This is a genomic window from Brevibacterium sp. CCUG 69071, assembly GCF_021023135.1.
In the GTDB taxonomy this organism is placed as follows: domain Bacteria; phylum Actinomycetota; class Actinomycetes; order Actinomycetales; family Brevibacteriaceae; genus Brevibacterium.
In genome coordinates, this window is sequence record NZ_PGFV01000008.1 from 1 (window position 1) to 114,756 (window position 114,756).

98 protein-coding genes, 1 rRNA gene and 2 pseudogenes (1 of these 101 only partly in view) are annotated in these 114,756 nt (G+C 65.4%); 52 read left to right on the forward strand and 49 right to left on the reverse strand.

Annotation, left to right across the window (positions count from 1 at the left end; genetic code table 11):
• Both CV023_RS16915 and CV023_RS16920 read right to left on the reverse strand, forming a co-directional pair.
• Positions 1–60: ribosomal RNA gene (locus CV023_RS16915) — 16S ribosomal RNA — on the reverse strand; the annotation flags it as partial.
• Between the two features lie 43 nt (positions 61–103).
• Positions 104–361 (reverse strand): hypothetical protein, encoded by a 258-nt coding sequence (locus tag CV023_RS16920; RefSeq protein WP_230748061.1) that lies wholly within the window; start codon positions 359–361, stop codon positions 104–106.
• A gap of 208 nt (positions 362–569) precedes the next feature.
• Between CV023_RS16920 and CV023_RS16925 the strand changes: the two genes are divergently transcribed.
• The gene (locus CV023_RS16925) at positions 570–1,595 is read left to right on the forward strand and encodes an epimerase (protein WP_230748067.1); all 1,026 of its coding nucleotides are present in this window, start codon (positions 570–572) and stop codon (positions 1,593–1,595) included.
• A 43-nt stretch (positions 1,596–1,638) separates the two neighbouring features.
• Here CV023_RS16925 and trhO read toward each other — a convergent pair whose 3' ends face one another.
• On the reverse strand, positions 1,639–2,550 hold the full coding sequence (gene trhO, locus CV023_RS16930) for an oxygen-dependent tRNA uridine(34) hydroxylase TrhO (RefSeq protein WP_230748068.1): 912 nt from the start codon (positions 2,548–2,550) through the stop codon (positions 1,639–1,641).
• A 192-nt stretch (positions 2,551–2,742) separates the two neighbouring features.
• On the opposite strand from trhO, the gene purL reads away from it, so the two are divergent.
• Entirely contained in the window at positions 2,743–5,127 is a 2,385-nt protein-coding gene (purL, locus tag CV023_RS16935; protein ID WP_230748070.1) for a phosphoribosylformylglycinamidine synthase subunit PurL, read from the forward strand.
• Between the two features lie 103 nt (positions 5,128–5,230).
• On the opposite strand, the gene CV023_RS16940 is transcribed toward purL, so the two are convergent.
• Positions 5,231–6,127 (reverse strand): hypothetical protein, encoded by an 897-nt coding sequence (locus CV023_RS16940; protein WP_230748072.1) that lies wholly within the window; start codon positions 6,125–6,127, stop codon positions 5,231–5,233.
• Between the two features lie 341 nt (positions 6,128–6,468).
• Here CV023_RS16940 and CV023_RS16945 point away from each other — a divergent pair, with 341 nt between their 5' ends.
• Positions 6,469–7,698 (forward strand): cobalamin-independent methionine synthase II family protein, encoded by a 1,230-nt coding sequence (locus CV023_RS16945; RefSeq protein ID WP_230748074.1) that lies wholly within the window; start codon positions 6,469–6,471, stop codon positions 7,696–7,698.
• A gap of 37 nt (positions 7,699–7,735) precedes the next feature.
• Here the strand turns inward: CV023_RS16945 and CV023_RS16950 are convergent, their stop codons facing one another.
• Positions 7,736–9,136 carry a TIGR01777 family oxidoreductase gene (locus CV023_RS16950; RefSeq protein WP_230748076.1) on the reverse strand — a complete coding sequence of 467 codons (1,401 nt, stop codon included), beginning with the start codon at positions 9,134–9,136 and terminating at the stop codon, positions 7,736–7,738.
• A gap of 228 nt (positions 9,137–9,364) precedes the next feature.
• Here CV023_RS16950 and CV023_RS16955 point away from each other — a divergent pair, with 228 nt between their 5' ends.
• Complete coding sequence (locus CV023_RS16955) at positions 9,365–9,766, forward strand: hypothetical protein (protein ID WP_230748078.1); 402 nt, start codon at positions 9,365–9,367, stop codon at positions 9,764–9,766.
• Positions 9,763–10,224 carry a MarR family winged helix-turn-helix transcriptional regulator gene (locus tag CV023_RS16960; RefSeq protein WP_230748080.1) on the forward strand — a complete coding sequence of 154 codons (462 nt, stop codon included), beginning with the start codon at positions 9,763–9,765 and terminating at the stop codon, positions 10,222–10,224. Before CV023_RS16955 ends, CV023_RS16960 begins: the two co-directional genes overlap by 4 nt.
• A gap of 108 nt (positions 10,225–10,332) precedes the next feature.
• Here the strand turns inward: CV023_RS16960 and betC are convergent, their stop codons facing one another.
• The gene (betC, locus tag CV023_RS16965; RefSeq protein ID WP_230748082.1) at positions 10,333–11,901 is read right to left on the reverse strand and encodes a choline-sulfatase; all 1,569 of its coding nucleotides are present in this window, start codon (positions 11,899–11,901) and stop codon (positions 10,333–10,335) included.
• Between the two features lie 75 nt (positions 11,902–11,976).
• On the opposite strand from betC, the gene CV023_RS16970 reads away from it, so the two are divergent.
• A complete protein-coding gene (locus CV023_RS16970; protein WP_230748084.1) occupies positions 11,977–12,966 on the forward strand; it encodes a formylglycine-generating enzyme family protein in 990 nt (329 codons plus the stop codon).
• Here the strand turns inward: CV023_RS16970 and CV023_RS16975 are convergent.
• The 9 genes from CV023_RS16975 to CV023_RS17015 form a co-directional block, all read right to left on the reverse strand.
• Positions 12,925–15,078: a BCCT family transporter gene (locus CV023_RS16975; RefSeq protein ID WP_230748086.1), complete on the reverse strand. Its 2,154-nt coding sequence runs from the start codon at positions 15,076–15,078 to the stop codon at positions 12,925–12,927. The two genes, CV023_RS16970 and CV023_RS16975, sit on opposite strands and share 42 nt — an antisense overlap.
• Positions 15,079–15,138: 60 nt before the next feature.
• Positions 15,139–15,372 carry a hypothetical protein gene (locus tag CV023_RS16980; RefSeq protein WP_230748088.1) on the reverse strand — a complete coding sequence of 78 codons (234 nt, stop codon included), beginning with the start codon at positions 15,370–15,372 and terminating at the stop codon, positions 15,139–15,141.
• Positions 15,373–15,440: 68 nt separating this feature from the next.
• On the reverse strand, positions 15,441–15,755 hold the full coding sequence (locus CV023_RS16985) for a DMT family transporter (RefSeq protein ID WP_230748090.1): 315 nt from the start codon (positions 15,753–15,755) through the stop codon (positions 15,441–15,443).
• Positions 15,752–16,114 (reverse strand): DMT family transporter, encoded by a 363-nt coding sequence (locus tag CV023_RS16990; protein WP_230748091.1) that lies wholly within the window; start codon positions 16,112–16,114, stop codon positions 15,752–15,754. The genes CV023_RS16985 and CV023_RS16990 overlap by 4 nt, the downstream gene beginning before the upstream one ends.
• 35 nt (positions 16,115–16,149) lie before the next feature.
• Positions 16,150–16,725, reverse strand: a complete 576-nt coding sequence (locus tag CV023_RS16995; protein WP_230748093.1) for a TetR/AcrR family transcriptional regulator — start codon at positions 16,723–16,725, stop codon at positions 16,150–16,152.
• 46 nt (positions 16,726–16,771) lie between these two features.
• The gene (locus tag CV023_RS17000) at positions 16,772–17,563 is read right to left on the reverse strand and encodes an ABC transporter ATP-binding protein (RefSeq protein ID WP_230748095.1); all 792 of its coding nucleotides are present in this window, start codon (positions 17,561–17,563) and stop codon (positions 16,772–16,774) included.
• Between the two features lie 5 nt (positions 17,564–17,568).
• Positions 17,569–18,543 carry an ABC transporter permease gene (locus CV023_RS17005; RefSeq protein WP_230748097.1) on the reverse strand — a complete coding sequence of 325 codons (975 nt, stop codon included), beginning with the start codon at positions 18,541–18,543 and terminating at the stop codon, positions 17,569–17,571.
• Positions 18,544–18,588: 45 nt separating this feature from the next.
• Positions 18,589–19,572: an ABC transporter substrate-binding protein gene (locus CV023_RS17010; RefSeq protein ID WP_230748099.1), complete on the reverse strand. Its 984-nt coding sequence runs from the start codon at positions 19,570–19,572 to the stop codon at positions 18,589–18,591.
• Positions 19,573–19,818: 246 nt separating this feature from the next.
• Complete coding sequence (locus tag CV023_RS17015; protein WP_230748101.1) at positions 19,819–22,143, reverse strand: S9 family peptidase; 2,325 nt, start codon at positions 22,141–22,143, stop codon at positions 19,819–19,821.
• Positions 22,144–22,533: 390 nt separating this feature from the next.
• Here CV023_RS17015 and CV023_RS17020 point away from each other — a divergent pair, with 390 nt between their 5' ends.
• The 3 genes from CV023_RS17020 to CV023_RS17030 are packed head-to-tail and all read left to right on the forward strand — an operon-like array spanning position 22,534 to position 25,791.
• Positions 22,534–23,577 (forward strand): Bug family tripartite tricarboxylate transporter substrate binding protein, encoded by a 1,044-nt coding sequence (locus CV023_RS17020; protein WP_230748103.1) that lies wholly within the window; start codon positions 22,534–22,536, stop codon positions 23,575–23,577.
• Positions 23,574–24,251 (forward strand): tripartite tricarboxylate transporter TctB family protein, encoded by a 678-nt coding sequence (locus CV023_RS17025; RefSeq protein ID WP_230748105.1) that lies wholly within the window; start codon positions 23,574–23,576, stop codon positions 24,249–24,251. The genes CV023_RS17020 and CV023_RS17025 overlap by 4 nt, the downstream gene beginning before the upstream one ends.
• A gap of 1 nt (position 24,252) precedes the next feature.
• Complete coding sequence (locus CV023_RS17030) at positions 24,253–25,791, forward strand: tripartite tricarboxylate transporter permease (RefSeq protein WP_230748107.1); 1,539 nt, start codon at positions 24,253–24,255, stop codon at positions 25,789–25,791.
• Positions 25,792–25,888: 97 nt separating this feature from the next.
• Here CV023_RS17030 and CV023_RS17035 read toward each other — a convergent pair whose 3' ends face one another.
• The gene (locus tag CV023_RS17035; protein ID WP_230748109.1) at positions 25,889–27,472 is read right to left on the reverse strand and encodes an MFS transporter; all 1,584 of its coding nucleotides are present in this window, start codon (positions 27,470–27,472) and stop codon (positions 25,889–25,891) included.
• A 68-nt stretch (positions 27,473–27,540) separates the two neighbouring features.
• Between CV023_RS17035 and CV023_RS17040 the strand changes: the two genes are divergently transcribed.
• Positions 27,541–28,062 (forward strand): TetR/AcrR family transcriptional regulator, encoded by a 522-nt coding sequence (locus tag CV023_RS17040; protein WP_230748111.1) that lies wholly within the window; start codon positions 27,541–27,543, stop codon positions 28,060–28,062.
• Positions 28,063–28,695: 633 nt separating this feature from the next.
• Positions 28,696–29,259 carry an endonuclease domain-containing protein gene (locus CV023_RS17045; RefSeq protein ID WP_230748112.1) on the forward strand — a complete coding sequence of 188 codons (564 nt, stop codon included), beginning with the start codon at positions 28,696–28,698 and terminating at the stop codon, positions 29,257–29,259.
• A 186-nt stretch (positions 29,260–29,445) separates the two neighbouring features.
• On the opposite strand, the gene CV023_RS17050 is transcribed toward CV023_RS17045, so the two are convergent.
• Complete coding sequence (locus CV023_RS17050) at positions 29,446–31,266, reverse strand: flavin-containing monooxygenase (RefSeq protein ID WP_230748113.1); 1,821 nt, start codon at positions 31,264–31,266, stop codon at positions 29,446–29,448.
• A gap of 113 nt (positions 31,267–31,379) precedes the next feature.
• Between CV023_RS17050 and CV023_RS17055 the strand changes: the two genes are divergently transcribed.
• The gene (locus tag CV023_RS17055) at positions 31,380–32,549 is read left to right on the forward strand and encodes a GAF domain-containing protein (RefSeq protein WP_230748115.1); all 1,170 of its coding nucleotides are present in this window, start codon (positions 31,380–31,382) and stop codon (positions 32,547–32,549) included.
• On the opposite strand, the gene CV023_RS17060 is transcribed toward CV023_RS17055, so the two are convergent.
• The 3 genes from CV023_RS17060 to CV023_RS17070 all read right to left on the reverse strand — a co-directional run bounded on the left by CV023_RS17060 (position 32,550) and on the right by CV023_RS17070 (position 35,087).
• Positions 32,550–33,596: an NAD(P)-dependent alcohol dehydrogenase gene (locus CV023_RS17060; RefSeq protein WP_230748124.1), complete on the reverse strand. Its 1,047-nt coding sequence runs from the start codon at positions 33,594–33,596 to the stop codon at positions 32,550–32,552.
• A gap of 91 nt (positions 33,597–33,687) precedes the next feature.
• Positions 33,688–34,116, reverse strand: coding sequence for a VOC family protein (locus CV023_RS17065; RefSeq protein ID WP_230748126.1), 429 nt, complete (start codon positions 34,114–34,116; stop codon positions 33,688–33,690).
• 86 nt (positions 34,117–34,202) lie between these two features.
• Positions 34,203–35,087 (reverse strand): helix-turn-helix domain-containing protein, encoded by an 885-nt coding sequence (locus CV023_RS17070; RefSeq protein ID WP_230748128.1) that lies wholly within the window; start codon positions 35,085–35,087, stop codon positions 34,203–34,205.
• A gap of 67 nt (positions 35,088–35,154) precedes the next feature.
• Here CV023_RS17070 and CV023_RS17075 point away from each other — a divergent pair.
• Together CV023_RS17075 and CV023_RS17080 are read left to right on the forward strand one after the other, a co-directional pair.
• Positions 35,155–35,376, forward strand: a pseudogene (locus tag CV023_RS17075) (ArsR/SmtB family transcription factor); the annotation flags it as partial.
• A 242-nt stretch (positions 35,377–35,618) separates the two neighbouring features.
• Entirely contained in the window at positions 35,619–35,987 is a 369-nt protein-coding gene (locus CV023_RS17080) for an SRPBCC domain-containing protein (protein WP_230748277.1), read from the forward strand.
• A gap of 7 nt (positions 35,988–35,994) precedes the next feature.
• On the opposite strand, the gene CV023_RS17085 is transcribed toward CV023_RS17080, so the two are convergent.
• Positions 35,995–36,306 (reverse strand): ArsR/SmtB family transcription factor, encoded by a 312-nt coding sequence (locus CV023_RS17085; RefSeq protein ID WP_230748130.1) that lies wholly within the window; start codon positions 36,304–36,306, stop codon positions 35,995–35,997.
• A 48-nt stretch (positions 36,307–36,354) separates the two neighbouring features.
• Between CV023_RS17085 and CV023_RS17090 the strand changes: the two genes are divergently transcribed.
• Positions 36,355–37,605, forward strand: coding sequence for an MFS transporter (locus tag CV023_RS17090; RefSeq protein ID WP_230748132.1), 1,251 nt, complete (start codon positions 36,355–36,357; stop codon positions 37,603–37,605).
• A 70-nt stretch (positions 37,606–37,675) separates the two neighbouring features.
• Here the strand turns inward: CV023_RS17090 and CV023_RS17095 are convergent, their stop codons facing one another.
• From CV023_RS17095 to CV023_RS17115, 5 genes are all read right to left on the reverse strand, one after another.
• The gene (locus tag CV023_RS17095; protein WP_230748134.1) at positions 37,676–38,962 is read right to left on the reverse strand and encodes an adenylosuccinate synthase; all 1,287 of its coding nucleotides are present in this window, start codon (positions 38,960–38,962) and stop codon (positions 37,676–37,678) included.
• 165 nt (positions 38,963–39,127) lie between these two features.
• Positions 39,128–41,692, reverse strand: a complete 2,565-nt coding sequence (locus CV023_RS17100; RefSeq protein WP_230748136.1) for an ABC transporter permease — start codon at positions 41,690–41,692, stop codon at positions 39,128–39,130.
• Positions 41,689–42,504 carry an ABC transporter ATP-binding protein gene (locus tag CV023_RS17105; protein ID WP_230748138.1) on the reverse strand — a complete coding sequence of 272 codons (816 nt, stop codon included), beginning with the start codon at positions 42,502–42,504 and terminating at the stop codon, positions 41,689–41,691. Before CV023_RS17105 ends, CV023_RS17100 begins: the two co-directional genes overlap by 4 nt.
• A gap of 129 nt (positions 42,505–42,633) precedes the next feature.
• On the reverse strand, positions 42,634–43,419 hold the full coding sequence (locus CV023_RS17110) for a response regulator transcription factor (RefSeq protein WP_230748139.1): 786 nt from the start codon (positions 43,417–43,419) through the stop codon (positions 42,634–42,636).
• Positions 43,416–45,020, reverse strand: a complete 1,605-nt coding sequence (locus CV023_RS17115) for a sensor histidine kinase (protein WP_230748141.1) — start codon at positions 45,018–45,020, stop codon at positions 43,416–43,418. Before CV023_RS17115 ends, CV023_RS17110 begins: the two co-directional genes overlap by 4 nt.
• A gap of 216 nt (positions 45,021–45,236) precedes the next feature.
• Here CV023_RS17115 and CV023_RS17120 point away from each other — a divergent pair, with 216 nt between their 5' ends.
• On the forward strand, positions 45,237–45,716 hold the full coding sequence (locus CV023_RS17120) for a fluoride efflux transporter FluC (RefSeq protein ID WP_230748144.1): 480 nt from the start codon (positions 45,237–45,239) through the stop codon (positions 45,714–45,716).
• Complete coding sequence (gene crcB / locus CV023_RS17125) at positions 45,713–46,090, forward strand: fluoride efflux transporter CrcB (RefSeq protein WP_230748146.1); 378 nt, start codon at positions 45,713–45,715, stop codon at positions 46,088–46,090. Before CV023_RS17120 ends, crcB begins: the two co-directional genes overlap by 4 nt.
• Before the next feature lie 75 nt (positions 46,091–46,165).
• On the opposite strand, the gene CV023_RS17130 is transcribed toward crcB, so the two are convergent.
• Both CV023_RS17130 and CV023_RS17135 read right to left on the reverse strand, forming a co-directional pair.
• Positions 46,166–47,689 carry an SDR family oxidoreductase gene (locus CV023_RS17130; protein WP_230748148.1) on the reverse strand — a complete coding sequence of 508 codons (1,524 nt, stop codon included), beginning with the start codon at positions 47,687–47,689 and terminating at the stop codon, positions 46,166–46,168.
• Positions 47,686–49,224: an alpha,alpha-trehalose-phosphate synthase (UDP-forming) gene (locus CV023_RS17135; protein ID WP_230748150.1), complete on the reverse strand. Its 1,539-nt coding sequence runs from the start codon at positions 49,222–49,224 to the stop codon at positions 47,686–47,688. Before CV023_RS17135 ends, CV023_RS17130 begins: the two co-directional genes overlap by 4 nt.
• A gap of 159 nt (positions 49,225–49,383) precedes the next feature.
• Here CV023_RS17135 and CV023_RS18900 point away from each other — a divergent pair, with 159 nt between their 5' ends.
• The 5 genes from CV023_RS18900 (at position 49,384) to CV023_RS17155 (ending at position 53,607) form a co-directional block, all read left to right on the forward strand.
• Positions 49,384–49,518, forward strand: a complete 135-nt coding sequence (locus tag CV023_RS18900) for a hypothetical protein (protein WP_269067505.1) — start codon at positions 49,384–49,386, stop codon at positions 49,516–49,518.
• A gap of 128 nt (positions 49,519–49,646) precedes the next feature.
• Positions 49,647–50,318: a TetR/AcrR family transcriptional regulator gene (locus CV023_RS17140; RefSeq protein WP_230748151.1), complete on the forward strand. Its 672-nt coding sequence runs from the start codon at positions 49,647–49,649 to the stop codon at positions 50,316–50,318.
• 78 nt (positions 50,319–50,396) lie between these two features.
• Positions 50,397–51,449: an acyl-CoA dehydrogenase family protein gene (locus CV023_RS17145; RefSeq protein ID WP_230748153.1), complete on the forward strand. Its 1,053-nt coding sequence runs from the start codon at positions 50,397–50,399 to the stop codon at positions 51,447–51,449.
• On the forward strand, positions 51,446–52,861 hold the full coding sequence (locus CV023_RS17150; RefSeq protein WP_230748155.1) for a PIG-L family deacetylase: 1,416 nt from the start codon (positions 51,446–51,448) through the stop codon (positions 52,859–52,861). Before CV023_RS17145 ends, CV023_RS17150 begins: the two co-directional genes overlap by 4 nt.
• A complete protein-coding gene (locus CV023_RS17155) occupies positions 52,858–53,607 on the forward strand; it encodes a glycosyltransferase (protein WP_230748156.1) in 750 nt (249 codons plus the stop codon). The genes CV023_RS17150 and CV023_RS17155 overlap by 4 nt, the downstream gene beginning before the upstream one ends.
• A 60-nt stretch (positions 53,608–53,667) precedes the next feature.
• On the opposite strand, the gene CV023_RS17160 is transcribed toward CV023_RS17155, so the two are convergent.
• The gene (locus CV023_RS17160) at positions 53,668–54,744 is read right to left on the reverse strand and encodes an NADH:flavin oxidoreductase/NADH oxidase (protein ID WP_230748157.1); all 1,077 of its coding nucleotides are present in this window, start codon (positions 54,742–54,744) and stop codon (positions 53,668–53,670) included.
• Positions 54,745–54,893: 149 nt separating this feature from the next.
• Between CV023_RS17160 and CV023_RS17165 the strand changes: the two genes are divergently transcribed.
• Entirely contained in the window at positions 54,894–55,238 is a 345-nt protein-coding gene (locus CV023_RS17165; RefSeq protein WP_230748158.1) for an ArsR/SmtB family transcription factor, read from the forward strand.
• Positions 55,239–55,325: 87 nt separating this feature from the next.
• On the opposite strand, the gene CV023_RS17170 is transcribed toward CV023_RS17165, so the two are convergent.
• The 3 genes from CV023_RS17170 to CV023_RS17180 are packed head-to-tail and all read right to left on the reverse strand — an operon-like array spanning position 55,326 to position 57,854.
• Entirely contained in the window at positions 55,326–55,787 is a 462-nt protein-coding gene (locus CV023_RS17170) for a DUF3151 domain-containing protein (RefSeq protein WP_230748163.1), read from the reverse strand.
• A gap of 43 nt (positions 55,788–55,830) precedes the next feature.
• Positions 55,831–56,778 carry a hypothetical protein gene (locus CV023_RS17175; RefSeq protein ID WP_230748165.1) on the reverse strand — a complete coding sequence of 316 codons (948 nt, stop codon included), beginning with the start codon at positions 56,776–56,778 and terminating at the stop codon, positions 55,831–55,833.
• Positions 56,775–57,854 carry a glycosyltransferase family 2 protein gene (locus tag CV023_RS17180; RefSeq protein WP_230748167.1) on the reverse strand — a complete coding sequence of 360 codons (1,080 nt, stop codon included), beginning with the start codon at positions 57,852–57,854 and terminating at the stop codon, positions 56,775–56,777. Before CV023_RS17180 ends, CV023_RS17175 begins: the two co-directional genes overlap by 4 nt.
• Positions 57,855–58,033: 179 nt before the next feature.
• Here CV023_RS17180 and CV023_RS17185 point away from each other — a divergent pair, with 179 nt between their 5' ends.
• The 4 genes from CV023_RS17185 (at position 58,034) to CV023_RS17200 (ending at position 61,793) form a co-directional block, all read left to right on the forward strand.
• Entirely contained in the window at positions 58,034–59,224 is a 1,191-nt protein-coding gene (locus CV023_RS17185; RefSeq protein ID WP_230748169.1) for an ATP-binding protein, read from the forward strand.
• Between the two features lie 220 nt (positions 59,225–59,444).
• On the forward strand, positions 59,445–59,915 hold the full coding sequence (locus CV023_RS17190) for a MarR family winged helix-turn-helix transcriptional regulator (protein WP_284934808.1): 471 nt from the start codon (positions 59,445–59,447) through the stop codon (positions 59,913–59,915).
• Between the two features lie 81 nt (positions 59,916–59,996).
• Positions 59,997–60,419 carry an organic hydroperoxide resistance protein gene (locus CV023_RS17195; RefSeq protein WP_230748173.1) on the forward strand — a complete coding sequence of 141 codons (423 nt, stop codon included), beginning with the start codon at positions 59,997–59,999 and terminating at the stop codon, positions 60,417–60,419.
• 267 nt (positions 60,420–60,686) lie between these two features.
• Complete coding sequence (locus CV023_RS17200) at positions 60,687–61,793, forward strand: SPFH domain-containing protein (protein WP_230748175.1); 1,107 nt, start codon at positions 60,687–60,689, stop codon at positions 61,791–61,793.
• Positions 61,794–61,960: 167 nt separating this feature from the next.
• Here CV023_RS17200 and CV023_RS17205 read toward each other — a convergent pair whose 3' ends face one another.
• Together CV023_RS17205 and CV023_RS17210 are read right to left on the reverse strand one after the other, a co-directional pair.
• Positions 61,961–63,166: an NAD(P)-dependent malic enzyme gene (locus tag CV023_RS17205; RefSeq protein ID WP_230748177.1), complete on the reverse strand. Its 1,206-nt coding sequence runs from the start codon at positions 63,164–63,166 to the stop codon at positions 61,961–61,963.
• A 384-nt stretch (positions 63,167–63,550) separates the two neighbouring features.
• A complete protein-coding gene (locus CV023_RS17210) occupies positions 63,551–64,141 on the reverse strand; it encodes a TetR/AcrR family transcriptional regulator (RefSeq protein ID WP_230748179.1) in 591 nt (196 codons plus the stop codon).
• An 88-nt stretch (positions 64,142–64,229) separates the two neighbouring features.
• On the opposite strand from CV023_RS17210, the gene CV023_RS17215 reads away from it, so the two are divergent.
• From CV023_RS17215 to CV023_RS17225, 3 genes are all read left to right on the forward strand, one after another.
• The gene (locus tag CV023_RS17215) at positions 64,230–64,967 is read left to right on the forward strand and encodes an SDR family oxidoreductase (protein WP_230748180.1); all 738 of its coding nucleotides are present in this window, start codon (positions 64,230–64,232) and stop codon (positions 64,965–64,967) included.
• A gap of 68 nt (positions 64,968–65,035) precedes the next feature.
• On the forward strand, positions 65,036–65,557 hold the full coding sequence (locus CV023_RS17220; protein ID WP_230748182.1) for a TetR/AcrR family transcriptional regulator: 522 nt from the start codon (positions 65,036–65,038) through the stop codon (positions 65,555–65,557).
• Between the two features lie 84 nt (positions 65,558–65,641).
• Positions 65,642–66,313 carry an NAD(P)H-dependent oxidoreductase gene (locus tag CV023_RS17225; RefSeq protein WP_230748183.1) on the forward strand — a complete coding sequence of 224 codons (672 nt, stop codon included), beginning with the start codon at positions 65,642–65,644 and terminating at the stop codon, positions 66,311–66,313.
• Between the two features lie 86 nt (positions 66,314–66,399).
• Here the strand turns inward: CV023_RS17225 and CV023_RS17230 are convergent, their stop codons facing one another.
• A complete protein-coding gene (locus CV023_RS17230) occupies positions 66,400–69,543 on the reverse strand; it encodes a SpaA isopeptide-forming pilin-related protein (protein ID WP_230748185.1) in 3,144 nt (1,047 codons plus the stop codon).
• A gap of 446 nt (positions 69,544–69,989) precedes the next feature.
• On the opposite strand from CV023_RS17230, the pseudogene CV023_RS19200 reads away from it, so the two are divergent.
• Positions 69,990–70,724 (forward strand): annotated as a pseudogene (locus CV023_RS19200) (RNA polymerase sigma factor); the annotation flags it as partial.
• Between the two features lie 243 nt (positions 70,725–70,967).
• A complete protein-coding gene (locus CV023_RS17235) occupies positions 70,968–71,810 on the forward strand; it encodes a hypothetical protein (protein WP_230748188.1) in 843 nt (280 codons plus the stop codon).
• Positions 71,811–71,832: 22 nt separating this feature from the next.
• On the opposite strand, the gene CV023_RS17240 is transcribed toward CV023_RS17235, so the two are convergent.
• Positions 71,833–72,987, reverse strand: coding sequence for an acyl-CoA dehydrogenase family protein (locus CV023_RS17240; RefSeq protein WP_230748190.1), 1,155 nt, complete (start codon positions 72,985–72,987; stop codon positions 71,833–71,835).
• Positions 72,984–73,856, reverse strand: a complete 873-nt coding sequence (locus CV023_RS17245) for a CoA transferase (RefSeq protein ID WP_230748191.1) — start codon at positions 73,854–73,856, stop codon at positions 72,984–72,986. The genes CV023_RS17240 and CV023_RS17245 overlap by 4 nt, the downstream gene beginning before the upstream one ends.
• Before the next feature lie 120 nt (positions 73,857–73,976).
• Between CV023_RS17245 and CV023_RS17250 the strand changes: the two genes are divergently transcribed.
• The 3 genes from CV023_RS17250 (at position 73,977) to CV023_RS17260 (ending at position 76,285) form a co-directional block, all read left to right on the forward strand.
• Positions 73,977–74,621: a TetR/AcrR family transcriptional regulator gene (locus CV023_RS17250; RefSeq protein ID WP_230748193.1), complete on the forward strand. Its 645-nt coding sequence runs from the start codon at positions 73,977–73,979 to the stop codon at positions 74,619–74,621.
• The gene (locus tag CV023_RS17255) at positions 74,618–75,271 is read left to right on the forward strand and encodes a histidine phosphatase family protein (protein WP_230748195.1); all 654 of its coding nucleotides are present in this window, start codon (positions 74,618–74,620) and stop codon (positions 75,269–75,271) included. The genes CV023_RS17250 and CV023_RS17255 overlap by 4 nt, the downstream gene beginning before the upstream one ends.
• Positions 75,272–75,391: 120 nt before the next feature.
• Positions 75,392–76,285, forward strand: coding sequence for an oxidoreductase (locus tag CV023_RS17260; protein ID WP_230748197.1), 894 nt, complete (start codon positions 75,392–75,394; stop codon positions 76,283–76,285).
• An 88-nt stretch (positions 76,286–76,373) separates the two neighbouring features.
• Here the strand turns inward: CV023_RS17260 and CV023_RS17265 are convergent, their stop codons facing one another.
• Positions 76,374–76,835 carry a DUF2000 domain-containing protein gene (locus CV023_RS17265; protein ID WP_230748200.1) on the reverse strand — a complete coding sequence of 154 codons (462 nt, stop codon included), beginning with the start codon at positions 76,833–76,835 and terminating at the stop codon, positions 76,374–76,376.
• 48 nt (positions 76,836–76,883) lie between these two features.
• On the opposite strand from CV023_RS17265, the gene CV023_RS17270 reads away from it, so the two are divergent.
• Positions 76,884–77,660 (forward strand): helix-turn-helix transcriptional regulator, encoded by a 777-nt coding sequence (locus tag CV023_RS17270; RefSeq protein WP_230748201.1) that lies wholly within the window; start codon positions 76,884–76,886, stop codon positions 77,658–77,660.
• A gap of 24 nt (positions 77,661–77,684) precedes the next feature.
• On the opposite strand, the gene CV023_RS17275 is transcribed toward CV023_RS17270, so the two are convergent.
• From CV023_RS17275 to CV023_RS17290, 4 genes are all read right to left on the reverse strand, one after another.
• The gene (locus CV023_RS17275; protein WP_230748203.1) at positions 77,685–77,990 is read right to left on the reverse strand and encodes a helix-turn-helix domain-containing protein; all 306 of its coding nucleotides are present in this window, start codon (positions 77,988–77,990) and stop codon (positions 77,685–77,687) included.
• Between the two features lie 5 nt (positions 77,991–77,995).
• The gene (locus CV023_RS17280; RefSeq protein WP_230748205.1) at positions 77,996–78,343 is read right to left on the reverse strand and encodes a type II toxin-antitoxin system RelE/ParE family toxin; all 348 of its coding nucleotides are present in this window, start codon (positions 78,341–78,343) and stop codon (positions 77,996–77,998) included.
• A gap of 141 nt (positions 78,344–78,484) precedes the next feature.
• The gene (locus tag CV023_RS17285) at positions 78,485–80,776 is read right to left on the reverse strand and encodes a hypothetical protein (RefSeq protein ID WP_230748207.1); all 2,292 of its coding nucleotides are present in this window, start codon (positions 80,774–80,776) and stop codon (positions 78,485–78,487) included.
• A gap of 133 nt (positions 80,777–80,909) precedes the next feature.
• On the reverse strand, positions 80,910–81,611 hold the full coding sequence (locus CV023_RS17290) for a class I SAM-dependent methyltransferase (protein ID WP_230748209.1): 702 nt from the start codon (positions 81,609–81,611) through the stop codon (positions 80,910–80,912).
• Between the two features lie 93 nt (positions 81,612–81,704).
• Here CV023_RS17290 and CV023_RS17295 point away from each other — a divergent pair, with 93 nt between their 5' ends.
• Positions 81,705–82,334: a helix-turn-helix domain-containing protein gene (locus CV023_RS17295; RefSeq protein WP_230748210.1), complete on the forward strand. Its 630-nt coding sequence runs from the start codon at positions 81,705–81,707 to the stop codon at positions 82,332–82,334.
• Positions 82,335–82,341: 7 nt separating this feature from the next.
• Here the strand turns inward: CV023_RS17295 and CV023_RS17300 are convergent, their stop codons facing one another.
• The 3 genes from CV023_RS17300 to CV023_RS17310 form a co-directional block, all read right to left on the reverse strand.
• A complete protein-coding gene (locus CV023_RS17300) occupies positions 82,342–83,043 on the reverse strand; it encodes a response regulator (protein WP_230748212.1) in 702 nt (233 codons plus the stop codon).
• A complete protein-coding gene (locus CV023_RS17305; RefSeq protein ID WP_230748215.1) occupies positions 83,033–84,685 on the reverse strand; it encodes an ATP-binding protein in 1,653 nt (550 codons plus the stop codon). The genes CV023_RS17300 and CV023_RS17305 overlap by 11 nt, the downstream gene beginning before the upstream one ends.
• Before the next feature lie 111 nt (positions 84,686–84,796).
• Positions 84,797–85,201 (reverse strand): DoxX family membrane protein, encoded by a 405-nt coding sequence (locus CV023_RS17310; protein ID WP_230748217.1) that lies wholly within the window; start codon positions 85,199–85,201, stop codon positions 84,797–84,799.
• A gap of 145 nt (positions 85,202–85,346) precedes the next feature.
• Between CV023_RS17310 and CV023_RS17315 the strand changes: the two genes are divergently transcribed.
• The 7 genes from CV023_RS17315 to CV023_RS17345 all read left to right on the forward strand — a co-directional run bounded on the left by CV023_RS17315 (position 85,347) and on the right by CV023_RS17345 (position 100,580).
• Positions 85,347–86,690 carry a cation:dicarboxylate symporter family transporter gene (locus tag CV023_RS17315; RefSeq protein ID WP_230748219.1) on the forward strand — a complete coding sequence of 448 codons (1,344 nt, stop codon included), beginning with the start codon at positions 85,347–85,349 and terminating at the stop codon, positions 86,688–86,690.
• A 212-nt stretch (positions 86,691–86,902) separates the two neighbouring features.
• A complete protein-coding gene (locus tag CV023_RS17320) occupies positions 86,903–87,118 on the forward strand; it encodes a hypothetical protein (RefSeq protein ID WP_230748221.1) in 216 nt (71 codons plus the stop codon).
• A 105-nt stretch (positions 87,119–87,223) separates the two neighbouring features.
• Complete coding sequence (locus CV023_RS17325) at positions 87,224–97,843, forward strand: non-ribosomal peptide synthetase (RefSeq protein WP_230748223.1); 10,620 nt, start codon at positions 87,224–87,226, stop codon at positions 97,841–97,843.
• A 13-nt stretch (positions 97,844–97,856) separates the two neighbouring features.
• Entirely contained in the window at positions 97,857–98,063 is a 207-nt protein-coding gene (locus CV023_RS17330) for an MbtH family protein (protein ID WP_230748225.1), read from the forward strand.
• Positions 98,063–99,046, forward strand: a complete 984-nt coding sequence (locus CV023_RS17335) for an ATP-binding cassette domain-containing protein (RefSeq protein WP_230748226.1) — start codon at positions 98,063–98,065, stop codon at positions 99,044–99,046. Before CV023_RS17330 ends, CV023_RS17335 begins: the two co-directional genes overlap by 1 nt.
• A gap of 50 nt (positions 99,047–99,096) precedes the next feature.
• Positions 99,097–99,843 carry an ABC transporter permease gene (locus tag CV023_RS17340; RefSeq protein ID WP_230748279.1) on the forward strand — a complete coding sequence of 249 codons (747 nt, stop codon included), beginning with the start codon at positions 99,097–99,099 and terminating at the stop codon, positions 99,841–99,843.
• Complete coding sequence (locus CV023_RS17345) at positions 99,840–100,580, forward strand: 4'-phosphopantetheinyl transferase family protein (protein ID WP_230748228.1); 741 nt, start codon at positions 99,840–99,842, stop codon at positions 100,578–100,580. Before CV023_RS17340 ends, CV023_RS17345 begins: the two co-directional genes overlap by 4 nt.
• Here CV023_RS17345 and CV023_RS17350 read toward each other — a convergent pair.
• From CV023_RS17350 to CV023_RS17360, 3 genes are all read right to left on the reverse strand, one after another.
• Positions 100,529–102,262 carry an FAD-binding oxidoreductase gene (locus tag CV023_RS17350; RefSeq protein WP_442859952.1) on the reverse strand — a complete coding sequence of 578 codons (1,734 nt, stop codon included), beginning with the start codon at positions 102,260–102,262 and terminating at the stop codon, positions 100,529–100,531. The genes CV023_RS17345 and CV023_RS17350 overlap by 52 nt on opposite strands.
• Before the next feature lie 14 nt (positions 102,263–102,276).
• A complete protein-coding gene (locus tag CV023_RS17355) occupies positions 102,277–103,011 on the reverse strand; it encodes a lysophospholipid acyltransferase family protein (protein WP_230748232.1) in 735 nt (244 codons plus the stop codon).
• Positions 103,012–103,156: 145 nt separating this feature from the next.
• Complete coding sequence (locus CV023_RS17360; RefSeq protein ID WP_230748234.1) at positions 103,157–103,939, reverse strand: SDR family NAD(P)-dependent oxidoreductase; 783 nt, start codon at positions 103,937–103,939, stop codon at positions 103,157–103,159.
• 104 nt (positions 103,940–104,043) lie between these two features.
• On the opposite strand from CV023_RS17360, the gene CV023_RS17365 reads away from it, so the two are divergent.
• The 7 genes from CV023_RS17365 (at position 104,044) to CV023_RS17395 (ending at position 112,997) form a co-directional block, all read left to right on the forward strand.
• Positions 104,044–106,296 (forward strand): HAD-IB family hydrolase, encoded by a 2,253-nt coding sequence (locus CV023_RS17365; protein ID WP_230748236.1) that lies wholly within the window; start codon positions 104,044–104,046, stop codon positions 106,294–106,296.
• Complete coding sequence (locus CV023_RS17370) at positions 106,290–107,234, forward strand: hypothetical protein (protein ID WP_230748238.1); 945 nt, start codon at positions 106,290–106,292, stop codon at positions 107,232–107,234. Before CV023_RS17365 ends, CV023_RS17370 begins: the two co-directional genes overlap by 7 nt.
• Positions 107,224–108,009: a ferritin-like domain-containing protein gene (locus CV023_RS17375; RefSeq protein ID WP_230748241.1), complete on the forward strand. Its 786-nt coding sequence runs from the start codon at positions 107,224–107,226 to the stop codon at positions 108,007–108,009. The genes CV023_RS17370 and CV023_RS17375 overlap by 11 nt, the downstream gene beginning before the upstream one ends.
• A gap of 198 nt (positions 108,010–108,207) precedes the next feature.
• On the forward strand, positions 108,208–108,888 hold the full coding sequence (locus tag CV023_RS17380) for a fasciclin domain-containing protein (RefSeq protein WP_230748242.1): 681 nt from the start codon (positions 108,208–108,210) through the stop codon (positions 108,886–108,888).
• Positions 108,889–109,042: 154 nt separating this feature from the next.
• Entirely contained in the window at positions 109,043–109,714 is a 672-nt protein-coding gene (locus tag CV023_RS17385) for a sigma-70 family RNA polymerase sigma factor (protein ID WP_230748245.1), read from the forward strand.
• Positions 109,711–110,658 carry an anti-sigma factor gene (locus CV023_RS17390; RefSeq protein WP_230748246.1) on the forward strand — a complete coding sequence of 316 codons (948 nt, stop codon included), beginning with the start codon at positions 109,711–109,713 and terminating at the stop codon, positions 110,656–110,658. Before CV023_RS17385 ends, CV023_RS17390 begins: the two co-directional genes overlap by 4 nt.
• Before the next feature lie 182 nt (positions 110,659–110,840).
• Positions 110,841–112,997 (forward strand): MMPL family transporter, encoded by a 2,157-nt coding sequence (locus CV023_RS17395; protein ID WP_230748248.1) that lies wholly within the window; start codon positions 110,841–110,843, stop codon positions 112,995–112,997.
• 57 nt (positions 112,998–113,054) lie between these two features.
• Here CV023_RS17395 and CV023_RS17400 read toward each other — a convergent pair whose 3' ends face one another.
• Positions 113,055–113,630: a MarR family winged helix-turn-helix transcriptional regulator gene (locus CV023_RS17400; protein ID WP_230748250.1), complete on the reverse strand. Its 576-nt coding sequence runs from the start codon at positions 113,628–113,630 to the stop codon at positions 113,055–113,057.
• Between the two features lie 1,120 nt (positions 113,631–114,750).
• On the opposite strand from CV023_RS17400, the gene CV023_RS19205 reads away from it, so the two are divergent.
• On the forward strand, positions 114,751–114,756 hold the 5' portion of the coding sequence (locus CV023_RS19205) for a DUF2505 domain-containing protein (protein WP_442859953.1). 375 nt of this gene lie beyond the right edge of the window; only the first 6 of its 381 coding nucleotides appear in the window; it begins with the start codon at positions 114,751–114,753; its stop codon lies beyond the right edge, outside the window.

Here is a 114,756-nt window from a genome sequence, read left to right on the forward strand (position 1 = left end):
TTGCATGTGTTAAGCACGCAGCCAGCGTTCGTCCTGAGCCAGGATCAAACTCTCCATAAAAAACTTTATGTTGCGTAAGAATCCCAGCAAGACAGCCAACCCCTCACGGGGTGAGAAGGTTGACCCAAAAAAAACACAACCAAACACCACAACGGCACCCACCCGGCGAAGGGTCGGCACCAAATGTTTGATCATGTGGTTGTCTTACCAGAAAATAATTATCTGGCATCACTAATTGTTCAAACAAACACGCTATTGGATTCTCAAACCACAAACACACACCCATCACCGAACCAGACAAAAGAGCGGCACGTTCACTGGGGGTATCAGCTTCTTGTTGCCCTGCTGGAAGACCTGCCAAACATCTGAGTGTTTGTCCTGGTCACACCCTGTGGAGAACGTTTCGTTTCGATCCGTTATCGCCGGGGCAACGAGATATAACTCTAGACCAGTTCGGGATGTGCGTGCAACTCGAAACCGGAGTCTTGCTTGTGACAACGGTCACCAGCAAACTCGAGCGGCTGATTTCTCCCGCGGCTTGGCCCTGCACCCGGTGCTACGGTCGTGCCATGAGCGATGACTCCATCAGTTCTTCCGGTCAGTCCGCCCGTCCTCGTGCCGTCATCGCGGGAGCTTCCGGCTTCATCGGCGGTTCTCTCGTCACTCCCCTGCGCGTGTGGGGCTATGAGGTGCGCACCATCGGACGCCCCGCCTCGGGCAGCGATGCCACTTGGGACTCACCGAACGAGATCGCCGACCTAATCGACGGCGCCGATCTCCTCATCAACTTCGCCGGGCGCAGCGTCGGATGTCGCTATCGCGATCGCAACCGGCAGGAGATCTGGGACTCCCGGATGCTGACCACCCGAGCGCTCAACGATGCTGTCGCGGCCGCCTCGGCGCCTCCACGCCTGTGGATCAACTCGAGCACGGCGACGATCTACCGCCATGCGACGGACCGTCCGCAGACCGAGGCCGACGGCGACGTCGGGGAGGGCTTCTCCGTCGATGTGGCCAAAGGGTGGGAGAAGGAGCTCTTCGCCGGAGAGCTGCCTGAGACCCGGCGAGTGGCGCTGCGCATGGCCATCGTGCTCGGCGACGGTGCCGCCCTGAACATGCTGGCAACTGCCGCACGCTTCGGCGTCGGCGGCCCTCAGCTCGAGGGCCGATGGTTGCCGCATACCCGGTACCGCGGGATCGGTCCTGACGCCTCGGGGCCGAGAGTCTGGCGACAGCACCCGCCGACGCATGGCCACCAGCGCTTCAGCTGGGTGCACATCGAGGACGTCATCCGCGCGATCCGGTTCATCGACACCCACGACGAGCTCACCGGCCCGATCAACGTCTCCACCCCCGGGGCCTCCGACAACTCGGCCCTCATGTCCGCACTGCGCTCGGCCGTGCGGATGCCGATCGGCATTCCCGCTCCGAGGTGGCTGCTCGAGATCGGGATGATCGTCCTGCAGCAGGAATCCGAGCTCGTACTCAAGAGCCGCTGGGCCGTGCCCGAAAAGCTCGAGCGGGCCGGCTTCGACTTCCGCTGGACGGATATCCGGGCCGCGACCAAGTCTCTGCTGCGCCACCCCGGTAGGTGACGGCTGCGCTCTGCCGCGCCAGCCGCGTAGGTGACGGCTGCGCTCAGCCGGCGGCCGCCTCGGCGGGGATCCCTGCCTCCACGCACTCGGCACAGTAGGGCTGGAGACCCTTCTCCGTGCACTCGGCGCAGCGCAGATACTGCCGGCGGCATTCGAGGTTGGCACAGTTGACGAACTCCGGGGTGTTCTTCCCGCAGCACACGCATTGGCCGATCGATTCGCCGTCCTCCCCGAACTCCACGTGCATGCGCTTGTCGAAGACGTAGAGGGAGCCGTCCCAGTAGCCGGAGTTGCCGAAGGTCTCGCCGTAGCGGACGATCCCGCCGTCGAGTTGGTAGACCTCCGAGAAGCCGCGGTTCTTCATCAGCACGGACAGGACCTCGCAGCGGATTCCGCCGGTGCAGTAGGTGACGACCGGCTTGTCCTTGAGTTCGTCGTATTTGCCGGATTCGATCTCCGCGATGAAGTCGCGGGTCGTGTCGGTCTCGGGCACGATGGCGTCGCGGAACTTCCCGATCTGGGCCTCCATGGCGTTGCGGCCGTCGAAGAAGACGACGTCATCGCCGCGTTCGTCGAGGAGTTTGTGCAGGGCTCCGGGCTTGAGATGTCGGCCGCCGCCTTCGACGCCGTTCTCGGTCACGGTGATCTCGTCGTCGGTGCCGAAGGTGACGAGCTCGGGGCGGACCTTGACGCTCAGGCGCGGGAAGTCGTCGCCCTCGCCGTTGGACCATTTGATGTCGGCCTTCTTGAATGGGGCGTAGGACTTCGTGGCCCGCACGTACTGCTTGACGTCGAAGATGTCCCCGCCGATGGTAGCGTTGATGCCGTCCTTCGACACGATCACTCGCCCCTTGAGCCCGAGGCTCTCGGCCAGGGTGTGCTGCCAGAGCTTGACCGCCTCGGGGTCGGCCAAGGGGGTGAAGACGTAGAACAGGACGATCTTGGGAGTTGCCATGGCCACCATTCTAAATGCGCGCCGAGGCGCTCGATCCTCATCCGGACCGTGGCGCTCACCGCATGTCCGCCCGACATCCGCCCGACATCCGGCCCGCGATGGTCAAGGCGCGGACCGCTTCGCTCCCCCGCCGTGACCCCGGCTAAGATTGGCGCTGAGTGCCGCGTCGTATGAAAGGGCCCCGAAGAGGACATGTCGTCACACCTCAGTTCTGCCGATTCCGCGCAGGTCGATCCCCCGCAGGAGAATTCGAAGAAGGTCAAGGAGACGGTCGAGTTCGCCGCCGCGAATCCGGAGGTCGAACAGCCCTATGCGGATCTCGGTCTCAAGGCCGACGAATATGACAGGATCCGGGAGATCCTGGGACGTCGCCCCACCTCGGCGGAGTTGGCGATGTATTCGGTCATGTGGTCCGAACACTGCTCCTACAAGTCCTCGAAGGTCCACCTGTCGAAGTTCGGTGACAAGGTCACCGAAGACATGAAGAAGCACCTGCTCGTGGGCATCGGCGAGAACGCCGGCGTCGTCGACATCGGCGACGGTTGGGCCGTGACCTTCAAGGTCGAGTCCCACAACCACCCCAGCTATGTCGAACCGCACCAGGGTGCGGCCACCGGCGTGGGCGGAATCGTCCGCGACATCATCTCGATGGGCGCCCGCCCGGTCGCCGTGATGGATCAGCTGCGCTTCGGTGCGATCGACCATCCCGACACCTCCCGCGTCGTCCACGGCGTCGTCTCGGGCATCAGCAACTACGGCAATTCCCTGGGCCTGCCCAACATCGGCGGCGAAACCGTCTTCGACTCCGTCTACCAGGGAAACCCCCTGGTCAACGCCTTGGCTGTCGGCGTCCTCCGCCACGAGGACATTCGCCTGGCGAATGCCTCGGGCAAGGGCAACAAGGTCGTGCTCTTCGGTGCCCGGACCGGCGGCGACGGCATCGGCGGGGCTTCGATCCTCGCCTCGGAGTCCTTCGACGATACGAAGCCCTCGAAGCGTCCGGCCGTGCAGGTCGGCGACCCCTTCGCGGAGAAGGTGCTCATCGAATGCTGCCTCGAACTCTTCCACGCCGGAGTCGTCGAGGGCATCCAGGACCTCGGAGCCGCCGGCATCAGCTGCGCGACCTCGGAGCTGGCGTCGAACGGCGACGGCGGCATGCACATCGCCCTCGACGATGTGCTGCTGCGCGATGAGACCCTGACTCCCGAGGAGATCCTCATGTCGGAGTCGCAGGAGCGCATGATGGCCGTGGTCCGCCCCGACCGCCTCGAGGATTTCCTCGCAATCGTCGGCAAGTGGGATGTCGAGACCTCCGTGCTCGGCGAGGTCACCGACACCGGCCGCCTCATCATCGAATGGCACGGCGATGTCATCGTCGACGTGCCCCCGCGTTCGGTCGCCCACGACGGACCCGTCTATGAGCGTCCGATGCGTGAGCCCTCATGGACCGCCGAGGTGGCTGCGAACACCGTCGAAGCCGCCGGATTGGCGCGTCCGTCCACCGATGAGGAACTGCGTCGGACCGTCCTCCAGCTGGCCGGATCGCCCAACCTCGCCTCGGCGGATTGGATCACCGGGCAGTACGACAAGTACGTCCAGGGCAATACCGCCCAGGCCTTCCCCGATGATGCCGGAGTCGTCCGCGTCGACGAGGAATCCGGGCTCGGCGTGGCCATCGCCACCGATGCCAACGGCCGCTACGGCTACCTCGATCCTGCTCGCGGCGCCCAGCTGGCACTGGCCGAGGCCTACCGGAATGTCACCACCGCCGGGGCCATCCCCCGGGCCGTGACTGACTGCCTCAACTTCGGCTCCCCCGAGGATCCGGAGATCATGTGGCAGTTCGCCGCCGCCGTCGAAGGCCTCGCCGAGGCGTGCCAGGATCTCGGCATTCCCGTCACCGGCGGCAACGTCTCCCTCTACAACCAGACCGGCGGAGTGGCCATCCACCCGACCCCGGTCGTCGGTGTCCTCGGTGTCTTCGACGACGTCACCCGCGCCACCCCGAGCGGGTGGAAGGAGCCCGGCCAGACGATCTACCTGCTCGGCACGACCGCGGCGGAGCTCGACGGATCGGCATGGGCCGATGTCACTGCCGGCCACCTCGGCGGGGTTCCCCCGCAGTACAAGCCGGCCGCGGAGCGGGAGCTCGGCGAGATCCTCGTCAACGCCTCGCGCGACGGCATGATCGATGCCGCCCACGATCTGTCCGAGGGCGGCCTGTCCCAGGCGCTCGTCGAATCGTCCCTGCGGTTCGGCACCGGGGCCAGGGTCTGGCTCGATGAGGTGTGCGAACGCGATGGCATCGACGTCTTCACCGCTCTTTTCTCCGAGTCGACGGCCCGGGCGATCGTGGCCGTGCCGCGGTCGGAGGAGGTCCGGTTCAAGGACATGTGCACCGCTCGGCACTTCCCGTTCATCCGCATCGGCATGACCGACACCGGTGACGAGGCACCCGCCCTCGAGGTCGTCGATCACTTCTCCATCGGCTTGGACGAACTGCGCGAGACGCACGAGGCGACGTTGCCGAAGCACTTCGGCGGCGCAGCCGCTGCGGCGACCGAAGCCGCTCTGTAAGTCGAATCCGGCAGAGCTCAGGCCCGGACCACCCCCGCAAAGGGGCTTGGTCCGGGCCTTTTCTCGTCGTCCGGCGGGGTGGGTCAGTGCCTGGCGGGACGGGTCAGCCTTCGCTCGGCACCGATCCTCCGTTCATACGTCCGCAGGCGTGGAGCAGGATGAGGGAGCCGTACATGAGCACGAGCGCGAGCAGCTGCGTCGATACGGTCGCGAGGACCGGCGGAACCCCTGAGATGTTGAAGAGCAGCTGCACCGTCGTCGAGAACGTGCCGAAGAGGATGGCAAGACCTGCCGCCATGAGATGCACCCACCAGCGACGGTTGCGGGCGATGTTCCAGGCGATGAGCATTGCCGCCGTGATGCCCATGGAGAAGACGATGAAGATGAGGCTGTGGATCCACATTCCGGGACCGAAGTCATACATCATCATGAGCATGAGCCTGTTCAGAGCTGGCGGGACAACGAGCGCGAGGACTCCGGCGACCGCGTAGATCCCTCCACCGATCAGTCTCTTGGCCCAGGTCGTGTTCCGCGCGAGGAGGAAGGCGCCGCCGACAACGAGGAGACTGAGCACCCCAGCCATGACGCTGATGAGCGGATATGCCGAGAGAATCACCAGCCGCTCCCCGGTGATGACGAGCGGCAGCAGAACGATGCCGGGCAGGTGGGCGACGAGGATTCCCGACCACAGCAGGATCCGAGCAGGCCAGCCCGGGGTGGAGGAACCCGGGGTGGAGGAGCCGGAAACGACCGCGGACGGCGGGGTCGGCATCGCGTTCCAGCCTCCGATTGGGGCCTGAACCGCAGGATTCCCAGGGGACGGCACCTGTGCGTCCTGGGACGCGGTCACTCCTCGCAAGTGCGCCGGGATGCCGGAGTTGCGGACTCGTTCCTGCTGGCCGGGGAGGATCCCCAGCCCGAAGTGCGCCTCGGCATTGTCTCCCGGGCCCCAGTCCGAGTCGCCCCCGGGACCGCTCCGCTCCGACCGCTGGTCGCTCATTCCGCAACTATAGTCCTGCGCCGGGGCCTCCTACCCGCAACGCCGTGTTCAGCCGAACGACGATGTTCAAACCGGCGCCGACGGATCCACTCGACCCGATCGTCGTTTGGACCAGCGCCGTGACTCCGTCGCAGACACCGGCCCACATCACGGCGACGACCAGGACCCACCAGCGACGATTGCGCGCGACGTTCCAGGACCCGAATCACCCAGGTGACCCAAGATGACGACACCCACACATGCATCCACGCTGATGTGATTGCCTGAGGGAAGAACTGCGGTCGAACGGCCGTTGCCACGACCGCAGTGCACAGGCAGTCGAACCACCGAAGGAGTCAACGATGGCCGCCATCCGCACCTCGCACGCAGGATCCTTACCCCGCACCCCCGAACTCATCGAAGCCAACAAGGTCAAGCAGGCGCAGAACCACGCGCGTCTCGCTGGTGAGTCCGTCTCCGACGCCGAGACCAAGGAGTTCGACGAGCTGCTGGCCGCCAGCGTCGTCGACCTCGTCAAGCGACAGAAGAACCTCGGCATCTCCTTGCCCAACGACGGCGAATACGGTCACTCGATGGCGGCGGACTTCGACTACGGAGCCTGGTGGCACTACTCGTTCGCCCGCACCGGCGGACTCGAGCTCGACAACGTCGACAAGTGGGACGCTCCCGCCGTCCGCTCCGAACCGGGCAAGACGGTTCTCACCAGCTTCGGCGACCGCCGCGACCGCAACCTCTTCCCCGGGGTCTACGGTGACGCGAATGCCGGCACGGACACCGGCCAGCAGCCCCAGTTCCCCAAGGCCACGAGCGCCATCAGCTACATCGGCCACGATCAGGTCGCCAGCGATATCAAGAACCTCAAGACGGGCCTGGCTGCGGCCGGCTACGGCGAGCGCGAAGGCTACATCAACGCCCTCTCCCCCGGCTCTGCCTCCCGCATCGCCAACGAATACTACAAGTCCGATGAAGAGTTCATCTGGGCCTGGGCCGATGTGCTGCGTGAGGAATACCTCGCCATCACCGAGGCGGGGCTGACCGTCCAGATCGACGATCCGTCCCTGGCCGAGAACTTCGACCAGATCAACCCCGAACCGTCCTTCGACGACTACCGGGCGTTCATCCAGGTGCGCATCGATGCCCTCAACCATGCCCTGCGCGGAATCGACCCGGCCCAGGTGCGTCTGCACACCTGCTGGGGCTCATGGCACGGACCGCACGTGACCGACCTGCCGTTCAAGGAGATCGTCGATCAGGTGCTCTCCGTCAACGCCGGCGGCATCACATTCGAGGCCGCCAACGTCCGCCATGAGCACGAATGGCGGATCTGGGAGGACACCAAGCTGCCCGAGGGCAAGTACATCATCCCCGGCATCGTCTCCCACTCGACGAACGTCGTCGAGCACCCCGAGCTCGTCGCCGATCGCATCGAGCGCTTCGCCAAGCTCGTCGGCCCCGAGAACGTCGTCGCGTCAACCGACTGCGGCCTCGGCGGACGCGTCCACCCGGAGATCGCTGTGGCCAAGCTGCAGTCCCTGACTCAAGGTGCCGAGATCGCCTCGAAGCGGTTCTGACTCACAGAACCTGATCCGATCCGACTCTTCGCCCACTTCACGCTCCGCTGCCGAGTTCCTCCTCGAGGCAGGCGGGCAGCGTGGGGTGGGCGAACTGGTATCCGGTCTCCTGGAGCTTCTCCGGCACCACCTTCTGATCGGCCAGCGCGAGCTCCTTGGCACCGTCGCGGCCGAGCACGAGTTCGGTGACGAAACCGGGCGTCGAGATCCGGGCGGGCCTGCGTAGGTGGGCGGCGAGCGCCTCGGCGAACTCCGCCTGTGACACCAGATCCGGGGCAACCGCGTTGACCGGACCGCGCACATAGTCATAGAGCACGGCATGCACATAGGCCCTGGCCACGTCGTCGAGGGAGACCCAGGCCAGCCCCTGCTCACCGCTGCCCAATCGGCCTCCGGCACCGGCGAGATAGAGGGGAGCCTGAAGCTTGAGGAACCCGCTCAGCGAGGTCAGCACGACCCCGGTGCGGATCGAGACCCGACGGATCCCGGCGTCCTCGACCCGGGCCGCCGCAGCCTCCCACTCCTGGCACACCTCGGCGAGGAATCCCTCTCCGGCGGGTGCGGATTCATCCACGGGCTCCGCCGAGCTGGATCCGTAGATCCCGACCGCCGAGGCGCAGACGAACACCTCGGGGCGCTTCTCCTCCGGCAGGGCGCACATCGTCTCTGCGAGCAGCGTCGTCGATTCGATCCGGGAGGACCTGATTTCCTCCTTCGCCTTCTTCGTGAACCGGGTGGCGATGGATTTCCCGCCGAGGTGGACGACCGCATCCGCCCATGCGAGGTCGCGGGAGTTGATGATCCCGAGGTCGGGGTTCCAGTGCACTTCGTAGGGGAACTTCGGAGTCCCGCGCACCAGCAGGCGAACGAAGTGGCCGGCGGTGGAGAACAGTGCCGCGACCTGCCGGCCGATCAGCCCACTGCCGCCGGCGATAAGGATCCTCTTGCCCTTGTTCCTGGTCAGCAGGGGTGCGTTGATGCTCTCGAGGAATTTGATGTCCGCGAGCATGCGGCGGTGTCTGGCTTCGAACGTGGCCTCGAGATTGTGGGTGAGGCTGCGGTCGATGGCCTCGAATCCCTGGGGTGCCATCGAGAACTCGATGTGATCGTCGATCTTCGTCCCACCCGCGACCGAGGTGAACTCGTGGGTGTGCTTCCACTGAATCAGCGGACCCTTCTTGAGCTCATCGACGAAGGAGAACCGGGACGGCCCCTCCGAGTGCACCGAGCTGAACGGCCGCCGGACGAGTCCGTAGCTGCCGGGCAGGCTGGTCTTAACCTGAGCGACGGAGCCCGGCGCGATCGGCGGATAGCTCTCCTCGACGATCTCCTGCGCCCAATGGGGCGACAGCCTGGTCAGAGCTCCCGGCTGCGCGTGCCAGTTGAAAGTCGTCTCGGCAGCGAGCGGGACTTCAGATGTCCACTCGAAATTGGTCATGACATCCCTCCTACCAGAGATGATGCCACCGGAATCTGAAAGCCAGCCCGACAACGCGCCCAAGCCCAGATGAATTATCCCCACGCCTGGGCGCAGGCTGCGTCGAGGGCAGACCGCAGCGTCGAGGGGCGACTCCCTGCAGGATGCTCTCGAAGCTGCGGTCTGCTCTCGGCGAAGTGTCCTACCGCACCTCATCGATTTCTATGCAATTCGCATATAATTCTGCTCATGAACATGAACACTGCGCTCGAAGACGCGATCAGCGAATGGCACACTGCGGTCAATCACGGCGACCTCGAGCGGGCAGCCGCCGCGGTCGGCACGCCGATCGTCGTCCTCGGCCCGAAGGGCGCGGGGCCGATCACCGCCGAACAGTTCGCCCAATGGGTCGAACGCTCCGGCATCTGCCTCGTTCCACGCTCATGGCATCCGGTCAGCGACCGGCTCATGGTCGTCGAGCAGGATGCCTCGTGGTCGCGCAATCCTGCCGAGCCGAGCAACGACATCACCAAGGTCGCCACCGTCTTCCGGGTGACCGATGGAACGGTCACCGCCGCCCTGCGGCTGCCGGATCTCAGGTCGGCGCTCGATCTGGCCTATACCTGCCGTGAGATGGCGGCCAGCGAATGAACGCCCGCTCGCCCGGGCCGGGACAGACCCTCTTCTCCTTCGTCCGACATTGGTCGCGACGACAGCTCAGCGGCCACCCGTCGGAGTCCTCACAACAGGGACGGATCGTCCTCGTCACTGAGGCCGTCGATTCGCTCGTGCTCCGCGGGGAGCCGGCGACGGTGAATGCGGTCGCGGCTGAGATCGGCATCGACCAGAGCGGGGCGTCCCGATTGGTCGCCGCGGCCACGAAGTCCGGTCATCTCGTTGCGACCGCCTCGGCGAATGACGCCCGTCGCCGAGAGGTGACCGTGACTGCGGCCGGCCGATCGCTGCTCACCGATGCCCACGCCTGGCAGGAACGGGTCTTCGGCGAACTGACCGCAGACTGGAGCGAGCAGCGCCGCAGCGAATTCGAGCGGTCGATGAGCGAACTCATCGACCGCTCGCGTGAACTCGACAGCGGCGGCGCCCTCTAGCGGCGCCCACCGAGCGCAGGGTGCAACGCCGAACGTAGGCCGCAGCGTCGAGGGGCGACTTCGTGAAGCCTGCTCTCGAAGCCGCGGCCTGCGCTCGGCGCAGAGCCCTTACTGCGCGGAGTCGGGGATCTTGCCGAAGCTGAACGCGGCCCAGAAGTCACCGCGGACATAGCCGTTCTCCGGATCCGGGTCGAAGTCCCAGTGACGGACCTTCCCGACCTTGAGAGAGTCGGCGACGAGCTGGCGGCTGCGCTGCGAACCCAGCACGTGGTCCTCGAAATGCTCGAGGTCATAGCTGGTCCCCAGATCGGCCCGCATCGCAGAGAGCGCCTCCGCATACGCGGGATCCCCGGCCCGGTTGACTAGCTCATCCGGATCGGACTCGAGGTCGAAGAGCAGCTCGGGATCGCCCGGGCAGATCGTCAGCTTGTACGCTCCGCGCACCAGCGTCACCTGCGGCCGGTAGGTGCCCTCGGCGAAGTATTCGATGACGATGTCGCGGTCCTCTAGACCCTGCTCCCCGGCGACCTCTCGACGCGCGGACTCGAGCAGAGAGGTCCCGGCGAGGTCCTCTTCCTCGGCGCCACCACGCGAACCCTGCGCGATCTCGAGCAGGGTCGGGGCGAGGTCGACCAGGCACACCGGGTTGGCATAACGGCCGGGGCGGACCACCTCGGCGGGGCCGGTGATGACGATCGGGACCCGGGAGGACTGCTCGTACGGGGACATCTTGTACCACAGGCCCTTCTCCCCAAGCATGTCTCCGTGGTCGCTGGTGACGATGATGACCGTGTTGTCCTCGAGTTCGAGTTCGCGCAGTCGCCTGCGGATCGCACCGATGTGGTCGTCGATGTAGCTCACGGCCGCATAGTAGGCGCGCCTGGCCCGGCGCACGTCCTCGATGCCGGGGTTGCGCTTGTCGAATCCGCTCATCGTCCGCAGCCGGTGGCTGTGCGGGTCGACGGCGGGATCGGGCACCTCGGGGTGGGCGGGGTCGGGGATGTCCACCTCGGCGAATCGGTCCCAGTTCTCCCGCGGCGGCTCATACGGGTCGTGCGGGTGGATGAACGAGGTGACCATGAGGAACGGCTGATCCTCCCCCGCGGCCTGGTTGGCCCGCTTCCGGTCATTGAGGTGACGCAGGGTCCGGAAGATCACCTCGTCGTCGAAGTCCTGCTGGACGTTCGCCTTCGCGGCACCGGCGGTGAACACCGGATCGGCTTCGTGATACCACTGCAGCTTCTGATCCAGCGGCCTCGTCCAGTCGGGGACCATGTCGAGGTCGGCCGGGTAGACGTCCGTGGTCAGGCGCTCCTCGAAGCCATGGTGCTGATCGGGGCCGATGAAGTGCATGCGCCCGATCAGCGCCGTGTGATACCCCTGCGCCCGCAGCCGGTGGGCGAAGGTCGGCACCGAGGCAGCGAAGTCGTCCCCGTTGTCGAGGCAGTCGACCTCGGAGGGCATGCGCCCGGTCATCATCGACGCCCGGGAGGGGGCGCACAGCGGGGTGTTGCAGTAGGCGCGATCGAACACGGCGCCCTCGGCGGCGAGGGCATCGATGTTCGGGGTCAGTGCGGCATCGTTTCCGTAGGCGCCGAGCGCCTGAGCGGCCATCTGATCGGCCTGGATGACGACGATGTTCGGCGGTTGCATATGCTGGTCACGTCCTTTTCTCATGGAAGGAAGTCTCCGCGCCGGCGACGGCGTCGCCGCGGAGGCGGAGTTGTTGTCGGGAATGTGAAGGTGGCGAAGATGAGCTCATGCTGCGGACCGGACCGGACGTCTCCCGCTGCTGCGGGGCAGGGCGATCGTCGGCCCTCCGAAGTGGGTGTTGCGGAAGAAGAATCCCCCGCCGAGGTGGCTGTGCCGGGCCGGGAATCGTCCCCCGAAGCGACCGGTGCCGATCCCGGACTGCTGGCCGATCTGGCGGCCCGCGCCCCGCAGGATCTGCCGATGATCGCACTGCCGGGAGGTGAGTTCCTCATGGGCAGCGACGACCCGCTGGCCTACCCCGAGGACGGCGAGGGACCGGTCCGCCGAGTCGAGGTCGCGCCGTTCGCACTGGCGCCGACCACGGTGACCGTGGCCCAGTTCGCAGCCTTCGTCGTCGACACCGGTCATGTCACGGATGCCGAGTCGTTCGGCGACTCGCTCGTCTTCACCGGCCTGCTCTCCCCCGAACTGCAGGAGAGCGCACCCGCCGTGGCGGCGACCCCGTGGTGGCGTCAGGTCTCCGGGGCCGCCTGGTACGCACCCGAAGGCCCCGGTTCCGGCATCAGGGAGCGAGCCCACCATCCGGTCACGCACGTCTCGCGACGGGATGCCGAGGCCTTCGCCGCCTGGGCGGGAGTCCGCCTGCCCAGCGAAGCCGAATGGGAGTACGCCGCCCGCGGCAAGCACGAACAGCAACCCTACCCGTGGGGTGCCGAACGCGAACCCGACGGACAACCGTGGATGAACACCTTCCAAGGCGAATTCCCCGACGCACCGAGCGCTCCCGTGGGCACGATGCCCGCCGATGCGTTCCGGCCCTTCGGCTTCGGTCTGTACAACATGACCGGCAACGTCTGGGAGTGGACGACCGATGCGTTCAGTTCCGGAGACCATCGCGCGGTCCTCCGCGGTGGCTCATACATGTGCCACGACTCCTACTGCCGCCGGTATCGGACCTCGGCGCGCACTGGCTCGACACCGGACACCTCACTCGGTCACACGGGGTTTCGACTGGCCGTCGACATCTGAGCCGCCGGCGTCTGAGGGGCCAACCTCTGAATCGCCGGCGGTCGAGCGTTCGGCCGCGATCGCCTCGGCGCTGGGGTCCGTATTCTCGGACTCCCCGGTGTCCGCCTCCGACGCACCGGACTCCTCGGACTCAGCCGACTCGGGTGTCCACCCGTCGTCCCACCGGCCGGTCTCGTAGTCGTAGCCGACGGGCTCGCCGTCCTCATCGGTGCGCTGGTACCAGTCCGTGTAGTCCTCGTGTTCGGAGTCGATGTCGCCGTTGGCGCCGTCGCCCGGTTCGGTCTCGACGACCTGCAGGGCGAAGTTGTCGCCGTAGGCATCGGCACCGGCGATCACGGCATTGTCCATCGCGTTCTGCGCGTACTTCCGGCGCAGAGCGTGCGGATCCGTGCGCAGCTCCTTGAACCAGGCGACGACGATGAAGAGCATGATCACCGCGAACGGCACGGCCGTGACGATGACGAGCTGCTGCAGGCCTTCGAGCGCGCTGGCGTCGCCGAGGAGCAGCATGACCACGGCGATCCCGGACATCACGAGCCCCCAGAACACGACGACCCACTTCTTCGGCTCCTGGTCCCCGCGGCTGGCGAGCATGCCCATCACCACCGAAGCGGAATCCGCCGAGGTGATGAAGAAGATCGCGAGCACGATGATCGCCACGAACGGCAGCCATTCGACATAGGGCAGGTTGTCGATGAGCGTGAAGAACACCTCGGGGGCCTCCATGCTGTCGGTGAACCCGGCGGCCCCGGAACGGTACATCGAGATCGAGGTTCCGCCCATGATGCCGTAGGCGACGAAGAGCAGGGTCGAGGGGATGAAGATCGTGCCGAGGATGAACTGGCGGATGCTGCGACCGCGAGAGATGCGGGCGATGAAAGTGCCGACGAACGGCGACCAGGAGATCCACCAGGCCCAGTAGTACACGGTCCACACGGACTGGAACTCCTGCGTCTCGGCACCCCAGGACAGGGAGCGGCCCATGAGGTCGAAGAGCGAGCCCATGTACTCCATCAGCGCCGAGGGCAGCAGGTTGAGCAGGAACAGGGTCGGGCCGAGGAAGAGCACGAGCGCGACGATGCCGACGGTGAGGATGATGTTGATCGAGGAGAGGTAGCGGATGCCCTTCGAGACACCGGAGACGGCGGAGATGATGAAGCCGACGGTGAGCACGCAGATGATGACGACGAGCATGTTGTTCGTCATCGGTCCCACCCCGGAGACGATGCTCACGCCGGTGCCGATCTGCATGGCCGCGATGCCCAGGGCCGCCGCGGTGCCGAAGAGAGTGGCGACGATCGCGAAGATGTCGACGAGCTTGCCGGCGAAGCCCTCGGACTGGCGTTTGCCGAAGAGTGTGACGAAGATCGAGGACAGCAGCAGGGAGCGGCCGCGGCGGTACGCGGCATAGGCGATGGCGCCGCCGACGAGGGCGTACATCGCCCAGGCGTGGAAGCCCCAGTGGAAGTAGGTCTGCGCCATTGCCGTGTGCAGGGCCTCGGTCGTCTCTGCCTCATTGGTCAGCGGCGGCGGGCTGATGAAGTAGGTCAGCGGTTCGGAGGGTCCGAAGAAGAGCACGCCGATGCCGATGCCCGCGGCGAAGAGCATGGCCACCCATGAGAAGGTGGAGAACTCCGATTTCTCCCCGTCCTTGCCCAGGGGGATCTTGCCGTAGGGCGAGAACGCGAGGATGAGCAGGGCGACGAGGATGATGATGGCGACGAGGTTGAAGAACCAGCCGACGTTCATCGTCGACCAGTCGTAGGCGGCCTTGGCCACCGAGGCGACGCTGGCCGAATCGGCGATGCCCCAGATCACGAAGGCCACCGTCAGTGTGCCGGCGATGGCGAAGATGACCTTGTCGAGGGAGTAGCGGCGACGCTGTTCGTCGATGGCGATGCCGGGGACGAGGATCGGGTGCGTGTTGTGGGGGTATTGGGTGTTGCTCTCGGCCTGTTCCTCCCGCGGGTAGCGGGGGCGTGCGTAGTCGAGTTTGCCCAGGGTCTTTCCGGTCTCGCGGCCGACGCGTTTGGCATCGGCCTTGAGGCGGTCGCGGGAGGCCTTCCGGGCGACGGTGTGACTCTCGGGTTCGGGTGTGGTCTCATCGGACATGCGGCGATGGCCCTTTCTCATGAATTGACGAAGCGGGTGATCGGAGACTGTCCGTGGGGTCTATGGCTCCCGACCGCACCACCCGATCGCCGCACCCTCCCAGGAGTCGTTGGCATAGCCGAGGGTGGGCCGGGGTGCCGGCGTGGCGATGATGAGTTCAGGCCCCGCCGAGGTGGCCGGGCGCACCCGCCCACGATTCCTCAGTGCGGCGGCAGGGGGCAGGGCGAGAGCGTTCGTCGCGGCAGGCAGAGTCCGGGCACGGTGCCGCGCCCTGGAGATCCGTGTCACTGCCATAGCTTCGGACCTTAACAGCTGCCTGTGAGCTTCTCAAAGGAATGCTGTCATCTTCGCCCGAACTTCACTCAGCTGATTTCGACGAGGAAGACGCCGATCGCGATGAGTCCGATGCCGATGAGTGCCCGTCTGGTCAGCGGATCCTTCCAGATCGCTCGGGCGAGCAGGCTGACCAGGGCCACACCGCAGGCGGCCCAGAGACCATAGGCGACCCCCAGCGGCATGCCTTCGCCGAGGGCCAGGCTGAGGAAGAAGAACGCGATCGCATAGCTGATGGCCACCGGGATGAACCAGCGTTTGCGTTTGAGCCCGGCGCTCGCACGCAGACTGAGCGTGCCGGTGACCTCGCTGAGGATGGCGGCCGAGAGCCAGATCCAGCTCATGTGGACACCTCGCTCTCCGCCTCGGCGGGTTTGTCCGGGGTTCCGGTCTCGACGAGGACGACGCCGACGATGATGATGACGATTCCGATCATCGTGCCGATGCTCAGGGCATCACCGAAGAGCACCATGCCGAGGATCGCGACGAGGCTGACCCCGCAGGCCGCCCACACACCGTAGACTGCGCCGATCGGCATGCCCAGGCGCTGCGTCAGACCGAGCAGGGCGAAGGCGAGGGCGTAGAAGACAACGACGGCGGGGATCCATCCCGGGTGATCGAGAGAGGCCTTCAAGGTCAGGGTTCCGGCCACCTCGGCGGCGATCGCTCCTGCCAGCAGCGTCCACTTGCGTTTCCTCTTCATCGACACACCTCCTCGGTCGTGATGGTCATTGGCATTCATGCTTCTGCGTTCCGGTCGCCGGCCGCGAGAGATTCGGCCGCGTCGATGAGTCCGAGCGCGTGGATCTGGACCGCGGCGAGGTCCTCGGCGGGGAACACTCCGGTCGCCTCCGACATCCAGGCCCCGTCGGCGCAGAACCGGGCGGCGGTGAGCAGCGACCGGGCTTGCGGATTCAGTCCCGCGGTGTCGAACCAGGGACTCAGCTGCTCGTTCCAGGCCTGGGCGAGGGTCGGATGGTAGAGCGCATCGGAGAAGATCCAGTAGTCGGCCCGGGAGACCTCGGCGGTGGTCGCCACCCTGATATAGGCGCGATGCCGGTCGCAGGGACCCAGCGCTGCGGCGTCACTGCCCGACTCGGTGCGCAGCAGCAGCGCCCAGTGGTCGGCGGCGCGCGCGACGAGGCCGAGCATGAGCGCTTCCTTGTTGGGGAAGTGATACATCAGGCCGGGTTTGGTCAGACCCGCCTGCTGCGCCACCGATTCCAAGGAGATCGTGACACCCTGAATCGACTCGTTCTGCCCGGCCAGTTCCTGCGCTGCCTGGAGAATGCGGCCTCTCGTGTTCCCGTCCATGCCCTCGACTTTACCTTCCGGTTGGTAAAGTGGCGAAGGCGGCCCCTCAGTTCAGCAGCGCCCGGTCGCCGAGGCTTGCGCCCTTGAGCTTGGAGAACTCGGCGAGCAGCATCTTCACGGTCAGGTTCTTCTTCTCCTCGGCCGTCGCCTCGTAGATGATCCGGCCCTCGTGCATCATGATCAGGCGGTTGCCCAGCGCAATCGCCTGCTCCATGTTGTGGGTGACCATGAGCGTGGTCAGCCCGTCGTTCTCGACGATCTTCTTCGTCAGCGCCGTGACCAGGGCCGCCCGCTGCGGATCGAGGGCGGCGGTGTGCTCGTCGAGGAGGAGGATGCGGGGCTGGGTGAATCCGGCCATGAGCAGGCTCAGTGCCTGCCGCTGCCCGCCCGAGAGCAGCCCGACCTTCGTCTTCAGCCGGTTCTCGAGGCCGAGTTCCAGGGTGGCCAGCTCCTCCTTGAATCTCTCCCGCCTCGCCGAGGTGGTCCCGCGTCCCAGCCCGCGAGGCTTGCCGCGCCGCAGAGCCAGGGACAGGTTCTGTTCGATCGTGAGGTCGGGTGCGCTGCCGGCCATGGGGTCCTGGAAGACGCGTCCGAGGTACTTCGCCCGCTTGTGCTCGGGCATCCGGGAGACCTCGGCACGGTCGATCGTGATCGAGCCCGTGTCGATGGGCAGACGTCCGGAGATCGTGTTGAGCAGCGTCGATTTGCCCGCTCCATTCGACCCGATCACCGTGACGAAGTCGGACTCCGCGAGTTCCAGCGAGAGCCCCTGCAGCGCCTTGCGTTCGTTGACCGTGCCCGGGAAGAAGGTCTTGCCGATGGTGTCGATCTTGAGCATCTGCCTCAGCCCTTCGTGGTTTCGGATCCGACGCTGGGCACTTCGGTGATCTCGGCCGGGTCCTTCATATCCGTCGTCCCGCTCGGCACCGCGGCGGGCGCCTTGTTTCCGCGTCCGCGCAGTGAGGGGATCCGTTTGAGGATGCCCCATCTGGGCAGCAGCAGGGCGAGGACGACGAGGAGCGCGGTCGTCAGCTTCATATCGTTGGTGTCGAGTCCGGCGCGCAGGGCCAGGAAGATGATCAGCCGGTAGATCACCGAGCCGAGCAGTGCGCCGAGGCTGGCCATGAAGATGTTGCGGCTGCCGAAGACCGCTTGGCCGAGGATGACCGAGGCGAGGCCGACGAGGATGAGGCCGATGCCCATGCTGATGTCGGAGAACCCCTGGTACTGGGCGACGAGCGCACCGCAGAGGGCGACGAAGCCGTTGGACAGGGCGAGCGTGAGCATCGTCGTGTTGTCTGTATTCACGCCGAGGCTGCGGATCATCTCCCGGTTGTTGCCGGTGGCTTGGATGGCCAGTCCGAGATCGGTGGTGAGGAACCAGTCGATCGTGAACTTGAGCACCAGGGTGAAGAGGATGAGGATGACGATCGACACCCAGGTGCCCAGCCACATGTTCTCCCGCAGCGGGGTGAATACGGTCTCTTCTCGCAGCAGCGGCAGGTTCGCCTTGCCCATGATCCGCAGATTGATCGACCACAGGCCGATCATCGTGAGGATGCCGGCGAGCAGACCGTCGATTCCGCCCTTGGTGTGGAGCAGACCCGTGATGAACCCGGCGATGAGACCCGCCCCGATCGCGGCGGCCGTGGCCAGGAACGGATTGACCCCGGCGATGATGAGCGAGGCCGCGGTGGCCCCGCCGGTGGTGAAGCTGCCGTCGACGGTGAGGTCGGGGAAGTTGAGGACCTTGAAGGTCAGATAGACCCCGAGCGCCATCGCGGCGTAGATGAGCCCGAGCTCCAATGCTCCGAACATGTGTTTCCGATCAGGTGGTGGTGTGGCGGTGTGCTCTCACGAAGCTCACTCGATGACGTTGTCGGCTTCGTCGATGATGTCCTGCGGGATCTCGACTCCCTGGGCCTCGGCGGCCTTCGGGTTGACGACGAGTTCGAGGTCGGAGCTGGTCTCGACCGGCAGTTCGGCCGGCTTCTGTCCGTCCTGCAGGATCTTCAGAGCCATCTGACCGGTCTGCTCGCCGAGCTTCGTGTAGTCGATGCCGCGGGTGATCGCCGCGCCCTGTTCGACCTGTCCGGCTTCGGAGCCGACCAGCAGGGCCTTGTTCTTCTCGGCCGCCTGGACCATCGTCGAGACCGCAGAGACGACGTTGTTGTCGGTGGGCACGTAGTAGGCGTCGACCTTGCCGAGGGAGTCCACGGCCTGCGCGAGCTCACCGGAGTTCGCGATGGTCGCTTCCTTGATCTCGACTCCGAGGTCTTTCGCGGCCTCCTTCGCCAGGTCGACCTGCACCTGCGAGTTGACCTCGCCGGAGCTGTAGACGATGCCGACGGTCTTGGCATCGGATTTGAGGTCCTTGACCAGTTGGAGCTGCTCGGCGACGGGGTTGAGGTCGGAGGTGCCGGTGACATTGCCGCCGGGTGAGTCGTTGGTGTCGACGAGACCGGCCTCTTGGGCATCGGTGACGGCGGTGAAGAGGACCGGGATGTTCGTGATCGCCTGGGCGGCGGCCTGGGCCGCGGGGGTGGCGACGGCGAGGACGAGGTCGAGGTCCTCGTTCGCGAAGTTCTGGGCGATGGAGGTGGCGTTGGCCTGCTCGCCCTGCGCGTTCTGCTCGTCCCATTCGACCTCGACTCCGGCATCGTCGAAGGCCTTCTTGAAGCCTGCGCTCGAGGCGTCGAGCGCGGGGTGCTGCACGAGTTGGGAGATGCCGATCTTGAAGGAGTCGCCCTCGCCGCCGTCACCGCTTCCGTCGCCGCCTGAGCAGGCCGAGACCGCCAGGATCGATCCGACGGCCACGATTGCGGTGGTCACTGTCCTCAGACGCATGCTTCTCCCCTTTGAAAATTGTCGGTTCGCCTGTCGGGAACCGATGCAGACCCTGCCGGAGCAGGCATCACCGTTGATGCATCCACTCTATTGGTCGGCACTGACGCAGGTGCCCGGAGAGGGGTTTTGGGGACAATCGTGCCGCTATCGTTATGTCCTGCGACAAACGTCCCCTGACCTCGGTCGACAGCGATCCAAACGTCCCGTCTCGGACTGCGAGTTCGGGTCTCGATTCAGGCCTCGAGCTCAGGCCTCGATCGCGAGGTCCGAGCGTCCCAGGACATCGAGGATCCAGGCGAAGTCGAAGGCGGTGTCCTTCCACGCGTCATAGCGGCCCGAGGCACCTCCGTGTCCGGCGACCATCTCGGTCTTGAGCAGCGCCTCGGCGCCGACCTCGCGCAGACGGGCCACCCACTTCGCGGGTTCGACGTAGAGGACCCGGGTGTCGTTGAGCGAGGTCACGGCCAGGATCTTCGGATGGTCCGCCTCGGCGACGTTCTCGTAGGGAGAGTAGGAGCGCATGTACTCGTAGACATGCTCGTCGTGGAGCGGGTCTCCCCACTCCTCCCATTCGATGACGGTCAACGGCAGCTCGGGCATGAGGATCGAGGTCAGGGCGTCGACGAAGGGCACATGGGCGCTGACTCCGGCGAAGAGTTCGGGGGCCATGTTGACCACGGCGCCCATGAGCAGACCGCCCGCGGATCCGCCGGTCGCCACGAGGCTCTCCGGGGCGGTCCACCCCTGATCGATGAGGTGGCGGGCGACGGCGATGTAGTCGGTGAAGGTGTTCTTCTTCGTCGTCGTCTTGCCCTGGTCGTACCAGTGGCGGCCCATCTCTCCCCCGCCGCGCACGTGGGCGATGGCGAAGACGACTCCGCGGTCGAGCAGGGACAGTCGCGAGACCGAGAAGTACGGGTCCATGCTCGCTTCGTAGGAGCCGTAGCCGTAGAGGACGAGCGGTGCCGGTCGTTCGGGTGCCGCATCGTTCGCCGAGGTGGTGGCATCGTTCCCCGTCGGATCGGCAGCCCCCTCCCCTGCCGAGGCGGTGCCGGAGGTCAGCGGAACGAGATCCTGGCGATAGACGAGGGAGACCGGAATCTGTGTCCCGTCCTCGGCAGTTGCCCAGAGCAGCGTCTCCCCGTAGGAGTCGAGGTCGACGGAGCCGAGCACGGGCTGGCGCTTCAGCACCGTGTCAGTGCCGTCTGCGACGCTGTGCTGATAGACCACGGACGGGGTGGACAGGGAGGTGAAGACGAGCCGAATGCTCGCCTGCGAGAACTCGGGATTGCCCGCGAGGCCGAGAGTGCCGGTCTCACGGTCGAAGGGCAGCTCGCGGAGACCGCCGTAGGGCGAATCACTGTGGCCGGGGCTCGCGGGGCCGAAGTCCACGATGCCGACGCGGGCGAAGCCGCCGCGACGGTAGCTGATGACGATGAAGTCCGCGAAGGCGTCGACATCCTCGATGCGCAGGCCCTCGACGTCCTCGAGCACAGGGCGTCCGACCGCCTTGGGGTCGGCGACCGTCTCGGGCTCGTCTGCGGAATCGGCGCTTTCGAGACGGAGACCGGCGGGGTCGGTGACGGGGACGTCGATGATGTCGAAGTCGGCACGGTCGAGATTGTGGGTGATGAGGAATCTGTCTTCACCGGCGATGACGGCATGTTCGACGTTGTACTCGACTCCCTCGACGCGCGGCCAGATCTCCTGCGGTGCGGCCTCGAGGTCGTCGGCGTCGAGGCGCCAATAGCCGGTGGTCGTCTTCGAGCCGGTGACGACGAACATGTACTTCCCCGACCGGGAGAACCCGGAGCCGACGAAGAAGTGCTCATCGGGTTCGTGGAAGATGCACACGTCCTCGGCGCTGTCGGTGCCGACGACGTGGCGCCAGACCTTCTCGGGTCGCCAGGCATCGTCGACCGTCGTGTAGAAGACGAAGCGGCCGCTCGGGTCGATGGAGGCGCCGGCGAAGGTGCCGTCGACCGTATCGGGCAGGTCCTCTCCTGTGCTCAAATCGCGCAGTCCCAGGGTGTAGCGCTCGTCGCCGGTGGTGTCGACGCCGAAGAGGAGGTACCGGCCGTCATCGGTCAGGGAGAAGCTGCCGAGCGAGAAGAACTCCTGCCCGTCGGCCGCGACGTTGGAGTCGAAGACCACCTCTTCGCCGGGCAGCTCCTCCTCGCCGACCTCGGGCGGCGTCCAGTCATCGGGTCCGGAGACAGGGACGCGGACGCTGATGCCGTAGTCGAGTCCGGCCTTTGTGCGGGAGAAGTACCAGTAGCCTCCGCGCCGTGTCGGCACGGACATGTCGGTCTCCTTGATGCGGGTCTTGATCTCGGTGAAGATCGAATCGCGCAGGGATTCGAGGTGCGCCGTCTGCGCCTGGGTCCACTCGTTCTCGGCCTCGAGGTGGGCAATGACCTCGGGAGATTCCTTGTCGCGCAGCCATTCGTAGTCATCGACGAAGGTGTGCCCGTGATGGGTGCGTTCGACGGGGATCTTCTTGGCCACGGGTGCCTGCCCCGACTCGGGGGTCGCGGATTCGGGAGTGGACGTTCCGGAAGTTTCGCTCATGAACGTCAGCCTATCGGCTCGGGCGGCGGCTGCTCGGGAAGATTCTGAGACGGAGGTCTCCGTGCCCGATTCGGGGGCGATCCGGGCGAGAGGTCGTGCCGAACCAGCATCGATCACACCGTATTGAGCAGAATGCACTCAACGCGCTCAATGGGCAGAACGAGCAGAGTGAGCACAAGCGCGCCCCGCTTCTCGCCCACCTCTACGCTGAGTCACAGATCACAACTGCCTTCACAGGAGAAGACTGCCTTCAATGGAGAAGCCCGCGCTCACGCACCCACCCCCGCAAAGCCATCACCACAGCAATCATCGCGTCCTGAAGCCGTCCTGCTGTGCTAAGTTGACGCCTACTCAGGGAACTCTCAAACTCACTGACTGAAAGTCTGATCAATGTCGATCCACACTCCCTCTCCGTCCGAGGACTCCGGCGGAAAGACCTCACATCCTTCCCGGCGCATGTTCGGCCGAATCGCCTATGGTGCGATCGCCGTGGCCGCGATCGGAACGGCGACCACCTATTCGGTCAGGGCCGCCTCGGCGAAGGGCGATCTGTCCTCGAACCTCACCCTCATCGCTCCTGCGGGAGCCGGCGGCGGCTGGGACGGCTTCGCCCGCGAGGCCCAGCAGGCGATGCGCGTGACCCGCCTGGCCAACAACGCCCAGGTCGTCAACATCCCCGGCGCCGGCGGCACCATCGGCCTCGGCAAGTTCTCGACCATGCACGGTCAGGCCGACACCCTGCTGGCCACCGGCACAGCGATGACCGGCGGAATCGCTTTGAACAAGTCCCCCGTCAGCTTCGACAACACGACGCTGCTGGCCCGTGTGGCCGAGGACTACGACGTGCTCATCGCCTCCGCGGACTCCCCGTATGACACGATCGACGATGTCATCGACGCCTGGAAGAAGGATCCCAAGGGATTCGTGTGGACGGGCGGATCGGCCGGTTCGGTCGACCATCTCACGATCGCCCAGCTCGCCCTCCTCGGCGACATTCCAGCCTCTGACATCACCTACATTCCAAAGTCCGGCGGCGGCGAGGCGATCCAGACCCTGCTCTCGGGCACAACGGACTTCGCCTCCTGCGGGTTCAACGAGGTCTCCGACCAGGTCGAGGCCGGCCGTGTCAAGGCCATCGGCGTCGCCGCACCGGAGCGGGTCGCCGGTTTCGAGGATGTCCCCACCATGTCCGAACAGGGCTATGAGGTGACGCTGACGAACTGGCGCGGCTGGCTCGGGGCACCCGACATCACCGGCGAGGAGTCCGCGCAGCTGCTCGAGATCCTTCAGAAGACCCGTGACAGCGCGGAGTGGAAGGACGCCCTCGAGCGCAACAAATGGACCGATGTGTGGCTGACCGGTGAGGAATTCGCCGAGTTCATCAAGGAAGACACCTCTCGGGTCGAGAAGCTTCTCAAGGAGTTGGGACTGTGAGCGTACAGACGCAAGCGAACACACGAACCCGGACGGGCCACCTCGGCGCCGGGACCTGGTGGGAGGGCCGATCGGGACTGATCGTGCCCGTGATCATGGCCGCCTTCTCGACGTATCTGCTTGTCGGGATCCTCACGATGGAGGTCGCCGAGGACGCGGACCAGCCCGGTCCGCAGTTCTTCCCGATGCTCATCATGATCGTCGGCTACGCCATCACCGTGCTGCTGACGATCGCCTATATCCGCAATCCCGAACCCGTCGATGTCTCTGATGAGCTGCCCGCCGAGGCGGAGGAGGAGAAGGCGTTCTCGACGCCGGTGACCTCTGCGGTCTCGGCGTCCCGGATGGATCCTCACGAGGAGGACGAACCGAGCCGTGATCGTCAGGCCCTCGCCGAGGCGCGCGCCGCGGATTCCAAACACCGCACCCATTCGGACTTCGTGTCCCTGGCCTGGGGCGCCGGTGGTTTCGCGGCCTTCGCGCTGATCCTCGAGTTCGCCGGCTGGATCATCGCCGCGGCTCTCCTGTTCTGGTGCGTGGCGAGGTCGATGGGCTCGAAGAAGCCTCTGTTCGATCTCACCGTGGCGCTGACGTTCTCGTCCCTGGTCTACATCGCCTTCGCGGTGATGCTGGGACTCAACCTGCCCTCGGGCATCCTGGGAGGTGGCTTCTGATATGGACGCAGTACTGTCCCTCTTCGAGGGCTTCACACACGCGCTGACCCCGATGAACCTGCTGTGGGTCGTCGTCGGCTGCTTCCTCGGCACCGCCGTCGGCGTGCTGCCGGGCCTCGGTTCGTCGATGGCGGTGGCTCTGCTGCTGCCGATGACCTTCGCGCTCGATCCGACCGGTGCGTTCATCATGTTCGCCGGCGTCTACTTCGGCGGCCTCTTCGGCGACTCCACGATGGCGATCCTCATGAACACCCCGGGTCAGGCCTCGGCCATCGCCTCGACCTTCGAGGGCCACAAGATGGCCAAGGCCGGTCGCGCCCCACAGGCGCTGGCGACCGCGGCGATCGGGGCGTTCATCGGCGGGTTCGTCTCCTGCTTCCTCGTCGTCTTCGTCGCTCCGCTGCTCGCCGAACTCTCCACGAGCTTCGGTCCCGCCGAATACTTCGCCCTCGCCCTCTTCGCCTTCGTCGCCACCTCCTCGGTGGTCGCCGATTCGGTGCTCAAGGGCCTCATGGCCCTGGTGCTCGGCGTCGGGATCTCGGTCATCGGCATCGACTCGGTCTCGGGCACGGAGCGTTTCACCTTCGGCGTCCCGGAGCTCTTCGACGGCGTCTCGCTCGTCACCGTGACGGTGGGCATCCTGGCCCTGGGCGAGGTGTTCTTCATCGCCTCGCGGATCAGGCGCAAGGCCAACGACAACACGATCAACGCCTCGGGCCGGCCCTACCTGAGCCGCAAGGAATTCGGAGAGGCGCTGCCGGCCTGGCTGCGCGGCACCGCGATCGGACTTCCGTTCGGCGTGATCCCCGTCGGCGGTGCCGATGTGCCGACGTTCATGGCCTACGGCCTCGAGCGCAAGCTCGACTCCCGGCGCAAGGACCCGCAGTTCGGCAAGGGCGCGATCCGTGGTCTGGCCGGGCCCGAGGCGGCCGGATCCGCCACGACGGGCATCGCCATGGGTGCCCTGCTGGCCCTGGGCCTGCCGATCTCGGCGACCGCGGCGATCATGCTCGCGGCCTTCCGCCAGTACGGTCTGCAGCCGGGCCCGCTGCTCTTCGACCGCTCCCCCGAGCTGGTCTGGGGTCTGCTGGCCAGCTTCTTCCTCGCGATGATCGTCCTGCTCATCATCAACCTGCCCTTCGCGCCCCTGTGGGCGAAGCTGCTGAAGATCCCGGACCCCTACCTCTACGGCGGCATCGCGGTCTTCTGCGGGCTGGGCATCTACGCGACGTCCGCCTCGACGTTCGAGCTGCTCGTCCTGCTGGGAATCGGCATCATCAGCTTCGTGCTCAAACGCTACGGGGTGCCGCTGGCCCCGCTGATGATCGGCATGGTCCTCGGTCCCCTGGCCGAGTCGAGCCTGCGCGATGCCCTGCTGGCGTCGGGCAACGACGCCTCGGTGCTCGTGTCCTCACCGATCACGATCGTGCTCTACATCGTCCTCATCGGGGCGCTGGTCTACACCGGCGTCGGCCGGGTGCTGGCCCGTCGGAGGCAGGCCGCTTCGACCACCGCCAAGGTGGAGGAGCCGGTGAGCTGATCACCTGACATACACGAGGCCCCACTGACGATTCACATCATCGTCGGTGGGGCCTCGTGCATCTGTCGCACTCAGTACCGCAGGCGGTTCCGCCGTCTCAGCCGAGGATGCTCCCCTGCGTCTTCACATCGTGGTCATCGGCCTCCTCGGCGGGTTTCGACTGCGAGCCCGGCAGGAGTCGTCCGGCGCCCTTGAGCCCGAAGGTCGTGAGCACCACGGCGATGAGGACGAGAACCACAGCGGCACCGGCGGCCCACTGCACGCCGAAGTCGAAGGCCGACACGGCAGCCTCGGCGAGCCGATCACCGGTGGCCCCGCCCACCTCGGCGGCGCGTTCGAGGGCCGAGCCCAGGGTCTCGAATTCGGACCCGCCGGCAGTGTCGCCGATCGTCGAGGTCAGGGTGGACCCATAGACGAACGTCGAGAGGCCGCCGAGGACCGCGGTGCCCATCACCGAGCCGAACTCGTAGGCGGTCTCGGAGATCGCCGAGGCGGCACCGGCCTTGTTCGCCGGGACGGCACCGAGGATGAGGTCGTTGGTGATGACCTCGGCGGTGCCGAGCCCGATGCCGAGGATGAGGAAGGCCAACAGCATGCCCGCCACCGAGTGCTCGGGGGTGAAGGCGACGATGCCCATGCCCGTCGCATTGAGCAGGAGTGCGCAGGGCACGACCACGCGCGGTTCGAACCGGGCGATGATCGGCACCGCGAGATAGCCCGCCGCGATCGAGGTGATGAGTCCGGGGACGAGCACGAGCGCGGCCTCGATCGGGGAGAGCCCGAGGACGAGCTGGAGCAGCTGGGTGCCGAAGTAGAGGAACCCGGCCAGACCCATGACGCTGAGCAGATTCGAGGCCACCGCCGAGCTGAAGACTCTGTTGGTGAAGAGTCGCACGTCGAGCATCGGAGTCGGCATGGCCAGCTGCCGCGCGACGAAACCGGCACCCGAGACGATGGCGACGGCCAGGCTCGCCCAGAACAGCAGATCGACACCGTCGGCCATGACGTGCTTGATCGCGAAGACCAGTGGGGTGAGCATGAGCATCGACAGGGCGATCGATAGCGGGTCGATGCGTCCGGGGTTCGGGTCCCGCGATTCTGGCAGGAGCAGCATGGCGGCCGGAAGGAAGAGCGCGATGAGCGGGAGGTTGATGAAGAAGATCGAGCTCCAGTGGAAGTGTTCGATGAGGAAGCCGCCGACGATGGGACCGAGTGCGGCACCACCGGAGAACATGGCCGCCCAGGTGGCGATCGCGACCCGGCGGTCCTTCTCATGCAGGAAGATGTTGCGGATCAGGGAGAGCGTCGAGGGCATGAGCGTGGCGCCGAAGAACCCGAGCAGGGCGCGGGCGATGATGAGCATCTCCGCCGAGCTGGAGAACGCGGCCAGCAGAGAGGCTAAGCCGAATCCTGCCGCACCGATGATGAGGAGCTTGCGGCGTCCGACGCGGTCGCCGAGGCTGCCCATGGCCACGAGGAGACCGGCGAGCATGAGGGCGTAGATGTCGACGATCCACAGCAGCTGCGTGCCGGTCGGGTGGAGACCGGTGCTGATGGCCGGGATCGCGAACCCGAGCACGGTGTTGTCGATGGAGATGAGCAGAACGGGGATCATCAGCACCGCCAGGCCGGCCCATTCGCGCCGGCCGGCGCGCAGCTGTGGAGTCTGTGTAGTGGACATGACATTTACTGTACCGTCTAGACGGTACAGTTGAAAAGTCGGGCAGCCCATCCGCTAGGCTCGGAGGCATGGCCCGCAACTCCTCCGAGACCAAAGACAAGCTGCTCGATGCCTTCGAGATCCTCCTCGATGAGCACGGCACCTCGGGCGCGACGCTCGATGCCGTCGCGGCGAAGGCGGGAGTGTCCAAGGGCGGACTGCTCTACCACTACGGGTCGAAGGCAGAGCTGGTCAAGGGCAGCCTGGAGCGACTTGGCCGGCTCGTCGACGAGGATGTCGAATCGATGAAGTCCGCCGGCGAGCGCCTGCACCTCTACTACCTGGAGACTTCTGCAGAGGTGGGCACTCCTCTCGACCGCAGCCTCATCGCCGCGGGCTGCCTGGCTCTGGAGAACGAGGATGCGAAGGCGGCCCTGCGCAGGACCCGGGAAGCCTGGTTCAACACCCTCAACGACCACCTCGGCGATCCGGATCTGGCAATGACCATCCAGCTCATCGGCGACGGCATGTACTTCAACCAGAACTTCGGGCTCTCCCAAGCCGAGGCACTCGCCCACGTCAAGAAAGTGCTCAGCCGCCTGGGGCTGTAGGGCGCGGGGCCGTGAGAGTGCGGGGCTGCGAGGGCTCGACCGCGCGAAGCTCCGGCAAACGGCGCGCTCCAACTCGGAGTTGCGGACGATTCGTGCGGGAGCGGGCCTGAATTCTCGGCACGAATCGTCCGCAACTCCGAAGGTTCTCGCTCAGCACTCGCGCGTACAAAGCTGTGGACAGCGAGACGCCATCCACAGACGCTCTTCGTACTATTCTTTTACGTTCTGCAGTGATGCATTATGTCGTCTATGTTCAATGACGACAGATGGAAGATGTTGGACTTCCCGCAGCTGTTCCGGACCAGGGAGTACCTTTCGCGCGGTATCACCCGTCACGGCCTCTACCACTCGGATCGCTACAGACAGGTGCTCCCCGGAGTCAGGATGGACCTCGAGTGCTGCGATCGCTGCCCGGTCCCGGTGTGGGCTGACAACGACTGGCGGTGAGATGCTCAGCAGCTGCGCGCAGCGCTCCTCCTCTATCCCGGCGTCGTGGCCAGTCACGCCATGGCCGCGCGTCTCTATGGCTGGCCGCTTCCCTCCAATTGGCTGACGGATCAGCTTCACGTCTCGGTGAGGAATGCGAATTCTCGGATCAGACTTCGTCAGATCACTTTGCATCGAGCGAAGCAGATGTCGACTCGAGAATGGTTCGGTCTGCCGATCCTCTCCCCCGAAGACGTCTTCATCGGCCTCGGCGGCGACCTGCTCACCCGCGACCTCATCAAGCTCGGCGACGCCGCGGTCGGCAAGTGGCACGGATCCCCGCAGATCGGCCTCGATGACCTCAGAGCCTCCGTGCGTGATCGCCCGTTCGTCCGTGGGCGCAGACACCTCCTCGAAGCACTCGACATGGTTCGCCTCACGGTCGACTCTCCTCCCGAGACCGACCTGCGCCTCTGGGCGATCGCGGTCGGGCTGCCCGAACCGGTCGTCCATCCCCAGATCTACAGTCGGATGCTCGGACGTGTGGTCGAACCCGATCTCGGCTACCCCGACGCGCTGCTCGCCCTCGAGTACGAAGGAGAACACCACCTGCGCTCGAAGCGGCAGTGGCAGAGCGACATCAATCGAGACGAAGCACTGCGTGCCGAAGGCTGGACCGTGCTCCGAGTGACGAGCAGCGTCAACTACGCGCAGCTCGAGACGACCATTCGCCGTCATTTGGGGCTGGAGGCACCACGGCGACGCGCTTGAAGGTCCTCCGCGGATGGCGATGCGGCCGCTTCAAGCCCGGCGCCGGCAAGTTGCGGTCACTGCAAGCCCGGAACTCGCGAGTTATGGCCTCTGCGAGCCCTCACCCGGCGAGTTGCGGACGATCTGTGCTCGTTTTCGAGGCCCACTCCCGCACGAATCGTCCGCAACTCCCCTAGAGTTCGCGCCTCACCCCAGGTGGTGGACCTCCTGAAGCCCGTACACCGGAGTCTCGATCCCCTCATACCGGGCCTTGAGTTGGAGGGCCAGGTAGAGCGAATAGTGCCGTGACTGGTGGAGGTTGCCGCCCATGAACCACAGGTTCTCCTGCTGGGTGGGCTTCCACATGTTGCGCTGCTCGCCCTCCCAAGGGCCCGGGTCCTTAGTTGTCTCCGAGCCGAGCCCCCAGCACTTGCCCACCTTGTCGGCGGTCTCCTGGTCGACGAGGTCGGCGACCCACCCGTTCATCGAGCCGTAGCCGGTGGCATAGACGACGAGGTCAGCCGGAAGTTCCGTCCCATCGCTGAGCACCACCGAGTCTTCGGTGAGATGGTCGACCTGCCCTTTGGCGAGCTTGACCTTGCCGTCGGCGACGAGCTCGGCCGAGCCGACGTCGATGTAGTAGCCCGATCCGCGACGGAGGTATTTGAGGAACAGCCCCGATTCGTCATCGCCGAAGTCGAGGTCGAAGCCGGCTGCCTCCATCCGGGCATAGAAGTCCTTGTCGCGCTCCTTGATCTGGTCATAGAGCGGGATCTGGAACTCGTGCATGATCCGGTACGGGAGCGAGGCGAAGATGAGGTCGGCCTTCTCCGTCGTCACGCCGCCTTCCAGCGCACGTTCGGAATACAGGTCACCCATCGCGATATCGACGAGTGAATCGCTCTTGACGATGTGCGTGCTCGAGCGTTGCACCATCGTGACGTCGGCGTCGTTCTCATACAGCGCCCCGCAGATGTCGAAGGCGGAGTTGTTGCTGCCGATGACGACGACCTTCTTGCCCGCATAGGCATCCGGTCCGGGGTGCTGGGAGGAGTGCTGCTGCTCCCCTTTGAACACGTCCGAACCCGGGAACGTCGGGATGTTCGGCTTGCCCGACATGCCCGTGGCCATGACGAGGTGCCTCGGATTCAGCGTGATCGTCTGCCCCTCACGCTCGACCTCGACCGTCCACGTCTTCGTCGCCTCATCAAAGCTCGCCGAGGCGGCTGTGGTCGACGACCAGTACGGGATCTCCATGATCTTCGTGTAGGACTCGAGCCAGTCCGCGATCTTGTCCTTGGGAGCGAAGACGGGCCAGTTGTCGGGGAATTTCAGGTACGGCAGGTGGTCGTACCAGATCGGATCGTGCAGGCACAGGGATTTGTAGCGGGAGCGCCATTGGTCGCCGGGCCGGGCCCAGCGGTCGATGACGAGGGCCGGCACACCGAGCTGTCGGAGGCGAGCGCCGAGGGCGATTCCGCCCTGTCCCCCGCCGACGACGAGGATGTAGGGGTCGGCGGTCGTACCCCAGGCGGCGTCCTCCTCGGCGAGCTTTTCTGACCAGCTCTTCCTCTCAGGATCCACTCCGTGCTCGGCACCTTTGATCCGCCGAGTGCCGCGGGGCTCTTCGTGCCCGGTCAGCTCCTGCAGGGAGGTGAGCATGGTCCAGGCCTTCGTCCCGTCTTCCTCGATGAGACGGACGAGACCCTTTCCTCGACCCACCGAGGTGGTGAAGGTGAACCAGGCTTCGGTGACTCCGTCGGCAGTGGCCGCGGGTTCGGAGAGTTCGAAGTCCGAGGGTGCGACGCGGTCGAGGTTCGCGCTCAGCAAATCGCTCACCCCGTCGGGCTTCTCCACCGTGTTGAGGTTCCAGGTAAAGGACACGAGGTCCCGCCAATAGCTCGTCGTGGCGAACAGTCCTGCCGCGGCCGCGATGTCGCGGGCGGTCAGCGCCTCCTCGAAGGCGGTGAACCAGTCGGTGGCGATGTCATCGGCCGTGCGCTGGGGTCGATCGATTGTGGTGGTCATGTCACTCCTCTTCGTTGAGCTGTGTGCCACCAAGCTATGCCTGCTGCACGGGCGGGGAAAGGGTTGCATGGAGTTGCATGAGCATGGTTGACCGGAGTGCCTATACTCGAGACATGCCACAGCCGGACCTGGCGCATCTCGCCAGGGATCTGACACGCATTCACGATGCCGTGATCACTGGCGGTTCGCCGCCGGTGCAGCCTCGTGCGCTCGTTGCGCGCTCGTGGGATCGGACGCTGCGCCTGGGTCTCGACCCGTCCGGGGGCAATCGTCGGGTTGTGGCCGCCGAGGCGGATGTCGAGTCCCGCAGGCATCGTTCGAAGCTGCGTCTCATCGTCGAAGAGCTCAAGTCCGTGCTCCTGCGCGCCCCGGATGCAGCCACGTTCATCCTCGTCGTCACCGATGCCGAAGGTGTGATCCTGTGGCGCGACGGGGCCAGCGGTGCCAGGCGTCAGGCCGATGGCCTGGGTTTCGTCGAGGGCGCTCACTGGTCGGAGTCCGTGGTCGGGACGAATGCGATCGGCACGGCCCTGGCCGAAGAGGCTCCGGTGCAGCTGTTCTCCGCCGAGCATTTCGAATCCGCCCAGCACCCTTGGTACTGCAGTGCGGTGCCGGTCCATGATCCCGGGGATGGTCGGCTGCTCGGCGTCGTCGACATCAGCGGTCCTGCGCTGACCCTGCATCCGACGGTGCAGTCGCTGGTCACCACCGCCGTCAAACTCGCCGAGGCGCGGCTGCTCATCATCCAGCAGGAGGCACTCAACGGCCTGCGGGATCGGATGTCGCCGATGTTGCGCGGCACACGCGGACCAGCGCTCGTCGTCGATGACGAGGGCTGGGTCGCCTACCAGCAGGGAGTCGGGGCGCGGGATCGCATCGAGGCTCCACGGGAGGACAGGACGATCCTCATTCCGGGTGCCGGGCTCTGCTCTCCGGAGCGGGTGACAGGCGGCTGGCTGCTGCGGCCCTCACGCAATGCGGGCGATCGCACCGTGGCGGTGACGCTGCGCTGCTCCACGTCGCCCGCGACTCTCGAGATCGACTCGGACACTGGGCCTCTGACGATCCCGCTGACCCCACGTCGTGCGGAGATCCTCTCAGCGGTCACCTCGGCGGGGGACGCCGGGATCAGTGCCGCCGAACTCAGTCGCAGACTCTACGGCGATGCCGACCACCTGGTCACGGTCCGCGCCGAGGTCTCCCGCCTGCGCCGCTCGATCGGCGCCCTCCTCTCGACCCAGCCCTATCGCTGGGCCGATGGAGTGAGCGCGAGCCTGAGCTGATCAGCTGTCGTGCGGAACGATGACTGCCCGCCCGGACAGCTCACCTGCCTGCAGTTTCCTATACGCGTCGAGACCGTCCTCAAGACTGTAACGCTCGATTTCGGGAACGATCTGGCCGGCCCTGTACATGTCGACGACCTCGTGAAGGTCCTCGATGGTGCCCCAATAGGTGTTGGTCAGCGTCGATTCGTAGGGATTGGTGAAGAAGGACCACTCATAGGATCCGCCGCCGATTCCGACGACGGTACACCGACCCTTGAGGCCCATCGACTGTGCGGCCACTGCGATGGTCCCGCTCGCGCCGACGAAATCGAATGCCGCGTCGACGCCCTTACCGCCAGTGATGTCGCGGATACGTTCCGCCTGACCATTACCGCCAGCTACCGTGACGGCACCAGCATCAGCTGCTTTCGCCATCGCTTCGTCCTTCATATCCGTGGCGATGACCGTCGCCCCCGTGAGCGCGCGCAAGATCTGAACGGCGATCTGACCCAACCCGCCGAGACCGATGACCAATGCGAACTTGCCACCGCCATTGAGATTCGGCAGTGCCTGCTTGATCGCGTGATAGGGCGTCAGGCCGGCATCTGACAGCGGTGCGGCCGCAACCGGATCTGCATCGCCGAGTGGAACAAGGTTGCGCGCGGGAACAGTGACGTACTCGGCCATGCCGCCATCACGGCCGAGGCCGATGGCCAAGTAGGGATTTGTCGCGGCGTTCACGCAGTAGGTGTCCTGCCCGCGTGAGCACGCGCGGCACTTTCCACAGCCGATGGGCCCGTAGGCAAGATAGGCATCGCCCTTGGTGAACCCGGTGACGCCCTCGCCCAGTTCTTCGACCCAACCGGAGTTCTCGTGGCCGAGGATGAATGGAGGCGGGACTGCTCCGGGACCGCCCTTCTCAAATTCGTTGTAGACGGCTACGTCCGAGTGGCACGCACCTGCACCCGCGACCTTGAGCAGAACTTCGCCCGGACCCGGTTTGGGCTTGTCGACATCCTTAAGGACGGGGAAGGTCTTGTAGTCTTCGAAGACTATCGCTCGCATGAAATGATCTCCTCTCATGGGCTTCGTGGCGCGAATCCGTGCCACAGGCCTCACCATACTCAGGTGCGATCAATAAATGCTGACCTATGTGTCAGAGGCTGCCCTGTTCTGCTTGCGCTCCCCGATACGTCCCGAAGCTCCACAGCACGCCTTCGGGATCCTGAACGCTGAAGTCCTTCGAACCGTAGTCCTGTTCGGTCAGGCCCATGATTTCGGTCGCCCCGGCAGCGATGGCCCGGTGGTAGAGGGCTTCGACGTCATCGGCGGCGATGTAGACGGAGCCGGTCGCCACACCGGTCTTCGTCATCACTCCACCGTCATCGCGGGCGGAGCCGAGCATCACTCCCCCACCACCGGGCCAGGAGAGTTCGGCATGGTCGACGCGGTTCGGGTCATCGGCGTTCGTGTATTCGGCGGAGACTTCGAACCCGAACGCCTCCTGCAGGAACGTGATCGCCGCCTTCGCATCGCGGTAGCGGAATGTGGGCCAGATGTTGGCAGCTCCAGTTGTCTTCGACATGAGTCTTCCCTTCTCTCGTCTGACTTTGCTTACTCCACTGTGGTGGCAACGACTGCTGGAAGTCTTGGACGAATGGGAACTGGAGCTCAGGAGCGAATGAAGATCCGCTCGATAGGTCCAGCAGCCTCAGGTGGTGACTTCCTCACGACCGGATCGTCGTTCAGCCATCGGACCGGACTGGTGCCCGACAGCGCCCTGAACTCGCGATTGAGATGCGCCTGGTCGGTGTAGCCGCAGGCAGCGGAGATCTCAGCCAGCGACAGCCTCCGGGCTGCAACCATTCGCCTGGCCCGGTCGAACCTGATCACTCGCGCCGCTTCCTTGGGACCGATGCCGAACTCGGCCGTGAACTGGCCGTTGAGGTGGCGCCTGCTCCACCCCACCTGCTCGGCGATGCCGGCCACAGGAACACCGCCGCAATTCCTCACGATCTGCCTCCACGACTCGATCAGCTCCGCCCGAGGCTCAACAGGGCTGAGCCTGGACGCGGATCGGCGCTCCACCTCGGCGAGGGCCCGGAGAAGAACCTCATCAATGGCGTCGAACCGGGCGGCCCATGTCGGTTCGGCATTCACCCGTTCATACAGCTCGGAAGCGATCGGCCGGGAGACCTCCTCGAGGTCGTAGGTGCGGTGAGCGAAGTCGCCGGCCGGGATGCCGAAGATCGCCCGCGTCGCGAACGGTCCGAAGTTGATCTGGATTCCGGCCATCGATCCGGCATGACGGATCAGCGTCGAGCGCAGGTGCAAGCCCGCCAGGAGCACGTCGAAGGACTCGGTGGAATCGCTGGCCTCAATGTATTGGTGCAGCGATTCGCCGATCGAGAGGATGAAGGTCAGCGAACCCGAGGGCAGTCCCAGATGCGTCCCCGCGGGGACGCCAGAGATGTCGTAGCCGACGTAGTCCCCGACGAACTCGCGCAGGCGCGGATGTGGATGGCGGGTGAGGTTATCGGCATCCGGCGCGGACATGCCAGCAGTCTATTCCTTGTGCCCGGACCTCCGACCGTCGATTTTCAGCAGACTTCTCTCTGCATCGATGACATATGCAGGTAATCACCTGCATATTGAAGAGGTGACAAACGACGGCGATCTCGATTCCGTGTTCAAGGCGCTGGCCGACCCGACTCGGCGCGGCATCCTCGACGCACTGAGACTCGAGAACGGACAGTCGCTGCGCGAACTCTGCGAAGGCGCTTCGATGGCCCGACAGTCGTTGACACAGCACCTCGATCTCCTAGTCGAGGCCAACCTCGTCGTCGTCACCCGCAGGGGCAGAGAACGGCGGCACTATCTCAATCCGCATCCGATCCACGAAATGCACCAGCGGTGGACCCGCGAGTTCGAGCACAAGCACTTCGACGTCATCGACGCCGTCAAACACAACGCTGAGGAGTCAGCCATGAACACCGACAACGATTTTCCCGACTATGTCTACGTCACCTATATCCACGCCACCGCGCAACAGGTCTGGGATGCCCTGACCGACCACGAGATCACCGCCTGTACTGGAACGATGTCGCCGTCGTCTCCGACTGGAAAGTCGGCTCCTCGTGGGCGCACCACGCGGGCGGGCCCGATGGTGACTTTGACACGTGGGGGAAGGTCCTCGAAACAGACCCGCCGAACAAACTCGTCTTCACCTTCCAATCAGCCGAGCAGAGCCTTGACCAAGAAAGGTCGATCGCCTCATATCTCATCGAGGAGTCCGGTGAGGTCGTGAAGTTGACGGTGACGCACACGAACTTCGCGGATTCCGGTCTGCGCACCGGGATCGCGAAAGGCTGGCCCGCGGTTCTCGCTGGCCTCAAGTCTTACCTGGAGACCGGTCAGGCACTGCCCGCCGAAAGCTGGGACATGGCGGTCGGCTGAGCTGACCTCATTCCGGCAGCACGGACTCGAGCAGCCCTGGGAAGCGGGCGTCAATGTCTTCTCGACGCAAGGTCAGGCGCCGGTTCCGGCCATGGAGTTCACTGACGATGACGCCTGCTTCGCGCAGCACCTTGACCTGATGCGAGCGGGTCGACTTGGGCACTTCCGGCCCGAGCGCCGAACAGTCGACCATGTCCAGCGGCCCTGCCTGCAGCTGTCGGACAAGAGCGAGTCTCGCCTCGTCGCTGAGCGCGAAGAGGACAGCTGTGAGCTCGATGTCCTCGCGTCCCGGGTGCGGGAGACTTTCGTTGGCAACCATAGTTCGATAATAGTTGAACCGTCTGAGCGGCTGATATACGATCCGACAATGGTTCCAAAACTTTCGAACACTACGGTGGAGGACTCCCTCACCACCGAACCTGCGCCCGCCCTGACCTGGTGGTCGCGCGAGCGGTGGCGTCTGCGGCTCGCCCTCATCGCCACGACCGCGATGATGGCTGGAGCGAGCGCTCCCTCGCCGTTCTATCCGGTGATTCAGAAGACCTTCGGCTTCGCCCCGGTGATGATCACCGTCGTGTTCGCCGCCTACGCCGTTGCTCTTCTCGCTGCACTGCTCACCGCCGGGGCGCTGTCCGATCATGTGGGACGGCGCCCGATGATCTCGGCCGCGTTTGCTGTGCTCGCCGTGAGCATGGTGCTGTTCTGGCATGCCGACAGCGCAACGGCGCTCATCCTCTCCCGCGTAGTTCAGGGGATCGCCAGCGGAATTCTGCTCTCCACCCTGTCCGCCACCGTCGTCGATCTCGAACCAACCGACAAACCCGGATCAGCCTCGGCATGGAATTCGATCTCCGCCATGGCCGGCTTGGCGATCGGAGGTCTCATCGCCTCGCTCACACTCTTCGCCCTCACCGAGGCCGCAGGCGCGAGCGTAGTCTTCGGCACACTGACCGGCGTCTACATACTCCTGGGCGTCCTCATCTGGGTGATCCCGGAAACGTCAGCAGGTCGCCGCGGGGCTTGGCTCTCGCTCCTCCCCCGCGCTTCCCTGCCGCGCGAGATCCGCCGAGTCTTCGTCTATTCGACTCCGGCGTTCATCGCCGGCTGGGCGACCGGCGGACTCTATCTGTCCCTGGGCGCGAACATCGTCGCCACCCAGTTCCATACCAGCTCACACCTGGTCAGCGGACTGGTTGTCACCGCCCTGGCCGGGTCGGGGGCGGTCGCCGGTTTCGTCCTCCGCAAGCGCTCCGCACGCACGACCACACTCTTCGGCGCTATCGCCCTTGCCTGCGGCAGTGCCCTGACCCTCATCGCGCTCACCCTCGTGTCGCCGGAGCTGTACTATCTCGCGGTGGTCATCACCGGCACCGGTTTCGGCACCACTTTCCCAGGGGCCCTGCAGTCAGTATTGTCCATGGTCAGACCCGGCACCAACGCCGAGGTGATGGCTGCAGTCTTCGTCGTCTGCTACTTGTCGTTCGGCATCCCGGTCGTCATCGCCGGAATCCTCGTCCCCCTCATCGGCCTCTTCGCCGCGGCCTGTTGGTACGGCGCGTTCGTCGTCGTGCTCGCCGCGGGTGCTACGGTGCTGCGAGCCCTCGGCGCCCGCGGCTGAATCCGACCATGCGAAAGGGCGCTGCGAGCAATCCTGCCCGCAGCGCCCACTTCAATAACTCAGACCAACATCAGTCCAGCAGATCGTGCCTGACGATCGACTGCTCACGGTCCGGGCCGACGCCGATGACCGACATCCGGCAGCCGGAGATCTCTTCGAGGGCGAGCACGTACTTCTGCGCGTTGACCGGCAGATCCTCAAAGGTCCGCGCCCCGGTGATGTCCTCGCTCCAGCCGTCGAAGTACTCGAAGATCGGCTTGGCGTGGTGGAACTCGGTCTGGGACACCGGCATCTCGTCCTCGCGCTGCCCGTCGACCTCATAGGCCACGCAGACCGGGATCCGCTCAATGCCGGTGAGCACGTCGAGCTTGGTCAGCACATAGTCGGTGAAGCCGTTGGTCCGTGCGGCATAGCGGGCGATGACCGCGTCATACCAGCCGCAGCGACGGGGACGTCCGGTGTTGACACCGAATTCGCCGCCGGCCTTCTGGAGGTACTCCCCCATCTCATCGAAGAGTTCGGTCGGGAACGGTCCGGCACCCACTCGGGTCGTGTACGCCTTGACGATGCCGACGACGCGGTTGATCCGAGTCGGTCCGATTCCCGAACCCACGCAGGATCCGCCGGCAGTCGGGTTCGAGGAGGTGACGAAGGGATAGGTGCCGTGGTCGACGTCGAGCATCGTCGCCTGCCCGCCCTCCATGACGATGACCTCGTCACGATCGAGGGCATCGTTGAGCATGAGCTCGGTCTCGGCAACATAGGGGCGCAGCCGTTCGACGAAGGGCTCGAAGTACTCGACGATCTCCTCGACGCTGACCGCGCGACGATTGTAGACCTTGACCAGCAGTTCGTTCTTCTGACGCAGCGACCCCTCGATCTTCTGCCGCAGGATCGACTCGTCGAAGACGTCCTGGACCCGGATGCCTAGACGCCCGATCTTGTCCATGTAGGCCGGTCCGATGCCGCGTCCGGTGGTGCCGATGGCGCGCTTGCCCAAGAACCGCTCGGTCACCTTGTCCAAGGTCTGGTGGTAGGGCGCGACGAGGTGGGCGTTGGCCGAGATCCGCAGCTTCGAGGTGTCGGCGCCGCGAGATTCGAGCGCGTCGATCTCTTCGAAGAGCGCCTCGAGGTTGACGACGACGCCGTTGCCGATGACCGGAGTGACGTTCGGGGACAGGATTCCGGCTGGAAGGAGTTTGAGCTCGTACTTCTCACCGCCGACGACGACCGTGTGCCCTGCGTTGTTCCCGCCATTGGGCTTGACCACGTAGTCGACGCTGGTTCCGAGGATGTCGGTCGTCTTCCCTTTACCTTCGTCGCCCCATTGAGCGCCGACGACAACGATTGCTGGCATGAGAGTACTTCACCTCAAAGTGAGAGAGGGGGTGTCTTTACCCGGTCAGTCTACTGGCTCACACGGACACGACGGCGGGCGGGAGGCCGAATTCCCTCCCGCCCGACACAGTGCCCGATCGAAGCGCGCGTTCCCGACTGAATCACCAGCCGAGCGCACCCCGCATCACTCCATGCTCATGCCCTTGGCCGGGGCGATCCGGGACATCGCCCGGGCCGGGATCGCCGAGGCGAGCAGGGCGGCCACGAGTGCGGCGAGCGCGATGAGCCCGATCTGGATCGGCGGAACCGAGAGCACCGGGTCTGCCGACTCCGGGGTGATCGACGCCGTTCCCACCCAGCCGAAGAAGGTGCCCACTCCGGCTCCGAAGACGAGGGCGATGACCGTCATCAGCAGGGACTCGATCGTGATCATCCGCGACATCGCCCGGCGTGTGAAGCCCAAGGCCCGCAGCAGGGCCCCTTCCCTGCGCCGGTCGATGACCGAAAGGGTCAGCGTATTGCTGACACCGATCACGGCGATGATCACGGCGGCGGCCAGCAGGCCGAGCACCACGGTCAGCGCCACCTGGAACGTCGAGGCGAACTGGGCGCGCAGCTGCGCCGGCGCCGCATCCGCACTCGCACCGACCCCGTCGAGCTCCGAGCTCAGGGCCTCGATCTGCGAGGTCGAGGCGTCATCGGAGATCTTCACCCAGGTCTGCTCCCCCAGGTCATCCCCTGCGGCCTCGTCGATGCGCTGTGCATCGGCTCCGCTGACCAGCGCCGTCCCCGCGGGGACGTCATAGGATCCGCTGATCTTGAGCTGCAGAGTCGTTCCGCCCACGTCGATGCTCGCGGTTTTGCCGTCGAGTTCGTCGGACGCTCCGTCCACTCCCAGCGCGCTCGGGTCGAGGAGCACGGTCCCCTCGGCCACGTCGTAGCCGTCGCTGCGCAGGACCGGGGAGTCCTCGGCTCCCGCAGCACTCGTGAGACTCAGGTCCCCGGAGGCCTCGCTTCCGTCCACCCGCACCGAGGCGGCCGCGGCGTCCACATCCACCCGGTCCTCGACGATGGGTGAGTCATCAAGCACGGAACTCACATCCCCACTGTTCCCAGATTCGGTACCTGCGCCGCTTGCTCCGCCGGCGACCACCAGGTCGACGGGGGTGTCCTCGGCGGTGGCGAGTTCGAGAGTGCGCTGCAGGCTCGCCGAGCCGACGACGACCGCGGTGACGAGGGTGACGCCGATGAGCAGGGCACCCGTCGTCGAGGCCGTGCGTCCCCCGGCCGAACTGGCAGAACGACCGGCCAGCTTCACCGTGGTCGAGCGTCCGGTGACCAGGGAGACGAGCCGGGCGAGCAGCGCCACCAAGGGCGGAACGAACGCGCGGGCTCCGATGAGCAGGGCCACGAAGAGACCGAAGCAGCCGAGGATGCCGAAGACCACGGACTGACTCGACACCCCGAGCAGACACAGCCCGATCCCGATGGCCCCGAGGACCACAGCGATCGTCATCCGCACCCAGCGCACGCGAGGTGCCGCAGCGGGAACGTCGACTGGTCGCAGCGCCTCGATGGGCGAGACCCGGGAGGCACGGATCGCGGGGATGAGACCGGCGACGACGGTGACGACGATGCCGACCGCCGGGCCCACGATCAGAGCCGCCGGAGACAGGGACATCTGCGCGAACTCGGGCATCCAGAACGCCCGCGCCGCGGCGGCGAGTCCCCAGCCGAGGAGGAGGCCGAGGCCCACACCGATGGCGGATCCGGCCACGCCGAGTCCGAGGCTCTCGAGCACCGAGGCTCCGCGCACCTGAGTCCGTGATGCTCCGACCGCACGGAACAGGGCGAGGATTCTGGTGCGGGATGCGACGAGCACATTGAAGGTGTTCGAGATGACGAGGGCAGCGACTCCTGCGGCCAGCAGGCCGAAGGCGATGCCGACGGTCGAGAGCATGTCGGAGGCTCCGGACAGCTGCTTGAGCTGATCGGCGACGACCTGGTCGACGGTTCTGACCGTCACCGCCCCCGCGGAATCCGAGATTTCGAGTGCGTCATCGACCGCCTCGGCGAGGTGGGCACGGTCGGTCCCATCGGCGGCGACGATGCGGATCGCCTCGGGCGTGAGTTCGGTCGGCGCCTTAGCCAGCCCCGACTCGGTGAGGTAGAGGGTCAGCCCGGAGGACGAGGAGCCGGGCATGATGCCCGAGACCGTGAACGTGGGCCCGTCTGCGCCCGGGTCGCCTGGGCCGGTGAATTCGGCGAGGCTGACCTCGTCACCGACGTCGACCCCGAGGGTCTGGGCATCGGCTTCGCGGAGCATGAGCTCATCGCCGCCCTGCGGGGGTGCACCGGACTCGGTCTCGTCCTGCCCCTGGGGGACGGAGCTCACGGAGGCGGACACGGACGTCGACCCGGCGGTCAGGGATACGAAACCGGACTGGATCAGTTGGGCGCTCTCGACGCCGTCGACCTCGGCGGCCGTGTCTCGCATGGATTCGGTCAGGCCGGCAGTCTCGTCGTCCGTGCCTGAGGCGGCCGCGACGGAGTCGGTGGGTTCTTCGGCGGTGACGGCGACATCGGCGCCGGCCCATTCGGCGCGGACCTGATTGCGCAGGGTGTCGCCGAAGGCCTGTGAGAAGAGGAGGGCCGCGACGATGAAGGCCACGGACACGGCGATCGCGATCATCGCCGCGCTCAGTCGCCCCGAGGCGCTGCGCAGGTTCGACCAGGCGATGCGGTTCATCGGGCACCCCCTGCGGAGGTCAGGCGCATGAGCGAGGAGGCGACGGTCTCGGGGTCCGGGTGGGCGAGCTCCCCGGCCAGACGTCCGTCGGCGAGGAGCACGACCCGGTCGGCCCGGGCGGCCGCACGGGGATCGTGGGTGACCATGACGACGGTCTGGCCGAGTTCGTCGACCGAGGAGCGGAGGATGCCCAGCACTTCCTCGCCGGAGTTCGAATCGAGGTTGCCGGTGGGCTCATCGGCGACGAGCACGTCGGGTTGGGAGACGAGTGCCCGGGCGACGGCGACCCTCTGCTGCTGCCCGCCGGAGAGTTCGTGGGGGCGGTGGCGGAGTCGGTCGCGCAGACCCAGCAGGTCGACCATGCGCTCGAAGACGCGGCGGTCGGGTTTCTTCCCCGACAGCTGCGAGGGCAGCAGGATGTTCTCCTCGGCGTTCATCGCGGGCACGAGGTTGAACGACTGGAAGACGAATCCGATCCGGTCGCGGCGCAGCGCGGTGAGCTTGCGATCGTTGAGCCGAGAGATCGCCGTCTGCCCGATGAAGACCTCCCCCGAGTCCGGGGTGTCGAGGCCGGCGAGCATGTTGAGCAACGTCGATTTGCCCGATCCGGAGGGCCCCATGATCGCGGTGAAGCGTTCGGCTTCGATGTCGAGGCTGAGATCGTCGAGCGGCCTGACCATCGCATCGCCGTCGCCGTAGGTCTTGCGCAGTCCGATGGCTTGGATGGCCAGCCTCGGCGCCGGAGCGGAGTCCGGGGAGGGGGCGAAGGTCGGGTACGGGTGGGGGTCGGTGTGCGTCGCTGATGAGTTCATGACTCCAGCTTCGTCGCCGACCCCACCCGACCACATCGGACCTCAGGATGGTCTTCACCGGTCCCGCCGAGGTGGTCGTGGCCCGGCTGTCATACCTGAGGATGATGGGCGTCCGTCCCGGTGAGGAGCTCAGCGTCCGGGTTCGACGAGTCCGGCTTCGTAGGCGAGGACGACGGCCTGCACGCGGTCGCGGGCCTCGAGCTTCATGAGGATGCGTCCGACGTGGGTCTTCACGGTCGGTTGGGCGAGGTAGAGCCGCTCGCCGATCTCGGTGTTGCTCAGACCTGTGGCGATGAGGACGAGGACTTCCCGTTCCCGCGGGGTCAGGGACTCGAGCCTGCGGGCATCGGCATCATCGAGTCGGCTGGGTGTGGGCTCACTGACCTGGGATGATGTCGCCGAGGCGCGGTCTGGCCCGGGACCGTCCCCGACGCCGAGGCGGGGCAGGAGCTGGTTGTCGAGCAGCCGTCGGGTGGTGGTGGGGGCGATGACCGCTCCGCCGTCGACGACGGTGCGGATCGAGTCGAGGAGCACCTCGGGCAGGGTGTCCTTGAGGAGAAAGCCGGAGGCACCGGCCCGCAGTGCCCGCAGGGCGTATTCGTCATCGTCGAAGGTGGTCAGCACGATGATCTTCGGGGTCCGGATCTGTCCCTCGTCGGCGAGGGCTAGGATCTCCTCGGTGGCGGCGATACCGTCGATGCGGGGCATGCGGACGTCCATGAGCACGACGTCCGGCAGCTCCTGTCGGACGATGTCGAGGCCTGCGGCGCCGTCGCTCGCCTGTCCGACGACGCTGAGATCGGCCTGGGAGTCGATGACCATGGCGAAGCCCGCCCGCACGAGAGCCTGATCGTCGACGAGCACGACGCGCAGAAGCCCGGAGACCGGACCCTCAGTCTTCGCATCCGTGCTCATCGGCTGGTCTCCTCGGTCGCGGTGGTTCGGGCCTGCTCGGGCTCAGGTGCGTCGAGCTCGGCGGTCGCGGGGGCCGATTCCAGCGCTGCCGACGAGGCGGTCACCTCGGCGCGGGACAGCGGCAGCCTGGCCTCGACGAGGAATCCCGTCATCGATCCGAAGGCGCTGCCGGGAACCGCACCGGAGGAGAATCCGGGCTTGCCGGTGCCGCGACGGCCCGCACCGCTGGGCCCATCGGACCCGTCGCTGATGCCCGTCGAGCGAATCGGCCGGGCGGTGAGCGTACCGCCGTAGAGTGCGGCGCGTTCCTGCATGCCGAGGATGCCGTGTCCGCGGCCGCGCGTGACATCGTCACCGTCCGCGACGGTGTCCGCACCCGTGCCAACCGCAGCACGACCGGCGCCGGAACCAGTTGCACGGCCGGTGCCGAAACCAGCCGAAAGCCCGGTGCCGTTGTCGCTGATCCTGGTCACGAGCTCCTGGCCGTCGATCTGCAGCTCGACATGCGCCCGGGCACCGCCTCCGGCGTGTTTGAGGACATTGGTCAGCGCCTCCTGAACGATGCGGTAGACGGCGAGCGAAGCACCATCGGGCAGTCGCCCCCGATCGAAGCCTCCGACGCCGGCCACCGAGACCGGCAGCCCCGCAGAGCGCACATCGGCGATGAGCGAGTCGATATCGGCGATACCCGGCAGCGGTGCGGAGGGCCGGTCCTCCTCGCCCTCGGCGCGGAGGAACCCGAGCAGCGACCTTGTCTGCGCCAGCGCATCACGCCCGGTGTGGGCGATGGTCTCGAGCACACCCGCCGCGGCCGCCGGATCGGTCTTCGCGGCGTAGCGTCCGCCGTCAGCCTGGGCGATGACGACGGAGAGCGAATGGGCGATGACATCGTGCATCTCGCGGGCGATGCGCATGCGCTCGGCGTCGGCGGCCAGTCGCGTCTCGGATTCGCGCTCTCGTTCGAGCAGGCGGTTGCGCTCCCAGACTCCTTCGATCTCACGCCGGCGACGGTACCCGGCACCGCCCCACAGCCAGGCTATGAGGACGATCGCCGCACACAGTGCCACGACAGTGGCCAGCAGCGCGTACTCCCCGGCTTCGAGGGGCCGCGGGTTCGGCCCGATCGTTGCCTGCAGAGAGATGAGATAGAGCCATCCGCCGAGGAACAATGCCCCGAGCAGACCGAGACCGAGAACGATCCGACCGTGGTTGCGAGTCCCCCACGCGGTCGTCGAATACACGGTGAGCGGCACGGCGATGATTCCCAGGGTCGGCCCGATCATCGTGACCACCGCGAGCAGGCAGCCGAGCGCGATGAGCGAGGAGCTCAGCAGCGGCCGGGTGCGCCGCAGGGCCAAGGGAACTGTCTGGAGCAGGGCGATGGCGATCTGGATGGGCTCGGGCACGAGTGCGAGTTCGCTTCTCTCGGCCTGAGCGGTCGCGGTGAGGACGGCGAAGAAAGTGACCGGCAGGGCCCACAGCAGGGAGTCGAGGATCCAGGGTCGGGCGGCGAGGAAGCGACGGGCCCGGTCGATTCGGTCGGGTGCCCACTGCTGAGGTGCGGGCAGGCCGGCTGTGTTCCCGGACTCTCGATTGCTCATGGAGAACATGGTAGTTCGGAGCCGAAAAGGCACGCATCATCCCCAGGGATGACTGCTGTGGCACAATGGCAGTGACGCGGATGCGTCAAGGCGGTGGGGCTCGCCGTACCCAACCTCGGTTCTCCGACAACAGTCCCTACCTCGGCCGGCCGAAGTATGCCCGAAAGGTAGGAGACCCATGGACCACTCCCCCACTCTGGCCGAGGGAGGCCAGGAGTGAACCGGCCGAGCCATCTGCGCCTCTCCTACCTCGGTCTCGCATTGCTGGGAGGAACCTTCGGCACCACCGCCCGCGAGGCGCTGACCTTGATCGTCCCGCCGATCAGTGGAATCCCGGTGGCGATCTTCGCGATCAACATCCTCGGCGCCTTCTGCCTCGGACTGCTCCTCGACGCCCTCGCCCGGCGCGGTCCCGACGAAGGCCTGAGACGGACGGCGCGGATCCTGCTCGGCACCGGGTTCATGGGCGGATTCACCACCTACAGTGCACTCGCCGTCGACACGGCGGCCCTCCTCGGTGAGGGTGCCGTGGGCACCGGGCTGGGATACGGGCTGCTCACCGTGCTCATCGGCGCGGCCGCCACCTGGGCGGGGATCGCGGTGGCCACGCTGACGCATCGCAGCGGCTCCGCCGTGCCGCCGCAGAGGGATGCGGACCTCGCCGAGTCCGATACCCGGAGCGGAGGTGCCAGGTGACTCCGCTGATCTTCATCGGACTCGCCGTGGCCGGCGGATTCGGGGCCGCTGCGCGGATGCTCCTCGACGGGCTCATCAAGTCCCGGATCGCGGGACCGACCCCGTGGGGGACGATCATCATCAACGTCTCTGGTTCGCTCGTACTCGGATTCCTCACCGGGCTCGCCGCGGGACAGATTCTGCCGCAGGCCTGGCTTCTCGTCGTCGGCACCGGATTCCTCGGCGGCTATACGACGTTCTCAACCGCCAGCGTCGAAACGGTGCGTCTGCTCCAGGAGCGCAAGTGGCTCATCGGCCTCGGCAATGGGCTGGGGACCCTCGTCATCGCGACCGGCGCGGCGGGGCTGGGACTGTGGATCGCCGGACTCGTCTGACCCCGAGGCCGGGCCTCGCCCTGAGCCTCACCCCAAGCCTCACCCAAGTCGGTGGGCCCACCCAGGACCGGAGGCTCAGCGCCGGCGGCGGTTCTTCCGGGCGGCCTTCTCGATGTTCTTCGCCATCGCGGGGAAGATGAGGCGGTGGAAGGGTGAGACGAAGGCCCAGTAGAGTCGGCCGCGAATGCCGCGGGGGATGAAGATCGCCCGCTGGCGGTAGTCGACGCCGTCCGCGGTCTCGTCGATGGTGAATTCGAGCCAGGCTTCCCCGGAGACCTTCATCTCCGCGTGGAGAAGCAGCTGGGAGTGCGGCTCGACGATCTCGGCCCGCCACCAGTCGACGGGGTCTCCGACGCGCAGAGACTCAGGCAGTCTGCGGCCGCGGTTGAGTCCGGCTCCGCCGACGACCTTGTCCCAGACTCCACGGACCTTCCAGGCGATCGGCAGAGAGTACCAGCCGTTGTCCCCACCGATGCCGACGATCACCTGCCACAGGTCCTCGGCAGCGATGCCGGTGAAACGGTATCGCCTGTCGTCGCTGAACACACGGCGACCGGCCCAATGCGGATCGTTCGGCAGAGGCTTGGCGGACTGCGCCAACAGACCCGAGTCGGCATCCCAGTTCGTGTCGACGGCGCCTTCGGTCTCTCGCTGCAGTGCCAGGCGCACGGACTGCTCATAGGTGAGCAGACCGGTCTCGGGCACGGAGATGATCGCGTCGACCTCGGCATCGTCGGTGACGGCGTCCTCCTGCAGGGACTGCACGAGCGGCAGGGTCAGCGAGAATGGCAGCGGGGTGACGAGTCCGACCCAGATGCCCGAGAGCGTGGGGGCCGGCAGGGGCACGGCGATGACGTGGCGGGGTTTGAGCCCGGCGATTCGTGCGAAGGCCCGCATCACCTCGGCGTAGGTGAGGACGTCGCGCGAACCGATGTCGAAGGTGCCGTTGACGTGGTCCTCGACGTCGACGGCGGAGAGCAGATAGTAGAGCACATCGCGGACCGAGAGCGGTTCGACCCGGTTCGACACCCAGTTCGGGGCAGGCATCCACCTCAGGGTCGTGGCCAGGTGTCGGATCATCTCGAATGAAGCCGATCCCGATCCGATGATGATGCCGGCTTGGAAGATGATGGCCTCGACCGTCGAGTCGAGGAAGATCCGGCCGACCGCTGCTCGTGAGCGCATGTGCTTCGACAGGGAGTCCTTGTCCGGGTGGAGCCCGCCGAGGTAGATGATGCGTTGGACGCCTGCGGCTTCTGCGGCTTCGATCGCTCGGGAGGCGGATCGGGATTCGCGAATCTCGAAGTCACCGCCGGAGCCCATCGAGTGGACCAGATAGTGCACAACGTCGATGCCGACCATCGCGTCGGCCAGACCTTCGCCGGTCTCGAGGTCGATAGTGCGGACGTCGACATCGTCGACCCAGGGAACACCGCGCAGCTTCTCGGGCGACCGCACACCCACGCGCACTTCGTGGCCGGCCTGGAGAAGCCTGGGGACGAGCCGACCGCCGATGTAGCCGGTGGCTCCCAGGACGAGGATTCGGCGTGGGCTCGGGCTGTGGCGGATGGTCTCCTCGTGCGGGTTCGGCTCGGTCACTGCGCCTCCTGACTCATGGCGGTCTCAAGAGAGCCGCCGTCTGTCGTACCGGTGGATTCGGAACGATCATAACGCCGGGTTTCGAGGTCGGTGAGGAAATCGTACGCCCATACATGGACATCGTGGCCGGCGACGACCTCGGCCATCGCGTCCATACGTCTCCGGGCGAGCGATTCGTCCGTGGTCGCGGCGTTCGCGATCGCTGCCTTCAGCCCGGCCCGATCGTGCGGGTTGACCAGGTGAGCGCCGGTGAGCTCATCGGCGGCACCGGCGAACTCGGAGAGCACGAGTGCTCCACCGCGTCCGCGCCGGGCGACGACGAATTCCTTGGCCACGAGGTTCATGCCGTCCCGCAGCGAGGTCACCAGCAGAATGTCGGCGGCCAGGTACAGGGCGATCGTCGAGGCGAGAGAGTAGGACCGGTGGAGATAGTGGACGACCGTGCTGCCCGGTGCCGCGAACTTCCCATTGATCCGACCCACCTGATGCTCGACGTCGTCGCGCAGCTCCCGGTAGGCCGGCACCCCCTCCCGGCTCGGCACGGCGACCTGCACCAGTCGTGTGCTCAACGGGTCGAGCACACCCTCATCGAGCAGCTCCTCGTAGGCGAAGAGACGTTCGAGGATCCCCTTCGTGTGATCGAGGCGATCCACGCCGAGGAGGAGCGTCGTCGGTGATCCGAGATCCTCGCGAACGGAGCACGCCTCGGCCGCGACCTCCTCGGACCGGGCCGCGGCAGACACCGCCACGGCATCGATGGAGATCGGATAGCACCGAATCCTCGGCGCGGTCATCGCTGACGAGGAGCCGGTGCCGGTCGCCTGCGGCACGACTTCGATCGCGGAGGGGTCGGTTTCGGCGGTCAAGGGCGATGTTTCGGTTCGCGCGGGAAGCGCGGTGCTCCGGGATGGTGCGAGTCGGTCGAGCGCGGCGGTGAAGTTGACGACGTCGGAGGCGCGCTGGAAGCCGATGACATCCGCGCCGAGGAGGCCCTTGAGGATGTCGTCGCGCCAGGGCAGCTGGGAGAACAGTCCGAGCGAGGGAAAGGGGATGTGGTTGAAGAAGCCGATCGAGAGATCGGGGCGCTGCTCGCGGACGAGGCGCGGAACCAGCTGCAGTTGGAAGTCGTGGATCCACACGGTTGCGTCGGTGGCCGCGGTGGTCACGACCGCCTCGGCGAATCGCTCGTTGATCTGCCGGTACGAGTCCCACCACGGACGTCGGAACTGCGGGGCCACCACCTGATCGTGATAGAGCGGCCAGATCGTGGCATTGCAGCACCCCTCGTAGTAGCTGCCGAACTCTTCGGAGCTCAGTGCCACCGGCACCAAGGACATGCCCCCGGCTTCGAAGGGGGCGAAGGCCTCGTCACAGCTGCCCGACCATCCTATCCACGCACCCCCACGCTGCCGGACCACCGGGGCGAGCGCAGTGACGAGTCCGCCCGGGGACGTGTGCCATGAATCGCCGCACCGGTCGACGGGCAGACGATTGGCAACGACGACGAACGAATGTCGGCCATCCTCTCCGGACATCGGGAACCTCCTCGTTGTGGAGCGAATGCGAGATCGCACTCGACGTGATGTTTACACAGTAAACTGGTCGAATTTAACGCTATCACATGCCGATGGCCACAACTTGATTGTCAGCTGAATCCGCAACTGATAAGATCGATTACGTTGTAAACTCCTTAAATGACAGTAGCGCATGTTCCGGTGACCGTTGTTCTCGGCAGCTCCGCGTTCACTTACGCAGAAGGGCATCACTGCATGGGTCTCATCCCCAACCTCAGCCTCGGCTTTACCGTCGGCCACACGCATCCTGCATAGGCCCGACCCCATCGTCTGACTGACGGCAGCGAACCGAATCTGCTCCCCCGACGGACGATTCACTACGATGGGGTCAGAGATATCTGCAGCATGCGAGCGTCTGCCGATCAGAATCGTGAGGGGATTTCATGGCACGGGGGCACCTGAACCGACGAGACATCGTTCTGGCAGCGATTGCCTACATCGACACATACGGAGTCCAGGCATTGACGATGAGACGCCTGGGCTCTTCGCTCGGAGTGGAGGCAATGGCCCTGTATCGGCACGTTCCCGGTCGGGAAGAACTCATTTCTGCAGCAGTCAGCGAACTCATCGACGACCTCTTCGACGACGATCTCATGCAGGAGACGCCAACGTCGTGGGAGGGCTACCTCCAGTCCGTCGCCAATGCCACCCGGAAGCTTGCGCTCGGTCACCCACGGATATTTCCCCTGATGATCACCCAACCGCCTGAGGCTCCCTGGCTGCGGCCGCCGTTGCGCAGCATCCGGTGGGTCGATCACTTCCTGTCCTCCCTCAAGAGCTACGGCTTCACCGACTCCCACGCCGTCGACGCCTACAAGGCCTTCACCAGTTTTCTGCTCGGCAACCTGCTCCTCCAGGTCTCGGCACTCGGCGTCAACGCGGTGCCTGTGTCCGAGGGCGAGGGCGACCACCATGGCGATGAGATCGAAGACCTCGACGACTATCCGATCGTCAAGCAGCTCCGGGGCAGACTCTCTGCAGATCATTCCGATCGCGAGTTCGATGACGGACTCGACGATCTCATCGAACGTCTGCGGACCGCGATGAACACTTAACCTGCAGCCAGGAGTCCCAACGTCGTCGGCTCCCGGTTCCGAACACTACTCATTCGTCTCCCAGAAGGATGTGCCACCTTGCCAACGACCGTCGCTCACCTCGTCGACACACCGCTGACTCCCTGGCTGGTCGGTCCCGACGAGCAGGATGACGAGTTGAGTACCCTCGTCAGGGGTGACGCCGACGCACCGAAGACGATCATCGCTCTGCAGCGATTCTTCGAGCTGAGCGGCCGTTCCACACAGCGTCATCAGTGGGAATCCCTGGTGCGGGTCGCCTCGCTCGATCTTGCCGTCGCGCGCATGCTCGAACCCCACGTCGACGCGCTCGGCATCCTCGCCGAGGCCGGGATACAGGCCCCGGATCCGCACTCGACCTGGGGTGTGTACGCAGCAGAGGCACCCGGAAAGCAGCTCGCGATCACCGAGGGCAACGGCGGCATTCTCATCGACGGGGAGAAGGCCTGGTGCTCCCTGGCCGCGGAACTCAGCCACGCCATCGTCACCGTGCGCCACGGCGAATCTGCGCAGGCGGTCGCCGTGCGACTCGATCATCCGGGTGTTCGCCCGGAACCGGCCGCGTGGCCGAGTCTGGGGCTGCGTGAGATTCCGAGCTCAGGTGTGGTCTTCGACCAGGTACCTGCCGAGGCGGTCGGTCCTCCTGGCTGGTATCTGGAGCGGCCGTCCTTCGCCTGGGGTGGGATACGTGTCGCCGCCTGCTGGTTCGGAGGGGCGCTGGCACTGGCGAGAGGAGCCGCGCGCCGGCAGTTGGCTCGCAGTGGTCCGACGCCGCTGGGCGATATGGCACTGGGCTGTCTCGACGCGGAGATCTTCACCGTCCGGAGCATCCTCTCTCACGCCGCTGCCGCCGCAGACAGCTCCGCCGACACTGGCGATTACACACGGGCGCAGGCCTGGACTCTGGCTCTGCGCGTCCGCAATGTCGTCTATCGCAGCTGTCAGCGCATCCAGCAGCAGAGCCGGGAGCTCGCCGGTCCGGCGGCGCTGACCGGTGACGCCTCATTCGCGAAAGCTGATGCCGATCTCACCGTCTACCTCAGCCAGCACCACGGTCCGCGAGACGAAGAGTCTTTGGGCGCAGATATCGCCGAAGAGGCCGCCCGCCGATGAGCTTCGACCACCTGGATGCGGGCACCCCGGAAGACGCTTGGCGTCAGGCCGGAGTCCTCGACCTGCCCCTGGTGTCAGCAGACATCGTCGCCGGTAAGGGCACCGTCCTCATCCTTGCCGCCCATCCCGACGACGAAGCGCTGGGTGCCGCAGCCGTCGTGGCCTCGGCCCGCGACCGGGAGACAGATGTCTCCGTCCTACTCTTCACCGCCGGAGAGAAGTCGCATCCGCACTCCTCGACGCATTCGACCAAGCAGCTCGGGCGGATCCGTCTCCAAGAGTTCGATTCCGCGTTGAGTTTGCTCAACCCGGCGGCGACGAGCCGCTGCCTCGAGTTCCCGGATACCGAACTGCCCGTCCACTCCGAGCAGGTGCTCAACGAAGTTCTCGCCGAGATTGCGGCCTCGCGCCGTCCGGTCACCATCGTCGCTCCGTTTCATAACGACGGGCATGGCGATCACGACACCCTCGGCAGCGCCGCATTGGAAGCCGGACGGCGCAGCGGATCCCTCGTACTCGAGTATCCGATCTGGTATTGGCATTGGGCCACAACCGACGATGCGCGGTGGCGGCAGTGGACGTTTCTGCCCGATCCCGCCGGGCTCGACCGGCACGAGGTCTGCGAGCACTATCGCTCGCAGACGCAACCGCTCTCGGACCATCCAGGCGACGAGCCGGTGCTCGATGCGGGGCACCTCGACCATCACCAGCGGGGCGGAGACATCCTCGCGGTCACTGACTTCAGAGTAGCCTCGGCGAGTGGGGACGCGGATGGGGTCGATCGTTCGACGGAGACTGCCCCCAACGATGCCCGGACGGCCGCCGCTGTCTTCGATGCCGTCCATGCCGACCGGGACGATCCGTGGTCGGTCACCGACTCTGCATACGAGCGCGCCAAACGCGACATGCTCCTGGGTCATCTGCCGCAGGATCACTACTCCCACGTCCTCGAGCTCGGGTGTTCGATCGGCGTTCTCAGCCGCAAGCTGGCGGAGCACGCTCGCTGGGTCACTGCGGTCGATGCGAGCCGGAAGGCCTTGGACCGCGCAGGGCAGCAGGTGCCGGAGGGGTCGGGCATCCGCTTCGTCCACGGCACGATCCCCTTCGAGTGGCCGGCGGGCAGCTTCGACTGCGTCGTGCTCTCGGAGACGGGATTCTATCTCTCCCGGCATCAGCTGCACCGGACTCTGCAGCGTATCGACGCCTGCACCGCGCCGCGTTTCACCCTGGTCCTCTGTCACCTGCGGGGCGAGATCGAGGACTGGCCGCTCGACGCAGATGAGGTCCATGACAGCTGCCTGAGCTTCTGGCCGCATCGGCGCATCGAATTCCATCACGATGCCCGGTATCGCCTCGACATCGTCACGGTCACGAAGACCTCGGAGCCCGACGAATCGATCGGTGACTGGTGATCGGGGAGATCGCGGTCATCGTCCCCGCGCGTGACGAAGAGGACGAAATCATCGGCTGCATTGAGGCCATCCTGGCCTCCTTCGCCCGCCTGGAGGACTGCGCACGCCGCATCCGGCAGAGAGTGATCGTGGTCGCGGATGCCTGCACCGATTCCACTGCGGAGGCGGTCGCCGGGTTGGCAGCGGTGCACCCGTCCATCGAGCTGCTCAGCACCACGTTCGCCAATGTCGGCAGGGCTCGCAATGCCGCCGGTGACCACGTCCTCTCATCGATTGGCAGGCAGGTGCCCTCCGACCAGGTGGCAACTGCTCCGGAGGAAGTCTGGCTGGCGTTCACCGATGCCGACAGCAGAGTTCCTGAGCACTGGATCTCTACCCATCTCGAGCACGCCGAGGCGGATGCCGACTGCCTGGTCGGCACCGTTGCCCCGCGGGTCGGGACCGGGCCCGCGGACCTCCTCGCCCGGTGGCATGACGCGCACGAGCTCCGCGATGACCATCCCTATGTCTTCGGGGCGAATCTGGGTCTGCGCGGATCCCTCTTCACAAGGATCGGAGGCGTCCCACCGCTGGCCTGCGGTGAGGATGCCGCGATCGTCACTGCGGTGCTCGAGGCCGGCGGTCAGGTACGTCGGACCGATGCCGGTCGAGTGCTCACCTCGGCGAGGCTGACCAGCCGCACGACGCGCGGTTTCAGCGCCTACCTGCAGAGACTGGTGGAGCCCACCGACGCCGGCATCGGCTGACGCTGGGCCGATGCCGTCGCCGGCCCACAGTGAGACGACTCCAGCACCGGCCCCGCAGGCCTACTTGTAGGCCCGCTGGTACTGCGCCGGGGTGTAGTCGATCTCGTGACGAAGGGCCGCTGCAGCGCGGATGGCGAAGTTCGGATCGCGCAGGGATTCGCGGCCTAGGAGAACGACATCGGCCTGGCCCGTCGCCAGGATGTGCTCGGCTTGGAAGGGCTCGGTGATCAGCCCGACGGCGGCGGTCGGAATGTCGGCGCGCTCGCGGATTCCGGCGGAGAAATTCGTCTGGTAGCCAGGACCGACCGGGATCTGAGCCAGAACGTTGCCGCCGGTGGAGACGTCGACGAGGTCGACGCCATGGGCCTTCAGCCATACGGACAGTTCCGCCGTCTCGGACAGACTCAGACCATCGTCCGTCCAGTCCGTTGCGGAGAGCCGCACGAGCACGGGCACGCTCTCACCGACCTCGGCGCGAGTGGCATCGACGACCTCAAGGAGGAAGCGTGACCGGTTCTCCAGGGTGCCTCCGTAGGCGTCGGTGCGGGTGTTGCTCAGAGGCGAGAGGAATTCGTGGAGTAGATAGCCGTGTGCGGCGTGGATCTCCACGAAGTCGAACCCGGCCTGGATCGACCTGCGCGTCGAGGCGGCGAAGGCGGCCACGATCTCGGCGATCTCCGCTTCGGTGAGCTCACGCGGAGCTTCCAGCCCGGGGAAGGCCTGTGCTGAGGGAGCCACGGTCCGCCAACCGCCCTCACCTTCTGGCAGGCTGCCCTCGTGCTCGGTGCCCCATTCGGGATAGGTCGAGGCCTTGCGGCCGGCATGGGCGAGCTGGATTCCTGCCGCAGCCCCCTGGGAGTGCATGAAATCGACGACCGGAATGAGAGCGTCGCGCTGTTCGTCATTCCACAGGCCGAGGTCCTGGGCGGAGATACGAGCCTCCGGCGTGACACCGGTGGCTTCGACGATGATCGCACCGGCGCCGCCTCTGGCGAGCCCACCGTAGTGGACGACGTGCCATGGGGTCGCCGTACCGTCCTGGTGTTCGGCCGAATACTGGCACATCGGCGGCACCCAGATCCGGTTGCGGAATGTCACGCCTCGCAGGGTGAGCGGCTCGAACAGCAAATGGGACATAAGACCCCTCGGTCGTCGGTGGTGGTCTCGAGCCGCACATGGCTGACCCGATCCCAAGTACGGGTATTCTCGTACTTCGATATTTACCGTACTACCAAAAGCCCCGTATAATCAAAAGTCCGTGAACGCGCATGACGAAGGGGTGAACGATGCGGACTCTCAAGCATCCTGAGCGAGCGGACATGCGGCTCGACACCGTGCTCGCCGCGCTTGCCGACCCGATTCGTCGGCATATCGCCTGCCGCCTGAATGAGAACCACCACGACCATGCCTGCGTGACATTCGAGCTTCCGGTATCCAAGTCGACGGCGACCTATCACTTTCGGACGCTGCGCGAGGCCGGCGTCATCCGCCAGGAGTATCAGGGCACGTCGATCATGAACTCACTGCGCAAGGAGGATCTCGACGCTCGCTTCCCGGGACTCCTCGATGCCGTTTTCGCCGCCCAACGCATCGAGGGCGGGACGGCCGTGAATACCCCGGCCGCGGGTTAGACAAAAGCGCCGCCGACGCCTTGGCAGTCAAGGCATCGGCGGCGAACAAGCTCCCGGATTCGTAAGCGCGGGCGGTGGGCGGCGGCTCTACTCCCCCGCGCCGATCGCGTCGAGCGCGACCGGATCGGAGGACCGCAGGAAGTCTTCGATGCGTGCGGCCTCTTCGCCTTCTCCTATCGCCCCAGAAGCCCGACCGAGGGCATAGAGGGCGCGGAGGAATCCGCGGTTGGTCTCGTGCGACCACGGGATCGGTCCGGCGCCGCGCCATCCGGCGGCGCGCAGGGCGTCGAGTCCGCGGTGGTAGCCGACGCGAGCATAGGCGTAGGAGTCGACGAGGCGGCCCTCCTGGTGCGCCTCATTCGCGAGGATCGCCCAGGCCAGGGAGGAGGCCGGCAGCGCGGCGGCGACGTCGAGTGCTTCCTCGCCCGCATCGAGGCGAGTCTTCGCCTCGACATCCGGGTGGTCGTCCGGCAGGTAGGTCGGTTGCGGGCCGAGCTGTCCGGCGTCGAGGTTGCCGATGTGCGATGGGTTGCCGATGGGCTGTGTCATGGCGTCTCCTTCTCTGTTTGTCTGGTCAGTCCGACGTGTCTGGTCAGTCCGTCTTCACGTCGGAGGGCTGAATGCTGTACGGGTTGGTGCTCAGGGCACCGAAGACGTCCTCCTTGGCCAGTTGGCCGAGCTGCTTCTCGTCCTTGACTCCGATGGCCCAGACCTTGAGCCCCGAATCGGTCCAGGCGCTCACGTCGTCCGCGGCAACGGCGACCATGCCGTAGCCCTGCGACTGCAGGTCCTCGGCTGAGGTGCTCGTGTAATCACCGGTGAACATGACCGCGATGCCGGCCTGGACGGCGGCCTTGGCCACCTCGGGATCCTCGGTCCGCACGATCGTCGCTTCCTCGGCCTTCGCCTCGATGATGGTGTCCACCGCGGGGCGGGCCACCTCGGCGGAATCGATGGCGGGCATGAGGACAGTGTCCCCGCCGAGATCATCGACGAGCTGATCCCAGGTGATCGGATCGCCCGGAGAAGTGTCCTTGCGCGGCGGATTGATCGTCTGGTCGAGGAAAGTAGAGCGGTCCAGGGAGGCGAGGTCGTCATCGAGGCCCATGGCCTTCTTCGCGCCTTCGGGATCGGCGGCGATGATCGTTCCGTCGCTCAGTGCGGTCAGCGTCGGTGCCGGCAGGTAGCCGAACTTCACGTTCTCGGTAAAGGCGAGCTTCGAGTTCGCGGGGTAGACCTCGGAACCTCCGTCGAGGGCGGCGACGGCGGGCCGCTCGAGCGAGTCGACGGTGAGCTGGTCTTTGCTGCCGAAGATATTGAAGGCAAGCACGGCGAGGATGGCGATGACGACGATACCGCCGGCCCACAGGGGTGCGTTGAATTTCTTCGGCTCGGGGCGCTCGGGCATGGGGATCCGCTCGTTGTCGAGCGGTTCCGGCTGTTCCGGCGAGGGCTGATTCGGCGAGGATTGTGCAGGCGTCTCCGCCCGTTGCGTCCTGTCGTTCCGATTGCCCGGGTTCCTGCGCTTCTTCGCGCTCATCGACTGCCGTCCTTCGTCGCTCCGGCGCCGGTGACCAGGCCCTTGAGGAAGCCGGCGCCCCAGCTGAGGTGCATGGTGGGCAGGATGATGCCGAACCAGAAGCGTTCGCGTCGCCCGCAGTCCTTGGCCGCCGAAGCGGTCGCGAGGATGCCGGCGATGTAGCCGAAGCTCGGGACGTGGATGAGGGAGGTGAAGCGGCGGAGGAACTTCGGCCAGGTCTTCGTCGTTCCGCTCAGCTGCAGCAGCGTTTCGATGACGGCCGCGGACATGCCCAGCACGAGCAGCGGTGGGGCGAAGTAGCGCAGGGAGTTCTTCGAACCGTAGCGGCGGATGAGTTCGGCTCGCCAGATTCCGGTGGCCCAGAACTGCTGGGAGATCTTCGACCACGAGGCGCGCGGCCAGTAGGTGACCTCCATGTCGGGGTTGAACCAGATCCGTCCGCCCGCGGTGCGGATGCGCAGGTTGAGTTCCCAGTCCTGACCGCGTTTGATGCCTTCATCGAACCCGCCGAGGTGGTCGAAGACTTCGCGTCGGTAGACGCCGAGGTAGGCAGACTCGGCTTCTCCGGCTTCGTCGCCGGAGTGATAGGCGGGACCGCCCAGGCCGACGGGCGACATGTAGGCCCGGGCAACGGCCTTCTGGAACGAGGTCCGGCCGCGGGCGAGCATGAGCCCGCCGCAGTTGGCCGCCTTGGTCTCTCGGAGGGTGTCGATGGCCTGACGGGTGTATTCGGCGCCCAGTCCCGAGTGGGCGTCGACGCGGATGATCACCGGGTGGTGGGTGGCGGCGATCGCGAGGTTGAGTCCGATCGGAGTGGCTGCTTCCGGGTTGTCCACGGTCTGGATCCGCGGATCCTTCGCTGCCATGTCGGCGATGATGCGGTTCGTGTCGTCCGTCGAAGGCCCGAGCGCGAGGACGACTTCCTTGTCCCCGTCGCAGTCCTGAGCGAGGATCGTCGTGATCGCGTGGACGATGTGCTCGGCTTCGTTGAGCACCGGCATGATGTAGGAGACGCCGGGCATCTCCTGCAGGGGCGGCAGGCCCTCGGGGGTCAGGATTTCGAGAACGTTCGACACGCCATCAATCTTTCCATACGCGCGCGAGCTCGGTCTTGAGGGGGCGCACAGGTGAGAAGACCACGCACGTGAAGCCTTCCACCTGCCAGTTATTGAAAAGTTGAGCCGCGGTGGCCCGTACCCAAATGCTAGAGTAAATAAAATAAATAACGTTTTGGTCGGGGAGTCAAGGAGGAGCAATGGCCCAAGGAGCGGAAAGTGGACCGAGCCCGTTCACTCCAGGCTACAGTAAGCCCCCTCTAGTCTTCGGGGGCCACGAAAATGAGCTTCATGAGATCACCGCCGTATTCGAAACTCTAGATTTCGGTGAGAATGATTCCTTGCTGATCTCCGGTCTACGTGGTTCCGGTAAGACATCGATGCTTTCACGACTCCAGGATGCGGCTCGGCGGTCAGGCTGGATCGTACTCTCGGACGATGCCAGCAAGGGTCTCATGACACGGATCACCGAGTCATCAATTCCTCGTGAGATAAACCGCCTGACTCCTGCAACTCGAATGAGATTAAGCAGCGTCGGACTATGGAACTTCTCGGCATCCTTCGAATTTGTCGATCGAAGTCGGGCAGTGAAGCCACTACTTCGCGACGACCTCATTGCCCTATCGTCCGCCTTGGGCGGAGACGCAGGCATCCTCATCACCGTCGATGAAGTCTCATCCGGAAAAGTCCGCCTCCGAGAGCTATCCCGATTCGCTCTCGAAATCGCACACGCGAAAGAGGAAGGCGCGAATATCATGATCGCCTTCGCCGGAATCAAGGTGGATCTAGATGAATTGGTGAAGAACGATCACACGACTTTCATCCGTCGCTCCCGCGACCTCGACTTCCGCCGACTCACTCCCCGCGAGACGGCTCATGTACTCGAAGAAACTGCCCGCATCGCGGGCCGTTCGATTGAGTTTGACGCACTACAGCTCCTGATACGAGTAGCGCAGGGGTACCCATATTTGATCCAGCTCGCGGGAGACTATGCATGGAGAAATTCACCGGACTCGCCGGCCATTTCACTCGCTGATGCACAAGTTGCGCACGATAAGGCAATCAAATCCGTCCAGAAACGTGTAATCAGCAGAGTGTACGAGGATCTGTCCGAACGCGATAGAGACTTCGTCAACGCAATGGCCCTCGATGAAGGCGGCCGTAGCAAGATGTCAGATATAGCTGACCGCATGGGTACCTACGGTCAGTATGTGCAGATCTACAAGAACAGACTCATCGACAGCGGTTACGTTCAGCCTGATGGACGAGGATACGTCGCCTTCTCCCTTCCCTATCTGGGGGATTACATCAGATCAATGGACCCCCAGGGGCCAGACGGCGACGAATTTCGCGACGGCTGGAGTGCCTTCCCTCCGCCACCCAGCACGTAGAATATCGCGGCGCTCACGACGTGAGTCTTGCCGAGAATGGCGATGAGTCAGCTGGCAATCCTCGCATTCCAAGCGAAATGCCTCCGGCTTTCAACGAGCGCCAACCCGCACGGTCAGCTCTGCACTACCCATCCCTGGACAGATGAACATCAGAGATTCCATGTCGACTAGGAGTTTATTTTAGTTGTGTGCAATTAAATTGTGTGCAATCATTATGGACATGAACCCGCTCGAACTGGACCGGCAGCTGTGCTTCGCACTGTACTCGGCCTCGCGTGCCATGACCGCGACGTACCGAGGCCTGCTGAAACAGCTCGGCATCACGTATCCGCAGTACCTGGTGATGCTCGTCTTGTGGGAACAGAACCGGGAAGCGGAGGGCATCACGGTCAAGGACCTCGGTACGCGTCTGCAGCTCGATTCGGGAACGCTCTCCCCTCTGCTCTCCCGCCTCGAGACTCTCGGCTATGTGAGCAGAGAACGCTCCGCCGAGGACTCCCGTCAGGTCTTTGTCCGAACCACGGCCGAGGGTATCGCCGCTCGCGCCCATGCCGAATGCGTCCCACAGGAACTCGGTGAACTCATGCAGATCGACCCCGGCGACCTCGCCGAACTCGTCGACACCCTCCACTCGCTCACCGACCGACTCCGCGGCACCGACGAAGCCACCGCGGCCGCCACCGGGACCTGACCGAGTCGAGCACCACAGAACGACATCCTGACCACACAGACTCTCAACTGACCACAGGCACCACCGATGAAAGGACACATTATGAAGGCCATCTACACCGCTGAGGCACTCGCCACCGGAGAAGGACGCGACGGACACGGTCGCACGAGCGACGGAAAGGTCGACGTCGACCTCGCCACCCCCACAGAGATGGGCGGGTCCGGCGAAGGCACCAACCCAGAGCAGCTCTTCGCCGTCGGCTACGCCGCCTGCTTCCACTCGGCGCTGCGCCTCGTCGCCCGCAAGGCCAAAGCCAATGTCGATGACTCCACGGTCGGCGCTCAGGTCGGGATCGGCGACAACGGCGAAGGCGGCTTCCAGCTGGCCGTCACGCTGGAGGTCACCCTCCCCCACCTCGGCGCCGACGAAGCCCAGGAGCTCGCCAACCGAGCCCATGAGGTCTGCCCGTATTCCAATGCCACCCGCGGCAACATCGATGTGACGATCACCGTCACCGACGACTGACCGCAGGAAGCACAGGTCGCCGCGCGCGGCGATCAAGGGGCGCCGGGAGCACAGACTCCCGGCGCCCCTTCTCGTCATCTTCGATCAGCGTCCGCGGCACTCGAGCCCGCCAGGCTGTCGATCAGTCGACCACATTATGGCCCCGTCGCGGCCACGGTCGTCTAACGATTCGCCTCGTCAGTGGCATCTCGTTCACCACAACATCTAGGGTGGAGAACAACCAGGATTGTGTGAAACCGCGATCGCCATCAGTCGAACGGAAACACCATGGAAATCTTCACCGGCAGCGTCATCGTCATTGTCGTCGTCATCCTCATCCTCGCCGTCCTGCTCTTCGGCAAGTTGAGAACCAGCATGTTCTTCACGGTCAAGACCCAAGAGAACGTCATCGTCGAGAAGTTCGGAAAGTTCCAGCGGGTCGCAAAACCGGGCCTCAACTTCAAGATGCCGCTGATCGAAACCACCAGCAAGCCGATCTCCCTGCGAGTCCAGCAGCTCGAGGTCAACATCGAGTCGAAGACGAAGGACAATGTCTTCGTCACGGTTCCTGTCGCCGTCCAGTACGTCGTCGAAGAGGACAACGTCCCCGACGCCTACTACCGCCTGGCCAACTCGGAGGAGCAGATCCGCTCCTACGTCTTCGACACCGTCCGCTCCGCACTCTCCGGACTGACTCTCGACACCGCCTTCGAGTCCAAGGACGACATCGCCGAGAACGTCGAGGGCCGGCTCTCTGAATCGATGAAGCGCTACGGCTTCAAGATCGTGAGCAGCCTGGTCACGGACATCACCCCGGACCCGAAGGTCCGCGATTCGATGAACTCGATCAACGCCGCCCAGCGTGACCGCGTCGCCGCCCAGTCTCTGGCCGAGGCCGACAAGATCAAGCGCGTCACCCAGGCTCAGGCCGAGTCCGAGGCGATGCGCCTGCACGGTGAGGGTGTGGCCGCGCAGCGCAAGGCGATCGCCACCGGCATCGCCGAGCAGTACGCGAAGCTGCAGGAGGTCGGCATCGACAAGACCGCCGAACAGCTTCTGATGATGACCCAGTACTTCGACACGATGCAGAACGTCGCCCAGGAGGGCCGGTCGAACGTGCTGTTCATGCCCTCGAACCCGGGCGGGCTCGGCGAGATGGGTCAGGAGATCAGGAACGCCCTGTTCGCGGCCAATGCCTCCGAAGACGGCGCGCACAACACCACGCCGCGCGGCATCCGGGACTCCACTTCCCACCGCTCCGGCGCCCCGGAGCAGGGACAGCAGACACAGAACTACCCGCAGCGACCCGCCCAGGATCCGCGGACCCTGGGGCAGTACGCGCCCGGGCACACCGGCAATGGCCCGCAGGACGGATCCTCCGCAGAGGACTCCTGACCCGCGAATGATCCGCGGATAGCCCGCGGAGCACTCCGCACACAGAGATGGGCCGGTCCCGAGTCGTCATGACACGGGACCGGCCCATCTCTTGCCTCAACGGCCGAGCCTCTCAGGTCGGTGGCCGGAACGGCACCTGCAGCGCCGACCCCGACCCGAAACCAACCTCAGCCGCGCGCAACTCCCGCGGCATTGGCTACGGCTTCGACCGCCTCGGCGACGGCCGGGGCCACCCGAGCATCGAGGGCACCGGGGACCACATAGTCAGGCGCCAGATCGTCACCGACGAGGTCGGCGATCGCCCGCGCGGCCGCCAGCTTCATGTCATCGGTGATGTCGGTGGCACCGGCGTCGAGAGCCCCGCGGAAGATTCCGGGGAACGCGAGGACGTTGTTGATCTGGTTCGGGAAGTCGCTGCGCCCGGTGGCCACGACCGTGGCGTACTTCGAGGCGATGTCCGGGGTGATCTCCGGGTTCGGATTCGACAGGGCGAAGACCACCGCGTCATCGGCCATCTGCGGCAGGTGCTTCTCATCGATCGTGCCGCCGGAGACGCCGATGAACACATCAGCGTCGGCCAGGGCGGTATCGATCCCGCCGGAGACCGCTCGCGGGTTCGTGTTCGCAGCCAGCCATTCCTTCGTCGGCGTGAGATCTCCGCGACCGGATTCGATGATGCCCTTGGAGTCGAGGACGACGACGTCGCTGACGCCCGCGTCGCCGAGGATCTTCGCCACTGCCACCCCAGCGGCCCCTGCCCCGGAGAGCACGACCTTGATGGAGTCGAAGGACTTGTTCACAACGCGCAGGGCGTTGGTCAGTGCAGCGAGGACGACGACGGCGGTGCCGTGCTGGTCATCGTGCATCACCGGAATGTCGAGGGCTTCCTTGACGCGGTCCTCGATCTCGAAGCAGCGCGGTGCCGAGATGTCCTCGAGGTTGACCGCGCCGAACGTCGGCGCCATGCGCACGATGGTCTCGACGATCTCATCGGTGTCGTTCGTGTCGAGGACGACCGGGATGGCGTTGAGGCCGCTGAAGCTCTTGAACAGGGCGCACTTGCCCTCCATCACGGGCAGCGAGGCCTTGGCCCCGATATCGCCGAGGCCGAGCACGGCCGATCCGTCGGAGATGACGGCGACGAGGCGACCGGTCCACGTGTGGGTGCGGGCCAGTTCCGGCTCGTCCTTGATGGCGGTGCACACCTTTGCCACACCCGGGGTGTAGGCGATCGAGAGGTCGCGCTGGGTCTCGAGCGGTCGGAGGAGCTCGGCGGAGAGCTTGCCGCCCTCATGGCCGGCGAAGATCTCATCGTCGGAGATCGGCGGCAGCGGGTTCCGAGTCGTCGTTGAAGTGTCGGTCGTTGTCGTCATGTTCAATCCTCGTGGTCGTGTGACAGCCGACTTCTCGCCGAGGCTGTCGACAGTGTTCGTCTAACCGCGGTGCCGTACCACGGGGCATATCTGGCAGCGGTCGAGTCGAAGTGCAGTCACCGCAAGGATGGTCCGGTGACGTCTGCGCAGTGCGTGGATCGCATCCTTTGTGAAGGAATCGGCGATGGCGCGCAGGGCACGCGGCAACCGGCATGGGGCGAGGTTTCGGGCCCCATGGGTCGCGTTGTGCAACTCGGCCAGCATAGCCGAAGACCTGCGGAAGGTCATTCGAAATCCATGCCCGCACCGAGGTTTCCCGCCGTCCCTGCGGCATGTTCGGCAGACCTTTGCACAGAGGCGAATGGGTGTCGCCCGATGAGGGGTTCAGCCCGCGGCGCGCAGCGAGTAGGTCACCAGCCGGTCGATGTTGAGGTCCTTAAGCGGCACCTTGAGGATGAGGAGTCGGTGGTAGCAGGCTCCCCACATCTGGTCGACCATGAGGTCGAGGTCCGCCTCGGCGCCCAGCTGACCGGTTCGCTGGGCGGTCTGCAGACGCTGCCTGGCCAGCTCTCGCCTGGGGAGGGCGTAGGTGCGACTCCACGCCTCGGCCACCTTGGGGTCGATCTGGGCGGTGCCGATGAGCTCGGTGATCGGTCTGCCGCGTTTCTCGTCCGAGACGAGGTCGACGAATGCGGTGAGCTGAGCGACGAGATCGGCATGCAGGTCGCCGGTGTCCGGGAATTCGAGCATGGGCTCGCTGCTGGCGAAGTAGGCCTCGGCAGCGATCGCACCGGGCGAGGGCCACCACCGGTAAAGCGTGGTCTTGCTCGCTCCGGACTCCTTCGCGATCCTCTCGAAGGTGACGGCCCGCATTCCCCCGTTGAGGAGCAGTCGTGCGGTCGCGTTCAGCACTTCGGATCGAACCTCGGCCGAGGGTCGACGGCCGCGGCCCTTCCTCTGCTCTGGTGCTCCCACGAGTACCCCTCCTTTTATGAACACATCGTACATTAAAGTGCTAAGCTCGCTTATGAACGTAACGTTCATATCTATCGCAGGAGAGATCATGACCACCACCCACAATCGCGTTGCCATCATCACCGGCGGCTCCGGAGGGATCGGGCGAGCCGCTGCCGAACGCCTCGCCGCGGACGGTCTCGCCGTCGTCGTCCACTACGCCGGCGGCAGAGATCGCGCCGACGAGACCGTCGCGGGCATCGTCTCGAGCGGCGGCCGAGCCATTGCCGCCGGAGGCGACGTCGCCGACGAGACCGCCATGGCCGCACTGTTCGACCTCGCCGAGGACGAGTTCGGCGGCGTGGATGTGTTGGTGCACGCGGCGGGCATCATGCCCCTGTCACCGATCGCGCAGCTGGATCTCGAGGTCTTCGATCAGGTGCAGCGCACCAATGTCCGCGGCACGTTCGTCGTCGATCAGCTGGCGGCGCAGCGAATGCGCGAGGGCGGGGCGATCATCAATGTCTCGACATCGGTCACGCGCCTGCAGATCCCCGACTACGGCGCATATGCAGCATCGAAGGGCGCAGTCGAGGCGATCACGATGATCCTCGCCCGTGAGCTCAAGGGACGCGACATCACGGTCAACGCCGTCGCTCCCGGCCCGACCGCCACTCCCCTGTTCTTCGAGGGGAAGACTCAGGAGCAGATCGACGGCATCGCCTCGGCGAATCCCATGGAGCGCTTGGGTACACCCGATGACATCGCCGAGGTGGTCGCGTTCCTCGCCGGCCCCGCGCGCTGGATCAACGGCCAGACCCTCTACGCCAACGGTGGTGCCGCGTGACCACCTTAGAACCGAGGTGACAGCACGGCCCGCTTGTCGGTGTAAAACGTTCGTTGTACCCTGATTGCATGAAAGCTTCCGCAGAGCCGAGAACACAGATCATCGCAGGCGCTGAACGCGTCTTCGACCTCCACGGCTTCGCCAACTCAGGAATGGATACCCTGACCGCGGCCGCAGGGGTCTCTTCGCGCACCCTTTACAAGCACCTGGGCAGCAAGACTGGCCTGACGGTGGCTGTTCTTGAGGCCAGAATGTCGCGCTTCTTCGACCGCTGCCAAGTCGACAGCGTCGACGAGCTGTTCGCGCGACTCGAGGACTGGGTCCGCGCCGAGGGTTCGCGCGGCTGCCTGTTCCTCCGCGCTCAGGGCGAGGCCGGAGGGAACCCGGCCATCGCCGAGGTGGTCACTCAATACCGAGCGCGCCTGCAGGCCATGATCGCCGGCATCGTCTCGGACCCCGCTCTCGCGGTCAAGGTGCTCATCCTCGTCGAGGGTGCGACCGCGGCGGCATCGTATCTCGGCCCCGAGGCGGTCACCTCGGCGAGAGCCGGCGCCCTCTCACTCCTCGACCACGTCCGCGATGGCCATTGAGCGGCCATCAGGCCGTCGCGAGAGTCCACGCCCACCGAACGCCGCGTCACCCCAACTGCCGCCACTCCCAACCGGAGGATTTCCATGCGCCTGCTCACTATCTTCGCCCATCCGATCCGCACGAGCTATCCGGGCCGGGTAATGGAGGCTTTCCACGAACCCTTCGAGTCCGACGGTCATATGATCGACGTCCTCGATCTTCACGCAGAGGGCTTCGACCCGCGGTTCACCGGGGCCGACCACGCCCACTTCTGGGGTGGCGAGATCCCGGCGGGCATTGCTGAGGCGCACCGCCGTGTCGAGGCGGCAGACCGCCTGGCTTTCGTATTCCCTGTCTACTGGTGGTCGATGCCCGCGGTGATGAAGGGCTGGATCGATCGTGTCTTCACCGGCGGCTGGGCCTACCAGTACGGCGCGGGGGTCGAGGATCGGGGGACGCAGCCCCTGAACGGCCTCCTCCCCCGCGTGCCGACGAGCCTGATCGGCGTCGGCGGTTCCTCGCAGCGAACCTATGACAGGTATCGCTACATCGAGGCGATGCGCACTCAGATCGACGTCGGCGTCTTCGCCTACTGCGGGATCAAGGACGTCGAGTCCCACTTCATCTTCGACATCGAAGCGCCGGGCAATACGGACGCTCGCCAGGTCGGCCTTGAGCGAGCTCGAACGATCGGTCAAGAATTCATGTCTCCACATCGGCGAGTTCGGGACGCGAAAAATGAACACTTCGAGGTGAGGCTCGACCGGGCCCGTTGAACTGACGGAGACGAGCGGCGGGGTCGGAGCCTTCGCTCCGACCCCGCCGCTTCGGCGTTCGGCTCAGTGAACGAACCGAATCAACTTCAGTGCCTGCCCGCCTGGGCGCGATAGCGGCGAGTCGCGAAGACGACCGCAGCACCACCGGCAATGAGCAAGGCTGCGAAGCCAGCCATCGTCAGGGCGCCGTCAACACCCGTCCGCGGCAGGTCCCCGCCATTGCTGCTGCCCGAGGCATTCGTGCTCGAACCAGCCGAAGCGTTCGCAGAGCTACCGGCGTCGGCCGACGAACCGCTGTCCGAAGAGCTACCGGCGTTGGCCGAAGCCGCCTGGTCCGAATCCGCGGAGGCCGAGGCCTGATCCGCGTCGTCGGAGGCGGAGGCGTTGGCCTCGTCGCCGTCGGCCGAGGCATTCGCCTCTGCACCTTCAGCGGCGGCATCCGCTTGAGCACCGTCGGCAGTTGCCGTGGCGGATGCTTCCGAAGAGGAATCAGCCGTCGACGCTGCCGATGCCGCGGCACCTGCATCGGCATTGGCTGCTGCCGATGCCTGGGCGTTGGCAGCATCCGTGTTGTCGGCGTTGGCGGCGGCGTTAGCTGCCTGCTGTGCCGAGGCGTTGGTCTCATCCGTTGCGTCTGCCGAAGTCTCCGAGGAGGCCTCTTCATTCGCGGCGGATTCTGCTGCTGCTTCGGCGTTCTCGTCAGCTGCTGCTGATGCCGTGTTGTTGGCATCTTCATCAGCGGCTGCCTGAGCTGCTGCCTGCGCGGCGGGGTTGCCGTCATCGTCAGCATCGGCCGTGGCCGAAGCCGAAGCCGAAGCTGAGGCGTTCGCATTCGCCGCTGTGTCATTGCTGGCATCCGACACCGTGGAATCATCGGCATCAGCAGCTGCTGAGGCAGATGCCTCCGACGAGGAGTCCGCGGTCGCGGCGGTGCTGGCTGCAGCTGCCGCATTGGCATCGGCCGCTGCCGAGTTGTCAGCGTTGGCGGCGTCGGTGTTGTCGGCGTTGGCGGCGGCGTTGGCTGCCTGCTGTGCCGAGGCGTTGGTCTCATCCGTGGCGTCTGCCGAGGTCTCCGAGGAGGCTTCTTCGTTCGCGGCGGATTCGGCTGCTGCTTCGGCGTTCTCATTCGCTGCTGCTGATGCCGTGTTGTTGGCATCTTCGTCAGCGGCTGCCTGAGCGGCTGCCTGAGCGGCGGGGTTGCCGTCATCGTCAGCATTCGCCGATGCCGATGCCGAAGCCGCAGCGTTGACGTTGGCATCCGCGTCGTCGGCGGCTGCCGCGTCTGGATCAGCTGCCGCGTCTGGATCGGCTGCTGCATTTGCAGCGGCGTTCTCCGAGGCGGTGGCCGAGGAGTCAGCGTTTGAGGCTACGGATGCGGCTGCTGCCGGGTTGGCATCGGCCGCGGCGGAGGCTTCAGCGTTGGTGTCATCCGTGTTGTTCGCATTCGCGGCTGCCTGCGATGCTGCCGTCGACGAAGCGTTCTCGTCGGTAGTCGCATCGGTTGACGCCTCCGAGGAAGCATCCTCGGTGGCTGCAGCCTCGGCTGCGGCCACGGCATTCTCGTCCGCGGCGGCAGACGCAGTGCTTGTGGCATCCTCATTCGCGGCTATTTGAGCAGAAGCCTGTGCGGCAGGGTTGCTGTCGTCATCGGCATTCGACGACGCCGACGCGGACGCCGAGGCATTGACGTTATCATCGGCTTCGGCGTCATCAGCAGCGGTTGCTCCGGCATTGTCCGTGGCTGATGCTTCGTCATCAGACGATGAGTCTGTCTCCGCGGTCGTGTCGGTAGACGCATCATTGTCTGCTTCAACGTCCACATTGCCTGATTCGTCCTTCTTGTTGACAACGTCAACGAACGAACCTTCAAGCCCCTCGCCGTTGATCGTCACCGTCTGGGTGTCCTCGGAAAGCACATAGCCATCCGGGGCAGCCGTCTCTTTGATTGTGTAGTCACCCCACGCCAGATCTGTCACTTCGAACTGGCCATCCGCATCATTGACATCGAGCTCGCCGTTGTCCGATACGACGAAGTCCTGACCATCTGGTCCTGTCAGCGTGAACTCGGCCCCAGCAAGTTCGTTTCCGTTCTCATCGACCTTCTTCCAAGCCAATGAACCTGGGTTCCGTTCGTTCACCAGCTGGCAAGCGACGATCTCATCAGTTCCGACCGTTTCAGTCAGTTTGAAACCATCGCCGATGTTCTCAGTTCCGATCTCTTTGCCGTCGACGGTGCAGATCGCATTCTTACCGGATTGCTGCTGGAGACGGTATCCTGCCTGCTGGACCTCGGTGGCTTGTACGCCTTCGGCCGGAGTCTTCAAGCGAAAGCTCACTGTTCCATCAGGGTTGGTGACCTTTTCGGTCCCGTCTGTCGAGTCCGGCGATGCAATCGTCCAGCCCTCTCCCCGAAAAACATCAGTTTCGGTTCCATGCTGGCCTGCACCCGGGTCGATGAGCTTAGTGACATTAAGAGTGCCCTGGCAGCTTTTAGTCGCGATTTCACGCAGCTGGTCGGCCAATTGCGAGTAGTCGGAGACCACGTAGTAGTCATCGCCCTCAGTTTGGCCGGAGACGAGTTTGATGTTGTCCTCGTTGATGGCGCTTCCCACACCGAGGCCGACGACTTTCGAACCTTGAGATTTCAAAGAATTCGCGGATTCGACGGCAGTGTCAATGTCGATCTGATCGGTGCGTGTGCCGCGATCACTATTGCCCGGGTCGGTTCCCGGCACCCCATAGGCGGTGGGCTTTCCATCGGTCACGAAGAGAACGAGGTCGTGATTCGTCCCGTCGAGTTGCCCGAGTCCCCGGTCCCAGTTCGTGCCACCTGAGTTGCTGGGCACACGCCGAATGGCATCGATTTCCTCACTCAGCGAATCGACCGACTCCGAAGTCGCAACGGATCTGCTGGGAATCGGTGAGTTCGTGCCGTCGGGGCCGAAAGTGGCGAAGGTATTCACCGAGACACGGCTCGGTGTGCCGTTCAGGCCCTTAGCCACGGCTTTGGCCGCCGCCTTTGAGTTCGCGACATCTTCATCTGTCAACGAGTTCGATAGGTCGAGCACGATGCCGATGTCAAGGCCGCACGCTTCTGAGAGGCTCGGATTGGGCAAGGGAGCCACCGCCGCATGTGCAGGCGCGGCACCGAGAAATGCGAATGAGGCGAGCATGGAAGTCGCCAGAGCCGCGGCTGCCGGCGCCTTCAGCAATCGACGCAGTGAGGTCATTGGGATACTCCTTTGGGTGCGGCAGCACCAGCGCGCATGCGGCCGCGGTTCGGTTCGAAGGTGGCCCTGCAGTCACGTGATTATGCAGGGCCACCCAAGGGGGTGAGTCCGAGACTCCGAGGGGTTACCGAGAGGCATACGTGCGCTGCCGACTCGATCACGGAGGGACCACAGTGGTGGGCCTTCCATAGACTCAGACCCAGCAGTGCTCGAATTCGTTCGCGAGAATCAGAAAATTCTTCAGCCGATCCTCTTCAGGTCTGCGAGCCTCGACGTCATGCGGGGAGTCCACCTGCCTCACAATCGCTTTGAAGGGAGAACAACCGATGCGGTAGAATTTCACCACCTCCCCATCCTCCCCTCGAGCAGTTCCCCGACGATCACAGTTGAGGTACCCGTTATGCCTGTCCCCTCGGCCCGTTTAGCACTCATGCCCCGAGACGTCGATGTCTGAGGCCCGGTCGACGACAGACAGCGGCGATCACTCGCCCTTTGGTCTGCCACGGTCGAGATCTGAGCGCGACGATGCGGAACTGTGCTCGGAGATTCGCCGTCACAGTCCCGACTCGGCCACCGGCCGTGCAGCATTCGGCGAACTCTATGCCAGACATCGTGCTCCGGCACTGCACTTCGCCCTGCGTCTCAATCGAGATCGCAGCCGCGCGGAAGACGCAGTCTCAGAGGCCTTTGCGAAGTTGTGGCGAGCCTGGACCAATGGAAGAGGGCCGGATACTGCATTCAAGCCCTACCTCATGGCGGCAGTTCGATCTGAGTCGTACAGGCGCAGCGCCACGAACCGCGCCACTGCGGCGGTGGAGCCTGACGTCCTGACCTTTCTCGCGGGACACGAGCCGGGCAATCACGCCGATGAGGTAGCGGAACGAGATCAGCTGGCCAAAGCGTTCAAAGCGCTTCCGCAAGGATGGCAGAAAGCCATCACAATGATCGACATCGACGGTACGGCCACATCCTCTGCGGCCGACTCGATGAACCTATCAGTGAACTCGTTCAGCTCACTGCTTCGGCGTGCGCGCGAAGGCCTGCGCGTCTCCTATCTTCAGCAGCACGTTGAGCCTTCCCGACCTGAGTGCTCCGAATACACTTCGGAGTTCGCCCGGTATGTCCGCGGCCAACTCAGCTCCAAACGCACTGTCGCCATCAATGAACACCTCCGCGATTGCAGTTCGTGCCGCCTGCAGACTTTCCGACTCCGGAGCATCAACTCGACGTTCCAGGCCTGGATCACGCCTGCCGCCGTCGCCGCAGCTCTTATCGAGTTCGGTCGAGTTGAGGAAGGGGCGACCTTCCTGCTCCAGAGCACTGCCGACTCTGCAGAGCAATCCCAGTCTGCCGTGGGTCAGCCCCCTGCGCAGACCGCTGGTGAGCAATCGCTGAGCACGTCCGCGGGGAGTGCGAGCAGCGGTGTGGGTGGAACTGCTACCGTCTTCGGTTCCACCCTCGCACTAAAGGCCACTATCGCCGGCCTGGCCGCAGCTGCGGCCATAGCCGCCGGTACGATCACCGTCATCAATGTCCAGGGTGGTTCCGGTCAACCTCCCGCTTCGGCCCAGGAACAGTCGACGACACGGGCGCTGGAGCAGCCATCCGCACCGACCGAAGGCACGTCACCCGATGCCGCTCCGAGCGGCGCAGCGCAGATCCCTTCCGATTCGCCGAGCACCCACGACCAGCAAAAAGTCGAGGTGCCTGCGCCGTCACCGGCTCGCGAGACTGCACCGGAGGACGATTCCGCCGAGCCAAGGACCGCAGAAGATGATGTTGCAGAATCTGCGCCCGAGGAAGAGGTCGAGGAAGAAGTCGAATCCTCGACACCAAGCAACGAAGGCGATCTGACCGAAGAGTCGGAGGAACCGACACCAGCTGGTCCGAGGCCGACTCGGGCTCCTGCGCCTTCGGCGACGGCCGGGCCAGAGTCCGAGACATCTGCCGAAGCCTCCGGCGAAGCCGACGTCGATTCGGGAACTGCAGCGAATCCGAGCGAAGAAGCCGAAGCTGCGTCCGAGGCGAACGAGGGCCGCGATCAGGACACCGACCCGACCACAAGCGACTCCGCGGCAAATGACTCGTCATCCTCCGAGCAGGCCGATACAGACGGCACAGATGCCGCTGCCGACAACGAGGGACAAGCCGGTGCGGCTGCTGATTCCGACGACGCCGACGGATCACATGCTGAGGACGACACCACCAGCGATGACGATGACGGCTGGCATTGCCACGATTTCGGCAGGTGGCAGTACTGCCACTGATTCTCCGAATGCTTTGAAGACCTCACAGTCCTCGGGCGATGAGCTCCTTCATGATCTCGTTCGTTCCGCCGTAGATCTTCTGCACGCGTGCATCGGCGTACATCCGGGCGATCGGGTATTCGAGCATGTACCCGTAGCCGCCGAAGATCTGCAGGCACCGGTCGACGACGTTGTTCTGCACGTCTGCGGCCCAGTACTTGCCGGCCGAGGCCTGCTCGGTCGAGAGTGATCCGGCGATGTGCTGGCTGGTCAGGTGGTCGACGAAGGTGCGGGCGGCGAACGCCTCGGTGGCGCATTCGGCGAGCACGAACTTCGTGTTCTGGAATTTCAGGATCGGCTGCCCGAAGGCCTCGCGTTCCTTCGCATAGCCGATCGCCTCCCGCACGGCACCCTCTGCGGTCGCCGCCGCGCCGACGGCGATCGCCAGCCGCTCCTGGGGCAGCTGCTGCATGAGCTGGACGAAGCCGCGCCCCTCTTCCCCGCCGAGGAGGTTGTCCACGGGAACGCGCATGTCCTCGAAGAACAGTTCCCGGGTGTCCTGTCCGTGTTGGCCGATCTTGTCGAGCAGCCGACCGCGGGAGAATCCGGGAAGGTCGTTCACCTCGGCGCCGATGAGCGAGAGTCCTTTGCCGCCGGGAGCCTCGCTGGTCCGGGCGACGATGACGACGATGTCGGCGTGGGAGCCGTTGGAGATGAAGGTCTTGGCCCCGTTGATCACAAAGTCCTGGCCGTCGCGGACCGCTCTGGTTGTGATGCCCTGGAGGTCGGAGCCGGTCCCGGGTTCGGTCATCGCGATCGCCGCGACGAGCTCACCGGTGGCCATGCCCGGCAGCCACCGACGTTTCTGCTCCTCGGTGCCGAAGGCGTTGATGTAGTGGGCGATGATCGTCGAATGCACGGCATTGGCCCAGGCGGAATCGCCGATGAAGCCCTGTTCCTGGAGGATGACGGCCTCGTGGGCGAAGGTTCCGCCGCCCCCTCCGTACTCTTCCGGGATGGAGATGCAGAGCAGCCCGGCATCTCCGGCCCGGTTCCAGAAATCTCGGTCGACCTGGTGCTCCTCAGCCCATCGTGCCTGGTGGGGAACGACCTCCTTGGCAAGGAAGCTGCGGGTGAGGTCGCGCAGGTCGTCGGTTTCCTGGGTCTCCCAAGTGCCTCGGTATCCGTCGAGGATCATGCTCGTTCTCCTGTGGGTTGGGTTCCGGCAGCGACGACCGCCTCGAACGGCAGGTCGTTCTCCGCGGCGAAACGCATCCATCTCTCGGTCGGTTCGCGTGCGAATTCCGCCTCGAGCGTGGCTTCGTCGGCGCCGAGGCGGGTGGCCAGCGCCTTCGCGAAGTGCGGTTCGAGGCAGGCGACGGCGAGGTGTCCGTCGGCGGTGGCGTAGGTGCGGTAGAACGGGGAACGCCCGCCGAGGTGGCCGCCCGGAGAGCTCAGCCCGTGCCGTGCCGGACCCGCCGCCCAGGCGGCCGAATCGTCGAGGACGACGCGCTTACGGATCCCGAGCGGGTCTGCGCTCTCGGTCTCCGCCAGGCTTTCGCGTTCCCGGAGTCCGGCGAGGGCGGCGGTGACAGCGCGCTCTCCGCCGAGGATGTCGGCGATCGGCACGGTGGGGTTGGTTCCGGGGATGAGGGTGCCGTGGGCGGCCTGGTAGGTGAGATCGTGCCCGGGGACTTCGGCGCGGTCACCGGCGAAGCCGAGGATCTCGACGTGGACGAGTCCGTGGTCGGCGACGAGCTCGGGGATTCCCAACCCGGCCGCGGCCTTCGGGCGCATGGCGGTGAGGAGGATGTCGGCGTCAGCGGCGAGCACCTCGAGTCTCGCGCGGGCTTGGCCGTCCTTGAGGTCGAGGGTGATGATCTCCTGTCCGCCGGTCAGCTCCCGGTAGTAGTCGGGGACAGCGTGGGCGAGGGGATCGCCTGTCGGGGGTTCGATCTTAATCACTCGCGCCCCGAGTTCCGCGAGTCGGGCCGCGGCCAGCGGTCCGGGCAGGTTGATGGCCAGGGAGATGACCGTGACATCGTCCAAGGGTGAGAATTCGTCCACTCCGACTCAGCTTCCTTCGCTTGCTTCGCCGCTTTTGAACGACCGTATAAGATATTGAAAGATTGTTCAATGGTGGTCATGGAAGAATCTGTCATGGCACAGTTGGATGGAGTGGGGGCGATGACCGAGAGCAGCAGCGCCGAGGATCTCGAGGCGGCCGGTGAGACCGCGGACCTCACGAGTCGTGCGCGGATCCGCAACGCCGCCCTCCACCAGTTCGCCACTCGTGGATTCGCGGGCACGCCTCTGCGGGCCATCACCGCCGAGGCGGGAGTGGCCATCGGCCTCATCTCGCATCACTTCGGCTCGAAGGAGGGGGCTCGGGACGCGGTCGAGCAGTGGATCGTCGGGCTCTTCGCAGCGGCCCTCGGCCTGGCCGATCGAGAATCCGAGGAATCGGTCGCCGATGCCGGTGCCCGAGATGCGGCGGTGGCACGGATGCTTGGGGACAATCCGCTCGTCATCGACTATCTGCGTCGCGAAGTCCTCGAACAGCCCGAGGACGGCGGACTCATCACTCGCCTCTCGGCACTGACCGTCGAGAGCGTCGACGCGATGCGAGCCGCCGGTCACGCTTCGACCGATCGCGATCGTGTCGAGCAGGTGCTCACGGTGATGGTCCGTCAGCTCGGCAGGCTGGTCCTGCAGCCGCTGCTCCACCAGGTCGCCGCCGCGTTCCCCGCAGGCGAACGACCCACCAGCCTCCCCGAACTCACCGTCGAGGTGAGACGACCGGAGGCGCGAAGAGACGAAAGAGACTCATGAGCATCATCTATCTGGTTCGACACGGTCAGGCGTCGTTCGGCACCGATGACTACGACCACCTGTCCGAGCTCGGCAGGGAGCAGAGCTGCATCACGGGCGGCCACCTCGTCGCGCAGGAAGTCACGCCGACGCACATCATTCACGGTGAGATGCTCCGCCAGCGTCAGACCGCCGAAGGGATCCAAACTGGACTCGGAACCGAACTCACGCCGCAGATCGGCACCGGCTGGAATGAGTACCAGGCCTGGGAGCTCACCGGCGCGCTCACTGACCCCGATCCACGTGCACAACATGATTCGAAGGTCTTCCAGGCCGAGCTCGAACGCGGGGCCGCCCGTTGGGCCAGCGGGGATCATGACAGCGACTACTCGGAGACGTTCGCAGAGTTCACCTCTCGCGTCGACCGGGCCCTCGATGAGGCGTGTGCGGCGATGAGCTCAGGCGAGTCGACGATCGTCGTCTCCAGCGCCGGAGCCATCGCCTGGACTGCGGCCAGACTGCTCGGCGGCGGCTTCGACCAATGGATGGCGTTCAACCGAGTCACCGTCAACACCGGGATCACACGCATCATCACCGGTCGCAACGGGATCAGCCTCGTCTCCTTCAACGAGCACGGCCACCTGCCGCCCTCCGCGATCACGTACAGGTGACGCAGACCCCGGCGATTAGCCGGTGCAGCGGCCACACCGCCGCACCGGCCTGCCGAAGCTCTGTGTCATCACGCCGGACCCGGCCTTGCTCGATCGGACTGCACTGCGTAACCTCAGGCCATGGTGAAGTATCGATGGACAGCGGCTGACATGCTTGCGATGGACGGCCGCACGGTGGTCGTCACCGGGGCCAGCAGCGGGGTCGGAGCCGCCACCGCGACGGCCTTCTCGCGGGCCGGAGCCCACGTCGTCATGGCCGTCCGCGACGTACAGCGCGGACAGGACGCCGCCCGCTCCATGGGTGGGAGCACAGAGGTTCGAGAACTCGACCTCGCCGACCTGTCCTCGGTCCGGGCTTTCGCCGATTCGTGGAGCGGACCCCTCGACATCCTCGTCAACAATGCGGGAGTCGCCGGACACCGAGGTGCTCAGACCGCGGATGGCTTCGACCTGCAGTTCGGCACGAACCACCTCGGCCACTTCGCCCTGACCAACCTTCTCCTGCCGCACATCACCGACCGGGTGGTGACCGTGGCCTCGGGTGCGCACAAGGCGGGTGAGATCCATTTCGAGGATCTCCACCTGCGCGGACGCAAATACGGTTTCGCGGAATCCTACGGCCAGTCCAAGCTGGCGAACCTGCTGTTCACCCTCGAACTCGACCGCCGTCTGCGGCAGGCCGACTCCCGCATTCTCTCTCTGGCCGCACATCCGGGCTATTCGGCGACGAACCTCGGCACCCGAGGCCAGCCCAAGGCCCTTGTCGCCGCAGCGAATTTCGCCGGCAGGCTGTTCGCCCAAAGCAGCGAGCACGGAGCACTGCCGTCACTGTTCGCGGCGACCCACGACCTGCCCGGGGCGAGCTACGTCGGCCCGGACGGTCGCGGCGAGCTGCGCGGCTCCCCCACCCTGGTGGGACGGTCGGCGAAGGCCAGCGACCCGGCTGCGGCACGCCGACTGTGGGAGATCTCCGAACGACTCACCGACGTCCGATTCGGCCTCGCAACGGATTGATCGTCCGCCACAGCCCGGAATAGCCCGGCGGCCGGAACCGCCCCACTGCCGGAACCCCTCCACTGCCGACACCGCTCCGCGCAGCCACTCACTCGTGCATCCGCGCTCCCTTGACCACCCGGTCGACGGCGTTCTTCGGTCCTCTCAGGGCAATCCCCACAAGGTTGAGTTCGTCCGCGGGCACGGCTGCCACCGCGGCACGGTTGGCCGCATCGTGCCCCGTGGAGAACAGCTCCTCCGTGTAGATCGCCACGGACATTCCCCGCCCCAGCGCCTTCTCACGGGCCTTCGCGAGCACCTCGGCGCCGCCGGTCATGACGAGCACCGGCTGACGCAGCATCGGCAGGTAGTTCTGCCCGTCGGCGTCGCGGTAGTCCTCCCCCACCAGGCCCGCCTCGCTGGTGGCGATACCAGACATGAGGAAGGCGGTGACGTTGAGCTCCTGCCAGGGCTTGAGGTCCTCGCGGAGGACGACGACGACCTTCGTATCGAAGCGGACCGGAGCCGCAGGCTCGGTTGGGGACGGTGATTCAGATGTGTTCTCGTGCATGCCTCCACTTTGCTTCCCGAGCGAGTAAGAGTCTTGTACGTTTGTGACATGGCTGATGTGATCCACGCATGGCACCCGGAGGTGCCACTGATCCAGGAGGTCCTCCACGCTCGGTTCGAGCATCATGCCTACCCGTCTCATACGCATGATTCGTGGACGGTCCTGCTCGTCGATCAGGGCACGGTGACCTACGATCTGGACCGGCATGAGCATCAGACCTCGAACTCGGCGGTGACGCTGCTGCCGCCGCAGGTGCCCCATGACGGCCGCTCGGCGACTCCAGATGTGCCGTTTCGCAAACGCGTGCTCTACCTCGAACCCGAGTGGCTGCCCGACACCGCTGTCGATGCCGCCGCGGAGTCTCCCACGCTCTTCGACCCGAGTGTCACCGCGGCCGTCGACCGGATCCACGCTGCACTCAATGACCCGGCCGACGTCCTCGCCGCCGAATGCGGAGTCCTGGCCCTGCGCGATCTCGTGCAGCCGCATCTGAAGTCACCCGTCGAAACCGCGACCGACAGGCCGCTCGCCCGCTGCCTCCGACAGCTGCTCGATGATCGTGTGGACGAAACCGTCACCATCGCCGAGGCCGCCGCAGAGTTGGGTGCCCACCGCAGCCACCTGGTCCGGGTCTTCACCCAGACCTACGGGATCGCGCCACATCAGTACGTCATCGGCCGCCGGGTCGACCGTGCCCGGCGCCTGCTCCTGTCGAGCCACTCCCCCGCCGAGGCGGCCGTCCGGTCAGGCTTCCACGATCAGTCCCACCTCACCCGGCATTTCCGCCGGACCCTGGGCACGACCCCCGGAGTCTTCGCGGCCTGAAGCGAATGCCGGAGCAGAGGTCTGTTAGGCCACCTGAACTCGCGCATCGGCTGTCACGTACTCAAGCGCGAGTCCTCCGCCGACGGCTTCCAGATATCCGCGAATCGTTCCGACTTTCGAGTTGTCGAGATCTCCGTGCTCGATCTTAGAGATCTGACGTTGCGATACACCGATTCGCTCTGCAAGCTCCTGCTGAGTCAGCCCCGCATTCTCACGCAGCTCCCGAAGGCTATAAGCCCGTACTTCAGCGAGCATGCGCTCTTTATGCGCCGCGACTTTCTCGCGGTTCACCGGATGATCCGCGAGGAACTCGTCCAAATCCATAGCCATACCGTCTACTCCTCTCTCAGCCTCAGCAGATGGTCATCAAACAGATCGTCTGCGATTGGAATGTTCTGGCGATACCAGCGTTTCCAATTTCCAGATTTGTCCCCCGCTACCAGCAAGATTGCCTTTCGTGCAGGATCGAAAGCGAACAAAACTCTCAGTTCAGTCTGTCCTGATGAACCAGGCCGCAACTCCTTCATATTCTTATGCCGAGAAGCGACAATTGTGTCTACCAACGGCCGCCAAAGATGGGGACCGTTGTCCCGCAACAACTCCAACGCGGCAACTACCTGATCACGCGAATCGTCATCGATAGTGGCCAGCCATTCCGCGATCAGCTCGACGTCTAACCCCACACGGTTCAATCATAGAACCTGCAGGTTCTAGATTCAACGGACAGTTTCCCCGCCGAGTCAGGCTTCCACGACCAGTCCCATCTCACCCGGCATTTCCGCCGGACCCTGGGCACGACCCCCGGAGTCTTCGCGGCCTGAGACTCAGAGGTACCCGTTGCGGTGACCGTAGGCTACGGCCTCGTCCCGGCTGCGGACGCCGAGCTTCTTGTACAGGGCGGAAAGTCGGTTCTTCAGCGACCCGGTCACGATCGCGTAGTCGCTGGCGATCCGCGGGATCGACTTGTCCGAGTCGATGGCGACGAGCAGCGACAGCTCCGCGGAGCGCAGCTCCGGTACGGCCGCCGTCGTCACCCGCAGGGTCTCGGGAAGGTCGAGGAGTCGCTGCTGGAGCTCGGCGACGCTCACTTCAGGATGGCTGAAGGTCGCTGCCAGGGCTGTCCAGGCGACGGCGTCCGCGGTCTGCGCGATCAGGTCGATCCGCGCCTGTCTGGACAGCTGCGTCAGCGGTGTCACCGTCGAGGCGATCGTGCAGTAGTCGAGGACATGGCCGAAGAGTTCGACCGCCTCGGCGCTGCGTCCCTCCTGATGGAGGACGGTGGTGCGCAGGGCCGCAGCCGAAGCCTTGAGCCTCGGGCCCTCACCACCGGAGAGCACCGGACCGGTGTGATTCCACACCTGCGCCCGGCGTCCGAACATCAGGCCCTGGCGCGCACTCGTCAGAGCGTATCCGGGACTCGCGGGGTTCATGCTCGCCACCAGTTCCTGCAGCAGCTTCGCCTCCCCGGCCGCGAGGAAGACGAAACTGGCGAGGTCGACGATTCCTGAGAACGGCGTGGTCGAAGGATTCGTCACCGGAACCATCAGCTGGATGGCGTTCTCCGTGAGCTCCTTCGCCGCGATCGAGGTCCGCCCGATGTAGACGCTGTAGAGGCTCTCGGCCAGGGCCGGAAGCGCGCCGAGGTGGGGCACCGGTCCGAGACTCCGCAGCTTCCCCAGTGCCCGCTCAGCCGCGTCGAGATCGAGACGATCGAGGCTGCGCAGCGCCGCGATGACCTGCGCCTTGGGCTCATCAGGCAGCACGTCCATTCCGAACGAGTCCGCTTGCTGTCGCGCGAGAGCAAGGGTCCGATCGACATCGGTGCCGCGACCGTGGCCGACTCCGGCCAGAGCGGTCTCCACCTGCGCCTCGAGCATCGGATGCCAGGAGTTCGGGGCATAGGTCTCCGAGAACTGGACCACTCGCTGCAGGATCTGCAGCGCCTCGGGGAACCGTCCGGCGGTCACGAGGTTGTGTCCGTGTTCGAGGTTGAGCTCGGCCTGGATCATCTGCGAAAAGCCGGGTGCCTGCCCGGCGAGCTCGCGCAGGTGTTCCCGCCCGGTGCCGATGACGGCCAGCGCGGCCCCGACGTCACCGCCGACGCCCAGCTCCCTGGCCTCGAGTGTGGTCAGGACGGCCACCTCGTCGGCGGTGAGATCCGCGGCATCACGGCCGGTGATCGAGGCACGGATGCCTGGGAGCACCAAGCGGTCGAAATCGGTGCGCGGGAGCACTCGTACACTCTCGTCGGTGCCGAGCCGGCGACGCGTCGAGTCGACGAGGCGGGCCGCGCTCCTGGCGAGCGCGAGGATCGGGCGTCGGGAGATGACCTCCTCGGGGACCGCGAGATACGCGTCGACGGCTGTGTCCACCTCACCGAAGATGTTGAGTGAACGGCGGGTCCACAGCTGTTCGAGCAGGTCCCAGTTCTCGATGTCGACGATGAGGGCAAGAGCCTCGTCGAGTCCGGGTCCCCCTTCGGCCTTGAGCCGGCCATGCAGATTCTCCAGGGCCAGAGCGAAGGCCTGGCGGGGCGAACGCCACCGCGGATGCTCGGAAGGAATCACGACCCGGCGCATCAGGGCTCGGATCAGCGGCGGAACGGAGAAGACCTCCTCGTCCCCGTGCTCGATGCGCAGCAGACCCGCCGAGACCAAGCGCGAGATGAGTTCTCGGGTCGTCATCTCACCGGCGGCGTCCGCCTCGGCGAGGGCGTGAGCGGAGCGGCTGAGGTCCACCAGCGTCGAGGTGATCCGGCGCGGCCACGAGAGCAGCACGAGCAGATAGATGTCCGCAGACAGCTCGGCATCACCGCTGCGATGAGGGTTGACCTCGGGCGGCAGCAGCGCATCGACGCGCGGCTCATCGATGTCGGAGAGCCTGATCCCTGCACGTTCTGCCGCACCGAGCAGCGCCCGGGCGATCTTCACCCGCCCGGCACTGCAGGAGAAGAGGTTCTTCCGTTCGGTCTCGGTCAGAGCACGGCCGGGGTCGATCACCTCGGCGAATTGGTCGAGGGTCCTGGCTCGTGGGCCGAATTCCTTCTCGAAGGCGGTGTCGCTGTCGGGAGCCGTGTCAACGATGTCGACGGGGGTTTCAGGGTCGCTGGAGAGCAAAAGGGCGTCTTCTCTGTTATTGCGGCCGAAGCCGTGGCAGTGGGTGGCTGCCGAAATGAGGGGTATGTGCAGTTCTGGAAGTCAGGTATAGCACACAAATCTTGACAGCGTTCCAAGACCCGCCCCAGAGAGCTCACCGACGTCTGAGCAGCACCACTCCGTCTTTGACCGTGGCGGTCTCGATGCCGTCGGGTCCAGTCGCCTCGCGAGGACGGGATTCCGCGGTCACGAGCTCCCACTCGGAGTCGGCGAGACCGAGCTCGACGACCTCGGCGGTCGGTGAGAGGAGATCGCTGTGATGTTCGCCGAGGTCGAAGTCGTTCGGGTCCTCGACACCGTGATAGCGCAGCGCCCAGGGCGGAATGTCGGCGGGATCGTCGAAGACATGGGTGACGAGGAGGAGATGCCCGCCCGGGCGAATACGGCCCGCGGCCCGGCGGAGGATCTCAGTGCGCGGGAGTTCGACGGTCGAATGGAAGAACGAGGCGGTGACGAGGTCGAAGGTCTCCTCCGTCGTCCAGTCGCCGAGGTCGTGGCTGATCCAGGTGATGGCGTCACCGACCCCGGCGGCCCGGGCGCCCTCGGCTCCGCGTGCGGTAGCCGTGGCGGAGATGTCGACGGCCGTGACCTGCCACCCCTGCTGTGCCAGCCAGACTGCGTCCCCGCCCTCGCCGCAGCCGAGTTCGAGGACCCTGCGCGGGTGCACGGGCAGCTCGGTGACCACCTCGGCCGTGGTCGGGTTGACCCGGCCGGACCATCGCCTGTGACTGTCGGAGTACTGGCCCTCCCAGTACTGCTGTGGGGATTCCTCGTGAACCGATTCCTGTTCGCTCATGACTCCATCATCCCCACTCGACTTGCGCATGCGCAAACATTCTTGCAAAATCGGCAAAACACCGGCACACAAGAGACAAGTGGGAGGACTCCGATGGTCGAGGAACTCAAGCACATCGGCACGCGACTGCGGGCGCTGCGCAACAGTCGCGGGTGGACACTCGAGGATCTGGCCGCTCGGGCGCAGATGTCGACGAGCACGCTCTCCCGCCTGGAGTCGGGGAAGCGGCAGGCCAGCCTCGAACTCCTCGTCCCGCTCACCCGACAGCTGGGCATCAGCCTCGACAGTCTCATCACGCCGACCGCACGCGATCCGAGGGTTCGCCGCAGTCCCGTCCACAGGAACGGGATGGTCATCGCGCCGCTGGCCCCGGAGGGCGCCCCCATCGCGACGTATAAGATCACCTACCCGCCAGTGGACACGCTCCCGGAGCCGAAGATCCACGACGGTTATGAATGGCTCTATGTGCTCACGGGGAAGGTGCGACTGATCCTCGGCGATCAGGACCTCGTGCTCTCACGCGGCGAAGCCGCCGAGTTCGACACCCGCGTCCCCCACAGCATCTGCGCGGCGGGCAAACGCTCGGCTCAGGTGCTGAGCATCTTCAACAACGACGGGGTGCGCATGCACACCCACACCGCCGGTACGGAGATCGCCGCATCCGACGCAACCGACACCAACGCTGCCGGCACAGAGCCTTCCAACACCGACCCCGCCGACTGAGTGCCGCTCACACCCATCGGTATTCGTATTCCGGGCGTCCCGGGGTGCCGTGCCGCGGCTGCTTGGCCGCCTGCTTCGTCGCCACCAGGTGCTCGAGGTAGCGGCGCACGGTCACTCGTGAAAGTTCCAAGCGCATCCCGACCTCGTTAGCCGAGAGCGGTGCCTCCGAATTACGCACGACCTCCGAGACCGTTGCAAGGGTTTCAGCGATCAGCCCTTTGGGTAACTGGGTCGCCGACACCGAACGCAGGGAGCTGAGCGCACTGTCGACCGAGGCCTGCGTCGCCAGGGCTCCCCCATCGGTCAGGCCCTGCCGGAACTCCCGCTGGTTCTCCAGCTTCTCCCGAAACGCGGCGAAGACGAAAGGTTTGATGAGGTATTGGGTAATCCCCGTCGAGATTGCGGACCTGATCACCTGCAGGTGCCGCACAGCGGTGATCGCGATGATGTCGGCATCGTGATTGCGGCCGCTCAGCTTCTTCGCCACCTCGAGTCCGTGGGAATCGGTGAGATTCATATCCAGCAGCACGATGTCGACCGGCGTCCCGGCCGCGGCGAGCTCATCGAAGCGAGTCAGGGCCTCACCGCCGCTCAGGCACACTCCGGCCACTGAGAAGCCGGGCACCCGCCGGACGAAATCGGCATGCGCCTCGGCCGTCAGCGGGTCGTCCTCGACGATGAGGACCCGCAGCTCACGGTCATCTGCCACCGCCGTCACCGTCCTCTCCGTCGTTCACATCGCCATCCTCGCCGCAGAAGCGCTCCGCCCTCAACGGCAGTGTCACCGTGAAGATCGCGCCCCCATCAGATTCGACCCCGAGATGGCCCCTGAGGCGCGTCACCGCCTGCCGGACGAGGACGAGGCCGAATCCGCGGCCGGCGAGGCCGTCGTCTGCCGTCTTCGCAGAGGCACCGAGGTGGAAGATCGCGTCGATGTCGGCTTCCCCGACTCCCGGTCCGGAATCGGCGATGGTGATGATGAGCTCCCCGTCGGCAGCGAGGAAGTCCGCCCACACGTGCCGCTCGTCCGAGTCGGCGGCGGCGTCGAAGGCATTGTCGAGGAGGTTCCCGGCCACGGTGACGAGGTCCCTGGCGTCGAGGCTGCCCGGGGGCAGTTCGCCGTTGGCGGTGACTGTGAGTTCGATGCCGCGTTCATTGGCCTGGGCGGCTTTGCCGATCATCAGCGCCGTGATGAAGGGTTCGTCGAGGGAATCGACGAAGGAGTCCGTCAGTCGCTGCGATTCCTGTCGGTCGCGAACCGCGAAGTCAAGCGCCTCCTGGCTGCGTCCGAGCTCGATGAGCGTGGATACGGTGTGGAGTCGGTTGGCATGTTCGTGGGTCTGGGCCCGCAGCGCCTCGGACAGGGTGGTCATCGTGGCGAGTTCACCGGTGAGCTCCTGGATGTCGGTGCGATCGCGCAGGGTCACCACGGTGCCCTGTCCGCCCTCGTCGCGCGGTCGACGACCGCCGCCGGGTCCGCGGCCGCGCGCCCGGTCCCCGCGCTCGGGTTGGCTCGCCTGCTTCTGACTGACCACGAGCACCCGTTCCCGTGTCAGGTGGATCTCATCGACGGCCACCCGGCCCGAGCCGAGGAGGTCACGCACGGATTCCGGGAGGACCACCTCGGCGAGGGGAACGGGGTCATGATCCCCGGGATCAGGCAGACCCAGCAGGGACGCGGCCTCATCGTTGTAGAGGACGAGCCGCCGGTCGTCATCGACGAGGATGAGGCCTTCGCGCACCGAATGCAGGGCGGAGTCGTAGAACGCGAAGAGGCTCTTGAGCTGTTCGGGACCGTACCCCAGAGTCACGCGCCGCAGATACCGGCTGAGAATCCAGGCCCCCAGCCCGCCGAGGGCGATGGCGGCGAGGCCGACGATGATGATCTGCGGCAGGGAGGCCGCCTGGGCCACGGACAGCGATTCGAGGGTGACCCCGACGGCGACCATCGCGGTGACCTCGCCGGTCTCGTCGAAGACGGGCACGATCGCGCGCACCGACGGCCCGAGCGTGCCCTCGTACTCCTCGACCTGGCTGTGCCCGTTCAGGGCGGCACCGATGCTGCCGATGTAGGGTTGGCCGAGCTGGGAGGGGTCCGGATGGGTGTAGCGGGTGCGGTCGCGGTCCATGATCGTGACGAAGTCAACATCGGCGGTCGCGATGACGGTGAGCGCATAGGGCTGAAGCTGCGCCGAGGCATCCGGAGCCTCGACCGAGGAGACCACAAAGGGGTCGTGGGCAAGGGTCTCCGCGATGGAGAGCACCCGATCGGCCGTCGCACTGCGCTCCTGGTCGAGGGTGCGCACGTAGCTCATGATCGACAGGGCGAGGCAGACGATGACGATGAGCACGAGCTGGAACAGGAACAGCTGCCGCGCCAGCGGACCGCCTCGGCGCCGGTGCCGAACCCGGCCTGACAGACCCCTACCCTCCTGAATGCTGTGCCGGACCACCCGGACGGGTCACTTCTTCGACCCGCCGAGCACGAGTGCGGCGCCGATGGCGAGCAGCCAGGTGTCCTTGGCCACGGCGGTGCCGTCCTGGGAGGGGCGGATGCCGTCGTCCTCGGTCATCGAATCGATCGAGAAGTAGTTGGCCACCAGCCCCGAGGCGAAGGTGGCCAGTGCCGCGCCGGCGACCCGGGTAGGCACGAAGGGCAACAGCAGTGCGGTGCCGACGGCGATCTCGCCGTAGGAGAGGAACTTCCCGAACTGCTCGGGCGTCATGTTCTCCACGATCGGAACTCCGTTGGCGGCCATCTCCTGCAGGCCTTTGGCGGTGTCGGCGTCCATGCCGAGCTTGCCGATTCCGGAGTTGAGGATGAAGGCACCGGGAACGGCGCGCAGAAGTGCTGTGCTGAGACTCATGTCCTACCTCTTCGTATGCGGTTGACGTCAACCTTAAGACTAGCCGCGAACTGTGTCTGTGAACACTATGAACGCAACCGAGACACCGGTCACGTTTGGTGGCAACATTGCTGGGCAGATAGTCACGACCACTCAAGGAGGAGAGATGGCAACGACGCCACACACGGCTGAGCAGCAGCCGAAGAAGAAGGATCGCACCCACTGGCTCTACATCATGGTCATCGCGGCCGTGGTGCTCGGCGCTGCGCTTGGTCTCATCGCCCCAGCGGCAGGTATCGCCTTCGAACCTTTGGGGAAGGCCTTCGTGGCCCTTATCAAAATGATCATCGCACCCGTGATCTTCTGCACCATCGTCCTCGGGGTCGGCTCAGTGGCCAGGGCAGCGACTGTCGGAAAGGTCGGCGGCATCGCTCTGATCTACTTCCTGATCATGGCCACTTTCGCGCTGATCATCGGTCTGGTCGTCGGCAATTTCATCCACCCGGGAAGCGGTCTGCACCTGCAGCCGTACGAGGAGGCCTCCGGCGGCGAGGAGGGCGGCACGGTCGCGTTCCTCATGAGCCTCATCCCCGGAGACATCCCCGTCCTGCCCACCCTCGTGCTCGCGCTGCTGGTCGGCTTCGCCCTGCAGTCGATGGGCAAGGCCGGTGAGCCCGTGCTCACCGGAATCAAGCACATCCAGGCCGTGGTCTTCAAGCTCATGATGATGATCATGTGGGCCGCTCCCGTCGGTGCCTTCGGTGCGATCGCCGCGGTCGTCGGCAAGACCGGCTGGGCCGCGATCGGGTCGATGGCGATCCTCATGGGCGCCTTCTACCTCACCTGCGCCCTGTTCATCGTCATCGTCCTTGGCGGCATGCTCAAGCTCGTCACCGGGCTCAACATCTTCCTGCTGCTGAAGTACCTGGGCAGGGAATTCCTGCTCATCTTCTCCACCTCGTCCTCGGAGTCGGCTCTGCCGCGTCTGATTGCGAAGATGGAGCATGCGGGAGTCTCGAAACCGGTCGTCGGCATCACCGTGCCCACCGGCTACTCGTTCAACCTCGACGGCACTGCGATCTACCTGACCATGGCCTCCCTGTTCGTGTCCACGGCCATGGGGATGCCGATGAGCCTGGGCGAGCAGATCTCACTGCTCGTGTTCATGATCATCGCCTCGAAGGGTGCCGCCGGTGTCACCGGTGCGGGCCTGGCGACCCTGGCCGCCGGCCTGCAGTCCCACCGTCCCGAGCTCCTCGACGGCATGGGCGTCATCGTCGGCATCGACAAGTTCATGTCCGAGTGCCGTGCCCTGACGAACTTCACCGGCAACGCCGTGGCCACCCTGCTCATCGGCAAGTGGACGAACGAGATCGACCTCGCCCAGGCCCGGGCGACGCTGAGCGGAGAGAGCCCGTTCGATGAGCTCTCCCTCCAGCCCGATGCCCACGGCGCACCGGCCGACAGCGGCGAGTCCGGTCCCGGAGAGAAGGTTTCCACCCTGTCCTGACCAGGGTCCTATCCTGACGCAGGAGACGACGCGGGTGCCGGTACTCCCCCGAACATGGGAGTTCCGGCACCCGCGTCGTTTCGTATCCACTCCCGACGAGGCGATCGCCAGAATTTCCCCCACCGACCAATCCACGTGCCCGAGCCCTCCGAATGACTCATGTTCGCTCCACTGCGGACGATTGCAACCCGAGTCAGAAGAGGACAGTGACAATGAAGAATCTCAAGCACATCAGCGCCCGCACCGCCTCCGGTGCCACACTCGCGGCCTTCGTCATCGCGGTCGGTCTCATGGCCGCACCCGGCAGCGCCTCCGCTGCCGAGACGTCCCAGGCGGAATCGGCTGAAGCCTCCGGTGCACTCATCAACGGCCCGCTCATCGATCTCGGCGACCTCCTCAGCAGCATCAACATCGGTCAGTTCCAGTAACGCCGGCAGCCCTGCCGCTTTGCCCGCGCGACCCTTGAACGAGTTGTGCTGAGCACTCGCGCGCCCGCCCCCGTTGGCACACCCCCGCTCAATGTGAAAGACACGATGACTGACGAGACCTCTCGAATCGACCTCACCTCGGCACAACGCGGAATCTGGTACGCCCAGAAGATCGAACCCGATAATCCAACGTTCCAGATCGGGCTCTATGTCGATATTCGCGGCCCGCTCGATGTCGACAGGATGCGCGAAGCAGTCGCCACGGCCGTCGCCGAAGCCGACTCGCTCAATGTCGTCTTCGGTGAAGACGAGCAGGGGCCTTTCCAAGAGCACGGACCGGCACGAAGCCACCTCTTGGTCCGAGACCTGCAGGCGGAAGGAGCCGAAGATCCCGAAGCCTCGGCTCAGGCGCTCATGCAGGACGACCTCGAAATCGTCCACGACGTCGATGAAGGTGATCTGCTCAGGTCACAGCTCTTCCACCTCGGACCCGACCACTGGATCTTCTATCAGCGAGCCCACCACCTCCTCGTCGACGGATACTCCGCCGTCCTCGTCCTGCGCCGCGAATCCCAGGTCTACCGGGAACTGGTCGAACAAGGAGCCGAGCAGGGAACCGAGCTTTCCGCCTCACCCTTCGGCAGCCTCGATGACCTGGTCGCCGAGGAGAGCGACTACCGCTCCTCGCAGCGCTTCAGCACCGACGCCGAGTTCTGGAGGCAGCTGCGCTCCGAGTCGGACACAGCGACCGGCCTGGCCACAAGCCCGGCCTCCCCGGCACGACGGCTCGTCACCTGCAACGCCGACATCCCCCAGGAGCTCTCATCACGCCTGGCCGGTTCCCGGTCGGCACCGACGCTCATCCTCAGCGCCGCAGCGGCCTACCTGCACCGCATGACCGGACGAGAGTCCATCTCGGTGGGCCTCCCGGTCACCGCCCGCCGCAGCGCCCTGGCCAAATCGGTGCCGTCCATGATGTCAAAGATCCTGCCGGTCCAGCTGCGCGCAGCACCGGAGATGACGACGGCAGATCTCGTCGCCGACGCCGGTGCGACGCTGCGCGAGACGCTCATCCACCAGCGCTTCCAATATCAGGAGCTGAGCACCGACAGCGACTACCTCGGGCCTTCGGTCAACATCTTCCCCCACGTCGATGACATCGACTTCGGAATGTCGAGTGCCTCGCTGCACCTCCTGTCGACCGGCCCGGTCGATGACCTCTCGATCATCATCCACGGCATCGGAGCCGACCCGAACTCTGCTGGAGGCGGCAGGTCGGCCATGGTGCGCTTTGAGGCGAACGCCGAACTCTACGATCGGCAGAGCCTCGCCGAGCATCTGCGACAGTTCCTCTCCGTCCTACGCCAGTTCGACGCGAGCGACGATCAGCACCTGGCAGAACTCTCACTCATCGATGCCGACGAGTCCGACGAACTCATCGCCGGCGGCAGGGGGCCCGACCAGCATCTTCCCGGCCACACCGTGGTGGAGGAATTCTCCCGCCACGCCCGCAAGTCCCCCTTCGCCACCGCAGTCGTCGCCGAGGACGGGCACATCAGCTTCTGCGAACTCGACCGCCGCTCGACTCAGCTTGCCGACTATCTTCGGGACTACGGTGCAGGGCCCGGGACTCGCATCGCGGCACGCTTGGGCCGGACCACCACTCTGCCCATCGCCGTGCTCGGAATCCTCAAAGCAGGTGCCGCCTACGTGCCCCTCGATCCCGACTATCCGGCCGGCCGCATCAACGCGATGATCGCCGACGCAGCACCGGTGCTCGTCATCAATTCCTCAACCGTGGCGGGTCCGGCCGGAGAGACGAGTGTGATCACCGACCGTCCCGTCATCGACCTCGATGCCGAACCGCAGCCGGGAGCACCAGCGACCGAGCCGACCCAGGCCGGGTCACAGCGGGCCGGGTCGACGCCTGCCCCCGACGACCTTGCCTACGTCATCTTCACTTCCGGGTCGACCGGTCGACCCAAGGGCATCGGTGTCGAGCACCAGTCGCTGCTCAATCTCTTCCACAGTCATAAGGAGACGATCTTCGATCCGGCCGCCCGACGACTCGGGCGAGGACTGCGCGTGGCGCACACGGCCGGGATCTCATTCGATGCCTCCTGGGATCCGCTGCTGTGGCTCTTCGCCGGGCACGAGCTCCACCTCATCGACACACTTACCCGCCGTGATCCCGAGACACTCACCGACTACTTCACCACCCACGGCATCGATTCGATCGAGACGACGCCTTCATTCGTCAAGGCCCTCCTCGCCCACGGCACCTTCAGCGGCAGCCGACACCCCAGCGTCGTCGCTCTGGGCGGAGAAGCCGTCGAACGCGGACTCTGGGACCAGCTCGCGGCCCTGCCCGAAGTAGACTCCTACAACCTGTACGGACCAGCGGAGACCACCGTCGACAGTCTCGCTGCACCCATCGTCGCCGGCGCCTCACCCGAGCTCGGCAGCTCCGTGGCCAACACCCGACACTACGTCCTCGACTCCCGCCTGACCCCCGTTCCCGCACAGGCACGGGGAGAACTCTATATTGCGGGGATGAATCTGGCACGCGGCTATGTGGGCAGGCCGGCCACCACCTCCGAACGGTTCATCGCCGATCCTTTCGCCGATGACGGCTCCAGAATGTATCGCACCGGTGACATCGTCCGCAGGCCCCTGGCCGGAGGCATCGAGTTCCTGGGCCGGGCCGATGAGCAGATCAAACTGCGCGGCTACCGAGTCGAACTCTCCGAGGTCGAGCTCGCCCTCCAGGCGGAGAGTCAGATCCGTTCGGCCGCAGTCATTCTGGGACAGAACCAGGCCGGGTACAGTCAGCTCCTCGGCTACATCACCGCCGATGAGCAGATCGATACCGCCAAGGTGCGCCGGGACATGAAGACGCGCGTCCCCGACTACATGGTCCCCTCGTTCATCACCCAGATCGACCGGATTCCTCTCACTGTCAACGGCAAGCTCGACAGGGCTGCACTGCCGGAACCGGAGTCGACGCGATCAGGCTCGGCGGCACCGCGGACATTCCAGGAACAGGCCGTGGCCGAAGCCTTCACGCAGGCGTTGGGAATCGACACCGTCGGAATCGACGATGACTTCTTCGAGCTCGGCGGGCACTCCCTGCTCGCCACCCAGCTGGTGGCCTCGCTGCGGAAGCGATTCGCCGCCCCACCCGCTCTCAGCGAGATCTTCCACCACCCCACCGTCCGTGAACTCAGTGCCAGGCTCGAACTCGTCGACGCGGCCCACGATCCCGTGGAAGAACTCACCGCCGCAGACCGTCCCGCGACCATTCCCCTGTCCTATGCACAGAGCCGACTGTGGTTCCTCAACCAGGTCGACCCGAGGTCCGCGTCCTACAACATTCCGCTCACCCTGCGCATCCGCGGAGACCTGGACTCCGGTGCCCTGCACGCTGGAATCAACGACGTCGTCTCTCGGCACGAGAGCCTGCGCACCGTGTTTCCGTGGACCGAAGGTCAGCCCCAACAGGTGGTCCTCCCCGCTGCCGATGCGCAGATCGCCCTGCCCATCGTGGAGATCAGCGAAGACCTCGTCGATCATACCGTCAACGCCGAGGCCACCCGCGGCTTCGACGTCTCAACGCAGCTGCCGATTCGGGCCCTGCTGGTGAGAATGGACGCCGGGGACCATCTCCTGCTCCTCACACTGCACCACATCGCCGCCGACGGCTGGTCGCTGCGTCCTCTGGCGCATGACCTCTCCACCGCCTACCGCGCTCGGGCCCACGGCGTCACCCCCGCTCTCGCCGAGCTGCCGATCCAATACGCGGACTACGCACTGTGGCAGCACAGGACTCTCGGCTCCGAGGAGGCACCCGACAGTCAGATCGCCGGCCAACTGGCCTTCTGGAAGGAGGCGCTGAGCGAGGCGCCGGTCGAACTCAGACTTCCCGTCGATCGGCCCCGGAGCACACAGACCTCGGGGCATGTCTCCCGCAGGATTCCGGTCGATATCGACGCCGAGACCCACGCCGGTCTGCGCCGACTCTCCGGCGAGCGCAACGCCAGTCTGTTCATGGTGCTCCAGGCCGCGTTCGCGGTGCTCTTGAGCAAACTCGGCGCCGGCAACGACCTCCCCATCGGCACACCCGTCGCCGGCAGGACTGAGACGAAGCTCGACGATCTCATCGGCTTCTTCGTCAACACCCTCGTCCTGCGCACCGACACGTCCGGCAACCCCAGCCTCGTCGATGTCGTCGACCGGGTCCGCGCGTCCAACCTCGCCGCCTATGCCAATCAGGATGCGCCCTTCGACCGAGTCGTCGACGAGGTCGGACCTCCGCGCTCGGACCAGCTCCATCCCCTGTTCCAGGTGATGCTGACCCTGCAGAACACCGCTCCGGCGAATCTGGACATGGGCAGCCTCGACATCGAACCCGCACCCGGGCCACAGGTCTCGGACGCGAAGTTCGACCTCCTCCTTGACCTCGCCGAACGCGAGACTATCGGCGGAGCTCGTGTGCCTGAGGAAGCCGCCGGCATCACCGGTTCCCTCGAGTTCGACTCCGCGCTCTTCGACGAATCCACAGCCGAAGCCATCGCCGCACGATTCGTCCGCGTCATCGACCAATTCGTCGCCGATCCGCACACACCCCTGCACGAACTCGAGGTGCTGCGCCCGGACGAGCTCGCAGTGATCCGCGCCCAGAGTCACGGCCGCGACCTGGTTGCACCCGAGTCGACGATCCTCGAGGTCCTCGATGCGACGATGAGGAACCATCCCGAACGGCCGGCCCTCATCGCCGACGACGGTGAGTTGACCTTCACCGAACTCGGCGCCCGCATCGACCGGTTCGCGCATAACCTCGCCGCCAGAGGGATCACCGCCGGGGACACCGTCGCCATCGCCCTTCCCCGGTCGGCCGATGCCGTCGCGGCACCCCTGGCCGTGCTCTCGATTGGGGCAGTCGCCGTCCCCATCGACCTCAGCTATCCCGCAGAGCGGATCCGCCTGATCCTAGACGCGAGCGCCCCCGACGCCGTCATCACCGACGAGGCCGCGATCCCGGTGCGCCCCGGCACGGCGATCGGCACCACCGGACTCCACACCGCCGAGGTAGGGCGACGTGACCATGACACCGCCGAGGTCGCCCGGCACGCGAACGACCGCCCGGCGCCCAGCGACCGTGCCTATGAGATGTACACCTCGGGTTCGACCGGGACTCCGAAGGGCGTGGCCGTCCCCCACAGTGCGCTGATGAATCTCCTCGCCCATCATCGGCAGACGATATTCGCCGAGGCGGGGCTCGACTCCGGCCCGGTCCAGACAGCGCACACGGCCGGATTGGGCTTCGACGCCGCTTGGGACCCGGTGCTCTGGCTCGTGGCCGGAGCGAGTCTGCACATCGTCGGCGATGAGGTCCGCCGCGATGCCGAGGCCCTCGTAGAATTCTGTCGCGAGCACCGGATCCAGGCACTCGAGACCACCCCGTCCTTCGTCCGGCAACTGATCATCTCAGGACTGTTCGAGGACGAGACCGAGGCAGACCGCGGCCCGCTGTCGCTGGCCCTCGGCGGAGAGGCCGTGCCCGCAGACCTGTGGCGCGAACTCGCCGCACACCCCGGAGTGCGCGCCCACAACTTCTACGGTCCCACCGAATTCACCATCGATTCCGTCACTGCAGCGGTCGAGGGAGACCGGCCCACCATCGGCCATCCGATCGGGAATGTTCGCACCATGGTCCTCGATGAGCATCTGCGTGAGGTTCCCCATGGAGTCGTCGGCGATCTCTATCTCGCAGGCGCCGGAATCGCTTCCGGCTACGTCAACCGGCCGCGCGAGACGGCGACACGCTTCGTCGCCGATCCTCTCGAACCGGGCGCCCGGATGTACCGGACCGGTGACCTTGTGTCCCGGCACCCCGACGGCAGCCTCGACTTCGTCTCCCGCGATGACGATCAGATCAAACTGCGCGGGTACCGAGTCGAACTCGGCGACGTCGAGAGCGCCCTGGCCTCGGGCAGCGGGGTCACCCAGGCGGCGGCCATCGTTGAGAATCTCACGGATCCTGAATCAGCTCGGCTGATCGGCTACTACACCGGGGACGCCGACGAGGCGGCCCTCCGTGATCACCTCGCCGCCCAGCTGCCGGCCCCGATGGTCCCCCACGTCCTCGTCGGCCTCGAGTCGATCCCGCTGACCTCACATGGCAAACTCGACCGCTCCCGGCTGCCGGCCCCCACCGCCTCGGGAACCCAGGAGTCCCGAGCCCCACGCACTGCGGACGAGCGCACCATGTGCCGGCAATTCTCGTCCGTGCTCGGCACGGACGAGGTCGGCCTCGACGACGACTTCTTCGACCTCGGCGGGCACTCGCTGCTGGCGGTCTCGCTCATCGGACGTATTCGGGCTGCCTTCGACACCGAGCTGCCGCTGCGCGCCATCTTCGACTCGCCCACCCCGTCACAGCTGCTTCAGCGACTCGATCCGCGCGGACCCGCCGCGCAGGCACCGGCCAGGCAGGCACCGGCCGACGACACCACGATCGCGGCGGAGCCGGCAGAAGATGCACGGCACACGAGTCTCACCGTGTGGAGTCGATCGGGTCAGCATGCCCGCCCACCGCTGATCCCCCTGTCGTATGGGCAGGCGCGATTGCACTTCCTCAATCAGCTCGACACCGATGCCTCGGACTACACCATCTCCCTGGCTGTCCGCTTCTCCGGAGATCTCGACCCGGAGGCCCTCGGGCAGGCGTTGACGAACGTGATCGCCCGGCACGAGATCCTGCGCACCGTCTACCCCACTGTCGACGGCAGCCCCATCCAGCAGATCCTGCCCCCTCACGCCGGCATCGGACTCATGGAACAGAGCTCCACGGCCTCAGGCACAGAGACCACGGCGCGGATGAGGGACGAGGCCGCCGTCGGATTCGACCTCAGCCGTGACCTGCCCATTCGAGCAAGCCTCTTCACCGAAGGTGAGGAATGGGTGCTCCACCTCGTGATGCACCACATCGCCACCGACGGCGCCTCGCTGCGACCGCTGACGCAGGATCTGTCCACCGCCTATGCCGCACTGCGCGGCTCCGCCCATCCGATGCAGCGCACACTTGAGGTCCAGTACGCCGAGTTCGCGCTCTGGCAGCGCCATGTCCTCGAAGTCGAACAGCGCCCCGGCACGGATGCCCCGCTCCTGGACCGGAAGATCCAGACCTGGCACGAACGGCTTGAGGGGGCTCCCACCGACATCAGGCTGCCCGCCGATCGGCCCCGTCCCGCGACCGCCAGGCAGTCGGGTCGTCACCATCACTTCAGCCTCGACGCCCGCACCTCGGCCCGTCTGGCAGCGGTGGCCGCAGAGAACGGGGCCAGCCTGTTCATGGCGCTGCACTCCGTGCTCGCCGGCTACCTCAGCAGGCTCGGTGCCGGTGAGGACATCGTCATCGGCTCCCCCAGCGCCGGACGATCGGACCCGGCGGTCGAAGACATGGTCGGACTCTTCGTCAACACCATTCCGATCCGCACCGACGTCTCGGCGAACCCCGGTCTGCGTACACTCCTGGCCCGCACCCGCACTGCGGTCATCGACGCGGTGGAACTCGACGACGTGCCGTTCGAACGCCTCGTCGAATCCGTCAATCCACCTCGCGAACTGGGCCGCCACCCCCTGTTCCAGGTCATGCTGTCACTCGAGGAGTCGGCCACACCGACCCTCGAGCTGCCCGGGGTCACCACGAGCATCGAACCCGAAGTCGAGACCGGTGGCGCGAAGTTCGACCTCTCATTCACCTTCCGCCGCAGCGATGCCGACGCGGGGCTCGCGGTGGTCCTCGACTACAACTCATCGATGTTCGACGCGGAGACCATCGACGGCATCTGCCGCCGATTCTCCCGCTTCGTCGATGAGGCGGTGACGGACCCTGAACGTCCGCTGCACGACATCGCACTGCTCGACCCAGCCGAAACACAGACGGCGGTCGATTCCCTCACCGGCCCGGTGCCCGCAGACACGCCGCCACCGGTCCTCGACGTCTTCGCCGCCACAGCCGCCAGAATGCCCGATGCCGTGGCGGTCCGCTCCGACCAGACATCACTGTCCTACCGTGAACTCGACGCGGCCTCGACTCGCTTGGCCCACGAGCTCATCGATCAGGGAGCAGATGCCGGCGAGACGGTCTCCGTTCGGCTGAGTCGCGGCATCGGCGTCATCGTCGCCACTCTCGCCGTGCTCAAGTCCGGTGCGGCCTTCAACCCGGTCGACATCGACTATCCCAGCGGCCGCACGAGCGCGATCCTCACCGATGCCGAACCGCTCATCGTGATCACACAGCCGGACGGCACCGCGGAGCTCACGCCCCTCCTCACCGCTGCCGGGATCACCCCGAGCATCATCGAAGTCACCCCGAACGGCGGTTCGACGCACCCAGCACCAGCCCACACGCCAGCCCACCCGGCGGCCACACCCTCGGGATCAGCGGGGACGACCGCGACCGCAATGCTGCCCGCGCCGCATCGGGATGCGGCCGCCTATGTCACCTTCACCTCCGGTTCGACCGGTCGACCCAAGGGCGTCGAGGTCGGTCACCCGGCCCTGGCGAGCCTCCTGGCCTCCCACCGGGCCCGGTTCCTGCCGACCCCGTGCGGTGAGGCCGAGCGGATTCCGGTGGCCCACACCACCGGAATCGGATTCGATGCCGCCTGGGATCCCCTGCTGTGGATGCTGGTCGGGCACCCGTTGCACATCGTCTCGGAGACCGTCCAACGCGATCCGCAGCAGCTGGCGGCCGACCTCCGCAGACTCGGCATCGGGTTCTGGGAGACGACGCCGAGCTACCTGCGTCTGCTCTCCGCCGAACCGGAATTCGGGCGCATGCTCGCAGAAGCCGCCGAGCAGGGGGCTCCGATCGTCCTCGCCCTCGGCGGGGAAGCGATCGAGTCAGACCTCTGGCAGTGGCTGCGCGAGCACCCCGGCATCATCGCCCACAACCTCTACGGGCCCACGGAGACCACGGTCGACGCATTCGCCGCGCCCCTGGCCGCCTCCTCGACGCCGATGCTCGGGGCACCACTTGAGCGCATGCGCGGATACGTCCTCGATGCACGCCTGCACCACGTGCCGTCCGGGACGCTCGGGGAACTGTATCTGGCGGGCGAGCAGCTGGCCCACGGGTACCAGGGCCGGCCGGGGCTGAGTGCCGAACGCTTCATCGCCGATCCTCACGGCGCACCGGGTGAGCGCATGTACCGGACCGGTGACCTCGTCGTCCGGCACGCGAACGGAGAACTCGTGTTCATCGGTCGCAGCGATGATCAGATCCAGCTGCGCGGATACCGGGTCGAACTCGGGGAGGTCGAGCGGGCCCTGCGCTCAGCACCGGGAATCAAGGACGCCCTCGTCCGTCCGTTCGGCACGGATCCTGCCACCCTGCAGCTCATCGGCTATATCGTCGCCGAGGCGGGCGAGGCCGACGAGAGCGCCGGAACCGCCACCGGGCTCGCCGATGAGGCGAGAGACCATGTGCGCTCGATCGTTCCTTCATACATGGTGCCCTCGCGCATCGTGGTCATCGATGAGGTTCCCCTCACCGCTCACGGCAAGATCGACGAGGCGGCCCTGCCCGATCCATCGACCGCGACGGTCGGTTCACGGCTGCCGCCCCGCACGCCGCAGGAAGAAGCCGTCGTCGCGATCTTCGCGCGCGTGCTGTCCTTGCCGCAGGTCGGCATCGACGAGTCGTTCTTCGAACTCGGCGGGCATTCGTTCCTCGCCCGGCCGCTCATCGCGGCCGTCAACGAGGCCCTCGGGGCCGAGCTGTCGGTCCAGGCCCTGTTCCGCTCACCGACCGTCGAGCAGCTCGTTCTCGAGGCCGACCGTGGTGGTGCGGACTCCATCGCCGAGAGCCTCCACCGTCTGCTTCCGCTGCGGTCGGCGGGCACGAAGGCACCGCTGTTCGCCGTTCACCCGGCCACGGGCATCAGTTGGGGATTCGCCGCGATGCTCGGCGGCCTCGATCCGCAGCGCCCGCTCATCGGCCTGCAGATGCCCGGGCTCGCCCCGGACGATCCGGAGGTCATGACCGCACAGACACTGACCGAACTCGCCGATGACTACATCGCCCACCTGCAGACGGTGCAGCCGGAGGGCCCCTACCACCTGATCGGGTGGTCGCTCGGCGGCATCCTCGCCCACCGTCTGGCCACCCGCCTCCAGGAGCGGGGCGAGTCCGTTGAGTTCCTCGGCATTCTCGACGCTTTCCCCACCGGACAGGAACGCAACGCAGATGTCGGCGAAGGATCCGAGCTGTGGGCGAACTACCTCGGTGCCAATCATCCGGCGATCACGGAGACGACTCACGGCCTCGATGACGAGAGAGCCATGGAGATCCTGCGTGAGCACGGGGATCCCCTCGGCAACGTCAGACCGGAGACCATTGCGGCGATGACGTCGGGATTCTTCACCCTGGCCAGGCTGATCCGCGAGGCCCCGGTGAAGACGTTCGACGGTGAGCTGCTGCTGTTCACCGCGACCCGGGACGTTCCCAACGGCACTCCCGGCCCTGACTCATGGCGCCGGTTCGTCACCGGCGACATCCACGTCACCGAAGTCGACGCCCGGCATTCGGACATGCTGGGTGCCGAGGCTCTCGACGAGATTCTTCCGGTTCTGTCCATCCACCTGGACGAGGCCGCCGAATCACAGACGAGACCCTTCCACTCCAGGGTCGAAACCCCGCACCAGAAACACCCCTAGGAGCTGACAAGACATGAACAACCCGTTCGACGACGCAACAGGTACCTTCCGCGTGCTGGTCAACGACCTGCAGCAGCACTCGCTGTGGCCGTCGTTCGCCGATGTGCCCGCGGGCTGGGTCCTCGTGTTCGGACCGGCCGACCGCGAAGACTGCCTCGAATTCGTCGAGGAGAACTGGACGGACATCACTCCGCGCCGGCTCGCCGAGATCGCCTCATAGTGATTCGCCTGGAGAATCTGCGGAAGAACTACGGAGCCTTTCGTGCTCTCGACGGCATCAGCCTCGACATCGAGGAGGGACAGATCTTCGGTCTCCTCGGCCCCAACGGGGCCGGGAAGACGACGACCGTGAAGGTTCTGTCCACACTTATTCGCCCCGACTCCGGCACCGCGCTCGTCGCAGGACACTCGGTGACCGCCGATCCCACGGCCGTGCGCCGCAGCATCGGCCTCTCCGGCCAGTACGCGGCCGTCGATGAGAAGCTCACCGGGTACGAGAACCTCGTCATGGTCGCCCGCCTCTATGGGATGAGCCGCAGGAACTCCGCGGCCCGGGCCCGCGAGCTGCTCGCCGAATTCGGTCTCAGCGATGTCGCGGGCAAACGCGCAGGCGCCTATTCGGGAGGCATGCGGAGACGCCTCGACCTAGCCTCGGCCCTGGTCGTGCGTCCGCCGGTGGTCATCCTCGACGAACCGACCACCGGGCTCGATCCGCGCGCTCGCCTCGACACCTGGGAGGTCATCACCACCCTGGTCAGAGGCGGCACCACCGTGCTGCTGACGACCCAATATCTGGAAGAGGCCGACCAGCTGGCAGATCGCATCGCCGTCATCGATTCCGGACATGTCATCGCCGAGGGAACCGCCACGGATCTCAAGGGCAAGCTCGGTGCTGAACGCATCACACTGACACTGACCCACCCCGACTCCCGCGAGGGAACCCTGCGGATCCTCGATCGCATCATCGGCGAGTCCGCACGCCCGCAGACGGACTCGTCGGGGCTGCGCATCACCGCTTCGGCGCCGCTGGGACAGAGGAATCTGCTGCAGGTCCTCGCCGCCCTGGACGAGGAAGGACATTCCGTCACCGAGGCGGCCCTGTGCCGTCCGACGCTCGACGATGTGTTCCTCGAGCTCACCGGCCAGCCCACCTCGGCGGAGCCTGTACAGACACCGGCCGAGACCGCCGAGGTGGGATCATAACCGCGCTCGTCTCCGCCGCTCGCGACAGCTCCGTCATCGCCTGGCGCAATCTGCTCACCGTTCGTCGGACCCCGGGTGCCCTGGTCACGGGAGTCGTCCAGCCGGTGATCTTCGTCCTCCTCCTCGCGTTCGTCTTCGGCGGCAGCCTCGGCGGTGCCCCGTACCGGGAGTTCCTCATCGGCGGGATCCTGGCGCAGACGCTGACCTTCAATTCCTCTTTCACCGCCGTCTACCTCGCCAAGGACCTCCAGCTCGGACTCATCGACCGTTTCCGTTCGCTGCCGATGTCACGGGTCGCCGTGATCCTGGGCAGAACATCCTCAGACCTGGTCACCAGCCTGATCTCGGTGGCGGTGACGATGATCTGCGGTCTGCTCATCGGGTGGCGCATCACCGAGGGGTTCGGTTCAGCACTGCTGGGCATCACGCTCCTGCTCCTCTTCAGCTTCGCCATGTCGTGGATCGGAGCGGTCATCGCTCTGACGGCCAGGAGCGTCGAGGTGGCACAGAGCCTCGGCCTCATCTGGCTCTTCCCCGTCACCTTCATCTCCGGAGCCTTCGTCTCGATCGACACCCTTCCCGGCCCGCTGCAGGCGATCGCCGCGTGGAATCCGATCACCGCCGTGGCCACCAGCGTCCGCGAACTGTTCGGCAACGCACCGCCGGCCGGATTCGTCACCAGCACCGGATGGGCGGCCGACAACGCCGTCATCTATGCGATCCTCAGCTGCGTCGCGGTCATCGCGGTCTTCTCCCCCATCGCCGTATCGCAGTACCGCCGGATCAGTCGGAGATGACGAGAGCCGCAATCGAATATCTCATCAGCGACATCGCAGAGATCGAACGGGTGCTCACCGCACACCCCTGGCTCGATTCACTACTGTCAGCGGACGAAGCCTCACGAGCGGAGCGTTTTCGCAGACCCACCGATCGGGCAGCGTTCCGCGGGGCGCATCTGCTCTTTCGGCTCATGGCCGCCCGCCGCCTCGGCATCGACCTCACAGAGGCCGGTGACATTGAACTGACGCGGCGCTGTCGCACGTGCGGCGGCCCCCATGGCAAACCGGAAGTCCCCGGAGCCCAGCTCAGTCTGTCTCGCTCGAACGATGCGGTAGTGGTCGCCTCGGCGCCTGAGTCATCACCGATCGGAGTCGACATCGAACAGGTGCCAGGCGTTGTCTTCCCCGGTTTCGACGACTACGTCCTCGGCCCGACGGAGACTCTGCCCGCCGGCGGCGATCCGGTTCGTCAGCGCCTCGACCTCTGGGTGTGCAAGGAAGCCGCGGTGAAGACCACCGGGCACGGACTGTCAGTGCCGCCCAGTGACATCGAGGTGACCGAAGCTGCGGACCGGCCATCGGGGATCAGTCCGGACGGAGACTGGACGGCCACGATCACAGCCCCTGCACACGCCGAACTCAATGCACTGAACATCGCTCGGCTGAGATGCCCTCGGCCCTACGTCGCGGCGGTGAGCAGCGCTCAGCGCTTGCCCGTCGAGGCCGTGGGACTGGTGGAGCTTCTCGCCCGGTGACCGAGGACCTTCCCCGGGTTGAGGTTCTGTCCGGGGTCGGTGGCTTGGAACAGGGCATCGACCATGAACGTCCCCGGTTCGGTGATGTCGTCGACGAGCCAGGGCTGATGTTCGGTGCCGACCCCGTGATGGTGGGACAGGCCGCCTCCGGAATCGATGAACTCCTGCTGAATGGCATCCTTGACGTCCTGATACTCCGCGAGAGCTGTGTCCTCGCTCGTATAGGGGATCGCGAAGGTGAAGTAGAGGCAGGCACCACCGTGGTAGCTGTGGGACAGGTGGCAGAACATGAATCCCGGCCCGCCCTGCTCACTGCGGGTCTGCCGGAATCTCTCGTGCACGCGAGCATGGACGTCTTTGAGATTCGCCCACGTCACGCCCGTCTCGCAGACATCGCCGAAGACCTTGTAGTTGAGGAGGAAGTCACGCAGATACGGTGTGTCGAACTTCTTCTGGTCGTAGATCGCTCCCGGCCCGGCGCCGAGGCTGATCCCGCCGCGGCGAGCGATGATGTCCTTCACCTCGGCCTTCTCACGCGCCACCCGGTCCTTCGAGCCTTCGAAGCAGACATAGGACAGGCACATGCCCTCGGTTGTGTCCCACCCCTTCGTGCGCAGGTAGCCGAACAGAGCGTCCTGACCGTGGGAGGCGATCTTCGCCTTCACGCCCCGCGGCTCGGAGACCATCGCGAGACTGAACCGGGTCTCGGGACCGTCGGAGAGTCGGGTGAAGGCGGGGGCGACCTCGGACCGGGCGATGTCGTGCATGCTCTCCACGCCGCTCGCCCAGTCAGGGAAGAGGTAGGCGATGACCTGCCGCACCTTCGGCAGCCGGTGGACCTGCACCGTGCACTCGGAGATGATGCCGAGGCGACCCTCGCTGCCGAGGATCATCTCATGCACCGATGGTCCCGAGTCGCGTCCGGGGATGGCCTTGCTCACCATCACTCCACGCGGATGGACGACACGCAGGCCCCGCACGATGTCTTCGATGTCACCGTACTTATCCGACTGCATTCCGGAAGACCGGGTCGCCGCCCATCCGCCGAGGGTCGAATAGCTGAACGAGTCAGGGAAATGGCCCATCGTCCACCCGCGAAGATTGAGCTGCTCCTCGAGGTCGGGCCCATAGGCTCCGGCTTCCACCCGGGCCAGGTTCGAGTACTCGTCGATCTCGACGACGCGGCGCATCCTGCCCATGTTCAGTGAGACGATGGGACGTGCCTCGTCCGGGTCAGGGGTCACTGATCCGGAGATGCACGAACCGCCGCCGTAGGGGATGAGCACGAGATCGCGCTTAAGGACGAGAGCAAGAATCGCGGCGATCTCGTCCTCGCTGCCAGGGTAGATGACGGCGTCGACGAGGCGGGCGATCGGTTCGTGGCGGACCCGGTAGAGGTCGGGCAGGGATCGGCCGAACGAGTGGACGACGCGCAGTTCATCATCGACGCTGACATTGTCCGGCTCCACCACGGTACCGAGCTCGTCGAGAAGCGCCGATGGCATGCGGGACTCGGGCACCTCGAGGTCGCCGAGCACCGGAGTCCGCGGGCGCGGAGCATTCCAGAGGTCGAGACCGACTTTGTCTTTGGCGATGGCGGCGAAGTCAGGTTTCGTCTCCCAATGGAAGTCGACGCCTTCGGAGCCCCATCCCCACCACCGGTGTCGCTTGACGTCCTGCATCCTCAACGGCTCACTCAATTCTTCGTCCTTTCATCCATCACGGTGTGTTCGCTGCGGACACCGATGTCAGCGGCCCCAGCGGCGAAGAGCTCCTCGACGACGTGCCTCACTCGTGAGGTGAGGGCTGCAAGCGATTCCTCTGGTCGGGCGGTGACCGGCTCGCCGAAGACTACGCGCACAGGCGGCCTGCCGGATACGGGCCACGATCGCCCCTTGGGCATCGCTTCGAATCCGCCGACGACGGCCGTCGGCACGATCGGGACCCCGGCATCGACTGCCAGCCTGATCGACCCAGCTTTGAAATCGGCAATCGTGCCGTTCTTCTGGCGTCCTCCCTCGGGAAACAGCAGCACCGGCACCCCCGACCGCAGAAGGGCGCGAGGGACCTTCGCACTGCCGCGGGAAGCGTCGCGATAGATCGGAAACGCATTGAAAAGCCAGCGAACGAAGAGCCGCTTGTGCCACGACGTGAAGAAGTAGTCATAGGCAACCCCGGTCGCCAGAAAGCGCGACTGCTTCCGCGGCAGACTCTGCGCAATGATCGGCGCATCGAGATGCGATGTGTGGTTGGCAATGACGAGGAAACCTCCGTTGAGTCGGCGCACCGCTGGCGCAATCGTGACCGTCTGAGTGATCGTCGAACGGACAAGGCCGCGGAAGAGGACACGCTGGAGGAAGAATCGGAATGCAGCGCGCGTGCGCGATCGGTACTTCGACGGCGCCGAGGTTGGGAGGGTGTAGTCAGTCATCGGTGACTGTTCGGAGCCGACACCACTGTTGGATTGACGTTCCGACGACATTCTCCGTCCCCGGCCCGTGGCGGCCGACCGCGAAGCCGGCTCGAAATGCTCTCCCGAGTCCGAGTGAGTTCTTCCAGTGTTGAGCATCGTCGCTCTAACCCTCCTGTTGCCGTCGAGAAGTGAGTGCAGCAGAAAGGTGATGGATCATCGGACGCGGCAGCACTCGCAACGTCGTCGAGATGACCTTCCATCGCAGCTGCGGCACGGAGATCCTCTTTCCACGTGCGACATCTCGCAGGCATCCCTCCACCAGCATGTCCGCGTCCATCCAGAGGATGCCGGGAATCGACGTTCCGGCGATGCCGGCGCGGGAATGGAATTCGGTGCGCACCCAACCGGGAACAAGGGCTGTCACGGTGACTCCTGTGCCAGCGGTCTGCAGTGACAGCGCTTCCGAGTAGTTCTGCGTCCACGCCTTGATGGCCGTGTAATTGTTCTGCGTGAGTGCCGCGCTGACGGAACAGACATTGATGATCCAACCACGCCCCCGCCGCTTCATCGACCGAGCGGCGGCTCCACCGATGACCAGGACAGCGCGCTGCATCACTTCGAAGCCCCGATCATGGTCGGAGACATCCTGACTGAGCAGGCTCGAACGCACCGAGAAGCCGGCATTGTTGACCACGATGTCGATCGCGGGCTCGGGACCGGGATCTTCGATCCGCGCAGCCACCTCGGCGTGAGCCTGCCTGTCAGCAAGGTCAGCGACCATCGTGGCGACTTCCACCCCGTAATCGCAGCGAATCTGCTCGGCGAAGGACTCCAGCGCGACGGGATCTCGGGCAACGAGAACAAGATGGACACCGCGCCTGGCGAAGGCGCGGGCAAAAGCCGCACCGATCCCCGCGCTGCCACCGGTGATGAGGGCCACATTCATATTGCTACGATACAGGCATCCAACAACGCGACCGCACCGAATCATTGACGACCGCTGGGTTCGTGACTGTGCCAGAAAGTTCTCTCTATCCGATAGGTTCCCGAATGCAACAAAGCCGATATCTCCTCACGGGTGCCACAGGGTTCCTTGGTCAAGCGGTGCTGCAAGCCCTGCTCGAAAGTGATCCGCACGTGCGCATCACCGCACTCGTGCGTCCCCGAGGGGACCGATCGGGACATGATCGTCTGCAGCGGCTCCTCGGTAAACCGGTCTTCGCTTCCTGGATCGACCGGGTCGGCGAGGAGGCGGTGCATGAGGCGTTCGATTCACGAGTCACAGTCCTCGAGGGGGATCTCGCTGATCTGCCGCCACTGACCGATCGCTATGACGTCGTCATCCACTCCGCGTCGAGCGTATCCTTCGACGCCGCCATCGACGAGGCATTCCATACCAATGTCGGCGGAGTCGAGCGACTCTACGCCGCCTTAGCGGAATCGGATCAGGATCCCCACGTCATCCATGTCTCGACAGCCTATGTCGGAGGTATCGCAAAAGGAGTCGTCCAGGAGTCCCGGTTGCGCCACACCGTCGATCACGACGATGAGTTCCGGGCCGCACGACTGGCCAGGGAGAGCGTCGAGGCAGAATCCAGACAACCCGAGAAGCTGCGCCGTTTCATCCGGATGGCCCAAGCGCAGAGCTCCAGGATGGGCCCCAAATCTGTCGCAGCCGGCGCAGAAGCCGCCCGGGAAAAGTACGTGAGGGATCGGCTCGTGGAGTTCGGGCGCACCCGGGCACAGTCGCTGGGCTGGACGGACATCTACACCTTCACCAAAGCTCTGGCCGAGCGCATCGGCGAGGAGTGGGCGGCCGAAGGCCATCAGGTCTCGTTCGTTCGCCCGTCCATCATCGAATCCGCCTTTCGCCGGCCGAGCCCCGGATGGATCGACGGCTTCAAGGTCGCGGATCCGCTGATCATGGCCTATGCCAAGGGGAGCCTGTCGGAATTCCCCGGCCACGCCGACTCGGTGCTCGACATCATCCCCGTCGACTATGTCGTCAATGTCATCCTCGCCCTTGCCGCGCACGGCTCGCTCGAGCAGCAGACGGGGAATCCCCAGAGCAGACCCGTCCTGCCTGCCCCAGGTGAATCCTCTGCGGAGTACTATCAGGTCGTATCGGGCACGAGCAACCCCCTTCCCTTCCATCAGATGGTCAGGACGGTTCGCGAGTTCTTCCTCGCACACCCGCTGCCCGACAGTGAGGGTGTCCCCACGGTGGTACCCAAATGGAGCTTCCCCAGCTCAGAGCTGATCGAACAGCGCATCCGGTTGAAGGAACTGGCAACCGGTGTCGGCCGCGAGGTCGTCGAAAGGCTGCCCGCCTCCACTCGCACACGTGCCCTGGCCTCTCGACTCGTCAAGACCGACACCAAGTTGAAATCGCTGCGTCAGTTCGCCGACCTCTACCGGCAGTACACGAAGACCGAGATGATCTTCGACGATACGAACACAAGACGACTGCTCGCCCGGCTGCCGAATGGGTACCCGTCTCACCGTGGTTTCGACGTGACCGAGATCGACTGGCAGGACTACTTCAAAGACATCCACATTCCGGCCATCACAGAACTGACTCGCAGCTACTCGCGCGACCGCCGGCGACGCGAGAATCAGCGCACTCCAACACCGCTGCGTTCCACCTCCGAGGTACTGGCGGTCTTCGATCTCGACGGAACAGTGATCTCGGCGAACATCGTGCAGCAGTTCGTCGCCGTCGTCCGCGCCACCAGGCCGCTATACAGGTGGCCGGCATCGATGGCAACGATGGCAGGCATCGTGCCAGGACTGCTGAGAGCCGAGTTCCGGGATCGCTCAGAACTCATTCGTATGGTCAATCGCCGCTATCAGGGCTTCCGCCTCGATGAGCTCCGGGCGGCCGTCACCGGCAGCTTCGGGCAGGCGATACGCGACTCCATCAGACCGCAGGCCCGGCAGCTCATCGACGAGCATCGTGCCGCCGGCCACAGAACCGTGCTTCTGACAGGCGCTCTGGATGTCCTCGTCGAACCGATCGCCGATCTCTTCGACGAGGTGGTGGCGACCCGGATGGATGTCACCGATGACGGCGTTCTCTCCGGGTTTCTCGCACAACCCCCCTTGGTCGATGAGGCCCGGGCGAATTGGCTTCGCAAATACGCAGACACCGTCGGGGCCGATCTCGCACGATCGACCGGCTACGGCGACTCCTTGGGCGATGCGGCGTGGCTCGAACTCGTCGGCAACCCCGTTGCCGTGACTCCGGATCTCGGTCTCTACGGACTGGCACTGAAGAAGCGATGGAAGGTGATGGAATGGTGACCAACAACAGACCGCACCACGACAACAGACCCCAGGTCGAACACCCTCCCGGGCATGTTCGCGGGCGGCTGTTCTCCGATGCAGAGCATCCCTTAGTGCTGCGCACAGAGTTCGACGTTCCCGGCTATCTCGCCCAGGCTCGAGGCCGCATCGCGGTCGACTCCGCGCGCATTGAGATCAGCGAAGATGAAGCACGAGATCTCGGGTTCCTGTGGCGACTGGAGAACTCAGCCTTGGCCGAAACCCGGGCCCTGCTCGCCTCGTGGACATCCAACGAAGCCCGGATCACTGCCTTCGTGACGGGGTGGGGCTACGAACGGTATTGGCTGGCACGAGCACTGCGCGACATCCTCGAGGTCTCGCCGACTTCCTCGGCCGCCTCGCCCACCCCGACGGACTCTCGCAGAGGCCCGGTATCGAGGCTTCGCGGGATCTGGGTCGAACGCGGTCTTCCGATCCTCGCGCCAGTCATCGGCGGGGTGGTCAAGGAACCGCTCACCGCCGGGCACATGGCTCGGCTCGCCATCCAGGAGGCCACCCTGCAGGCAGCTGAACGAGCGGTGTGTTCACGACTTCGCAGTGAAGCCGCTCGCGTGCTGACCGAGATCATCGACCGGCGCGAGGAGATCATCGGCTTCTTCCGCTCGGAGGCGGTGGCCCGGATCAGACGGTCACGGATCGAAGCGGTCACCGCCCGTGCCCACCTCATCCGGCCGTGGGCTCCGCTGCGAATCGTCGGAGTCGCCGAACCGGATGAGGCGCGCGCTCTGACGAGCATCTTCGCCTCTGCCGCCGACAGGCGGCTCCTCATCGACTCCGATGCTGAAATCGGACAGCTCCTTCCGGGGAACCCGCAACCTTCAGTGAATCAAGTCACAGCGGCGCTGCGCTCGACTCGCAGAGCCCATGCTCGAGCAGGGAGAAACCATGGCATTTGACTTCGACAAGTACGCTGAGACGTCCGAGGCGGTGAACTGGTCCGATCTGGATCTGGACGTCTTCGACGACATGCCCTTGGACAGAGACACTCTCCGGTCTGTGCGATACATGTGCGACGTCGAGTATCACACCACCTGCTTCGTCCGGGAGCTGCTCGTCACTCCCTCACACAGCGAGGACGCCACCGCCGCGTTCATGACGATGTGGAACCGTGAGGAGTTCTGGCATGGGGAGGCGTTGGCCGCCGTGCTCGAGAAGCACGGCATTCACGTCGATTACGACGAGGTCAAAGCCAAGCGGATGAGTCTGGGGTGGAAACTCGCTCTCGGTCCCGCCAAGCAATCGATGCTGTCGAACATGGTGGGCACGGACTTCATTGCCGTGCACATGGCGTGGGGTGCGGCCAACGAGCTCTCAGCCACCGCCGGCTATCGACGGATGGCGGCGATGCAAGACCACCCCGTTCTCTCTCCTCTCCTCGAGCGCATCGCCAAGCAGGAAACTCGGCACGTAGCCTTCTACACCACTCAGGCACGGCAGAGGCTCGAGAACAATCCACGAGCGCAGAAGATTGTGCAATTGGCTTTGGGAAAGCTGTGGAAGCCCGTCGGCTCAGGGATGATGGACGATGCCGAAGTCAAACATGTGATGAGTCATCTCTTTCAGGACCATACCGACGAACTCGACAAACTCGACAAGAGCGTCCAGAAGCTGCCTGGTTTGGACTCGCTGACCATCTTCCGCGACGCCTTTGCTCGGCTGGGAATCGGCTGACCGCCGCCACTCCGGCACCGCATTCGTCGAGTCGCTCAAACCCGGTCGGGCGAAGGAACTTCTCTGAACTCTCAGAAAAACTTCGTGCTCTTCCCATCCAGGACCACGATCGCTGCGAATACCCAGTACACAGCGAGCACTGGAGACAACTTCACAGCTGTGGGCCGATACGCACCACTGTTCACAAGGAGAAGAACGATGAAAACACTGCTTCGCACCCGCACCGCCACCATTCTCTCAGCCGGCGCCATCGGACTCCTGGCCCTGTCGGGCTGCGGGGGCATGGACTCCGGCAGCGAGGACTCCGGTTCCGAGTCCTCCAGCACCGAATCCCAGGCCGCTGAGTCCGAGATGCCCGAGGAATCCGACGATGCCTCGATGGCCGGTGGCGACCTCGTCGGCTCCGGCTGCTCGACCTACGCCGAGGAGAACCCCGACGGTGGGGGCTCGGTTGAAGGAATGGCTCAGGACCCGGTCGCGACCGCAGCGTCGAACAACCCGATGCTGACCACCCTGACGAAGGCCGTCTCGGGTGAACTCAACCCGGATGTCGATCTCGTCGACACCCTCAATGGTGACGAGTTCACCGTCATCGCCCCGGTCGACGACGCATTCGCCGCCGTGCCGAAGGACGACCTCGACGCCCTGGCCAAGGACTCGGACATGCTCACGAAGGTCCTGACCTACCACGTCATCCCCGGACAGCTGAGCCCCGACGAGATCGCCGGTGAACACGAGACCGTCGAAGGCTCGAAGGTCACAGTCTCCGGTGAGGGCGAGGACATGAAGTTCGACGATGCCGGACTGGTCTGCGGCGGAGTCAAGACCGCCAACGCCACCGTGTACATGGTCGACGGTGTCATGATGCCCTCGGAGTGATCACGAAGTGACAACGAGGTGACATCGAGTCACCGCACTGAGGTGGCCAGGGAACGATCAACGATGTCGCGATCGGTCCCTGGCCACCCTCTTCTTCCCACCCTCCCGATGGACATGCTGCGAAACAACGTTCGGGGGATGAGAAGATTGATCAATGAGTTCAGACGATCCGACGACGTTGCGACACGGTCCCCCGGGGTCCCCACCGGCTCCCCGACAGCCGGACCCCACCCCGGCAGACACCAGGTCCACGGAGCCCGGACCGGCAGGGTCTGGGTCTGCGGACCCCAGCGGTGACCTGCTGGTCAGGATCGCTGCGGGCGAGACGTCGGCGTTCGAGGAACTCTTCACGAACCAATCGAGGATCCTCATGGCCGTGATCGTGAGGATCGTCAAGAGCCGGTCACTGGCCGAGGAGGTGTTGCAGGAATGCTTCACCGAGGTATGGACACGATGCTCGGGTTTCGACCCGTCGAGGGGAACGGGCCGGGTTTGGTTGGTGACTCTGTGTCGCAGGCGAGCTATCGACTGCGTGCGCAGCGTCCAGTCCCAACAGGACCGGGACCTCGCCGATGGACTCCGGTCCACCGCCGCCACCGGTGACGAGGTCGAGCAGACCGTGATCGACCGGGCAGAGTCCGACCGGACGGTCTCAGCATTGAAGGGGCTGCCGGAGGATCAGAGCAGACCGATCGTGATGGCGTTCTACCAAGGTCTGACTCACGCTCAGATCTCTCAGACCCTCAAGGTCCCGTTGGGGACCATCAAGTCACGGATCAGAGACGGAATGAAGAAGCTGCGAGAGGAATTGGAGGCGAGTCGATGAGCACCGATCGTGATTATCTGGCCGCCGGCCTAGCACTCGGGGGCCTCAGCGAGACCGAACTGGTCGAGGCACAGGCCCTCGCCGACTCCGATGCCGACTTCCGCGCCGAGGTCGCCGCCTACGACGAGACGATGTCTCTGGTCGCCGGCTCCGATGAACCGGTTGAGGTCAGCGCGGCCACCCGCGCGGCGATACTCGGCATCCCCTCGATACATGCCCAGAAGGGTTACGCGGGTGTGCATGAACGCCCGGCGGGTGTGCAGGATGGTTCGCAGGAGCACCCTGTGGATGTGCCGCCGAATCCGGCGACGCATGCGCAGGAAACTCCGACCGCAGCTGACCCGGTCGGCCCCACGACCCATGCGCAGCAGAACTCGACGGCTGCGAACTCGGGCGAACCCACACCTCCGGCCTCCCTGGCCGACCACCGCGAACGGAGCAGTGGCCGCGGTCCGAACCGCCGAACCAATGCTGGGCGTCGCCGATCATGGCTGCCTTATGCAGCCGCTGCTGCGGCTCTCATCGTCGTCGCCGGTTTCGGCGTCACGATCTGGCAGCAGACGCAGGAACAGAACCAGCTCGAGGAGGATCTCGCGGCCACCCAGCAGCAGCTCGACGAAACAACACAGCTGATGGAGGCCGAGGACCTGCAAACGCGCACGAAAGACCTGCCCGAAGGGGGAACGGTCACGGTGCTGTCCTCGCAGTCCCAGCAGCTCATCCGCTTCCACCCACACGATGTCGGGCAGGCTCCTGCCGGGAAATCGATGCAGATGTGGGTCATCGGGATCGATGGTCCTGAAAGTGCGGGACTGATGACCGACCAGCCGGTGACGATCACCGGCCACGAGTTCGCCACCGGCAGCGTCTTCGGCATCACCGTCGAACCCGAGGGCGGTTCCGAGCAGCCGACCACGGACCCGATCGTCGCTGTCGGCCTCTAAGCCGCGTCGGGCGGCCAAGAGCTGCACACTTTGAGTCAGGGAGCACTGGTTGCAACCAGTGCTCCCTGACTTCACAGGAGCAGGATCATGCGAGCCGCCTTCAAGCGACACCTCAAGACTCAAGTCGCGTGTTGGGGCGGCGACGGTTGCACTTAAACTTCACCTAGTGAAATACTAGCTAGGTGAATGAAAAGTTCGAATCGCCGTCGCGTGCCCGACGGACCGCACGCGTCCTCGTCCCCGCCGCACTCATCATCATCTGGTTCGCCGTCTTCGGGTTCGGCGGAATGAGCTTCGGGTCGATCAGTGAGGTCGCGACAGACGAGCGAGCATCGTTCCTGCCATCGAGCGCCGAATCTACGAAGGTGCAGAACGAGATCACCGCATTCACGGGTTCGGATGCGATCCCTGCAATCATCGTTGCCGAACGACGCGATGGGCTGACCGACGCCGATCGGGAGCAGCTTGAGACGTTCGCTGAACAGGCCGGCGATGTCGTTCCCGGCGCCGAGGCCTCCCCCGTGATCCCCTCGGAGGATGACCAGGCGGCCGAACTCGTCGTGTCTATCCCGTCTGACGCCGAGATCGGAGACGCGGTCGAACAGCTCGAGACTGACGCCGACCAGACACTGACGGGGCTGAGCGTCTGGGTGAGCGGCCCCGCCGGATTCACCGCCGACCTGCAGGAGGCCTTCGCCGGAATCGACGGGATTCTCCTCGTCGTCGCGCTGGCCGTTGTCTTCGTCATTCTTGTCGTCGTCTACCGCTCACCTCTTCTGCCGATCCTCGTGCTCCTCAGTTCGATGACGGCACTTTGCGCGGCCGTGCTCGTCAACGTGGCTTTGGCCCGCGAAGGCATCGTGACCCTCAACGGTCAGGTTCAGGGGATTCTCTTCATCCTCGTCATCGGTGCCGCCACAGACTACTCGCTGCTCTACATCGCTCGATACCGTGAGTCGCTGAGAGACAGCCGTTCCGCCTCCACCGCGGCGTGGACGGCGATCCGCGGGGTAGTTGAGCCGATTCTCGCCTCGGGCGGGACAGTCATCGTCGGCCTGCTGTGCCTGCTCCTGTCCGATCTCGGTTCGAACTCTGCGCTCGGTCCGGTCGCCGCCATCGGCATCGCCTGCGCCATGCTCGCCACGCTCACCTTCCTCCCTGCCATGCTCGCCGTCTTCGGACGCGTGGCATTCTGGCCCCGCAGCCCACGGTACGGCAGCTCTCATCCGAAGCTGACCGGGCCGAACGCCACCGGGCTGTGGCCACGAGTGGGACGCTTCGTCTCGGCCGCACCGCGACGGATCGTCACCGGCGTGGCCATCGTCCTCGCCGTCGGCTGCGCGGGGCTTGTGCTCCTCGACGCCGACGGTGTACCGCAGAGCGACTTCGTCCTCGGCGACAGTCAGGCCCGAGACGGGCAACAGGTCATCGATCGGCATTTCGCCGCCGGATCGGGCAACCCTGCCTATGTGCTCGCCCCCAGCGATGAAAGGCAGGAGGTCGCCGAGGCGATCTCCGCGACGCCGGGCATCGAGAGTCTCAGCCTCGTTGCTCAGGATGCCGCCTCGGGGACGACCCCGGTCGACGACCAAGGCGCTGTCGTCATGCAGGGACAGTCGGGTCCGCCGTCGGCTGAACCGACGGAGATCGGCGGGGACATCATGTTCTCCCTGACCCTCTCCGCCCCCGCCGACTCGCTCGCAGCCGAAGGCACGATCGAGCAACTCCGCGAGAATCTCGGGTCGACTCAGGCGCTGGTCGGCGGAAGCACGGCTGTCGATCTCGATACGAACAACACGTCGTCGAGCGATCGAGCAGTGATCATTCCCATTGTGCTCGTCGTCATCACGGTCATGCTCGCTATCCTCCTGAGATCACTGCTGGCACCACTGCTTCTTTTGGCGACCACGGTGCTCAGCTTCGGCACGGCTCTGGGGATCAGTGCGGTCATCTTCCGTCTCATCGGCCAGCCCCAATCCGATCCGTCGGTGCCGCTGTACGCGTTCGTCTTTCTCGTCGCCTTGGGCATCGACTACAACATCTTCCTGATGACACGCGTTCGCGAGGAGACGCTCGTCCATGGAACCCGGGAGGGCGCGCTGCGAGGTCTGTCGGTCACCGGTGGCGTGATCACAAGTGCGGGAACTGTTCTCGCGGCCACCTTCGCCGCTCTACTCGTCATCCCGATCCAGTTCCTGCTTCAGCTCGCGATCATCGTCGCGATCGGCGTCCTCTTAGACGCGCTGATCGTGAGGACCCTTCTCGTCCCGGCGCTCACGCTGTGGATCGGAGACAAGATCTGGTGGCCGTCGCGACTGACCAAGCCTGCTCAACACTGAACTTCCGAAGAGAGTGCCCGGGCTCCAGAGGCCAGAGGCTCTGGCCCCGCCGAATCGTCACTCTTCGGCAACCGCCTCTTCGCTGATATCGACAGGGGAGGAATCCGAGTCGGTGAGGTCGCGTTTCGTCTCCCGGAGGAAACGGATGACCACCTCACGCTCGTCGGAAGTCAGTCGGGCGGCAGCGTGGAATCGCCTGGACTGGGCCCGCCCCACCGTTTCGATCGCCGCGGTGTAGGTGTCGGCAGTGATGCTGATCGCCTGTGCACGCCGATCGTGGGGGTGAGGTTCGCGCACAATGTGTTCAGCTCGCTCGAGGCGATCGAGCAGCTTCGTCGTCGCCGAAGCTGAGATGCCCAGGTGTTCGGCGATGCCTCCGGGCGTTCCAACCTGCTGCTGATTTCTGCACACGATGAGGTAGTGAATCGCCCGCATGTCGGTGGCATTGAGCTTCATGTACTCCTGCGAATCCTCCGACACCGCCCGCTCCGCTTCGCGCAGCTCGCCGAATGCTGCCATCAGCTCCCCGATCTGAGCGATCGCCTCAGGGGACAGCTCAGATCGGTCGACGAGGTGCTGCTGCGGATCACTCGAGTCGACGTCGTAGACCGCCGACTTCGCGATTTCTGCCATCGCACATCTCCCATCACCAACCATGCGGTTCTATAACCGTGGCGTCGATCCGAGGACGACGTCTTTTCCGATTCTAGACGCCAAAGCATGTCAACGCGTCAAAGTGCACCTCGGTCAGGTGCATGCCCACCACAGCACAATGGTCGCGCCCGACGGCCGGCGGGTCAGCGGTCTCAGCCGAATGCTCAAGCTGCACGCGTCTTGTTAGCTGGATGCGCACGACGTCAGTTTCGCGTTCATCCCGACGCGCCGTGCTCGCCGCTGAACATGGCGCCGCTGCTCCGGCAGGACTGCTCGGGTGGGACAGAGCAGATCGCAGCCTTCTGGATCGAAGACTCCGGCGGTAGGTGGCAGGCTCGACGGCGTTCGTGTTCACAGCGCAGCATGATCAGTTTTCGGTGGCTGAGCCGGTGCTGTCCCGGAGTCTGCCTCAGACATTGCCGAGACGATGCAACTCAGGCTCGTTCTGGAGACTGCAGCCAAGGTCTGGTCGACAACGGCGGCCGCGCTGGGAGTGATACCGGCTCATGCTCCCTGACGAGTGGTGCGCCAAGACACGCGACGACTGACTACGATCGAACGCACGAGACATCGTGCCGATCTGCGTTCCCGGGAGACGGAGATTCCACCTGCCAGGAGTCGGCATGCTCCGCGCTCATTTGTACTGGGATGGCTCGGTCGCAGTGCCGACCAAGACGTCACAACGGATGGTCAGATGCCACCGAATCGAGGTGCATAAAGCGATCGACTATAGCCCGCCGCTCGGAGGCCGGTCGAGATGAACCAGACACTCGGTGATCGGAAGGGTGAGTCGTTGCAAACAGGCCTCGAGAGCATCGGAAGCTTGACGGCTTCATCGGATTGCCAGGTGAGCTGCACCTGTTCGGCGCCGAAGCTGCAGTGCACGCCGGCCCCGTGCTGAGCGAAGGGCTGCCGCCAAGGCACGTGCACGGGCCGGCACGATCGGCAGAGGTGTCTCCTCTTCAGACGGTGCGAGAATCGCTATGCCATAATCTCTCTCATGAAGATATCTGAGCTCAGACGTCAAGTGCCGATGTGGCCAGCGCAGATCCTCGACACACTCGCTGACGAACGGACCTGGGTCCAGGACGGAGGGAGCATGTTC

What these genes read in the sequence shown, in the direction of transcription:
- CV023_RS16925 (WP_230748067.1), top strand. Translation starts at nt 570, where the DNA reads ATGAGCGATGACTCCATCAGTTCTTCCGGTCAGTCCGCCCGTCCTCGT.
- trhO (WP_230748068.1), bottom strand. Translation starts at nt 2,550, where the DNA reads ATGGCAACTCCCAAGATCGTCCTGTTCTACGTCTTCACCCCCTTGGCC.
- purL (WP_230748070.1), top strand. Translation starts at nt 2,743, where the DNA reads ATGTCGTCACACCTCAGTTCTGCCGATTCCGCGCAGGTCGATCCCCCG.
- CV023_RS16940 (WP_230748072.1), bottom strand. Translation starts at nt 6,127, where the DNA reads ATGAGCGACCAGCGGTCGGAGCGGAGCGGTCCCGGGGGCGACTCGGAC.
- CV023_RS16945 (WP_230748074.1), top strand. Translation starts at nt 6,469, where the DNA reads ATGGCCGCCATCCGCACCTCGCACGCAGGATCCTTACCCCGCACCCCC.
- CV023_RS16950 (WP_230748076.1), bottom strand. Translation starts at nt 9,136, where the DNA reads ATGACCAATTTCGAGTGGACATCTGAAGTCCCGCTCGCTGCCGAGACG.
- CV023_RS16955 (WP_230748078.1), top strand. Translation starts at nt 9,365, where the DNA reads ATGAACATGAACACTGCGCTCGAAGACGCGATCAGCGAATGGCACACT.
- CV023_RS16960 (WP_230748080.1), top strand. Translation starts at nt 9,763, where the DNA reads ATGAACGCCCGCTCGCCCGGGCCGGGACAGACCCTCTTCTCCTTCGTC.
- betC (WP_230748082.1), bottom strand. Translation starts at nt 11,901, where the DNA reads ATGAGAAAAGGACGTGACCAGCATATGCAACCGCCGAACATCGTCGTC.
- CV023_RS16970 (WP_230748084.1), top strand. Translation starts at nt 11,977, where the DNA reads ATGAGCTCATGCTGCGGACCGGACCGGACGTCTCCCGCTGCTGCGGGG.
- CV023_RS16975 (WP_230748086.1), bottom strand. Translation starts at nt 15,078, where the DNA reads ATGTCCGATGAGACCACACCCGAACCCGAGAGTCACACCGTCGCCCGG.
- CV023_RS16980 (WP_230748088.1), bottom strand. Translation starts at nt 15,372, where the DNA reads ATGGCAGTGACACGGATCTCCAGGGCGCGGCACCGTGCCCGGACTCTG.
- CV023_RS16985 (WP_230748090.1), bottom strand. Translation starts at nt 15,755, where the DNA reads ATGAGCTGGATCTGGCTCTCGGCCGCCATCCTCAGCGAGGTCACCGGC.
- CV023_RS16990 (WP_230748091.1), bottom strand. Translation starts at nt 16,114, where the DNA reads ATGAAGAGGAAACGCAAGTGGACGCTGCTGGCAGGAGCGATCGCCGCC.
- CV023_RS16995 (WP_230748093.1), bottom strand. Translation starts at nt 16,725, where the DNA reads ATGGACGGGAACACGAGAGGCCGCATTCTCCAGGCAGCGCAGGAACTG.
- CV023_RS17000 (WP_230748095.1), bottom strand. Translation starts at nt 17,563, where the DNA reads ATGCTCAAGATCGACACCATCGGCAAGACCTTCTTCCCGGGCACGGTC.
- CV023_RS17005 (WP_230748097.1), bottom strand. Translation starts at nt 18,543, where the DNA reads ATGTTCGGAGCATTGGAGCTCGGGCTCATCTACGCCGCGATGGCGCTC.
- CV023_RS17010 (WP_230748099.1), bottom strand. Translation starts at nt 19,572, where the DNA reads ATGCGTCTGAGGACAGTGACCACCGCAATCGTGGCCGTCGGATCGATC.
- CV023_RS17015 (WP_230748101.1), bottom strand. Translation starts at nt 22,143, where the DNA reads ATGAGCGAAACTTCCGGAACGTCCACTCCCGAATCCGCGACCCCCGAG.
- CV023_RS17020 (WP_230748103.1), top strand. Translation starts at nt 22,534, where the DNA reads ATGTCGATCCACACTCCCTCTCCGTCCGAGGACTCCGGCGGAAAGACC.
- CV023_RS17030 (WP_230748107.1), top strand. Translation starts at nt 24,253, where the DNA reads ATGGACGCAGTACTGTCCCTCTTCGAGGGCTTCACACACGCGCTGACC.
- CV023_RS17035 (WP_230748109.1), bottom strand. Translation starts at nt 27,472, where the DNA reads ATGTCCACTACACAGACTCCACAGCTGCGCGCCGGCCGGCGCGAATGG.
- CV023_RS17040 (WP_230748111.1), top strand. Translation starts at nt 27,541, where the DNA reads ATGGCCCGCAACTCCTCCGAGACCAAAGACAAGCTGCTCGATGCCTTC.
- CV023_RS17045 (WP_230748112.1), top strand. Translation starts at nt 28,696, where the DNA reads ATGTCGACTCGAGAATGGTTCGGTCTGCCGATCCTCTCCCCCGAAGAC.
- CV023_RS17050 (WP_230748113.1), bottom strand. Translation starts at nt 31,266, where the DNA reads ATGACCACCACAATCGATCGACCCCAGCGCACGGCCGATGACATCGCC.
- CV023_RS17055 (WP_230748115.1), top strand. Translation starts at nt 31,380, where the DNA reads ATGCCACAGCCGGACCTGGCGCATCTCGCCAGGGATCTGACACGCATT.
- CV023_RS17060 (WP_230748124.1), bottom strand. Translation starts at nt 33,596, where the DNA reads ATGCGAGCGATAGTCTTCGAAGACTACAAGACCTTCCCCGTCCTTAAG.
- CV023_RS17065 (WP_230748126.1), bottom strand. Translation starts at nt 34,116, where the DNA reads ATGTCGAAGACAACTGGAGCTGCCAACATCTGGCCCACATTCCGCTAC.
- CV023_RS17070 (WP_230748128.1), bottom strand. Translation starts at nt 35,087, where the DNA reads ATGTCCGCGCCGGATGCCGATAACCTCACCCGCCATCCACATCCGCGC.
- CV023_RS17085 (WP_230748130.1), bottom strand. Translation starts at nt 36,306, where the DNA reads ATGGTTGCCAACGAAAGTCTCCCGCACCCGGGACGCGAGGACATCGAG.
- CV023_RS17090 (WP_230748132.1), top strand. Translation starts at nt 36,355, where the DNA reads ATGGTTCCAAAACTTTCGAACACTACGGTGGAGGACTCCCTCACCACC.
- CV023_RS17095 (WP_230748134.1), bottom strand. Translation starts at nt 38,962, where the DNA reads ATGCCAGCAATCGTTGTCGTCGGCGCTCAATGGGGCGACGAAGGTAAA.
- CV023_RS17100 (WP_230748136.1), bottom strand. Translation starts at nt 41,692, where the DNA reads ATGAACCGCATCGCCTGGTCGAACCTGCGCAGCGCCTCGGGGCGACTG.
- CV023_RS17105 (WP_230748138.1), bottom strand. Translation starts at nt 42,504, where the DNA reads ATGAACTCATCAGCGACGCACACCGACCCCCACCCGTACCCGACCTTC.
- CV023_RS17110 (WP_230748139.1), bottom strand. Translation starts at nt 43,419, where the DNA reads ATGAGCACGGATGCGAAGACTGAGGGTCCGGTCTCCGGGCTTCTGCGC.
- CV023_RS17115 (WP_230748141.1), bottom strand. Translation starts at nt 45,020, where the DNA reads ATGAGCAATCGAGAGTCCGGGAACACAGCCGGCCTGCCCGCACCTCAG.
- CV023_RS17135 (WP_230748150.1), bottom strand. Translation starts at nt 49,224, where the DNA reads ATGTCCGGAGAGGATGGCCGACATTCGTTCGTCGTCGTTGCCAATCGT.
- CV023_RS18900 (WP_269067505.1), top strand. Translation starts at nt 49,384, where the DNA reads ATGACAGTAGCGCATGTTCCGGTGACCGTTGTTCTCGGCAGCTCCGCG.
- CV023_RS17140 (WP_230748151.1), top strand. Translation starts at nt 49,647, where the DNA reads ATGGCACGGGGGCACCTGAACCGACGAGACATCGTTCTGGCAGCGATT.
- CV023_RS17150 (WP_230748155.1), top strand. Translation starts at nt 51,446, where the DNA reads ATGAGCTTCGACCACCTGGATGCGGGCACCCCGGAAGACGCTTGGCGT.
- CV023_RS17160 (WP_230748157.1), bottom strand. Translation starts at nt 54,744, where the DNA reads ATGTCCCATTTGCTGTTCGAGCCGCTCACCCTGCGAGGCGTGACATTC.
- CV023_RS17165 (WP_230748158.1), top strand. Translation starts at nt 54,894, where the DNA reads ATGCGGACTCTCAAGCATCCTGAGCGAGCGGACATGCGGCTCGACACC.
- CV023_RS17170 (WP_230748163.1), bottom strand. Translation starts at nt 55,787, where the DNA reads ATGACACAGCCCATCGGCAACCCATCGCACATCGGCAACCTCGACGCC.
- CV023_RS17175 (WP_230748165.1), bottom strand. Translation starts at nt 56,778, where the DNA reads ATGAGCGCGAAGAAGCGCAGGAACCCGGGCAATCGGAACGACAGGACG.
- CV023_RS17185 (WP_230748169.1), top strand. Translation starts at nt 58,034, where the DNA reads ATGGCCCAAGGAGCGGAAAGTGGACCGAGCCCGTTCACTCCAGGCTAC.
- CV023_RS17190 (WP_284934808.1), top strand. Translation starts at nt 59,445, where the DNA reads ATGAACCCGCTCGAACTGGACCGGCAGCTGTGCTTCGCACTGTACTCG.
- CV023_RS17195 (WP_230748173.1), top strand. Translation starts at nt 59,997, where the DNA reads ATGAAGGCCATCTACACCGCTGAGGCACTCGCCACCGGAGAAGGACGC.
- CV023_RS17200 (WP_230748175.1), top strand. Translation starts at nt 60,687, where the DNA reads ATGGAAATCTTCACCGGCAGCGTCATCGTCATTGTCGTCGTCATCCTC.
- CV023_RS17205 (WP_230748177.1), bottom strand. Translation starts at nt 63,166, where the DNA reads ATGACGACAACGACCGACACTTCAACGACGACTCGGAACCCGCTGCCG.
- CV023_RS17215 (WP_230748180.1), top strand. Translation starts at nt 64,230, where the DNA reads ATGACCACCACCCACAATCGCGTTGCCATCATCACCGGCGGCTCCGGA.
- CV023_RS17220 (WP_230748182.1), top strand. Translation starts at nt 65,036, where the DNA reads ATGAAAGCTTCCGCAGAGCCGAGAACACAGATCATCGCAGGCGCTGAA.
- CV023_RS17225 (WP_230748183.1), top strand. Translation starts at nt 65,642, where the DNA reads ATGCGCCTGCTCACTATCTTCGCCCATCCGATCCGCACGAGCTATCCG.
- CV023_RS17230 (WP_230748185.1), bottom strand. Translation starts at nt 69,543, where the DNA reads ATGACCTCACTGCGTCGATTGCTGAAGGCGCCGGCAGCCGCGGCTCTG.
- CV023_RS17240 (WP_230748190.1), bottom strand. Translation starts at nt 72,987, where the DNA reads ATGATCCTCGACGGATACCGAGGCACTTGGGAGACCCAGGAAACCGAC.
- CV023_RS17250 (WP_230748193.1), top strand. Translation starts at nt 73,977, where the DNA reads ATGACCGAGAGCAGCAGCGCCGAGGATCTCGAGGCGGCCGGTGAGACC.
- CV023_RS17255 (WP_230748195.1), top strand. Translation starts at nt 74,618, where the DNA reads ATGAGCATCATCTATCTGGTTCGACACGGTCAGGCGTCGTTCGGCACC.
- CV023_RS17260 (WP_230748197.1), top strand. Translation starts at nt 75,392, where the DNA reads ATGGTGAAGTATCGATGGACAGCGGCTGACATGCTTGCGATGGACGGC.
- CV023_RS17265 (WP_230748200.1), bottom strand. Translation starts at nt 76,835, where the DNA reads ATGCACGAGAACACATCTGAATCACCGTCCCCAACCGAGCCTGCGGCT.
- CV023_RS17270 (WP_230748201.1), top strand. Translation starts at nt 76,884, where the DNA reads ATGGCTGATGTGATCCACGCATGGCACCCGGAGGTGCCACTGATCCAG.
- CV023_RS17275 (WP_230748203.1), bottom strand. Translation starts at nt 77,990, where the DNA reads ATGGCTATGGATTTGGACGAGTTCCTCGCGGATCATCCGGTGAACCGC.
- CV023_RS17290 (WP_230748209.1), bottom strand. Translation starts at nt 81,611, where the DNA reads ATGAGCGAACAGGAATCGGTTCACGAGGAATCCCCACAGCAGTACTGG.
- CV023_RS17295 (WP_230748210.1), top strand. Translation starts at nt 81,705, where the DNA reads ATGGTCGAGGAACTCAAGCACATCGGCACGCGACTGCGGGCGCTGCGC.
- CV023_RS17310 (WP_230748217.1), bottom strand. Translation starts at nt 85,201, where the DNA reads ATGAGTCTCAGCACAGCACTTCTGCGCGCCGTTCCCGGTGCCTTCATC.
- CV023_RS17315 (WP_230748219.1), top strand. Translation starts at nt 85,347, where the DNA reads ATGGCAACGACGCCACACACGGCTGAGCAGCAGCCGAAGAAGAAGGAT.
- CV023_RS17320 (WP_230748221.1), top strand. Translation starts at nt 86,903, where the DNA reads ATGAAGAATCTCAAGCACATCAGCGCCCGCACCGCCTCCGGTGCCACA.
- CV023_RS17325 (WP_230748223.1), top strand. Translation starts at nt 87,224, where the DNA reads ATGACTGACGAGACCTCTCGAATCGACCTCACCTCGGCACAACGCGGA.
- CV023_RS17330 (WP_230748225.1), top strand. Translation starts at nt 97,857, where the DNA reads ATGAACAACCCGTTCGACGACGCAACAGGTACCTTCCGCGTGCTGGTC.
- CV023_RS17345 (WP_230748228.1), top strand. Translation starts at nt 99,840, where the DNA reads ATGACGAGAGCCGCAATCGAATATCTCATCAGCGACATCGCAGAGATC.
- CV023_RS17350 (WP_442859952.1), bottom strand. Translation starts at nt 102,262, where the DNA reads ATGCAGGACGTCAAGCGACACCGGTGGTGGGGATGGGGCTCCGAAGGC.
- CV023_RS17355 (WP_230748232.1), bottom strand. Translation starts at nt 103,011, where the DNA reads ATGACTGACTACACCCTCCCAACCTCGGCGCCGTCGAAGTACCGATCG.
- CV023_RS17360 (WP_230748234.1), bottom strand. Translation starts at nt 103,939, where the DNA reads ATGAATGTGGCCCTCATCACCGGTGGCAGCGCGGGGATCGGTGCGGCT.
- CV023_RS17365 (WP_230748236.1), top strand. Translation starts at nt 104,044, where the DNA reads ATGCAACAAAGCCGATATCTCCTCACGGGTGCCACAGGGTTCCTTGGT.
- CV023_RS17370 (WP_230748238.1), top strand. Translation starts at nt 106,290, where the DNA reads ATGGTGACCAACAACAGACCGCACCACGACAACAGACCCCAGGTCGAA.
- CV023_RS17375 (WP_230748241.1), top strand. Translation starts at nt 107,224, where the DNA reads ATGGCATTTGACTTCGACAAGTACGCTGAGACGTCCGAGGCGGTGAAC.
- CV023_RS17380 (WP_230748242.1), top strand. Translation starts at nt 108,208, where the DNA reads ATGAAAACACTGCTTCGCACCCGCACCGCCACCATTCTCTCAGCCGGC.
- CV023_RS17385 (WP_230748245.1), top strand. Translation starts at nt 109,043, where the DNA reads ATGAGTTCAGACGATCCGACGACGTTGCGACACGGTCCCCCGGGGTCC.
- CV023_RS17390 (WP_230748246.1), top strand. Translation starts at nt 109,711, where the DNA reads ATGAGCACCGATCGTGATTATCTGGCCGCCGGCCTAGCACTCGGGGGC.
- CV023_RS17400 (WP_230748250.1), bottom strand. Translation starts at nt 113,630, where the DNA reads ATGGCAGAAATCGCGAAGTCGGCGGTCTACGACGTCGACTCGAGTGAT.